Here is a 115,343-nt window from a genome sequence, read left to right on the forward strand (position 1 = left end):
GCCCGTGCTCGGCGAGCAGCCGGCGGCGCTCGTCGTCCTCCAGCAGATACCACTCGTACGAGCGCACGAACGGATACACCGCGACGTAGTCGCGCGGGGTCTCCTCGGCCAGGAAGGCCGGGATGTGGCTCTTGTTGAACTCGGCCGGACGGTGCAGGGCCATGTTCGACCACACCGGCTCGAGCAGCCGGCCCAGGCCGGTGCGCCGGAAGCGGTTGTACGCCTCCTGGAGCGCGTCCGAGTCCTCCGCGTGCCACCAGATCATCAGGTCCGCGTCGGCACGCAGGCCGGAGACGTCGTAGGTGCCGCGCACCACCACGTCCTTGTCGAGCAGCTGCTCGAACAGCTGCTCCACCTCGCCCGCCAACTCGGCCCGCGCACCCGGCAGCGGCTCACGGAGTCGGAACACCGACCACATCGTGTACCTGATCACCTGGTTGAGGTCGCGGGCCTTGCGCCGGGCCGGCGCGGGTTCGCCCGCGGACTCCGGGCCGTCGGCGTTGAGGGCGGCGTCGATTCCCGCGGCGGCGGCGTCGACCGGTTCCGGGGTGTTTCCCGCGGTGCTTTGCGTCATGGTCCGATTCTGCCTGGCTCGCCCCCGCGCTCAGTGCACGGGGCGCGCGTACGGCCCGGCGAGCTGCGCCAGCACCTCGGTCGCGGCCCTGGTCGCGCTCGCCACACACGCCGGGATGCCGACGCCCTCGTACACCGCGCCGCACACCGCCAGGCGCGGCAACCGCTCGACCGCGTCGCGCACGCAGGCGATCCGACCGAGGTGGCCGACCGCGTACTGGGGCAGCCCGCCGCCCCAGCGGGTGACGCGGGTGTCGATCGGCTCGGCGGCCAGTCCGACCGCCTCGCGCAGGTCGTCGAGCGAGTCGGCGACCAGATCGGCGTCCTCGCGCTGGAGCACCGCCTCCTCGCCGGCCCGGCCGAGCGAGGTGCGCAGCACGAACAGGTCCGGATCCGACTCGGCGAGCCAGCCCCACTTGTTCGACGCGAACGTGCTCGCCTTGATCCGCCGGCCGTCCACCGGCGGCACCAAAAATCCGGTGCCGGCGGGCATCGACGCCAGGTCGGCGCGCCGAAACGCGAGGGTCACCAGCGCCATGCCCGCGTATTCGATCGAGGACAGCTCGACCGCCGCGACCGTCGAGTGCGGGCGCAGGAGGCGGGCCGCGGGTGCGGCCGGTACCGCGAGCACCACCGCGTCCGCCTCGATCGGGACGGGGGCGTTGGTCGGCCCGGTGATCAGCCGCCAGCCGGTCGGCGTGCGCTCCAACTCGCGCACCGTGGTCCGGGTCCGGATGCTGCCGCGCCCACCGGCCACCACGGCGCCGGCGACCGCGAGCGGCAACCGCCCGACACCGCCGCGCACCCCCATGAACACCGGCCCCGCAGGCCGCTCGGCGGCGCCGTCGAGCAGGTGGCGCACCCCCGCCACCAGCGAGCCGCCGGAGCGGGCGATCGGCAACAGCTGCGGAACGGCGGCGGCGAGCGAGATGTCGTAGGCGTTGCCCGCGTACACCCCGCCGAGCAGCGGCTCGACGAGCCGGTCCACCACCTCGTGGCCGAGCCGTTCGGAGACGTAGCGGCCGACCGAGACGTCGTCCTCGTAGCGGTGCGGCGCCAGCGCGTGGTCCAGCGGGATCCGGGCCAGGCCCGCGGGCGACAGCACTCCGCTCGCGGCCAGCGGCTCCAGGTCGCCCGGCACGCCCATCACATGACCGCGCGGCATCGGCCGCAACGCGCCACGCGTCCACAACGACGCGCCCGCGGTGGCCGGCGGCTGGAGATCGTCGCCCAACCCGACCTCACGGGCCAGGTCGATCGCCTCGGAGCGCCGAGCCAACATCGACTCCGCACCCTCGTCGACCGCAACCCCGGCGATGCTCCCGGCATGCAACTTCCCCCCCACCCGGGAAGCCCCTTCGAGCACGGTGACGGTGAGCCCGGGATCCCCATCGCGCAGCAAAACCCAAGCAGCCGTCAACCCGGCGATCCCACCCCCCACCACAACCACATGCCGCCCGCCGCCCATCACCGAACCACCCACGTCACACCCTCTCCCACAATCCACCCCAACCCAACCCCCGAACCCAAACCCCCCAAAAGCCCACCAACAACCAAAACCACCCCAATGCCGCGGAACTAACCCTCAACCAACCCAATCAAACCCAGCCGCCCCCTGCCCCCACCCAGGCCAATCCACCCCACCCCGACCCAACCAAGCCGACTGGCCCCCAAACCAGCCGACCAAGCCGGCCAAGTCAGCCCGATCAGCGCTTGAGGCCACCCCAACCCGACCAAATCCCACCGCCACCCCAACCACAAACCACATCAGCCCAGCCGGCGCTCAAGGCCAAACCGCCCACCTCACCGCAACCAATCCAGCCCGGCCGGCGCTTGAGGCCACCCCAACCCGACCGAACCCCAACGCCGGCGCGACCACAAACCACATTCAGCCCGGCCGGCCCTCAAGACCAAGCCACCCACCTCACCGCAACCAATCCAGCCCGGCCGGCGCTTGAGGCCACCCCAACCCGACCGAACCCCAACGCCGGCCCAACCACAAACCACATTCAGCCCGGCCGGCGCATGAGGCCAAAGCCGCTCTCCCCCAACCCCAGCCGAACCACAAACCCCCAGCCCGGCCGGCGCATGAGGCCAAAAAGCCGACCTACCGGGCGCTAGCCGAGTGCACATGCGCCACCAGGCGCGTGAGCACCTCGGGATCCGTATTCGGCAACACCCCATGCCCCAAATTGAAGATGTGCCCCTCCGCACCACGCCCCGCCACCAACACCTCGTCGGCCTTGGCCCGAACCGCCTCCCACGGCGCGAACACCACCGCCGAGTCCAGGTTCCCCTGCAACGCCCGCCCCGGCCCCACCCGCCGCGCCGCCTCGTCCAGCGGGATGCGCCAGTCGACGCCCACCACGTCCGCCCCGGCCTCGCCGAACATGCGCAGCAACTCGCCGGTGCCCACCCCGAAGTGGATCCGCGGCACGCCGTAGTGCTCGACCGACGCCAACACCTTCGTGCTCGCCGGCAGCACCGACGCCCGGTAGTCCGCCGCGGACAGCGCCCCGGCCCACGAGTCGAACAGCTGGATCGCCGACGCGCCCGCCTCGATCTGTACCTTCAAAAACGCCGACGTGATCTCCGCGAGCCGGTCCACCAGATCGGCCCACAGCCGCGGGTCGCCGTACATCAGCGCCTTGGTGCGCTCGTGGTTCTTCGACGGCCCGCCCTCGACCAGGTAGCTCGCGAGGGTGAACGGCGCACCGGCGAAGCCGATCAGCGGCGTGGCACCCAGCTCGCCGACGAGTTGGCCGACCGCCTCGGTGATGTACGGCACGTCGTCGGGCGTGAGGTCGCGCAACTGCGCGAGGTCGTCGCGCGAGCGGATCGGATTCGCCACCACCGGACCGACGCCCGGCTTGATGTCGAGATCGATTCCGATCGCCTTGAGCGGGACCACGATGTCGCTGAAGAAGATCGCCGCGTCCACCCCGTGCCGCCGCACCGGCTGGAGCGTGATCTCGGTGACCAGGTCCGGCCGCATGCACGAGTCGAGCATCGCGGTGCCCTCGCGCAGCTTGCGGTACTCGGGCAGCGAACGGCCCGCCTGACGCATGAACCACACCGGGGTGTGCGGGACGGGTTCGCGCCGGCAGGCGCGCAGGAAGGCCGAGTCGCGGACGGTGGCGTGCGGAAGGCTCGTTTCGGTCACGTCCGCCATCGTCCCAGACGCACGCGGGCGGCCCAGACGGAGCACCCCGCCCGGCGCGTCGCCCGGGCCCGACCCCCCCGACGCGGCCTAGGCTGCCAGGCATGGCAGGAGTCGGCGAGACCGAGGAGCCCGAGGAGTTCCGGCAGGCACTGGCCGGATGGCGGGCCGCGGTCCTGCGTCCGGAGATCGTGCTGGAGGAGATGGCCCGGCCGCGCGGCCTGGCGCCCTACTCCGCCGCGTTCACCGCCGAGGTGGCACTCGGCGAGGACGAGGACGAACTCGCCGGCGGCCGGATCGTGCTGCTGCACGACCCGGCGGGCCACGAGGCGTGGGAGGGCACGTTCCGCGTGGTCACCATGACCCGCGCCGAACTCGAACCCGAACTGGCGATGGACCCGCTGCTGCCCGAGGTCGGCTGGACCTGGCTGACCGAGTCGCTGTACGCGGTCGGCGCGACCTATCGCGCCCCCAGCGGCACGGTCAGCCGCAGCACCTCGCAGGGCTTCGGCGGCCTGTCCGGACAGATCGCCCGCACCGAGATCGAGATCAGGGCGTCGTGGACTCCGGCCGACGACGAGTTGTCGCCGCATCTGCTGGCGTGGACCGAACTGCTGTGCACCTGTGCCGGTTTGCCGCCGGTGACAGCCGGGGAGGGCGTCGTCGCCATACCGCGCCGGCCCTCGCGACCCGGTTCCTGACACGCCGGATCACCGTCGCGATACCCCTCGGTCACACATCCGGGTCAACGTCGCATAACGGATTTGGATCTTCCTCTAAAGCCCGGCGCCATATGTGCCGAAGGACAGGGTGACCACCCCGAAGGAGTAGCTGGTCGGGCCGCTTCTTCGGGAATCGCGATCACTGCGCAGGAGGCCCGGTGTCGGTACTTCTCGATCACCCTGCAAACCTGCTTGCCTATCGTCCTTCCAAGCCCACGGCGATGGTCGTCGTCGCGGACCCCCGGGTTCGCGACGCCGTCATCCGCCACCTGTGGGCCCTCGGTGTACGCGACGTCGTCGGGGCGTCGACCATCGCCGAGGCTCGCTCCCGTGCCGGCACGCCGCGCGACCTGTGTGTCGCCGACGTGCACCTGCCGGACGGCTCCGGACTCACGCTTCTCACCGAGATGCGCGCGTCCGGGTGGCCGAACGGCCTGGCACTCTCCGCAGCCGACGACATCGGTGCCGTTCGCTCCGCGCTTGCCGCGGGTGTTCGGGGCTACGTCGTGACCGGCGCGCGAGCGGGACTGAACCCTGGACACGCACGGCAAGCCGGAATGCACCACGGGATGCCCCAGGCAAACCGCATGCGTCCGTCGGAACAGCGCGGGACGGAGCCCGGCTCCGGCGTCCGGGAGCTTTCGGCGCGCGAGATCGAGGTCCTGCGCCTCGTCGCGGAGGGCCGGTCCAACAAGGCGATCGGTCAGGCGATGGGCCTGTCGGCGCTGACCGTCAAGAGCCATCTCGCCCGCATCGCCCGCAAGATGGGCACGGGCGACCGGGCCGGCATGGTGGCCCTCGCGTTGCGGGCGGGCATCATCAGCTGACCCTGGTCGGCACCGATCGGCCCCGAGTCGGCGGAGCATCAGGACACCTCATCAGGTGACACATCATCAGGTACAGCCGAATCCCGGCGGGTGAACCCACCCGCCGGGATTCGGCTTTTCCGGGAGTGGACCCTCCGGTTCCGCGCGCGATTTCGTACGGTTGCGACCGCCCTACACCCGCCGTGGCACGCCCACCTTGGCGGGGACCTGCCCGGTCGGCCGGCCGGGCGGGTTATTTTGGTGGGGTGACCGACGCCTCCTTCGAAACCTCATCCGAACTTCCGGCGCCGGTCCCCCCGGCGCCGGTCCCGCTCCTGGCACCTCGCGAGGGCGTTCCGCCGGTCGTGGCGGACCCGGAGGCGCTCGCCGAGACCGTCGCCGCCTTCGCCGCCGGAGCGGGACCGGTCGCCGTCGACGCCGAACGGGCGTCGGGCTACCGCTACGGGCAGCGCGCGTATCTGATCCAGCTGCGCCGGGCCGGCGCGGGCAGCGCCCTGGTCGACCCGGCGGCCTGCCCCGACCTGTCCGCGCTCGGCGCCGCGATCGTCGACGCCGAATGGGTCCTGCACGCCGCCTCCCAGGACCTGCCCTGCCTGGCCGAGGTCGGCATGGTCCCCCGGCGCATCTTCGACACCGAGCTGGCGGGCCGGCTGGCCGCCTTCCCCCGGGTGGGCCTGGGCGCGATGGTGGAGACCGTACTCGGCTTCTCGCTGGAGAAGGGGCACTCGGCGGTGGACTGGTCCACCCGTCCGCTGCCCGAGCCCTGGCTGCGCTACGCGGCGTTGGACGTCGAGGTGCTGATCGAGCTGCGCGACGAGCTCGAGGCGACGCTGACCGAGCAGGGCAAGCTCGACTGGGCGCTGCAGGAGTTCGCCGCGATCGCCGCCGCGCCGCCGCCCGCCCCCCGGGTCGACCCGTGGCGCCGCACGTCGGGGCTGCACCGGGTGCGCCGCCGCCGGCAGTTGGCCATCGTGCGCTCGTTGTGGCAGGCCCGGGACACCGTCGCCCGCCAGAAGGACGTCTCGCCGGGTCGGGTCATCCCGGACACCGCGATCGTCGAGGCCGCGCTGAACGGGCCCGCTTCGGTGGCCGCCCTGCTCGCGCTGCCCGGCTTCACCGGCCGGGACAGCAGACGCCAGGCCGGCGTGTGGCTGGCCGCTATCGAGCAGGCCAGGGCGCTGCCCGAGGCCGAGCTGCCGATGTCCACGCTGCCGCACGAGGGCCCGCCGCCGGCGCGCGCGTGGACCGACAAGGACCCGGCCGCCGCGGAGCGGCTGACCGCCGCCAAGACGGCGGTCGCGGCCATCGCGGACGAGCACACGCTGCCCACGGAGAACCTGCTCGCGCCGGACTACGTACGCCGGTTGGCCTGGGCGCCGCCTTCGGCCCCCTCCGCGGACGCGATCGGCGAGGTACTGCGCGAGTTCGGCGCCCGGCCCTGGCAGATCGCGCTCACCGCGCCGGCCCTGTCCGGCGCGTTCCTGCGCCTGGCCGCGCACGCCGCCAACGGCACCGCCGGGGCCTGAGTCACCCGCCGGGGCCTGGGAAAGGGGAGCCTGGGAACAACCGCCGCGAGCCGGGCGCAACGGTCCCGGCGCGGCGCGCTCTTGGTCGCCCGCGGGCGACCCGCGAGCCTGCGGCCGGCCGCCCGTACCGCCTTACCCGAGCTTTGCTTTGTCCGCATTGACGCCTGATCCCTGCGAATGGTTTGGTGAGGCTCGCCTAATTTCTCACCATGTGTTCGAGCCTGCGGGGTGGCCTGTGTTCGCCAACTATCTGATTGGCCTGCGCGAGGGCCTGGAAGCGGCCCTGGTGGTCAGCATCCTGATCGCCTACCTCGTCAAGACCGGTCGACGCGAGGCACTGCCGGCGGTGTGGGTGGGGATCGGTGCGGCCGTCGCGATGAGCGTGGCCCTGGAGGCCGCCCTCGAACTGACCTCGGCGGAGATGGACTTCAAGCAGCAGGAGGCGTTCGGCGGTTCGCTGTCCGTCTTCGCGGTGGCACTGGTCACCTGGATGATCTTCTGGATGCGGCGTACCTCGCACGCGCTCAAGGCGGAGTTGCAGGGCAAGCTGGACCACGCGCTGGCGATGGGCACCGGTGCGCTGGTGCTGACCGCGTTCCTGTCCGTGGGCCGCGAGGGCCTGGAGACCGCGGTGATCGTGTGGGGCACGGCCCGCTCCACCGGCGAGAACACCGAGCCGATGATCGGCGTCGCCCTCGGCCTGGCCACCGCCGTCGTGCTCGGCTACCTCTTCTACGCCGGCGCCATCCGGATCAACCTCGCCAAGTTCTTCCTCTGGACCGGCGCCGGACTCGTGGTCGTCGCCGCCGGCGTACTGGCCTACGGCGTCCACGACCTCCAGGAGGCCGACTACCTCCCGGGCCTGTCCGACCGGGCGTTCGACATCAGCGACACCATCCCGCCCGACACCTGGTACGGCACCCTCCTCAAGGGCATCCTCAACTTCCAACCCGACCCCACGGTCCTCCAGGTCACCGTCTGGCTCCTGTACCTGATCCCGGTCATGGCGCTGTTCTTCCTCCTCCCCAAGGGCGGCCCGAGGAAGACTCCGTCGGCGGCGCCCCGGGAGACGACCGCCGCCGCCTGATCCCGGGCGCGGCGCGACAACACGGGCGAGGGGCCCGATCCGAAGCGGTGCTTCGGACCGGGCCCCTCGGTGTACCGGGCACTCGGTGTATCGGCCGCCGGGTCGCTCAGGCGAACAGTGCCTTGCCCCAGTAGTCGTCCGCGCCGCGCACGCCGCCCGGACACGCGAACAGGGCCGAGCCCACGTGCTGGATGTACTCGTTCATCGCGTCGTTCGCGGCCAGCCGCTGCTGGACCGGGATGAAGCCCTTGCGCGGGTCGCGCTGGTAGGCCAGGAAGAACAGGCCCGCCTCCAGTCGGCCGAGACCGTCCGAGCCGTCCACGAACGAGTAGCCGCGACGCAGGATGGTCGCGCCGTTGTTCGTATCGGGGTGCGACAGCCGCACGTGCGACTTCTCCGGCAGCGCCTTGAGCGGCACCACGTCGTGTTCGCCGGTCGCGCCCTGCGGTGCGCCCACACCCTTGTTGCGGCCGATCACGTCCTCCTGCTCCTGCAGCGAGGTGCGATCCCAGGTCTCGATGTGCATCCGGATCCGGCGCGCGACCAGGTAGGAGCCGCCGGTCATCCACGCCGGGCCCTCACCGGCCGGCACCCACACGTGCTCGCGCAGCCGGTCGGTCTCGGTGCCGGCGATGTTGCGCGTGCCGTCCTTGAAGCCGAACAGGTTGCGCGGGGTCATCGCCTCGGGCGTGGTCGAGGACGTCTTGCCGAAGCCGAGCTGCGACCAGCGCACCGACACCACGCCGAAGCCGATCCGGGCCAGGTTGCGGATCGCGTGTACCGCGACCTGGGGGTCGTCGGAGCAGGCCTGGACGGCGATGTCGCCGCCGGAGCGCTGCGGGTCGAGCTTGTCCCCGGGGAACGCGGGCAGTTCGGCCAGTGCCTCCGGCTTCTTCGCGGCGATCCCGAAGCGGTCCCGGCCGTCCTTGGTGAACAGCGTGGGACCGAACCCGACGGTGAGCGTCAGGTTGTTCGGCGGCAGCCCGACCGCCTCGCCCGTGTCGTCGGGCGGCGACTCGGGCACACCGCTGTCGGCGCCGGTCCCGATCTGCTTGCCCGCGGTCATCGCGGCCGCGGCGGCGGTCCACTGCTGGAGCATGCGCACCAGCTTGGCGCGGTCGTCGGTGATCACGTCGAACACGCAAAAGTGCAGCCGGTCCTGGACCGGGGTGGCGATGCCGGCCTGGTTCACGCCGTGGAAGTCCACCGAGCCGAGGGCCGGCGTGGACGACTTGTCCTCGGTACCGGTGACCGCGGTGGCCACCCCGCCCGCCGCGGCGGCGCCGACCACGAGCGCGCCACCGGTCCAGCCCAGCAGCGCCCGCCGACTGAATCCGTCGCCCGACGACGGTTCGACCGCCTCGGCGACACGATCGGTCTCGGTCATGGGCCCTCCCTAGGCTCGTTCGGTGCCGTGCGGTTCGGTGCGGTCGGCCCGGTCGGTTCGTGGTTCGCGACGGCGGGCGATGTCACGGGGCGACGTCACTGGGCGACGACGCCGGCAAGCTTCGACAGCGGCTCGCCGAGCGCGTTGACCGCGTCCGAGAGTTCCTTGCGCTTGGCCTCGTCGACCGTGTCGTAGGAGACGTAGCCGTCGCCCTGCTTGTACTTGAACAGCAGGCCCTGGATCTTGGCGAATTCGGCGTCGAGGGTGCCGGTCAGCGCCGCGTCCTTCTCCGCCACGTACGGCTTGAGCAATTCGAAGGCCTTCTTCGCGCCGTCCACGTTGCCCGCGAAGTCCCACAGGTCGGTGTGGCTGAACGCCTCCTCCTCGCCGGTGACCTTGCCGGTGGCCACCTCGTCGAGCAGGCCCTTGGCGCCGTTGGCGATCGAGGTCGGAGTGATATCGACGGTGCCGACCTTGGACTGGAGCGTCTTCAGGTCGGCCATCAGGCGGTCGGCGTAGCCCTTCTCGACGTCGGTGATCTGCCCCGTGGTCCACAGCGCCTTCTCGATCCGGTGCCAGCCGGACCACTCCTGGCCGGGCTCCAGGTCCGCCTCGCGCGCGTCCATCTGCGGGTCGAGGTCGCCGAAGCTCTCCGCGACCGGCTCGATGGTCTCCCAGCCCAGACGCGACTTCGGGTAGTACTCCTTGGCCTTGGCCACGTCTCCGGCCTTGACCGCGTTCACGAACTCGGTCGCGAGCGGCAACATCTGCTCGACCGTGGTGTTGGTGAAGGTCCGGTAGTGCGCCACGGCCTCGGCGAGCCTGGGGTCGATCGGCTTCTCGGCGGGGGTGCCCGCGACGGTGACCTTCTGCCGGATGCCGTCGCCCTTCATACCGGGCTTGCAGGCGACCTCGTAGGTGCCGGCCTTGATCTCGAAGTTCAGCGTGGCCGAGGTGCCGGGGCCGATGTTCTCCCGCTCGGTGACGATCCGGTCGCCCTGGGCGTAGACGTAGAGCTCGGTAACCTGGCTGCCCTTGTTGGTCACCTTGATGCTGTTCTTGCCCGCGGGCCAGTCCTTCTTGGCGACGTCGCAGGACTTGTCCTTGGCGGTCACCTTGACCGCGTCGCCGGAGGAGTCGTCGCTGTCGCACGCGGTCAACGCGAGCGGCAACGCCAGCAACAACCCGACACCCAACGCGCGGGTGGTGGCGGGGCGACGACGGACGACAGACATGGACTCTCCCGGGGACGAAACAGGTGAAGACGGGTCGAAGCCCGGCAGACTGAGCAACGGCAGATCGCGGGACGTGCAGGACGTGCGGGATGTACAGGACGTGCAGGACGTTGCGGGATATGCGGGACACACGAAGGGCGTGGCAGTGCCGTACAAAACGGACGAAGGGTAATTATTAGGCAAGGCTAACCAAGCCTAGGCTTGGCTTATTTTGTCAGCCGAATGACCCCATACAGTCAAGGCGAAGTAAAGGCCCCTCGCGGCGAACGTGGATCACATCACGTCCCGTTCCGGACCGTTGGCGCGCCCAGACCCGGGGCTCGCTCCGGCGCCCCGATCGGGCCGCGTTCGACGCCGCGGCGCCGGTCGGGTACGGGCCGAGCGCGGTGCTCGCCGCGGCGTACTCGGTTCGGGCGGTGGTCGGGTCCGGCCGACCGGTGGGCCGGCCGAGTGCGGTACCGCTCGCGACCGGCGGCCCGACGCACCCGTGGCCGCCCCGCCGGCGACCGCCGCAGGGACGCGCCGACGGGCCGATGGGGACCGAGGGCTAGGCCACGTGGTTACCCATGAGTAGCATGGGGCCCGTACCCATCGGTGGAGGAGTGTGCGCTCGTGCCTCGTAACGTCCGGGACGTCGTCTTCGTAGACGGCGTCCGTACCCCCTTCGGCAAGGCCGGCCCCAAGGGCATCTACCACGAGACGCGAGCCGACGACCTCGTCATCGCGTGTATCCGTGAGCTGATGCGCCGCAACCCGTCGCTGCCGCCGGCGCGCGTGGACGAGGTCGCGATCGCGGCCACCACGCAGATCGGCGACCAGGGCCTGACCATCGGCCGCACCGCGGCGCTGCTGGCCGGCCTGCCGCGCGAGGTGCCCGGCTATGCGATCGACCGCATGTGCGCGGGTGCGATGACCGCGGTCACCACGGCCGCCGGCGGCATCGCCTTCGGTGCCTACGACGTGGTGGTCGCCGGCGGTGTCGAGCACATGGGCCGGCACCCCATGGGCGAGGGCGCCGACCCGAACCCGCGGATCATCTCCGAGCAGTTGGTGGACCCCTCCGCACTGGTCATGGGCAACACCGCGGAGAACATCCACGACCGCTTCCCGCAGCTCACCAAGGAGCGCGCGGACCGGTTCGCCGTGGGCAGCCAGGAAAAGGCCGCCAAGGCGTACGCCGACAACCTGATCCAGCCCGACCTGGTGCCGGTCGCGGCCCGCTCGGTGGAGCAGGGCTGGGGCCTGGCCACGGCGGACGAGCCGATGCGCCCGGGCACCACCCTCGAGGGCCTGGCCGCGCTCAAGACCCCGTTCCGCCCGCACGGCCGGGTCACCGCGGGCAACGCGGCCGGCCTCAACGACGGCGCGACCGCGTGTCTGCTCGCCGCCGAGGACACCGCGCGCGAGCTGGGCCTGCCGATCAAGATGCGCCTGGTGCAGTTCGCGTTCGCCGGCGTCGAGCCCGAGGTGATGGGCATCGGCCCGGTCCCGGCCACCGAGAAGGCGCTGGAGCGCGCCGGGCTGAGCATCGACGACATCGGCCTGTTCGAGTTGAACGAGGCGTTCGCGGTCCAGGTGTTGTCCTTCCTGGACCACTACAAGATCGCCGACGACGACCCGCGCGTGAACAAGTACGGCGGCGCGATCGCCTTCGGCCACCCGCTCGCCTCCTCCGGCGTGCGGCTGATGACCCAGCTCGCGCGCCAGTTCGAGGCGCACCCCGAGGTCCGCTACGGCCTGACCTCGATGTGCATCGGGCTCGGCATGGGCGGGACCGTCATCTGGGAGAACCCGAACTGGACCGGGGCCGACGCGGACGCCACGGCCGCCGGCGCGAACTCCGAGGGGAACGACAAGTGAGCGACCTGACGCGACTGGCCGCCGAGGTCTTCCCGGACGAGCTGGTCTCGCACTTCCCGGTGCGTGTACTCGACCTGCCGAACGGCGCCGGAAAGTTCGCGCTGATCACCATCGACAACGGCTTCGACCACACCAAGCCGAACACCTTCGGCCCGGCCGGCCTGGCCGAGCTCGGCGCCGCGATCGACACGATCGAGGCATTGGCCGCGGCGGGCGACATCGTCGCGGCCGGGGTGACCGGCAAGCCGTTCATCTTCGCGGTCGGCGCCGACCTCAAGGGCGTCGAGAAGGTCACCAACCGCGACCACGCGCACGCCATCGGCAAGGCCGGCCACGACACGTTCAAGCGGCTGACCGCGTTGTCCGTGCCCACCTTCGCGTTCTACAACGGCGCGGCGATGGGCGGCGGCGTCGAGATCGGCCTGGCCTGCACGTACCGCACCATCTCCACCGCGGTGCCCGCCTTCTCGCTGCCCGAGTGTTTCCTGGGCCTGGTCCCGGGCTGGGGCGGCTGTGTGCTGCTGCCGAACCTGATCGGTCCGGACAACGCGGTCACGGTGATCATCGAGAACGCGCTGAACCAAAACCGTCAGCTCAACGGCCCCAAGGCCTTCAAGCTCGGGATCGCGGACGCGCTGGTGGACTCGGCCGACTTCCTGGCCCAGTCGCTGGTGTGGGCCGCCCAGGTCGTCTCCGGCGAGATCGTGGTCGAGCGCCCGGAGATCGACCGCGGCGCCGGCTGGGACGCGGCCGTCGCGCGGGGTCGGGCGATCGCCGACTCGAAGGTGCACGGCGCCTCCCCCGCGCCGTACCGCGCGCTGGAGATCATCGACGCGGCCCGCGACGGCGACGTCCAGGCCGGTTTCGACGCCGAGGACGACGCACTCGCCGACCTGATCATGGGCGACGAACTGCGCGCCGGCCTGTACTCGTTCAACCTGGTGCAAAAGCGCGCCAAGCGACCGGCGGGTGCCCCCGACCGGGGGCTCGCCCGCCCGGTCACCAAGGTCGGCGTGGTCGGGGCCGGACTGATGGCCTCCCAGCTCGCGCTGCTGTTCGCGCGCCGCCTGCGGGTGCCGGTCGTGCTGACCGACATCGACCAGGAGCGAGTGGACAAGGGCGTCGGCTACGTGCACGACGAGGTCGACAAGCTGCTGCTGCGCGGGCGCGTCTCGCCGGACGCCGCGAACCGGCTCAAGGCGCTGGTGACCGGCTCGTTGACGAAGGACGCGTTCGCCGACGCCGACTTCGTGATCGAGGCCGTGTTCGAGGAGATGGCGGTCAAGCAGCAGGTGTTCGCCGAGGTGGAGGCGGTGGTCTCGCCGACCTGCATCCTGGCCACCAACACCTCGTCGTTGTCGATCACCGAGATGGCCTCGAAGCTGGCCCACCCCGAGCGGGTCGTCGGCTTCCACTTCTTCAACCCGGTCGCGGTCCTGCCGCTCCTGGAGATCGTGCGCGCGGAGCAGACCGACGACGGTGCGCTGGCCACCGCGTTCGCCGTCTCCAAGCAGTTGAAGAAGACCTCGGTCCTGGTCAAGGACGCCCCGGCGTTCGTGGTCAACCGCGTGCTGACCCGCTTCCTGGGCGAGGTGCTGGCCGCGGTCGACGAGGGCACCCCAATCGAGGTCGCCGACAACGCGCTGGCCCCGCTGGGCCTGCCGATGTCGCCGATGGTGCTCCTCGAACTGGTCGGCCCGGCGATCGCGGCCCACGTGGGCGGCACCCTGCACGGCGCCTTCCCGGACCGGTTCGGCGTGTCCCCGAACCTGGAGCGCGTGGTCAAGGCGGGCAAGCGCTCGTTCCTGACCTGGGCCTCGGGCGCGCAGGAGGTCGACCCGGAGGTGGTCGCGCTCTTGGAGGTCGGCGACTCGCCGTCCACGGAGGAGCAGGTCCGCGACCGCGCGCTGGCGGCCCTGGCCGACGAGATCGACCGCATGCTCGCAGAGGGCGTCGTCGCCGCCCCGCAGGACATCGACCTGTGCATGATCACCGGCGCCGGCTGGCCGTTCCACCTGGGCGGCATCACCCCGTACCTGGACCGCGCGGGCGTCACCGAGAAGACCCTCGGCAAGCGCTTCCTGCCGGCGGGAGCGGCTTCGGTTCCGCGGTAGTCGCGAGGCATCTCACGAAGGGGCGGCCCGCTTGCGGGTCGCCCCTTCGGCGTACCTGTCGATCCATCGGTCTCGGCGGGGCCGCGGGCGTGGAGGGGGTCGCGTCGGGGCACGGGCGATGTGGCGGGCGCGGGGGCGGTGGATGCGGGCGCAGGGGTGCGGCGGGCGCGGGGGCGCGGGGGCGCGGCCTCGGCAGCGGCGACAATGGTGATCATGAGTGATGCGATGCGTGGGGCCTCGGTGCGCGACCTGGAGCGGTTGCGGGAGATCGAGGTCGCGGCCGGGGTGCGCTTCCTGGATGCGGGGATGCCGGAGATCGCGGCGGACGAGCCGCCGTCCGTCGAGGAGTTGGACGCGTATCGGACCGGCGGACGCTGTCTGGTGGTCGGGGAGCCGGCGCTGGCCTACGTGATCTGGGACCTCGTGGACGGGGCCGCGCACATCGAGCAGGTCTCGGTACACCCGGACGGTGCGCGGCGCGGCCTCGGGCGGGCGATGATCGATCGGGTGCAGGCGGACACCGGGCTCGCGTTGACGTTGACCACGTTCCGGGATGTGGCCTGGAATGCCCCGTACTACGCGCGGATCGGGTTCCGCACGCTCGATCCGGCCGAAGTGACGCCGGGTTTGGCCGCGATCCGGGCGCACGAGGCGGCGCTCGGACTCGATCGTTGGCCCCGGGTATGCATGCGCCGCCCGATCCCGGATCTGCACTGATCCGCGAATCCCCTGCCGTTTCCGACAGTTGGTCCGCTAACTTCTGCGCATGAAGGATGCGCCGGATGCGACGGGCGAGTCGGCCGAGGCCGACGAAGCAGACAGAGCAGGCGAGTCGGCCGACGCCGGCGAGGCCGACAGAACGAACGATTCGGCCGACGGGGCCGAGGCCCACATCGAGCCGGCCCCGGCACCCGCGCGCAAGCCGTGGTCGCGCCGGCGCAAGGCGGCCGTCGCCCTGGTCGGTCTGCTGACCCTGTCGCTGCTGGTGGTCGGCGGGTGTACGGCTTGGCTGCTGTACTCGCTGAACTCCAACATCAAGCGGATCGACGGCGTGTTCGACCGGTCGGGCATCCCCGCCGCGGGACCGCGTCCGCCGGCCGATCCCGCCGCCGGCCGGGCGCTGAACATCCTGCTCGTCGGCATGGACGCGGCGGCGCCCGGCGCCGACCCGGAGGCGCTCCAGGGACGCCGCAGCGACACCATGATGATCCTGCACCTTCCTGCGGGCCGAGCGTCCATCTCGGCGATCTCGCTGCCGCGCGACGCGTGGGTGTCCATCCCGGGACGCGGCGAGGCCAAACTGAACGCCGCCTTCTCGTGGGGCGGACCGGCACTGCTGGTGGCCACGATCGAAAACCTGACCGGCGTACGGATCGACCACTACGCGGCGGTGGACTTCGGCGGCTTCAAGGGCATGGTCGACGCCCTCGGCGGGGTGTCGGTGGACGCCGACCAGGGCCGGACCAGGCTGGACGGCACCAAGGCGCTGGAATTCGTCCGGCAGCGCTACGGGTTGCAGCGCGGCGACCTGGATCGGGTGGCACACCAGCAGCAACTCCTCGGCGCGATCGCGAAGCAGATCACCGCGGAGGGGGTCCTCGGCAGTCCGCTGCGCACCGAGAACCTGTTGCAGTCGCTGACCAAGTCGCTGACGGTGGACGACAACCTGAATTTCAGGGCACTGCTCGGCCTGGCCACCGACCTCAAGGGCATCGACGAGTCCGACCTGGCCTTCCGCACGGCGCCCGTGGCCGGCTTCGCCGAACGCGGCGGCGGCCAGAGCGTGGTCCTGCTCGACGACAAACGCTGCAAGGAACTCTTCGCCGCCGTCCGCGCCGACATCCCGTGGCCGGAGCCCGCCCCCGGCGAACTCTGGCGACCGTGAGCACTCAGCGCAAGCGGTGCAGGGCGCGGCGGGCGGCACCGGCGACTGCGGGGTCGGGGTGGGTGGTCTCGGCGAACCGCAGGACGTCCTCGGCGCAGGGGTGGCCCATCGTCGCCAGTTCGCCGAAGACCACGTCGGCGCCCGGGCCCTGACTGCCCGTCACCTCGGTAAGCAGGCCCAGCACCGCCGCCTCGTGTCGGCCGAGCAGCGCCGCGGCGGCGTTGTCGGCGGTGAGCCAGGCGAGCGTACGCAGCGTCGCGGGCGGTACGTCGCGGTCGTGGGTCAACCGCCAATTCCACACGTGCGGGGCGAGCGTGGGGTCGGCGCCGGCGTCGGCGAGGGCTTGTTCGACGGCGGCCTCGGGGAGGTCGGCGTCACCCACGTGGGCGAAGAGCATCAGCCGCTCGGTGGGGCCGGCGGCCCCCGCGACCGCGCACAGCTCGGACAGCGCGGCGTCGATCGGGCGGCAGCCGATCCAGCTCGCGAACGTACGCGTGGCGATCGGTCGCGGCCACGCCCCCATCGCGCCGAGCAGGCGGGCGCCCGAGGCGGCGGTGTAGTCGTCGACAGTGGCGACCGGCAGGCCCTGTTCGCGGAACATCCGGTGCACGAGGGTGCCGCCCAGGCCGGTGAGGGTGATGCCCTCGGCGGTGCGCCGGACGATGCCCAGCGCGGCCAAGCGGTCTGCGAGCAGGATCACCCCCGCCCGAACCCGGGCCAACACCTCGCCGGACCACTCGAGAGAGGAGGCGAACGCCCCCAACGCAGTCGCCGGCGCCTGCGGGGGCAACGGCGGCGGCAAGGCGGTCGCGGGTGCGGCCGCAGGCATCGGCGGGTGCGGGGGCGACGGCGAGGCGGTCCCGGGCACAGACGCGGTCGCCGGCGGATGCGGGGGCGACGGCGAAGCGGTCCCCGACGCAGGCGCGGTCGCCGGCGGATGGGGGTGCGCGGGCGACGCAGTCGCCGGCGGATGCAGGGGCGACGGCGAAGCAGTCCCCGACGCAGGCGTGGCCGCCTGCGGATGCGGGGGTGACGGCGAGGCGGTCCCGGGCGCAGGCGCGGTCGCCGGCGGGCGCGGGTGCGGGGGTGACGCAGTCGCCGGCAGGTGCGGGTGCGCGGGGGGCGGGGACGCAGTCCCGGGCGCAGGCGCGGTCGCCGACGGGTACGGATCCGGGGGCGACGGTAGGGTTGGCGCGGTCGCGGGTTCGGGTGACGGCGCGGCCGGCGCGGTGTCGGGGCCATCCGACCCGCACAGGCAACCCATCTCGCGGACCAGGTCGGGGGCGTCCAGGATCCGTCCCAGCGCGAACGCCTCGTCGTCGGCGGGCGGCTCGGGCGGCAACATCCGAACCACGTGGTCGAGGTCGCGACGCACCGCGAGGCCGACGAACAGCGACACCGGGAGCGGCCCGCCGAGTTGCACCAGCCCGGTGAACAGCGACGCGGCCAGCCCCTCGGGGACGTCCCAACGCTCGTCGTGCGCCTCTCCGAACGTCGCGTTGTCCTCGGCCACCACCACCATCGCGCGCGCGGCGAGCGCGATCAGCTCGCCGTCGTCCCCCTCACGCCACACCCGCAGGCCGTCGGCAGCCCGCACCGCACCGTCGTTGGACACCAGCAGCCCGGTGCCGATCGCAAGCGTCCACCGCCGGTGCAGCGCATGCTCGTCCCGCGCGGTACGAGGCGGCCCCTCGGCTCGCGACGGCTGCCGAGGAATGCCGAGTTCGGCCATGACGCAGTCGGCGACCGCGGTCGCCAGTACCCCCTCGTGGGTGATCGGCAACGGCCCGTGCCGCTCGACGTACTCCGCGAGCGCCGCCGCCTGCGCCATCAGCGGCGACATCCGGGCGGCCAACGCGCACTCGGAGCGGGGCGGCACGTACAGCGGCGGCAGCGCGGGTTCGTCACAACCGCCCGGGCCGGTGAGCGGGGCGGGCACGCCCAGTTCCAGGAAGCGGGTACGCAGCCCGTACATCCCCAGCGGAGTCAGCCGCACCGCCATGAACGGCGCCCCGCCACCCACCAACTCACGGATCTCCAGCACGCCGAACGCCCGCAGGTCATCCATCTGATGCGCCAACGACAAACCGGTGAACAGCGCCGGGTCGGCGACCGAGGGCGACCGGCGCCGCCCGTCGGGTGTGTAGGAGAGCAATTCGAACAACCCGCCCATCGGCACCCACCGACCCGCGTGGTCGTACAACTCCCGCAACAACTCGCGGATCACATCACCACCGCGCAGTACATACGCGGCGCGCCGCACCTCGGGTCGCCCGGTGGCCTCGCCGACCGCAACCCCCTCCCACAGGCTCGACCACACCCGCAGAACATCGCCCGGTCGCCCGACCGCCAGCACCCGGGCAAGCTCCCCGGCGGTCGCGACCCTACGCCCGACCTCGATCAGGCCGGCCGTACACGCGATCGACCACACCTGGTGCAACGGCTCCACGTCGCGCGCACTGCGCACGCCGGCGACCGGTTCGTCGATGCCGAGCAGCCGCACCGCCTCCGCCGCGGGCGCCAGTCGCAGCACCCCGGTCGCGGTCACCGGACGCCCGCGACCGACCCAGCGGGCGAGGGTGAGGGCGGCTGCGAACAACGGCGCGGCCGAGGCGGCCCGAGCCAACTCCCGCTCGTCCGGCAGCCGCACCGCCGGCAACGCCCGCCCGCGCCCGGGCCCGGTCGCATAGCCCGCCACGAACAACTTCTTCGCCGAGCCCCACCGCCGCGAGTCGGCCATCCTCGCCGGCAGTTCGCCCTCGTGTCGATCCAGCACCTCGAGCATCGGAACGAGCCGGTCGCTGTCCGGGTGCAGCGGACCCTGCTCGCGCAAAAACTCCAGGAACAACCGCAGCGCGGGCACCACCAGCGCCACCGTGTCCTCGCGGGGCAGCGCGACATGCGCCGGCACCAGCGTCTCGAGCAGCGCGTTCAGATCGCCGGCCCGCCATCGGGTGTGATCGTCGAGCCGCAGGCACGCGACCCGCAGATCGAGCAGGGTGCCGAGGACATCGATCATCCGCTCGGCATCCGAGGCAGGCCGACCGACCCGCGCGAGCCACGTTCCGAAGTCGGCCACGATGCCGCAGGAATCGGGAGATAGCGCCACGTCGCAGAGCGTAGTGAGCACCATCACCGGTCCGCATGGATTTCGGACAATCCATCCGAACCACCGACGCGGCCCCCGCCCTCACCGGCAACCGAGCAACAAAGGCGCCCCCAAACACCGGCCCGTACACACGCAGCCGAACTACTCATACACCCGTAGGCGCAACCCCAAGCAGCCCCAGTCAGCCGCCGACCGCCCCCGCAGGGGCGCAAGGTCGATCTCAGGCACAACCGGCCCCGGCACCCGGGCGCCGCCCCCCGGCGGGTGGTGCCCGGCGAGTGCGCCCGTAGGGGCGACCTCGAACGTCCCGGCGCCCGCACTCCCGAACGGATGACCCACCGACGCGCCGATAAGAGCGACTGCGGGAGGAGGGCATCGCACCTGCGGCAACGGCTTCAGGCAACCACCGCCGGCGCGCGCCGGACGGAAGACGGATGCGCACGCAGGACACCCTCGAGCGGGCGGCAACCAAGCCTGTCGGAGCGGCCTCGGACAGGTGACGACCGCACTCGCCGGCAGGCAGCGCCCGCAAAGACGACCTCGCACGACTTGCGGCCGCTCCCGCAACCACAACAACGCCCGCGCACGTGGCCTCGGACAGGTGGCGACTGCACGTGCGGGCAGGACCGCGAGGGCAACCTCCGACTGCCAGCGGTTGCCAGGGCGACCTCGGACAGGTGACGACAGCACTCGCCGGCAGGCGGCGCCCGCAAAGGCGACCTCGCGCGACTTGCGGCCGCTCTCGCAGACAGACGACGCCCGCGCCGCCGTGTCCTCGGGCGGGTGGCGACTGCGCTTGCGGGAGGAGGAGGACACGAGAGCGACCCCTGGCTGCCGGCAGCTGCGGACGCGACCTCCGACTGCCGGCGGCTGCAGGACGACTATGGCCGCTTGTGGTCGCCCGCGCCTGCGGGCATGGCCCCGACCCCGGGCCCGACCCGGCCCGGCCCGGGCACGATCGCGGGCGCGGGCGCGGGCGCGGGCACGATCGCGGGCACGGGCACGGGCACGATCGCGGGCGCGGGTGTGGGCGGAGTGTGGTCGTCGGCGTGCGGGCGGGAGTGCGGGCGTGGTCGCGGGGGTGTCCCTGGCCGGTGATGTCCGCCACTTTTGGCTAACACACCGTCAGATCACCTGCGGGCCTGCGGCGACACCGGCGCCCCGGAGCGGAAAAAGACGCCTGTCTCCCTTCAGGTGACGGGTCGTCAGGTGGCATGGTGACCCCAGCGCAGAGCACGGCCCACGACGGGCGGCTCCGCGCCGAGGCGACAACGTACGCGATCCACAGTGAGGTGCCCCCGTGCTGCTCGACCCTTCCGCCGCCCTGCTCACCGATCGAGTGGCCGTGGTCACCGGCGCGGCCCGGGGCATCGGCGCGGCGACGGCCCTCGCACTCGCCAGGTTCGGCGCCGACGTCGCCGTCTGCGACCGCGAGCCCACCGGCCTCCGGGAAACCGTCAAGGCGATCGAGGCCACCGGCCGGCGCGCCTTCGCGGTGGAACTCGACGTCCGCGACGGCGACGGCGTCGAACGTTTCCTCCACGACGCCCACGCCGCCCTCGGCCCGCTCGACATCCTCGTCAACAACGCCGGCGGCGGCTTCTGGTCGCCGTTCCTGGATGTCCGCCCCAAGGGGCAGAGCGCCCTGGTCGACGAGAACTTCACCTCCGTCACGCACGTGATCCGACACGGCGCCCCGCTTCTGCGCGACGGCGGCTCGATCGTCAACGTCACCAGCATCGAGGCGTTCCGCGCCGCGCCCGGCTTCGCGGTGTACGCCGCGATGAAGGCCGCCGTCGAACAGCTCACCAAGTCGCTCGCGCTCGAACTCTCGCACCGCCGCATCCGGGTCAACTGCGTCGCCCCCGACGCCATCCCCACCCCCGGCGACGCCGATCTCGCGGAGACGTTCGAAACGGCCGACGGCGCGTACGACTACGGCGCCAAAGTGCCCCTGGGTCTCGGCGAGGCCGACGACTGCGCCGCCCCGATCGTCTTCCTCGCCGGCGACCTCGCCCGCTTCGTCACAGGCACCACCTTGCACGTCGACGGCGGCACCATGGCCGCCTCCGGCTGGGTCCGCCGCCCGGACGGCACCTTCACCCCCTGACCCCGCCCCACCGCCCGCACCCGCCGGCGCCCGCCACAGCCCGCCGGCGACCCCTCACGACCGCCACCCCACCCAACCCGCCCCGAACCACCCGAGCGCACCGACCGACCACCCGCCCCGACCGCGGAACTGGGAGTGCAATGGAATTCGGCATCTTTCTTCAGGGCTACAACCCGGCGTTCCGACGCGAGGGAAACCCGAACGCCGAACACGAAGCCCTGATGAACGACATGGACTTCGCGATCGCCGCCGACCGGGCCGGATTCAAGTACGCGTGGCTGAGCGAGCACCACTTCCTCGACGAGTACTCGCACCTGTCGGCCAACGACGTCATGTGCGGCTACCTCGCCCACGCGACCGAGCGCATCCACATCGGCTCCGGCATCTTCAACCCGCTCCCCCAGGTCAACCACCCGGCCAAGGTCGCCGAACGCGTCGCGATGCTCGACCACCTCACCCGCGGCCGCTTCGAGTTCGGCACCGGACGCGGCGCCGGCAGCCACGAGATCCTCGGCTTCCTCCCCGGCATCGAGGACATGTCCGAGACGAAGGCGATCTGGGAGGACGTGATCCGCGAGTTCCCGAAGATGTTCCTCCAGGACGTCTACGAGGGCTACCAGGGCACCTACTGGCAACTCCCGCCGCGCCGGATCCTGCCCAAGCCGTACGGCACGTCGCACCCGGCCATGTGGTACGCCGCCGGCAGTCCGCCCTCCTACGTGATGGCCGCACGCATGGGCCTGGGCGTCCTCGGCTTCTCGATCGGCGACCCGGCGAGCGCCGAGCAGCTGGTCGCCGGCTACAAGCGCGAGATCGTCAACGCCGAACCGATCGCCGACTTCGTCAACGACAACGTACTCGCGGTCAGCACCGGCTTCGTCGCGGAAACGAAACAACGGGCCATCGCCAACGCCGTCGCCGCCCGGCCGATGTACCTCACCAGCAACGTCTTCCGCTACCACGACACCTTCCCGCACCCCGAGGGCATCCCCTACTGGCCCGAGACGATGCCCGACCTGACCCCCGAGCTGGTCGAGTTCGCCGCCGACGCGGGCGCGTTGATCTGCGGCGACCCGGACGGTGTCCTGGACGCGGTACGCGCCTACGAATCGGTCGGCGTCGACCAACTCGTCCTCGGCCTCGGCTGCGACGACCGCGAGAACACCCTCAAGACCATCGAACTGTTCGGCCGGCACGTCATCCCCAAGCTCGACACCGACCCCGAACACCGCACCACCCGCTTCCGCCGGCAAGCCTGACCACCGGCAGCCCCGGCCACCGGCCCCGGTCCCCCGACCGACCACCCCACCCCACCCCATCCCGTCCCGTCCCGTCCCGTCCCGTCCCCGACACGAGTCACCGCACGACCCGAAAGGCAGTCACGTCATGAGCTTCGCCGAATACCCGATCCGGGTGGGCAGCATGCTGTTCACCGCCGTGGACCCCGAGCGCGGCCACGAGGTGAGCTACAACCGCTGGTACGAGCGCGACCACTACTACGCCGGCTGCATGATCGGCCCCGGCCTGCTCGCGGGCAGCCGCTGGGTGGCCACCGCCGACCTCAAGGCGTTGCGCTTCCCGGAAGACAGCGACGTCGTACCCGCCATCGGGGCCGGCTCCTACGTCGCGATCTACTGGATCAACGACGGCCAGTTCGACGAGTGGAACGCGTGGGCCGTCGACCAGGTCAACTGGCTCTACGGCAACGACCGCGGCTTCCAGCACCGGGTGCACGCGCACACCGCCATGTACCTGCACGACAACCGCTGGTACCGCGACGAGGACCCGGTCCCGCTGGAACTCGCGCTCGACCGCAACTATCAGGGCCTGGTCTCGCTCGCCGTACAGCGCGAGGAGGGCGTCTCCCAGGAGGACCTGGAGAAGTGGTTCTCCACCCACCTGCCGGACTTCCTGCGCGAGTCCCCGATCGCCTCGGTCGCCGCCTGGACCGCGGTCCCGCTCAAGGACGACGCGCCCGCCTTCGTCCCGCGCGACCCGAACGCCGCCACACGCAGCATGCAGCTCTACTTCCTCGAGGGCGACCCGCGCGAAAGCTGGGACACCTTCCGCGAGTGGGCCGCGCGCATCGACGCCTCCGGCATCGGCCGGGTCACCTACTGCGCCCCATGGATCCCCACCGTGGTCGGCACCGACACCTACACCGACCGACTCTGGGACTGACCCACACCCCCTCCCGCGCCGTCGACGGACTCGGACCCGAATCCGACCCGTCGACGGCACGGCGACCGACCCAAGCGTCAACGCAGTCGGCTGTGCCTGGCCCCGTAGAAGAAGTAGACGGCGAACCCGGCCACCATCCACACCAGGAACCGCAGCCACGTCTCGCCGCTGAGGTTGATCATCAACCACAACGTGGCCAGCATCGACAGAATCGGCAACCACGGCACCAGCGGCACCCGGAACGCACGCGGCAACTCCGGCCTGGTCCGGCGCAGGATCAATACGCTCGCCGCGACCACCAGGAACGCGAACAGCGTCCCGATGTTGACCATCACGTCGATCTCGTGGATCGGGGTGAACCCGGCGATCGCCGCGACCACCACCGCGATCAGCATCGTACTGACATGCGGCGTGCCGTACTTGGGATGCACCCTGGCGAACAGCGGCGGCAGCAGCCCGTCCCGGCTCATCGCGAAGAAGACCCGGCTCTGCCCCATCATCAAGATCATGCACACCGTGGTCAGCCCGGCCACCGCGCCGATGCTGATGATCGTCGCGATCCAGCCCTTGTCGACCGACCGGAACGCCTCCGCCAACGGCGCGGCGGAGGACAACATGTCGTAGCGCTGCATCCCCACCACGACCAGGGACACCGAGACGTACAGGATCGTGCAGATCACCAGCGAGCCGAGGATCCCGATCGGCATGTCGCGCTGCGGCTTGCGGGTCTCCTCGGCGGCGGTGGCGACCACGTCGAAGCCGATGTACGCGAAGAACACCAGCGCCGCGCCGGAGAAGATCCCCATCGCGCCGTAGATCTGCGGCTCGAACCCGAACAGGGTCTGCACCAGCGGCGCCTTGAGCCCGCCGTGACCCGACGACGGCGGCTGCGAATCGGGCACGAACGGGTTGTAGTTGCCGGACTTGACGAAGAACAGCCCGGCGAAGATCACGAGCAGCACGATCGCGATCTTGATGGTGACCATCACGAGGTTGAACCTCGCCGACAGCTTGACCCCGAACACGAGGATCGCCGCGACGCCGAGCACCAGCAGCAGCGCCGGCAGGTTGACCTTGCCTCCGTCGCCCGGCGCGGCGGTGATCGCCTCGGGCAGTTCGAGGCCCGCCTGTGAGAGCAGCGAGTTCAGATACCCCGACCAGCCGATCGAGACCACCCCGACGCCGAGCGCGAGTTCGAGGATCAGGTCCCATCCGATGATCCACGCGGGCAGTTCGCCGAGCGTGGTGTAGGAGAACGTGTACGCGGAACCCGCCACCGGGACCGTGGACGCGAACTCGGCGTAACACAGCGCGGCGAGCCCGCAGACGACCCCCGCCAGCACGAAGGACAGCGCGACCGCGGGGCCGGCGTAGTCCTTCGCCGCCGTGCCGGTGAGCACGAAGATGCCCGTGCCGACCACCACGCCGACCCCGAAGACCATCAGGTCCAGGGCGGACAACTCCCGGCGCAGGCCGTGCCCTTCGGGTTCGTCGGTGTCCTGGATGGACTGTTCGATGTTCTTGGTCCGAAACAAAGCGTTGGCCATGGCAACACCTCCTGGTGGCGGAGACCGTTGCCATGATCGGGGCTTTCACTCCTGTTTACGGGGGACCGATCCTCGGCGCGTCAGGGTGATCTCCATACTCGTCGCCGTCGCGCCCCGAAGTCGCCGCCCGCACTCGCACCTCGAAGCCGCCGCCCGCGCTCGCCCCCAAAAGGCCTCCCACTCGCATCCGAACACGCAAAAACGGCCCCGGGGCGCGGAACGGGAAGGTGTACCCCTCCAGTTCCGCGCCCCGGGGCCGTCGTGGCGCGAGCCGTGCCCTCGGTCAGGCCGTCGTCTCGTGCTGCTCGGCGTCGGCGTCGGCGGTCTTGGACGCGATCTCCTCGACCACCTGGCGCGAGATGTCCTGGGCGTTCAGCCCGATCCGCGCCAGCACCTCGTCCCGCTCGGCGTGGTCCAGGAACTCCTGCGGGATGCCGAAGTCGCGCAGCGGCACGTCCACCCGGGCGTCGCGCATCGACTGGGCGATCGCCGCGCCGACACCGCCGGCGCGGCCGTTGTCCTCGATGGTGACCACGAGCCGGTGCCGGGCCGCGAGCGGCGCGAGGCCGGCCGGTACGGGCTTGACCCAGCGCGGGTCGACCACGGTCGCCGCGATGCCCTGGTCGGCGAGCCGGTCGGCGACCTCGATCCCGGTCTCGGCCATCTGCCCGACGGTCACGATCAGCACGTCGCCGCCCTCGCCGCCGCCGTTGCGCTCGGGGCCGGTGCGGCGCAGTACGTCCATGCCGTCGATCCGGCCGATCGCCTCGATGTCGGGGCCCACCGCGCCCTTGCCGAAGCGCACCACGGTCGGCGCGTCGTCGACGTCCATCGCCTCGCGCAGTTGGGCACGCACCTGCGTGGCGTCACGCGGCGCGGCCAGCCGCAGCCCCGGGACGACTTGGAGGATCGACATGTCCCACATGCCGTTGTGGCTGGCCCCGTCCGGCCCGGTCACCCCGGCGCGGTCGAGCACGAACGTCACCCCGCACCGGTGCAGCGCGACGTCCATCAGCACCTGGTCGAAGGCGCGGTTGAGGAAGGTCGCGTACACCGCGACCACCGGGTGCAGCCCGCCGGTTGCCAGGCCCGCCGCCGAGGTGACCGCGTGCTGCTCGGCGATTCCGACGTCGAACACCCGCTCGGGATACTTCGCGGCGAACTTGTGCAGCCCGACCGGGATCAGCATCGCGGCGGTGATGCCCACGACGTCCTCCCGCTCGTCGGCGACGGCGACCATCTCGTCGGCGAACACCGACGTCCACGACGCGCCCGACTTCTTCACCGGCAGGCCGGTCTCGGGGTGGATCACGCCGACCGAGTGGAACTGGTCGGCCGCGTCGTTGACCGCGTGCGCGTAGCCCTTGCCCTTTTGGGTGATCGCGTGCACGATCACCGGCCCGCCGAAGCCGCGGGCCCGACGCAGCGCGTTCTCCACGGCCTCGACGTCGTGCCCGTCGATCGGGCCGACGTACTTCAGGCCCAGGTCCTCGAACAGGCCCTGCGGCGCGACCGCGTCCTTGAGGCCCTTCTTGGCGCCGTGCAGCATGTCGTAGACCGGGCCGCCGACGACCGGGGTGCGGCCCAGGACGCCCTTGCCCCACTCCAGGAACCGCTCGTAGCCGCGCGTGGTGCGCAGCGTCGCCAGGTGGTCGGCCAGGCCGCCCTGGGTGGGACCGTAGGAGCGCTCGTTGTCGTTGACGACGATGATCACCGGCCGGTCCTTGGCCGCGGCGATGTTGTTCAGCGCCTCCCATGCCATGCCGCCGGTGAGCGCGCCGTCGCCGATCACCGCGACCACGTGCCGGTCGCTCTGGCCGCGCACCTGGTGGGCCTTGGCCAGGCCGTCGGCCCAGGACAACACCGTGGAGGCGTGCGAGTTCTCGATCACGTCGTGCTCGGACTCGGCGCGGCTGGGGTAGCCCGACAGGCCGTCGGCCTGACGGAGCCGGTCGAATCCGTCCTTGCGACCGGTCACGATCTTGTGCACGTAGCTCTGGTGTCCGGTGTCGAAGAGGATCTTGTCGCGCGGGGACTCGAACACCCGGTGCATCGCGATGGTCAACTCGACCACACCGAGGTTGGGACCCAGGTGTCCGCCGGTCTTGGCGACGGACTCCACCAGGAAGGTGCGGATCTCGTCCGCGAGCTGTGCGAGCTGCTCGGGCGAGAGGGCTTTGAGATCACGGGGTCCTCGAATGCCGTCCAGCAGGGCCACCCGTTCCTCCTTCATCGGATCCGTCACCGCCCCCACGGGTGTGCGTGCGGGAGAGGCGTCCATCGAGTCTAGACGCGGCGGTGCCGGCGGATGGTTCGCATCGGCCCACCGCGCCGCGCCATCCGTGCGGCGCGGCTCACATCGCGGCGCCCGCGATCTGCGGCTCGGACGTGCGTTCGATCGCGAAGGGGGTCATCTCGCTCATCACCATCGCCATCGCGCCCAGCACCTCGGCGCGCTCGCCGAGCGAGCCGGTGACCACGGACAATCGGCGCGAAGCGCTGGGGATGGCGTAGCGGCCGACCGACTCGACGATCGGCGCGATCAGCAGGTCGCCGGCGCCCGCGAGGTCGCCTCCGAGGATGATCCGTTGCGGATTGAGCAGGTTCGTCAGGCTGGCCACGCCCACTCCGACGTGCCGGCCGGCGTCCGCGACCACCCGGCGACACCCCGCGTCGCCGGCCCTGGCGAGTTCGATCATGCGTTGGATGGTCAGGTCGGTGCCGTGGCTGCCGCGCAGCAGGTCCAGGAGGTAGGAGGCGTTGGTGAAGGTCTCCAGGCAGCCCCGGTTGCCGCAGCGGCACACCGGGCCGGACTCGTCCAGCGTTATGTGACCTATCTCGCCCGCCGTACCGCCGGGGCCGCGATAGAGCCGGCCGCCGATCACCAGACCCGCGCCCACGCCGCCGGACACCTTGAGATAGGCCATCTCGGTACATCCCACGCCCGCACCCCACACCAGTTCGCCGAGCGCGCCGAGGTTGGCGTCGTTGTCGACCAGGACCGGCAGGCCCAGGCGCTCGCCCATCGCCTCCCGCGGGTGGCAGCCCACCCAGCCCGGCAGGATCGTGGTCGAGCCGAGCGCACCGGTGTCGATGTCGATCGGGCCGGGAACGCCGAGGCCGACCCCGGTGACCTCGGAGCGGACCACACCGGCCCGGTCGAGAAGCACCCCCAGCAGCCGATCCGCCAGGGCGAAGCCCTCGTCGGCGGAGGAGTCGACGTCGATCGGGACATGCTCCTCGGCGAGCACACGGTGCGCGAAGTCGCCGATCGCGACCCGCAGGTGGCGGTGTCCGAAGTCGATGCCGACGACCACGCCCGACGCCCGGCTGAGCGAGACGGCGCGGGCACGCCGTCCGCCGGAGGAGGTGGGAGTGACCTCGACCATGTCGAGGGCCTTCAACTCCCGTACGATGTTCGACACCGTCGCCGCGGACAGGCCGGTGCTCCTGGCGATCTCGGCCTGCGTGAGCGCCCCCGCCATCCGCACCGCGTGCAGGACGCGGTCGAGATTGCCCCGATGCAGCGAGGACTGGGACCCCGACGAGTGCGATCCCGGCGACTGGGCCTCCGGAAAGCGGGCCCCCGTCATGCCGTCGGACATCTGCGTTCCCCTCGCCCCGGTGCATCTGAAGCACGTGCTGTGTGCAAGTCCTGAACTCTAATGCGCCCTCTGCCGACACAGAAGAGTCAAACCTGAACGCAAGCGTCACGATCGGGCCGCTATCGGCCACTGCGCGCACCCGCCGCGCGGGGAAGGCGGCAAACACCCCTTTCGCCCCCGGGCGGCCGCCGCGCCTCGACCGCCTTCCGAGCGGTCGCCGGCGTCACAGCCTCGGCTCCCACCGCTCGCCGCCCAGCGCCTCCTCGACGAGGCGGACCGCGCGTTCGGTGGCCGCCGCACGCGAACCCTCGTACTCGTACATCCGCAACGTCGCCTCCAGCGCGTGCACGGGCACCGCCTCCTTGAGGTCGACGCGCGCCGTGCCGTAGCCATGCCGTGCCGCGGCCAGCGCCGCCGCCACGTGCTGGCGGGCCATCCGCGCCAGGATCACCGGATATTTGCGCAGTACCTCATGGCTTCGATAACCGGGCGGACACAGGTCGTACAGCCATGCGACGGCGGTGTCCTCCCACCCCGGTACCCCAGGCGGTCGAACACCTCGCGGCCAGCCCGCCGGCGCGATTCCGTCCTTCCCGCGCGGCCTGGCCTGCGCCTCGTCCCCCGTCGCCGCATGCGCGAAACGACCCGGCCGCTCCCATGCCGGGGTGTCCCGATCGCCATTGCCGTACATATGTTCGATTATGCGCGGTGGTCGGCCGAGAATGCACACGTGGATCATGGAGGGGTACACCCCCGCACCCACGTTCGACCGACGCCGCACCCCGGCCCCTTCGGGCCGCCCGCCAACCTACGGAGGATCCGTGACTCAGGCCGCCCGCTCCGGCGACGAGGCCGCCTTCGCCCACATACCGCTGGTCGGCGTGTGGCGCAACGGCTTCCTGGAATCGGTACACCACGGCACGGCCGTACTGACCGGCACCGACGGGTCGGTGGTCGAGGGCCACGGCGCGGTCGACGCGCCGATGTTCCCGCGCTCGGCCAACAAGCCCTTCCAGGGCCTCGCGATGCTGCGCAACGGACTGGACCTGGACGGCGAACTGCTCGCCCTCGCGTGCGCGAGCCATTCCGGCGAGGCGTTCCACCTGGAGGGAGCCCGGCGCATCCTGGCCCGGGCGGGCCTGCCGGAGAGCGCGCTGCGGTGCGTACCGGACCTGCCCCTGGGCGCGGCGCAGCGCGACGCGTGGCTCGCGGGCGGCCGCGGTCCCGAGCGGATCGCGATGAACTGCTCGGGCAAGCACGCGGCGATGTTGCTCACATGCGTGCGCAACGGCTGGTCGACCGAGGACTACCTGGCGCCGGAGCACCCGCTGCAAAAGGCCGTCCGCCGAGCGGTGGAGGACGTCGCCGGCGAGCCGGTCGCGGCGGTCGGCGTGGACGGGTGCGGGGCGCCGCTGTTCGCCATCTCGCTCGCCGGCTTGGCCCGCTCGTTCGGGCGCTTCGCGGGGGCGGCCGAGGGCACCCCCGAACGGCGGATCGCGGACGCGATGCGGGCGCACCCGCAGTGGGTCGCGGGCACCGGTCGCGACGTGACGGACCTGATGCGGGCGATCCCGGGACTGCTCGCCAAGGACGGCGCGGAGGCGGTGTACGCGGTGGGCCTGCCGGACGGCCGCGGCGCCGCGGTCAAGATCGCGGACGGGGCGACGCGGGCACACATCGTCGCGATCGCGGCCCTGCTGTGGCGCATGGGCGCGGACGAGCAAACCCTCGCCCCGTTCACGCAGTCGCCGGTGTACGGCGCAGGCGAGGTCGTCGGCGCGATCCGCGCCTTCCCTCGTTTGAGTGAACCGGCGCGGTAGCCCTGTCGCCCACACGGGCCGAACGCAACACTGACCGTGCGGCCGGTTGGGAAACCAACCGGCCGCGCCATTGTCTGCGCCCGTGTACCTGACGCTCGTGCTCGTGCACCTGCGCGCGTACACCCGCGCCCGCGTCCGTGCGCCTGCGCCTGCGGGGCCGCTGCGCCCGCAGGCGCGGCCTCACCCGGGCGCACCCGCCAGGACACCCGCGTCGAGACCGCCCGCCGGCGAGGGGGCGGCTCGGGTGCGAGGGCCGACGACGCATGCGAACCGACCCCGACGACGCGCCGAACAGCGCCGGCGAAACCGGCGGCGGAACACGAACACCGGGCCGGACCCCCGAAAGAGTCCGGCCCGGTGCGTGACCACCGCGAGGCCGCGACCGCGAAGCGGTGCCCGCCCTCGATCGGTGTGCGATCAGCCCTTGTTCACCAGCGAGCGCAGCACGTACTGCATGATGCCGCCGTTGCGGTAGTAGTCCGCCTCACCGGGGGTGTCGATGCGCACGACCGCGTCGAACGCGACACCGGTGTCGGTGGTGACCTTGACCGTCTTGGGCGTACGGCCCTCGTTCAGCTCGGCGATGCCCTCGAACGCGAAGGTCTCCTCGCCGGTGAGCCCCAGCGACGCGGCGCTCTGGCCCGCCGGGAACTGCAGCGGGATGACGCCCATGCCGATCAGGTTCGAACGGTGGATGCGCTCGTACGACTCGGCGATCACCGCACGCACACCCAGCAGCGAGGTGCCCTTGGCGGCCCAGTCGCGGGACGAACCCGAGCCGTACTCCTTGCCCGCCAGCACCACCAGCGGAACGCCGGCGGCCTGGTAGTTCACCGACGCGTCGTAGATCGTCGAGACCGGGGCGTCGGCCTGCGTGAAGTCACGCGTGAAGCCGCCCTCGGTGCCCGGCGCGATCTGGTTGCGCAGGCGGATGTTCGCGAACGTGCCGCGGATCATCACCTCGTGGTTGCCCCGGCGCGAGCCGTACGAGTTGAAGTCCTTGCGCTCGACACCGTTCTCGGCCAGGTACTTGCCCGCCGGGCTGTCGCCCTTGATCGAGCCCGCCGGCGAGATGTGGTCGGTGGTGACCGAGTCGCCGAGCTTGGCCAGCACCCGCGCGCCCGCGATGTCGACCACCGGCGCGGGCTGCATCTGCATGCCCTCGAAGTAGGGGGGCTTGCGCACGTAGGTGGACTGCGGGTCCCACTCGAAGGTGGCGCCCGTCGGGATCTCCAGCGACTGCCAGCGCGAGTCGCCGGCGAAGACGTCGGCGTAGCGGTCGATGAACATGTCCTGGTCGATCGAGGAGGCCACGACCTCGGCGATCTCCTCGTCGCTCGGCCAGATGTCCGCGAGGTAGACCGGCTTGCCCTCGGGGTCCACACCCAGCGGCTCGGTGGTGATGTCGATGTCCATCGAACCCGCGAGCGCGTACGCGATCACCAGCGGCGGCGAGGCCAGGTAGTTCATCTTGACGTCGGGGTTGATCCGGCCCTCGAAGTTGCGGTTGCCCGAGAGCACCGAGACGACCGCGAGGTCGGCGTCGTTGACCGCCTTGGAGACCTCCTCCGGCAGCGGGCCGGAGTTGCCGATGCAGGTCACGCACCCGTAGCCGACCAGCGAGAAGCCGACCTTCTCCAGGTACGGGATCAGGCCCGCCTTCTCGTAGTAGTCCATGACGACCTTGGACCCGGGCGCGAGCGTGGTCTTGACCCACGGCTTGCGGGTGAGGCCCTTCTCGACGGCCTTCTTCGCGAGCAGCGCGGCGCCGAGCATCACCGACGGGTTCGAGGTGTTGGTGCAGGAGGTGATCGAGGCGATCACGACCGCGCCGTGGTCGATCTCGTACTCGACGCCGTCCGCGCCGACCACCTTGGTCGGGTTGTGCACGCGACCGTTCGAACCGGTGGGGGCGTCCGAGGCCGGGAAGGACTCCTTGCCCGACTCGTCACCGTTGGTGACGTAGTCCGAAAGCGCGTCGCGGAAGCGGGTCTTGGCCTCGGCCAGCACGACCCGGTCCTGCGGGCGCTTGGGGCCGGAGATGGACGGCACCACGGTGGAGACGTCGAGTTCGATGTACTCCGAGTACTCCGGCTCGTGGCTCGGGTCGTGCCACAGCCCCTGGGCCTTGGCGTACGCCTCGACCAGCGCGAGCTGCTTGTCGTCGCGGCCGGTCAGGCGCAGGTAGGTGATCGTCTCGGCGTCGATCGGGAAGATCGCGCAGGTCGAGCCGAACTCCGGCGACATGTTGCCGATGGTGGCGCGGTTGGCCAGCGGCACCGCGCCGACGCCCTCGCCGTAGAACTCGACGAACTTGCCCACCACACCGTGCTTGCGCAGCATGTCGGTGATGGTCAGCACCACGTCGGTGGCGGTGACGCCCGGCTGTGCCTTGCCCGAGAGCTTGAAGCCGACCACGCGCGGGATCAGCATGCTGACCGGCTGGCCGAGCATGGCGGCCTCGGCCTCGATGCCGCCGACGCCCCAGCCGAGCACGCCCAGGCCGTTGACCATGGTGGTGTGCGAGTCGGTGCCGACACAGGTGTCGGGGTAGGCCTGCCCGTTGCGGACCATGATGGTGCGGGCCAGGTGCTCGATGTTGACCTGGTGCACGATGCCGGTGCCGGGGGGTACGACCTTGAACTCGTCGAACGCGGTCTGGCCCCAGCGCAGGAACTGGTAGCGCTCCTTGTTGCGGCCGTACTCGATGTCGGTGTTGATCTCGAACGCGTCCGGACGGTTGAACACGTCGGCGATGACCGAGTGGTCGATGACCAACTCGGCGGGCGCGAGCGGGTTGATGCGGGAGGCGTCGCCGCCGAGGGCCTTCACGGCCTCGCGCATCGTGGCGAGGTCCACCACACACGGCACGCCGGTGAAGTCCTGCATGATCACGCGCGCCGGCGTGAACTGGATCTCCTCGCTCGGCTCGGCCTTCGCGTCCCAGCCGCCCAGGGCCCGGATGTGATCGGCGGTGATGTTCGCGCCGTCCTCCGTGCGGAGCAGGTTCTCCAGCAGGACCTTCAGGCTGTAGGGGAGGCGCTTGCTGCCCTCCACCTTGTCCAGCCGGAAGATTTCGTACGACTCGTCACCCACGTTCAGGGTGGAGCGAGCGTCGAAGCTGTTCGCGGACACGACGGTCTCCCTTGATCTTGTGCGTTTCTCCCGCATCCTGCCGACACCCACTCGACCTTCGCCAAGCAAGGTGACCCTAAGTAGGGGATGCCGGGGTCTGCGCCCCGCAGATATCTTGATGTCAAGACAAGTCTAGCCCAGGCGCCGACTCCCCCGTGCGGGTACCCGTCTTGGACGCGCCGAAAGGTCGCTCGGGATTCGTCCCGACGATCTCTCCCCCGCACGCGCGTGCGCCCCTAACATGCGGGACAGCGATTCCGGTACGGCCCACCGTGTGGGTCCGGAGCGTGGCCTCGGGAACACGCCCGGGGCATGAGCGCATCGGGTGGGATGGCGACGAGGGGAATGACGCCATGAAGCGGATCCGGATCGGGATACTGGGCGCGGCTCGCATCGCGCCGGCCGCGCTGGTCAAGCCCGCGCGGCTGATCCCGGAGGTACGGGTCGCCGCGATCGCCGCGCGCGATCCGGCCCGCGCCGACACCTTCGCCCGGCGCCAGGGCATCGCGCGCGTGCACGCGAGCTACGCCGAGTTGATCGCGGATCCCGAACTGGACGCGGTCTACATCCCGCTGCCCAACGCGCTGCACGCGCACTGGACGATCCGGGCGCTGGCGGCCGGCAAGCACGTGCTGTGCGAGAAGCCGATGGCCGCCAACGAGACGGAGGCGCGAGAGATCGCCGACGCGGCGGAGCGCGCGGGCCTGGTCGCGATGGAGGCCTTCCACTACCGCTACCACCCGCTCGCGGGGCGGATGCGGGAGATCGTCGACGACGGCGAACTGGGCGAGATCCGCCGGATCGACACCTCGATGTGCTTCCCGCTGCCGCTGCCGGGAGACATCCGCTACCGCTACGACCTCGCGGGCGGATCGCTCATGGACGCCGGATGTTACGCCGTACACCTCATGCGGGTGCTGGCGGGCGACGACGGCGACCCGATCGAGGTCCTGGGCGCGCGGGCGCTCACCGTGCCCCGCGACCGCCGGGTGGACCGCGCGATGTCGGCCCGGCTGCGGCTGCCGGGCGGCGTCCTGGGCACGGTGCACGCGTCGATGTGGTCGCGGCGCCTGCTCGACATGCGTGCGCACGTGGTGGGCACGCGCGGCGAGATGCGCGTATTCAACTACCTGATGCCGCACCTGCCGCACCGATTCACCGTGAGCGTGGGCAAGCGGCGGCGGCACGAACACCTGGGCGAGGCCGCGAGGACGCCGACCTACCGCCTGCAACTCCAGGCGTTCGCGGACGCGATCCGACTCGGCCGGCCGACCCTGACGCCCGCGGCCGACGCGGTGCCCACCCTGCGCGTCATGGACGCGATCTACCGCGCGGCCGGCCTGCCCCTGCGCGGGGAGGCCACGGCCACACGCTGAGCGAGCGGCTCAGTGCATGATGTAGTGCAGGATGACGTCGTGCACGTGTCGGCCCTTGTCGTCGCTGCGGAACTCCACGCTGTAGGTCTGCGTACCGACGTGGATCGCTATCTCGCTGGAGCTCAGGTAGGAGCCGGTGAAGCTCTTGTTGGAGACCATGCTCACGCTGCTGATCTTCGAATAGGGCAGCGAGGTGATCGCGACCTTCTTGCCCACGAAGCTGTTGTCCTGGATGATCGCGCGCCGATCGGTCAGGCCGATGAACCCGGTGCCGACGCCCTTCGCGTCGTAGACCGCGATGATCTGCTCGCCCGGGAGCAGACCGCTTTGGATCTTCTCCAACTGCTCACGCTTGTCGAAGACGACGTTTCCCGCCCCGCTCATCCCGTGCTCCTCCCGGTCGACCTGCGACACCCAGACTACGGCCGCCCGATCAGCGCCATTCGCCCGTGTCGTGGAAGTGGGTCAAGGTTGCCTCGTACGCGGTCAGATCCAACTCCCGGCGGGCCAACCACTCGTCCGAGTAGTACGAGTGCGCATAGCGCTCGCCGCCGTCGCACAGCAACGTCACGACAGAGCCGCTGCGCCCCGCGGCGCGCATCTCGGCGACCAGGCGCAGCGCGCCCCAGAGGTTGGTGCCGGTCGAGCCGCCGGCCTTGTGGCCGGTGCGGCGGTGCAGTTCGCGCATCGCCGCCACCGACGCGGCGTCGGGGATCTTGATCATGCGGTCGACGATGTTCGGCATGAAGCTGGCCTCGACGCGCGGCCTGCCGATGCCCTCGATCCGCGACGAGCATGCCTCGGCGTACGCCGGGTCGTGCGTGCGCCACCCCTCGAAGAACGCCGAGTTCTCGGGGTCCACGACGCAGATCTTGGAGTGGTGTCGGCGATAGCGCACGTAGCGGCCCATCGTCGCGCTGGTGCCGCCGGTGCCGGCGCCGACCACGATCCACTCGGGGATGGGGTGGCGCTCCTGCGACATCTGCTCGAACACCGACTCGGCGATGTTGTTGTTGCCCCGCCAGTCGGTGGCGCGCTCGGCGTAGGTGAACTGGTCCATGAAGTGGCCGCCGGTCTCCGCCGCGAGCGAGCGCGAGACGTCGTAGACCGTGGCGGCGTCGTCGACGAGGTGACATCGCCCGCCGTGGAACTCGATCAGTTCGATCTTCTCGGGGCTGGTCGTGGCGGGCATGACCGCGACGAAGGGCAGGCCGATCTGGTTGGCGAAGTACGCCTCCGAGACGGCCGTGGAGCCCGACGACGCCTCGATCACGGTGGTGCCCTCCTCGATCCACCCGTTGCACAGGGCGTAGAGGAACAGCGACCGCGCGAGGCGGTGCTTGAGCGAGCCCGTGGGGTGGGTGGATTCGTCCTTGAGGTAGAGGTCGATGCCCCACTCGGTGGGCAGCGGATAGGCGAGCAGGTGGGTGTCGGCGGAGCGGTTCGCGTCGGCGCTCACCTTGCGGATCGCCTCGTCCACCCAGTCCCGGGTCTTCGCGCTGTAACGGTCCACATCGTTGCCCACCGGCGTCACGTCGACTCCCCTGGCTGGTTCCTGTCCCCCGTGCCGGGTGTGGATGACGAGGGCTGTGGGATCGATGGTGATCGATCGCCGCCCAGGCTACGGGCCGACCCGTCATCCGCGGGACCAACCCCTTGAAAGGCCTATGAGCTGCACATACGTATTCTCGGCCGGAACGTGTGACGTGTCGGGGGGTCCGCCGCGTCTATGGGGTGGGTACGCGCGAGGGCGCGTAGGGACGAGGAGGGCCTATGGCGGGCTTCGACGCTGAGCCGGCCGATTTCCTGGAGTTCGCCAACGCGTGCAGCGGTCGGCTGTTCCGAACGGCGTGGCTCCTGTGCGGCGATTGGCATCTCGCCGAGGACCTCGTGCAGACGACGCTGGGCAAGTTGTACCGGGCCTGGAAGCGGGTCAGTCGGGCCGACAGCCCGGAGGCGTACGCGCGCACCGTGCTCACGCGCACGTATCTGTCCCATCGACGCAGGCTGAGCAGCACCGAGCAGCCGTACGCGGACCTGCCGGAGGGCGCCGGTCCCGAGGAGGACCAGGCGTTGCGACTGACCCTCCTGAAGAGCCTGGCCGAACTGCCGCCCAAGGACCGGGCGGTGTTGGTCCTGCGCTACTGGGAGGACCTGAGCGTGGAGCAGACGGCACGGCAGATGGGCGTGTCCGAGGGAGCCGTGCGCAGCAGGTCCATGCGGGCGCTGGAGAAGTTGCGGAGTCTGCTCGGGAGCGAGTCCGGCTGGCTTTCCGCCGCATGAGGGGTCGACGAGTACACCGCCGGCACGGCCGTACGGCTGGTGAGCGAGACGACCCGGGTTCATCCGGATGGCGAGGAGACGGTACGTCTATGGGGTCCGAGGAAAAGGAACTGGCGGCCGCGATGCGGACGTCGGCGTCGGGGCTGGTGCCCCCGACGGGATTGGTCGCGGGCGGCATCGCCCGAGGCAGACGGATGAAGCTGGTCCGCCGTCTCCAGGTGGGCGCGTCCGCCGCGGCGGTGCTCGTCGTGGCGGGCACGACCGTCCTCGCCGTCTCCGGCGGAGACGACGGCGGAGGCCGGCATGTCACAGGCCCGGCCGGCATCGCGACGGAGATTTCCGCCCCGCCGACCGCGACGGCGCTCAAACCCCGACCGACCCTGTCCGCACCGACCGGACTGGTGCCCGCCATGCCGCCCGTGCTGCTGCAAAGCCTCCTGCAGCGTCTGCCGCAGGGCCTCGTGCGCTCCGCGGTCACCGGATCGGATCAAACGACCAAAACCTCCGCGGGCATCCACAGCGCGGGCGCGTCGGTGTCGTTGGTCCTCGACGACTCGTCCGGCCCCACCTGGTTCTCGGTGTCGGTACGCCAGGACGCCGAGAGATCCGACGAGGACTGGTGCCCGCCGCAGGACGGCAGCGTCAAGGCCACGTGCACGGACCACAAGACGTCCAACGGCACCCGGGTGATCGAGCGTCAGGACTGGGTCTACCCCGCGTCGGCGGACACCCCGGAAAACCGTGCCGATGGCAAGGCCGGTCCGTCGGGAAGAGGACCGAAGGACTGGTCTGTGCGCGTCGAGCGCCCCGACGGCGTCGTGGTCGTGATCAGGGAGATCGCCTCCCCCGAGGAAAAGGGCCCCATCAGCCGGGAGACGCCGATCTTCCAGATGGACGCGTTGCGCGGGTTCGCACTCGATCCGGTCTGGAGGGCATGGGTCCCATCCGAGATCAACAAGATCGCCGACAACGCCCTGCCGGTATTCGTCAACACTTCGTCTTCGGGCGCGAAGTACGAGCAGCAGCCGCCGGCGAACGCGCCGTCCGGTCCGACGGGCGGCGGTGCGACGACCTTCCCGCCCGCGGAACCGTTCGTCGGGACGTGGTCGCAACACACTCGTGACAACGTGCCGGGATCCGCTTCGCCCAGCACGTCGACCCCCGGCCCCGGAAGCGGCGGCTGAAGATCTCCGCCGCCTGTCGGGCATGACCCGGCGGTGTCCGGGCAGGCGCCGGACGTCGAGCCCCCGAGCGCCTCTGACTCCCCCTCACGCTTCGGGGGCTCGATGCCGCCCATGGCCGGGCGTCTGGGATCCTGACGCGGGGTCCTGCCGACCCCGCGGATACTCGAGAGAGGCGGTCGCGATGACCGGGGGCATAGGTATCGGTCTGGGCGGCGTGGGGTTCGAGGGTGGCTACGCGCAATACGGCCCGACGGACGCCGAGGAGCGTGCCCGGCACATCCTGCACGTCTTCGACCGCGCCTTCGGCGCGCTGATCGACGGCGACCCGGCGGCGTTCCGGGTGAAGTTCCGCAAGATGGCCGCATCGGCGTTCGCGTTCTACCGGGGCACGGCCTGCCTGTTCTACGCCGACCTGGACGGCCGGGAGGATCCCTTCCTCGACGAGCGCACCTCGCGGGTGTGGATCCACGGCGACCTGCACGCGGAGAACTTCGGCACGTACATGAACGCGGACGGCAAGCTCGTGTTCAACGTCAACGACTTCGACGAGGCGTACGTCGGCCCCTGGACCTGGGACGTCAAACGGTTCGCCGCCAGTCTCGCGCTGATCGGGCACGGCAAGGCGCTGAGCGACGACACCATCGCGTCCCTGGTCGCCGCCTACGGCGCGGCCTACCTCGACCAGCTTCGCCTGCTGACCGACAAAACCACGCCACAGGAGGCCGCGCTGACCCTGGCGACGACCGAGGGCCCGCTGCTCGAGGTCCTGCGCCGGGCCCGCCTGCAGACCCGCATCGGATTGCTGCGCTCGGAGACGGTCGTGGCCGACCACGAACGGCGGTTCGCCATGTCCGGCGGCGCGTTCGAGCTGGCGGACGACGTCAAGGCGACGGTCCTGGAGGCGTTCGACCGCTACCTCGACACACTGCCCCCCGCGACCCGGCAGCGGCCGGACACCTACGACGTCAAGGACGTCGTGGGTCGGCGCGGAGTCGGCATCGGCAGCGCTGGTCTGCCCTCGTACAACCTGCTGATCGAGGGGAACACGGAGGCGCTGGAGAACGACGTGATCCTGTACATGAAGCAGGGCCAGACACCTTCGGTCAGCCATCACGTCACCGACCCCGAGGTGCGCTCCTACTTCGAGCACGAGGGACACCGCACGGTCATCTCCCAGCGGGCCCTGCAGGCGCACGCGGACCCGTGGCTCGGCTACACCGACATCGACGGAATCGGGCAACTGGTCGCCGAGGTCTCGCCCTACGCGAACGACCTGGACTGGTCCGACCTCAACGAGGTGGACACGATCACGGAGGTCGTGGAGTACCTGGGTCGCGCCACCGCCACAATGCACGCCGTCGCGGACGAGGAGAGCGGTCACACGCTTGTACCCTTCTCGACCGAGGACGCCATCCGCACGGCGATCGAGCGCGACGAGGAAGGCTTCATCACGTCGCTGGTGGACTTCGCACACGCCTACGGCGCACGCGCTCGGGCCGACCACGCGATCTTCGTGGACCTCTTCCGCAACGGTCTGATCCGGGGTCTGTAGCCCGCCTCGAGGCCGGCACGGGCGCCACGCCGGCGTCCGATTCCCGCCGGCCCCCATGTCGGGAACAGGTGACACTGGTCGACGTGATGGACGACGAGCAGTGCTACCGAGCGTGCAGCAGCCGGGACAGTAGGTTCGACGGCTGGTTCTACATGGCGGTCACAAGCACCGACATCTACTGCCGGCCGAGTTGCCCCGCGGTCAAGCCGAAACGGGAGAACGCGAGGTTCTACCCCTCCGCGGCGGCGGCGCAGGCGGCGGGTTTCCGGGCGTGCAAGCGTTGCCGTCCGGACACCTCGCCGGGATCGCCTGAGTGGGACGTGCGCGCCGACGTGGTCGGCCGGGCAATGCGTCTGATCGCGGACGGCGTCGTGGACCGCGAAGGCGTGGGCGGCCTGGCGGGCCGCCTCGGCTACAGCGATCGCCAACTGAATCGTCTGCTGATGGCCGAGGTCGGCGCGGGCCCTCTCGCGCTGGCCCGGGCTCGGCGGGCGCAGACGGCCAGGATCCTGTTGGAGACCTCCGATCTGCAGATCGCCCAGGTCGCGTTCGCGGCCGGCTTCGCGAGCGTGCGCCAGTTCAACGACACGGTGCGCGAGGTGTTCGGGCGCACCCCGACGGAGGTGCGCGGCCGTGCCGGCGCGCGAGGCGTCGAGCCCGGCGAGATCCGGCTGCGCCTGCCCTACCGGGAGCCGATCGCACTCGGACACACGCTGGACTTCCTGGGTCTGCGGGCGGTGCCCGGCGTCGAGGAGTACGTGGACGGCGTCTACCGCAGGGTGCTCTCACTCCCACACGGCACCGGAGTGGTCGAACTCTCCCCCGGTCCTTCCTGGGTGTGGTGCCGTCTAGTCCTGGCCGATCTGCGCGACCTGGGCGCCGCCGTGCAGCGCTGCCGCCGTCTGCTCGACCTGGACGCGGACCCGCTCGCGGTGGACGAGGCGCTGGGCAACGCCGAACTCGCCGGCGGCGCTCTGACCGCCCTGGTGCGAGCCACGCCCGGGCTGCGCTCGCCGGGCCACGTGGACCCCGACGAACTCGCCGTGCGGGCGGTGCTCGGCCAGCAGGTCTCGGTCGCCGGCGCGCGCACGATCGCGGGTCGGCTGACCTCCCTGTACGGCAAGCCGCTGTCCGCGCCCCAGGGCACACTCACTCATGCCTTCCCGACGGCCGCCGCGCTGGCGGACGCGGATCCGGCCGATCTGCCGATGCCCAACGCGCGCAAGAAGGCGCTCTTCGCGCTCACCGGCGCACTCGCGTCCGGCGCCGTCCGCCTCGATCCGGGAGTCGATCGTCGGGCCGCAGAGGTGGCTTTGTTGGCCCTTCCGGGCATCGGCCCCTGGACGGCGTCGTACATTCGACTGCGGGCACTCGGCGATCCGGACGTGTTCCTGCCGACGGATCTGGGCGTCAAGCACGCGCTCGCGGGCTTGAACCTCTCGATCTCGGCGGCGCAGTCGTGGTCCCCGTGGCGCTCGTACGCACTGCACCACCTGTGGGCGAGCCTGTCCGCAACGTCCACCGTCTCGGTGAAGGAAGTCGCATGAACCAGGACGCCCTGTTCGAGGCCGTCGAGGCGCCCGACCCCAACGTGCCTCCCGCCGTGTTCAACACCCCCCTCGACGGCCCCCGTCGATACGCGACGATGGACTCCCCCGTCGGCGAGTTGCTCATGATCGGCGACGGCCACTCGCTCACCGCCCTGTTCATGGGCGCGACGCCGGAAGCGGACTGGGTACACGATCCCGGTGCGTTCGGCGAGACGAAGGCGCAGTTGAGCGCTTACTTCGCCGGCGAACTGCGCGAGTTCGACCTGCCGTTGGCGCCGGTCGGCACGGCCTTCCAACTCAAGGTCTGGTCGGCCCTGACCACCATCCCGTTCGGGCACACCATGTCCTACGGCGGCCTGGCGACGCGGTTCCTCGGCCAACCGACCGCCTCGCGAGCCGTCGGGCTCGCCAACGGTCGCAACCCGATCAGCATCGTCATCCCGTGCCACCGGGTGATCGGCGCGAACGGCACGTTGACCGGCTACGCCGGCGGTCTGCCGCGCAAGCAACGCCTGTTGGCCCTGGAGAACATCCGCGTCACGGGGTAGTGAGACCGCTTTCGACGACACCACCGCGGCCATGGGGCTCATGACTGGAACGCTCGCCGCACGAGCCCGGCCACTCGTCCCCGGCGGAGCGTGTCGTGCCAGGTGAAACGCAGTACCAGGGCGCCCACGAGGGCGAGTTCGTTGGCCCTGGCCCGATCGCGATACAGCGCGTCGGGCCGCGAGTGCACGTCCACGCCGTCCGCTTCCGCGAAGACGGGCCGCAAGCCGGTGAGCCACGCGAGGTCCACCCGGGCCCGACCGCCGCCGGGTAGGGCGACCTCGTGCTGCAACTCGTCCGGCGCGACCCCGCCGCGCACGCAGTCGAGCCGTACCCGCGACTCCAACGGGCTCTCGGCTCGACCGTCCGCTATCGCGAGCAGTGGTCGCACCCTGCCCGCGCCGGGACGGCCCGCCGACGCCCGCTCGATCCGCGCGAGGTCCGCCTCCCGCACCAGCCCCAGGTGCAGCGCCGAGTCGAGCACCGCGAGACCTTCCTCGGGTGACAACCTCGGGACGAGGTCGGCGAGGGTGCGCACCGGCGTCGTCACCGGCAGGCCGTCCACCATCACGATCTCGTCGGCTCGCAGCCGGCGGCGATACGCCACGATCCCCGGCCCGCCACGACGCGAGGCGGTGTCGGGCGTCGCCACGTGCACACATCCCTCGGGTGGCACGCCACGCATCCCGTGCAAACGGGCCGCACTGTGCAATACGGCGACGGCCCGCTCCCCATACGCCGCGAGCCCGGCGCGCAACCTCCCGCGCGAGGAGAGCACACATCGATCGGCATCGACGAGCCCCACGCCGCGTGCGATCTCGCGCACCTTCCCAGCATTCACGAGCCTTCGCCACACCTGTCCGGATACTCCGGCGGATGTCGCTCGATCCCGTGTCACCACTCCGTCGTACTGCCATGCCAGCTCCCGCAGGATTCGTAGGGCCTCTTCCATTCCCGGATCCTGGTCCGTACGGCCGGTCGCGGGGTGCCGGCGAGGGGGAGCTGTGGACAACCGGGCACTTGTGGACAACTTGTGGCGCGCTTTGCCGGATTCGCGGATGATCTTCAGCTGCTCGACACCTTCATGATCATCGAGGGCCGCCGAACGGCCGGCCCCAACCGGTGTGATGGACGCGTCCCCACCGCCTCCCGTCCCGAGGATCGCCATGCCCGACATCCGCAAGCACCGGCGCATCGCCGCCGTGTGCGCCGCGCTCGCCCTCACCGCCGGCGCGAGCGCCGCGTACGCCGAGAGCCGCCCCGCCCCCGCGCGGCCGCCCCCGCGAGCACGGCCCCCGCCGCACCCGCCAAGGTGTCCTTCAACGTCGTCAGCGACGTACAGGGCGATCTGGCGGACTTCGGCCGGGCGCTCGACCAGATGAAGGTCGTCAACCCCGACAGCCGCGCGCTCGTGGTCAACGGCGACATCACGCCGCGCGGCTACAAGGCCGAGTACGACCAGGTGAAGCAGGTCCTGAACTCGCGTCCGCATCCGGCGAACACGTACTTCACGATCGGCAATCACGAGTTCTACGTGCCCAAGTACTGCAACCCGGACAAGCTGTGCCAGGACACCTGGCCGAATGGCACGACCGAGCAGTCGCTGTTCCAGAACTTCTACGACTTCACCGGGCTCGACAAGGTCTACTACGAGCGCGTCGTCGACGGGGTGCCGATGTTGTTCCTCGGCACCGAGAAGTACATGAAGTACAGCGATCCGACCAAGTGGGACGAGGTGTGGTTCAGCGAGGAGCAGCTGACCTGGCTCGAGCAGCGGATGAACTACTGGGAGGCGCAGGGCAAGCCCACGTTCGTGTTCTCGCACCACGTCCTTCCGGACACGGTCTCGGGCACGCGCAACAAGCTCTACAAGTCCGACTACCTCCAGGCCGACCGGCTCATGAACATCCTGGGCGCCCACAAGGACGCCGTACTGTTCACGTCCCACACGCACTGGGATCTGAATCTGTCCGACTGGGCCGTGCGCAAGGTCGTACCGGGGACCGGCAACCTCGAAGGCTTCACGGTCGTCAACACCGGCGCCGTGCAGACCCAGTGGACCGACAACGGCACCGGCGGCGAGAGCGCGCTGGACGGGCTGGAGAACAGCGGGCTTCAGGTCGAGGTCGCGAACGACCGGGTGACGATCAAGGCGCGCGACTTCCGGCGCAACCAGTGGATCAAGGAGCTGAACGTCCCGCTCCACACCAAGTGCGCGGCGGCCAAGCCGTGGACGGAGTCGATGACGTACAGCAACGGCGACACCGTGGTGTGGAACGACCGCACCTGGCGCGCCAAGTGGTGGACACGCGGCGAGACGCCGGGCACGACCGGGCCGTGGGGTGTGTGGGAGGACCGCGGCGCCTGCTGATCAGCGGCGACCGAGCCGATTGGGGGTGGGACCGTACCTGGGCGGTCCCACCCCCGTCCGCGGCGCCGAATCCCGCGGGCAGCGGCGCGGCGGCGGCTCGGGCCAGGTGGTGTGCGCGTCGGGTCGAGCGCACATGAGCGCTACCGGGCCGCCCCGGCACGAGGTCCGGCCGTTGTCGCGCCGGGCTGCGCGTGCAGGCCTGCCGCCGTGAGGGCCGGCTCCGCGTCGGAGGTCGAGGTCGCCGGCAGCCGAGGCGGCCCGATGGTGGGATCGACCCGCACGAGGGTGAGGTCGCCGTCGGCGAGCACGCCCGCCCGCCGACGCGCGGCCACCCATCGGGCGAGTCCCGAAGGGCCACTTGCCGCCGGTTCCCGCAGTTCCTCCCACGGCCGCCCGCCCGCCAGTGCCGTGCGCAGGAACCACGCGCCCGCCGTGTCGTTGGCGACGTACAGCAGGTCGCGGTCGGTCCAGGTGCCTCGCGCGCACCGCACCCGTCGGGCGACCGCCGCAGGATCCGCGCCGTTGCTGGTCGCGACATCCATCCGCCGAGAGGTCGGGAACACGCGCCAGAGTCGGTCGCCACGAACCTGGAAGAGGTACGCGTCGCCGAGCACGGCCGCGGCCCACTGGCCCCGTCCCGACAGCCATGGATGCGGTGCGAGGTGCGCGGCGAGGACTGCGGACGCGTGCGCTCCTCGGGTCAACTTGCGGAGCTCGTAGGGCTGTACCGGCATCCCGCGCCGCTCCCGTTCGACCAGGTAGCGCCTGGTCAGGTCGGGCCATCGGTCCGCCGCTCGCGCCAACACGTCCGCGAAGCCCGTACCTGCGCACAGCAGCGGTGTGGGCGCCGCCCCGCAGGCGCGGACCAGGAGTTCGGCCCAGCGCCGTGCGAGCAGGCTCTCTGCGGCACCGTCCGCGAGCGCGACACGCAGTGCACCGGGGCGGTCCACCCGGGCCCTCCTGCAGGCCGGCCCGGCCGGGGTCAAAAACCCCCGGCCGGCGCCGTCACCGATCCAAACCGCGTCCTCGTACTCGAGTGGTTCGCCTTCGTGCCGGTGCAGCGCCAGGACCGTGACGTTCGCGCGCACCGTGCCGTCTCCTCTGTGGTGGTACGAGAACCTCTCAGCCGCGTACGTCCGCGATCGGGTTGGGGATGTCGACGTAGACGGACTGGGTCTCCAACGGGACTTCGAGTTCGTCGAGACCCGCGACGCGGGTGAGCAGGTTGGCTTTGCACCGCAGTGTGGCACCGTCGAGGAGGCGGTCCACCAGCGGGCGTCCGGCGGGGTGATCCGTGCGGGTGCGCACCAGTCGATCGCGGAAGATCGCGATCAACGCCTGTTCGTCCGCCAGTCCTTGCGCACCCATCGCGCCCACGAGGCCGAGCACGTTGTTGATCGCCAGGTAGTAGCCGAGCCGTTCGTCGATCACACGGTCGGAACACCACGTGCCCAGGTCCCGACCCGCGCCCGGGAGCCAACGCGCCAGACGGGCGCCGCGCTCGGCGGAGAAGTAGTAACCCTGATTGCCGCGATAGCGACCACCGATGGGGCGGCCGTCGGTGTCGAGCACGACCATCGTGTTCTGCTGATGCGCCTCCAGACCCAGGCCGTATTCACCGTGCAACCACAGGATCGGCGCGACCAACACGTCCAGATAGCGCCGGAACCACGACTCCGCCGTCTCCCGAAGGGGTGTCGCGGTACGCGCGGCGAGCGTGTACAGCACATCGGCGAGCATCGACCGGCCCCGCGCCAGATCCGGGCGCGGAGCGGCCAGGCCCGCGATGCAGTGCACGCGATCGCGCGCGCCGAACGGGTTGTCCCGCACCACGAGTTCGAGGCCCGACTCGCCACGCCCACCCGGGATGTCGACGGCGATCCAGCCCAGGTCGCGCAGCACGTCGAAGCCGGGATGGGCGGAATGCATGACCCGCTTGAGACCGGCGTCGAGCATCCGGTGCACCGCGAGACCGCGGCGCAGTTCACCGCGGTGGTTCTCGCGCCGGGAGTTGGTGATCTCGACGCCGAGCGAGGTCTTGAGCATCACCGGCGCGCCGGAACGGTACACCGTGCGCAGCGAGGACGTCGCCGACCAAGCGGGACCGCCGGGCCCCAGGTCGCGCAGCAGGCCGCGATCCAGAAGGGCCGCGACGCCCGGGCGGGCGAGCACGTCCCGGGCCTGCCACGGGTGCGCCGGCAGCGCGACCATGCCCGGCGGCAGGTTCACGTCGCCTTCGGCGAGGCCGGCGAGGACGACCGGCACAGGCCGGCCCAGGTCACCGTCGTGAACCGCGACCGAGGGGTCGACGGCGAACCAGTGCAAGGGGAACGAGCCGCGGAGTTCCGGCGAGTAGCGCGGCGAGGAGGGCCCGTACATGCCCTGCCGGGATGCCGGTGAGGGGTGCATCGGGTGACCGAGCACGATCGACTGCTCGGTGCTCAGGAACGGTGTGGTTCCGGCAGTGTCCTCGGGCGACTTGCGCCGCTCGGAGAGGTGGTGTGCGATCCGCCGGGTGGAGTCGATGACCCGGTCCGTCATGTCGGCGATCGCGGTGATCGAGCCGACGCGACCGTGCGCGGCCTCGATCGCGAGCAGGACCGCCAGCGTGGTGGCGTCCAGTGCGACGCCGCTGCTCAGTCGGACCGGTCCGAATCGGTGCATGCCCGTCTCGGATCGATACAGGATCGGCGCGACGACGGTGCTGGCGGTCGCGGGCAACGGAAGCCGTAACGGGCCGTCCGCCGGTACCACCGTTCCGCTTTCGCGGATGCGGCAGCGCAGCAGATTTTCTATGGCCGCGTGATCGGCGGCGCGCGCCGGCACGGGATCGAGCAGCGGATCGGTCGAGACCCGGTCACCGGGTCCGGAGTGCCGCGCCGCGCCGAGTACCGCGCCGGTGCGCGGGTGTTCGGGTTCGACGTGGGCCGGATGGTCGCGCGCCGGCGAGGGTTCGTCGCCGGCGGGCCCCGGGGTGGGCTTTCGAGGGCTGCCCGGTCGCGCCGGCTCCGGAAGCGCCTCCGCGGATGTCGACATGTGCGGTACGTACCTCCCCTGGTCTGCACGGCCGTGGGTCGGACTACGGTTCGGATCGTGGACGCGGTCCATTCGCCACCGCTCCGAGGGACGTTCACCGTACGGCAATCCGCCGGTTATCAGAATCATGTCCCGCAACGGGCCCGCGTGTGCGGGCTTTGCGCGATGGCAACCCCTCGTCATGATCCGCGACGCCGGCGGGCACGGCATCGGCGGCGGATGCGAACCGCCGCCCGAAACGTCGTCACCGAGCGGTCCGGAGGACTCCTCCGCACGATACGAACCTCCCGGTAAGAGCGGCGTCAACGGCCGGAACAGGCGGCTCCGGGCCGGTTTTCCGTCCGCCTGCGCCGGCCCGCGAACATGCCGGCGGGCCTGGGGCGGATCCGTCCGTCCGCCGGCGTGGCGATCGGGACGGACGAGAGGAAGCCGCGCGGCGCACCCCTCACTTCCACAAGGAGCTTGCACCACTTCGGGACGCCTCGGGGCACTTGTGGAGGATATCGCTGGGATGATCGCGTGATCCGCGGATCGCCATCACGCATCGTCGTCATGCGGTTACGATACGAACGCCCTTGTCCGCAGGCACCGAGAGTCGCACGCGAAGGGAGTCACCCGTCCCATCCGCGCGTCCGCGTCAGAGCCCGCACCCGCAGGCGACTCCTTCACCGTCCGACTCGGCCGATCTCGGCTACCCATGCGACGAGTTCGACCGCACGTGGTCGCCGTGGGCGCGGTACGCCCGCACGGGCCGGGGAGGGGGTCAGGCGACCGGCCACGGCAGGATCACCCACAGCGTCTTGCCGTCCGGGTGGGCCTCGATGTGGATCTGACCGGCGAGTTCGGTGACGATGTTGCGGACGATCAGCAGGCCGCGGCCCGACGTGTCGTCGACCGTCTCCAACAGGGCGACCGGGCGGTAGGGATGGCGGTCGCGAACGCCCAGCCACAGCCAACCGTCGTGCACGGTGCACGTCACCGAGACCTCCGGCGACAGTACGGCCGCGTGTTCGACGGAGTTGGTGATCAGTTCGGAGGCGACCAACTTGAGGGCGTAGCCCAGGTCGTGCCCGTAGGGCAGTCCCCAGTAGGTCAGATGGTCGGCGAGGGCACGCCGGGCCTGTGCGACGGAGGCGGGTTGGGCGGGCAGGGTGAACCAGCAGGATCGCTCGTATCCCGTTCCCATGTCACCCCTTTCGGCACCGCGCCTCAGCGTACTGACCGGCGCGCTTGCGGGCGCGCGGTTGACGATTCGTCACATCGCTACGATTCGATGATCGGTCGCGTGTGTGAGCGAAGGTCGACATGGGCAAGACCATCGCAGTCCACGTCCCTCCCGGCGTGTGATTGTGAGCGCCGAACAACGGCATTCCTTCGTGAATGACCGGATTGTGCACGGTGCGGATTCCAGAAGGGTGACTACCTGTGGTGGAAGATCTCGATGCCGTCGAACAGGCCATGCTGGCCAATCTCCTCGACGGTCGGCGGCCTCGTCGGCGCAGTTCGGAAACGCCGACCCGGTCCAATCGACAACACCAGCCGCCGCAGCAGCGCCGTCAGGCGCAGTCGGTGCCGCGCGCTGTCATCCCGGCGCCGGCGCCCGCCGCGGCTCCCAATCGGGACGCTACGCGCGTACTCGACATCGGTCGGGTGATCAAGCAGATCGACCCCAGGACCACCCCCGAGCAACGCCACGCGATGGCGACGAGTTGGACGCAGCTGGACCTGACGGCGGCCCAGGTGTTGGCCTGGCTGACCGCCGGCATCCTGCCCACCGAGTACAAGCTCGCGGCCGCGTGCCTGGAGCGCGGCCTGACCCCGCAGGACATGAAGACCCGCCTCGAGGGCGTACGCGTGGTGGAGCGGCTGCGCAGCGAGGGCGTCGACGGGGTGGTGGCGCTGCTGCGCAGCGGTGCCGCGTAGAGACCACATCGAGGCACATCGCGGGCCCGGGCCGTGGATGATCATTGACATGGTTCATTACCCAGCCTAGCTTTTAGCGATGTGAAGGACTCGGGGGCGGGTACCGCCGCCCCGCCCACTCTGACGCATCGCCAGATCTTGCTGGTCTTTTGCGGGCTGATGCTCGGCGTCATGCTGGCATCGCTCGACGCGACCATCGTTTCGACGGCGATGCCGACGATAGTCGCCGACCTCGGCGGGCTCGAACATCTGGCGTGGGTGACCACCGCGTACACCCTCGCCACCGCCGTCTCGATCCCGCTGTACGGCAAGCTCGGTGACGTACACGGCCGCAAGCGGCTCTTTCAGTTCGCCATCGTGGTCTTCCTCGCGGGTTCGATGTTGTGCGGAATCGCCCAGTCGATGGGGACCCTGATCGCCTTCCGGGTGATCCAGGGGCTCGGCGCCGGCGGGCTCATGAGCAACGCGCAGGCCATCATCGGCGATCTGGTGCCACCTGCGGAGCGCGGTCGCTACCAGGGGTTCATCGCGTCCACGGTCGCCTTCTCGACCGTGTGTGGGCCCCTGATCGGCGGCTTCTTCACCGAGGCGCTGTCGTGGCGGTGGGTGTTCTATGTGAACATCCCACTGGGCGCGGTGGCTCTGATGGTCACGTCGGTGGTGCTCAAGCTGCCGCGCAAGGCATATACCAAGCGTCCGTTCGACCATTGCGGGCTCGCGCTGCTCACCTGCGGAACCAGCGCCCTGATCCTGTTCACCAGCTGGGGCGGAACACAGTACGCCTGGATCTCCGCGCCCAGCCTGGCCCTTGCCGGCACGGCGGTCGCCCTGCTCGCGGCGTTCGTGCTGGTCGAGCGGCGCGCCGCCGATCCGTTGGTCCCCCTGCGGCTGCTCTCGCGCAATACGATCGTGCGCGTCGCATGCCCCCTGACGATGGTCACCGGGTGCCTGACCATCGGGATGAGTACCTTCCTGCCGATCTACCAGCAGATCGTGCGCGGTCACGGGCCGACCGAGTCGGGACTGCTGCTCGCGCCGATGATGCTCTCGATGATGGTCTGTTCGACCCTGACGGGTCGGTTGATCTCGCGAATCGGCAAGTACAAGCGTTTTCCCCTGATCGGCACCCTGCTCGCCGCGGCCGGGCTCGCGGTGTTGTCACTGCTCGGCACCGACAGCCCGTATGGGCATCTGCTGATCGGGCTGATGGTGTTGGGATTCGGCCTCGGCACGATCGGACCGGTCACCACACTCGCGGTGCAGAACTCGGTGGACCCGGACGACATCGGCGTGGCCACCGGCCTCAACTCGTTCGCGCGCTCGATCGGTTCGGCGCTGGGCGCGGCCGTGCTCGGGGCGGTGTTCGCGCACGGGCTCGCCGACGGCGCCGTCGCGGGTGGGGCCGGCGAGAGCGGCATGGGCGTGACGCGGCAGGCGATCGACGCGTTGCCGGCGGGGCAACGGGAGGCGACACTGGCCGGATTCGCGGATGCTCTGGACGCGGTGTTCCTGGCCGCGATCCCGATCGCTGTGCTCGGCTTCCTACTCGCGCTGCTGCTGCGGGAGATCCCGCTGCGCCGGGGGCCACAGCATCCGGCCGCCGCGTCAGCGGACACCGAGCGCAAGCTCTCCGAGGCCGGCTGACAGATCGCGCAGGTCCTCCGCCGCGTCCCAGGCCCAGTGGTTGGGGTTGGCGGCGAGCGCCTCGTCGGTCTGAAGTCGGCGCAGCGCGAGTTGGGCCAGGTCCGGGACCAGTTCGTGTTCGCCTCGCCCGTTCAGCCGGTGCAGTACCCCCACCACGTCGCACACGCGTCGGGTGAGGCTGCGTTCGGGCACGCCCTCGATCAGCCGAGACAGGCCGTAGCCGGCCATCAGGCCCAGGATCATGCCGCGTATGGCCGGTAGGTCGTGCCGCTTCCGCGCCGGTTCGAACCGTCGCCACCAACGCGCCCACGCCTCCGGCTCGGTGGTCGCACGGGCTTCGAAAGCGGTACGGCGCGGCGGCGGGGACGCGGAGCGCGCGGATCCGGCGCGCATCAACCGTTCGAGCGCCGCATCGACCGCCGTTTCCAACTCGGGATGCGAAGAGGGCAATCGGTCGGTGTCCCGAGCCTGTTCGGCGGCCGTCACAGTCAGCGTCGTCATGCGATGTATTGGAGCGGAGTGTCGCGTTGCCACGCCCTGCGATCACTCGAACGAGGGACACTGTGTCGCGTGAACGAGTGGGAGCTGTGGCGCCAGGACGACAATGGCGCGCGTTTGCGGATCCGGGGTCACGCCGACCGGGTCGCGCGATCGCCGGGCGGTGGGTGATCGAGTCCGGGATGCCGCACAAGCAGGTGTCCTGGGTGGCCGGGCCACGCGTCCCGACCTGTCCGACGCCGGCCGACACCGCGGACCTGACCCAAACCCTGTCGGCGGATCCGGAGCCGTCGGGCACCGCGTTCCTCTCCGCGTTTCGGCGGGTCGGCGGGTCATTGCGGGACGACGGTCGGTTGGAGCCCGACACCATCGCGGCCGTGTTCCGCGCCGTGTGGGACACCGCCGAACCCGCCGTCGGAGACCGGGAGTCGGGGTCGGACACCGAACCCGGGCATGCCGATGAGCCCGTGTCCGCACCCGGCCGGGCCCGGGGCCATCTCACTCACGCCGCCGTCATGTTGCGGATTCGGGACCCGCACGCGGTCATGCGCCGGCAGGATCTGCTCGACCTCGTGACGCACGTGCCGCGCTGACGGCGGTCGCCGGGCAGCTGATCGACCGGGGGGTCGGCGTCGCGGGGGCAGGGACACCCATCGACTCAGGGGGAATCGATGCGCGAGCTCCAGGCCGGCGATCCGACGCGGATCGGGCCCTATACGATCCATGGCCGACTCGGCGCCGGTGGTATGGGGCGGGTCTATCTGGGCCGATCGCCCGGTGGGCGGCCCGTCGCGGTGAAGGTGATTCACGCCGAGCTCGCCCAGGATCCCGACTTCCGGGCCAGGTTCCGGCGCGAGATCGATGTCGCCCGACGGGTGCAGGGCTTCTTCACCGCACCCGTGCTGGACGCCGATGCCGACGCCGACGAGCCGTGGCTGTCCACCGCCTACATACCCGGGCCGTCGTTGCACGCGGCGGTCGCCGAGCAGGGACCGCTGCCTGTCGAGGCCGTGCGGGTGTTGGCCGGCGGCCTCGCCGAGGCCTTGGCCGCCCTGCACACCGCAGGCGTGGTACATCGGGACCTGAAGCCGTCCAACGTGCTGTTGGCCGAGGACGGTCCGCGCGTGATCGACTTCGGCATCTCGCGGATCGGCGAGCAGACCGCGCTCACCCGCACCGGCAGCACCATCGGCTCCCCCGGCTATCTCGCCCCCGAGCAGGCGCTCGACATCGAAGTGGGACCCGCGGGGGACGTGTTCGCGCTCGGCGGTGTTCTGGCCTACGCATCGACCGGCCGACCACCCTTCGGAGGCGGCCGTGTGGAGGCCGTGGTGTTCCGCGTCGTGCACGGCGAGCCGGATCTGGACGGTGTTCCGCGCGAACTCCGGGGCCTGGTCCAGTCCTGCCTGGCCAAGGCACCCGAGGACCGCCCACCCGCCGCACAGGTACTGACCTACCTCCAAGCGCTCGGCGTGGACGCACATTCGGCCTCGGACACATGGCTCCCCGAAGCCGTCACCACGATGCTTCCCGCACACCAGGCCCCCGCCCGCTCCTTACCCACCCCCGCGCCGTCCGGCCCGCCCACGCCGGCTCCCCCGCCCTACCTCCCTCCCCCTGCCGGCGACTCGCGCCCGTCGACCACCCACCCGCTGCCCGCGCACTCACCGCACGACACGGCCGCCTCCGCACCGCCGCCGAGCCACATACCGACCTACACGTCCTCGCCCTGGACGGTGCCCTCCGCCGAACCCCGCAGGCGTGGCCGCGCCGGTCCGATCGCGGCCGCCGTCGTGGCCTGCCTGCTGGCCGTGGGCACGGCGGTGGCCGTGCCCAGGCTTGTCCACGACGACTCCCCCGCCACCCGTCGGACCGACCAGTCGACCACGGGCACCCCCTCGACCCGTCCCTCCGCCGCAGGGCGCGTGCCATCGAGCAGCGGCACCCCCGGTGGTACCGCTGCCACCGCCGCGGCCGTACCCACGACCACCTGGACCCGCGCCACGACCGCCCCGCCGAGCTCCGGCGGTGAAACGCGGCACAGCCTCCAGGGCATCACCTTCGCCGTGCCGGCGGGCTGGACCGTCGAGCAGGGCGCGGACGGCCCGAACGTGGTGTGCGTGTTGCCGCCCACCGCGCTTTTGGGTCGCCCCAACGACGGGTGCGCGGTGGACGGTGTGGAAATTCGCCTGCCCGACCCGCCCGGTGACGAATGGGGGCGGGCGCTGGACCTCGAATCCGGCTCCGGGTGGGTCTGGCAGGGCGACGCGTGGTGCCGCGGCACCGTCCCTCACGGCAGCGCGCTGACCACGTCCTCGACGATCGTGGAACGAGGTCTGCGCCCGGTCGGGAACAAGTCCGCCGACTACCGGCGCTGGACGGCCGGTTGCGACAACGGCTCCTCCTATCACCCACGCGTGTGGTGGTTGCCGGTCACGAAACTCTCGATCGAGACCTTCGCGATGCCGCCGAGGTTGGACGCGACGGTCGATCGGATCGCCGCGTCCTTCGACTTCTCGGGTTACTCGGGCACCCAGGGGTGACCAGCGGTCCCGACCCCGGTCACGGCTTCTCCCAGATCTCGAACGCCCGTACCGTGTACGGCACATCCGGGACGTAGACGCCCTCGCCCGGGTAGGTGCTGAAGTCGCCTTCCGTGGCGCACTCCCGGCTCTGATACATCGTCACGTAGCGATCCATGCGGTTCGCGAAGGACAGCGCGTCGACCCCTTCGGGAAGGGATACACACTGCTCCACGTTGGAGTCGGCCAACTCGAAGCTCGCCATCGGTGCGCCCGCAAAGCCCGGAGAGGGCCAGAAGCACACCTGCCCGGGCGCGCACGCGGACGCGGCGGCGGTATCGGCGGATGCGCCGGGCGCTGCCACCGCGGTCAGCAGGCTCGTGGTCAAGGCCAGCGCGCAGACAAAACGACGTCGCTTGCGGTTCATGGGATGTTCCCCGTTCGTCGAATCCGTGCCCCGGTTCCGACGTGCTTCCACGGTCGCTCGTGGAGGGGGAAAACGCATGTGAATGGCGATGAATTAGCTCTAAAGAGTGCACTGAAGATCAATATCCCGCATCCGGGAACCGAGGTGCGAAACGTTTCGTCGGTGTGGGTATCGGCTTTACTCGGAGGCTGTCATGGCTGTTGTGTCCATCCCTCGTCGCCATCTCGTCCGCTCCGCGCTCGGTGTCGCCGCCGTCGTCGGCATCGCCGCGACGACCGTGTTGTCCGGAACGGCGCAGGCCGCCGGCGCCACCTACCTCACCAACATCCGCACTGGGGAACACGCCACCTACGACCGCGTGGTCCTCGACTTCTCCGCCGGCGTTCCCGCCTACGGGAGCACCACGAGCAACGAGCTCTACCAGTGCGCGAGCGGGAAGCCGATCAGCTTCCCCAACAGCGCCGAATACCTCGAGTTGGACATCGCGAGCGCCGCCCACGACGACAACGGCAACCCCACCTACACGGGCCCGCGCCAGGTGACGACCAACCTGCCCTCGCTCACCGGATACGCGATCACCTGCGACTTCGAAGGCAAGCTCAAGGTCGGCATCGGCTACAAGAGCAACGTGCACCAGGTGGTCACATCCGTTCTGACCAACCCGAGCCGCATCGTGATCGACGTCCGGCGCTGATCGACGTACGGCGCCGATCGGGCGTCGACCGCTCGGTCGCCGCGACCGGCTCCCGGTCACGTGGTCATCCGCCGTTCGACCGCCGCCGGTTCGGCGGCGGTCGACACCATCGGCGGCGGACGGTACCCGCATGCCTGCCACGGCGCCGGCAGCGAGTGGTACCGGCGCGCTCAGATTCCGCCGTGGTGTCGGTGGAAGGCCTCGGCCTCGACACCGTCGTCTTCGGCGCCGACCGCCGTGCGTACCGCGTCCGACAGACCGCGCGCCCGCATCCGCCGCGGCCCCGCGGCGACCGTCGGATCGCTGTTCAGGTCCTTCAACAGCGCGACACACAACGCCATCATCACCAACACGAACGGCAGCGCGACCAAAATGGTCGCCTGCTGGAGGGACTCGAGCCCGCCCGCGACCAGGAGTACGGCGGCGACCGCGCCGATCAGGGTTCCCCACACGACCACCAGCAGGCGACCCGGCCTGAGCGAGCCCCGGCTGGTCAGCGAACCGAGCACCAGCGACGCCGAGTCGGCCCCGGTAACGAAGTACAGCGCGACCAGGACCATCGTCACGGTCGCGGTGACGCCGTACAGGGGTAGTGCGTCCAGCATCGCGAACAGCCCCGATTCCGGCCCCTCCGCGACCTTCGCCACCAGGTCGGCCGTGCCGGTCTGCTGCATCCGCAGCGCGGTCCCGCCCATCACCGCGAACCAGACGGTGCTCGCCCCGCTGGGTACGAGCAGTACGCCGATCACGAACTGGCGGACCGTCCGGCCGCGCGAGATGCGTGCGATGAATGTCCCCACGAAGGGGGCCCAGGAAAGCCACCATGCCCAGTAGAAGATCGTCCAGGAGCCCATCCACGCGTCGCCGCCGAAGGTTCCGGTGCGGGTCGCCGTGGTCAACAGGTCGTTGAGGTAGCTGCCGACCGAGGCCGGCAGCACGCCGAGGACGTACACCGTCGGGCCGACCACGAAGACGAACAGCATGAGCACCAGCGCGAGCAGCACGTTCGCGGTGCTGAGCCACTTGACGCCGCGATGGATCCCGCTGAACGCGGACACCACGAACGCGGCCGTCAGGGCCACGATGATCACCACGTGCAGTGTGGAGGTGTCCTCGATGTCGGTGGTGAGGTCGAGGCCCTTGGCTACCTGGAGGGCGCCGAGGCCGAGGCTCGTGGCCGAGCCGAACACGGTCGCGAAGATGGCCAACAGGTCGATCGCCCGGCCCGCCGCACCGTCCGCGTGCCGGCCCAGGAGCGGTACGAATGCCGCGCTGACCCGATTTCCCCGGCCACGCCGAAAGGTCGCGTACGCGAGGGCGAGGCCGGCGATCGCGTAGATGGCCCACGGGTGCAGCGTCCAGTGGAACAACGTCCATTCGAGCGCCGCGCCGGCCGCGCCCGGGGTCTCCGGGACCGCCCCCGAGGCCGGTGGCGGCGTGGTGAAGTGCTGGATGGGCTCGGCCACGGCATAGAACATCAGCCCGATGCCCATGCCCGCGCTGAACATCATCGCGACCCAGGCTCCCGTGCCGAACTCCGGTTCGTCGTCGTCTCGGCCCAGCCGGATCCGGCCGTACTTCGACAGGGCGATGAACACGGCGAGCACCAGGAAGATGTCGGCGGCGACGACGAACAACCAGCCGAAATTGCGGATCGTCCAGTCGAGGCCGGTCGATGCCGCCGTATCGAGCGAATCCTTCGCGAAGACGCCCCAGAGGACGACGGCGAGAACGGCGGCGAAACCGATGCCCGCGACGACCGGGTCCACGCGAGGCGCGGCTGCGGCGTCCCGGCTCGATCCGCTCACTGAGTCATCCTTTTCGTCCGCGTATGCCTCACATCACATCGTGCGGGCTCGCGGATCGGGAGGAGAGGGACGCGCCGAGTCGGACGTCGGTGTCACTCCTTTGTCGCAGCCATGCCTACGGCCTGCGCTGTCGACCGGTGAAGCGTCACGATCCGGCGAATCTGCGCGTCGGGGTCGGAAATCCAGTCCCCGCTCCAGAGGCGATACACAACCCAACCGCGCCGCTCCAGACGGGCCGTCCGCAGCCACTCACGCTCGCGGGCGGAGGGCGTCGCGAGGTAGACCGTGCTGCGATCCGTCTCGATCGCGACGAGCATCCGTCGCGAGCACCGTCCGCACCCTGCGGCTGCGTTCGTCGATGTCGCCGAGGCCGCGCCTGCGGACACGGGTGCGCCGGCGCGCGCGATCTCGACTGCGTCCTCACCCACATGCGCGGTGTCGCCGATGCGGGCTCCGAGGCAGTCGCCGGCGCCCGCGAGTGCGCCTGCGGGCGGGGTTGTGGAAGATGCGCTGGTGGCTGCGGTGGGAAGTCGGTCGCGGCTTCCGCCCCTGTCGACAACGGCATCCACCTCCACTCGCTCGCAGGCGCCCGCGTCCGCACCCGCACCCGCACCCGCACCCGCACCCGCACCAAGGTCTGCCGGACGGTCGGGGAGCGCAATCACGACACCCGCAGGTCCCCCGAATTCGTACATCGGGTCGAGACCGGCCGCCCTCAGCCGATCGAGGACGTCCGCATGAAACACGTCCGGACTGTCAACGTCGCACCCGTTGCCGCCGAGCCGCACACCCGCGACCGCCTCCACACGCGCCGGCGCCCCCGTGCCCGCTTCCTCGCCTTCGGATCTCCCACGACCGCACCCGCACCCGCCCGAGGCCGCGTGCCGCAACACCGCCCGCAACAGCCGGGCGCCGTGTGCGCGCAGTCGGGTGGGGTCGAGTTCGCTCGCCTCGAAGGCGGTCACCACGATCAGTCGCCGGCGTGCACGGGACACCGCCGACGCCACGAGTGCGTCCCCACCGGGCATGGTCGCCGCGCCGAATCGATGGATCAGCCGACCCTCACGATCCCGCTTTGCCCCGACGCTGAGGAGCACCGTGTCCCACTCACCCCCATGAAGGGCCGCCGCGCGACCCACCACGAGGTCCGGGTCCGAGCGCCCCGCCGGCAGCACGGCCCGGATACGGCGCGCCTGCGACCCACCCAGGGTGACAACGGCAACGCTCTCGTCGGGATGGCGCGCCCGGTACTCTCGCACCATCTCGACCACTGCCGCGACATCGTCCTCGACCGACACGATGTGCCGCACGGCCACCTCCCCGCGCACGCCCGAAAGTTCGGCGGCGGCCGCCCCGCCCGGGGGCACCGCGAGCCGTTCGTCGAGGGCACGGTGCGGGTAGCCGATCCGGATCGGCTCGACGAACCGGCTCACCGACGCGAGCACCGACCGCAGGTCGCCTTCGGAACCGGGGTCGCCGGGTTCGACGGGACCGTCCGGATCGCCGAACCCCGGCCCCAGGGGGTCACCGATCACCACGACCCGATCCGCCCGCAACAGCGCCGGGATCGCGTCGCGTTCGCTCACCGTCCCGGCATCGTCCACCACCACCAGGTCGAAGTGCGCACTGTCCGGCAATTGCCGCGCCGCACGCGGCGACGCCACGTGCACCGGCGCGCTTGCCGGCATCGCCTGCGACCACATCCACCCACCCGAAATTGCTACCGGCCCGGCTCCTCCCGCGCTCGCGGTCGCCGCCGCCCTCGTCCCGAAGCGATGCGCGTGCGCCTGCAGGCCCACCACCCCGCCGGGGTCGCCGGCGGTCGCGGCGTGTGCGAGTGAGGTGTACAGGAATCGCTCGTACTCGTCCGCGACCTCTTCCGCCGGCACCGTCCGCGCCGTCAGGTTCGCGACGAACGGGGCGAGGCCGGCGGTCGCCAGTCGGGCATACGAGCGACAGCGGTCCGCGAGTACCTCCGGCGACACGCCTTCCGTCGAGATCGATCGGGCGAGCCGGTCGAGGTGGGCCGCGATGTCGGGCAGTGAAGTGTCGGCAGCCAGGCCCAGGATCGGGAACAGGGTTTCGGTGTACGCCGCGAGCGCCTGCCGTTCGTGCTCGGAGTCGGCCCACGCCGGTACCATCGCCCGCAGGAACGCCGCCTCGGGCAGTCCGCCCGGCTGCTCACGGAAGAGCCGACGCAGGGCCCGCGCCTCCGCCAGCGCGAGTCGCGTCCCGCCCCGATCGATGCGGAAGCGAGTGTGCTCGCGCAGATGGCGGCGGACGGAGGGACGGCCGTACCAGTGCGTGGTCGCCAACAGTTGCCGGATCGAATACGGCCCGGCAAGGATCCCCGGATCGATGCCGACCGAGAACTCTCGCACCCGTTTGACGAGGGTCAGACACGCGGCCCACTCGGCCGGATCGCGTGGTTCGGGCCGATCGGGATGCAGCCGGGCGCGCCCCGCGGCCGCCCGAATCTCCTGGAAGCGGGCGCGTAGCTCGGCGAGTTCACCGACCGTGGTTCGCGCCTGTTCGGGAGTGTCGATCTTCACCCCATGCCAGACGCCGTCGCGCAGCCCGCCCGCGTGCGCGAAGCGCTCGAGGTCGCGCCCGAGCCGTCGCGCCTCGCCTGGATCGAGTTCCGCCGCGTGCCGGGGATCGAGTACAGGCCCACTCCACGGCGGCCGTCCGACGAGGTGGTCCTGGATTCCCCGCAGGGTCAGCCCCCAGGCGCCGAACGGCTCGACCATGGCGCGCCTGTGCCGATCCAACACCGCGCCGTCCTCGTCACCCGCCCCCTCGCCGGCGCCCCGCCTCCCGCCCGCACCCGCACCCGTACCCGCGAGTGGTACCCGTGCCCCGACCCCGGCATCGGCGAGCTCCGCCCACAACCGCCGCACGCCATACCGCTGTCGCGTCACCACGAGCACACGACCGCCGGTGTCGATCTCCCGTCGGATGATCATCGCGGCGGTCCTGGTCTTGCCCGTCCCGGCCGCGCCCACCACCACGAGGGCGGGAGGACGGGCGGACGCGGCGGCGAGGATCCGCAACTGGTCCGGGTCGGCGTCGCCCACCCACCCCGTCGCCTTCGCGTCGGGATCCGCCGCTCGCAGGGTCACCGTGGCCCCGGCCAAGGCCGCGACGACGCCCCCGCGAGCGGTGTACCAGCGATGCCCCGGATCGGCCGGCAACGGAAACCGTCCGTCCGCCCAACGCAGCAGCGCGGCACCGACGACCTCGTCCTCACCATGCGCCATGTCCCGTCCTCCCTGGGGAAGACTCTCCTCCCGGGTGGCACACGCCCGCAGCGGGCAATCCCTCAAACCGGGCCCCCGCTCGCCGATGCGGAACCCGCCCGGGCCACGGCGCGTCAATCGGCGCACGCACCGCGCCGGTGCCGCTCCCGAACGACCATCCGGCCCCGCTCCCAAGGCACCCCGACAGCCCCGTCACTCCCGATACAACCGCGCCACCACCTCCTCGATCGTCGGCTCGCGCACGGACACGTCCCGCAGTCCACCGTCGCGCGCGATCCTGGCGATCAACTCCCCCGCGGGCACCCCGTCCAGCGCGAAGGTGACCCGGCGACCGTCCGCCTCGACGCCCTCGACCGCGACCCCGGGCATGCGCACGTCCAGTTCGCGCGCCTCGTCCAGATCGACCACCACTCGCCGGCGCGAGCCGTAGCGCGTGTGCAGGGCCTCCAACGTGCCGTCGTGGACCACGCGCCCCCGGTCGATCACGATCAGGCGTCGGCACAGGTGTTCGATGTCGGCGAGGTCGTGGGTGGTGAGCACGGTCGTCACCTCGCCGCCGGCGCCGACGTCCGCAAGGAACGCGCGCAGCGACTGCTTGCTGACCACGTCGAGTCCGATCGTCGGCTCGTCCAGGAACAGCACGTCGGGTCCGTGCAGGAGCGCGGCGGTGATCTCGCCGCGCATGCGCTGCCCGAGGGAGAGTTGGCGCACCGGGGTGTCCATGAACTCGTCCAGTTCCAGCATCGCCCGGCATCGCTTCAGCCGGGCCTCGTGTTCGCCGCGCGGCACCGTGTACACCGCGCCCAACAGGCGGAACGACTCGCGCAGCGGCAGGTCCCACCACAGTTGCGAGCGCTGCCCGAAGACCACCCCGATCCGGCGGGCGAGCCGGCGCCGGCGGGGTACCGGCTCCAGTCCGCAGACGCGGATGTGGCCCGAGGTCGGGGTCAGGATCCCGGTCATCATCTTGAGCGTGGTCGACTTGCCGGCCCCGTTGGGTCCGATGTAGCCGACCATCTCGCCCCGTGCAATGCTCAATTCGACGCCGTCGACGGCGGACACCGTCCGCGTTTCCCGCCGCACCCGGCCGATCTTGCGTTTGATCGTGAATTCCTTGCGCAGGTCGCGCACTTCGATCATCGTGTCGGTCTGGATCATCGTCTCGGTCGCGGTGTCGATCACGATCCCGTACTCCTGTAGTGCCGAATCCCCGTCCGCCACACCAGCAGCGCGATCGTCCAGGCGAGTGCGGCGGCGGCCGGAGAGGTCCAGGCGAGCCAGTTCGGCCCGCCGAGCGGATCCGCGTGCCCCGTCAGGAACAGCGCGGGCTGATAGCCGACGAGCGCGAGGCCGACCCCGTACCCGAACACCCGACGCAGCAGCCCCGGGTAGATCGTCGCCGGATAGCGGGCGAACTCCTTGCCGCCGTAGGTGAACGCGTTCGCGATCTCGCCGGATTCGACGAACCAGAACGCGACGCAGGCGCCCAGCAGGAACACCGCCGCGAACAACGCGCAGCCCGCGAGCGGGGTGAGCGCGAGCATCAGCGCGCGCGCCGGTGTCCAGTCGATGTCGGCGTATATGAGAACCGCCACCAGCAGCACCGACGACTGCGCCACGCGCCCGACGCGGCGCAACGCGAAGTCGGTGGCGAGCAGTTGCGGCAGTACGCGCAGCGGGCGGATGAGGATGGTATCGAGCGTGCCCTTGCGGACGTATGTGGACAGGCGTTCGATGTTCCCCACCAGCAGGTCCGCGAGGTCGAACGCGAAGGCCGCGAGCGCGGACATCACCAGCACTTCGCGCAGCCCGAATCCGCCGACCGTCGGCGAGACGCGGAACACCACCAGGACCACCGCGGCCTCGACGAGCGTGCCCAGCGCGCAGGACGCGACGTCGATGGCGAACGACAACCGGTACTGGGTCTGACTGCGGATCTGGGCCCGCACCAGGCGCGCGTACGCCTGTCCGCCTCCCGGTTCAGCCACCCTGGATCACCAGCCTGTCGGTGGCGGCGCGCTGCACGCGCCACACGAGCGGGATCAGGATGGCGACCCACACCAGTTGCAGGACGACGCTGCCGATCTGCTGTGCGGGGCCGGGACGTTCGACCAGCACGTCGAGCGGGATCTGGAACAACCCGGGGAACGGGGTGGCGAACCACAGGATGGCCTGCCCCCACTCGGGCAGGAAGCGCAGCGGGAAGAAGGTGCCCGCGAACACCCCGGAGGCGAGCAGCCACACCGCGGTCAGGCCGCGCGCGTCGAGGAGCCAGAACGCGCCGAGGTTGACCAGATAGCGCAGGGTGAAGCTGAGCACTGTGCCCAGGGTCAGCGAGATCGCGAACAGCGGCACCGTGTAGAGGCGATGCGGGATGTACAGGGTGAACATCAGGCCGCCGGCGAGGACGGGGACGACCATGCGGGCGAGGACCGCGTAGGCGGCGCGCCCCAGATCGGCGGCCAGGAACGCTTCGAAGGGGTCGATGGGGCGCAGCAGATCGGCGGTCACGTCACCGCTGCGGACGCGGTCGGCGAGTTCGTTCCAGGACCACACGTGGACGACGCTGAGGATGCCCTGGCCGACCCAGACGTAGGTGGCGAGTTGCGTGGTGTCGTAGCCGCCGGGCCGGCGGCCGTCGTCGGCCAGGGCGCGCAGCAGCGAGTAGATCATCACACCGAAGACGATGTTGGTGAACAGTCCGGCGAGCGCCGCCTGGCGGTACGTGGACCAGCGGCGAAAGCCCGCGCCGAACAGCGCGCCGAAGCGGTACAAGCGGGCCCGGCGATCGGGCGCGCGGTCGGGCCGCAGCGGGCGCGCGGAAGCGAACGACATGGTGGAATCCCTTCCCCGGGCGGCGTGCGGCGTCGGCGGGGCCGAAACGGGCACGCGAGTCCGGGCATACCGGAGTGACCTCGGTCGGAGGCGTGGGGATGCTCACTCTTGGTTTCGTTGCGCCGAGTCTGATGCGTGACGAACGCCGACTCCGGCCCGCAACACCCCGGGCAAGGCGAGCAAGAATAGCGGACACGCGGGTACGTTTCACCCCGGTTTTACTCACCCGTCCGAGTGGGCACTCGATTTTTTTGCGCCAGGGGATGAACCGATCAGCCCACTCGTGTGACGATCGTGCCCATGGTGCAGCAGTTGGGCAAGGGACAGAACACGCCGGTGACCCCCGCGAAGGTGCGCGCGGTCCTCGTCTGGCGACCGGGGCCGGGTACACCCGGTCTGGATGCGTCGGCGCTGTTGTTGGGTGCGTCCGGTCGCGTCGCGAGTGACGCCGACTTCGTGTTCTACAACCAGCCGGCCCATCCGTCCGGCGCGGTGCGACACGTCGGCAAGGATGAGGGGACCTGGTCGCGGGACGCGTTGGAGATCGATCTCGAGTCGATGCCGGCGAGCGTGGATCGGGTGGTGCTCGCGGCGTCGGCGCACAACGGCACCTTCGCGGGCATCCGGGATCTGCACCTGCTGGTGAGCGACCCGGGGGCCGAGGTGGACCTGGTCCGGTTCGACATCGCGGACGCCACCGTGGAGACCGCGATGCTCGCGGGCGAGCTGTATCGCCGGGGCGGGGCCTGGAAGTTCCGGGCGATCGGGCAGGGCTACTCGACCGGCCTGGAAGGGCTCGCCACCGATTTCGGCATCTCGGTGACCGCGCCGCCGACGCCTCCCGCTCCCCCGCGGGTGCAGGCTCCGCCGCCTCCTCCGCCGGTGCAGCAGCCGCCGGCTCCGCCCCGGCTGAACGTCCGCAAGCCCGAGCCGGCGCCGCGGCCCGCCGCCACGCCGCCGCCGGTCACCCGGCAGTCGCCGGCCCCGAGCAACCCGGCCCGGCCGCCGGTGCGGCTGAGCAAGGTGACGTTGACCAAGGCGTCGCCGATGGTCTCGCTGAGCAAGGAGGGCATCACAGGGAGTCGGATGCGGGTGAACCTGAACTGGGTTCAGGCCGCTCCCGGGCGCGGCATGCTCAAGCGGCTGATGGGGCCGACGGACCTCGACCTGTGCTGCCTGTGGGAGCTGGCGGACGGCAGGAAGGGGATCGTGCAGGCGCTCGGCAACTCGTTCGGCTCGGCCGACTCGCCCCCGTATGTGTACCTGGATGGTGACGACCGCACGGGCGCCAATGCCGCCGGCGAGAACCTGTTCATCAACCTCGACCACAAGAGCAGCTTCAAGCGCCTGTTGATCTTCGCGTTCATCTACAAGGGTGTGACGTTCGACGACGCTCAGGCGGTGGTGACGCTGACGCCGGCGACCGGACCCGAGCTGGAGATCAGGCTCGACGAGACCGGCGGCGCGGCGCGGTCGTGCGCGATCGCGCTTGTGCAGAACCAGGGTGGGGATCTGACGATTCAGCGCGAGGTGCGCTACATCAAGGGCAACCAGGAAAAGGTCGACCAGGCATACGGCTGGGGCCTGCAGTGGCGGGCGGGCACGAAGGACTGACGCGGAAGCCGACGCCCGCGCCCGGCCTCGCGCACGTCGCGGGCACGGCCGCGGGCGCCTTCGCGATCGCGGACACGGTCGCGGGTGCGGGCGCCGTCCCGGTCACAGGGCGCGGGCGCGTCGGCGGTTGCGGTCGCGAGTGAGTCGGCGGTCGCGGGTGCGGGCGCCGTCCCGGTCACAGGGCGCGGGCGAACCACCGGCTCCGGGCGCGTCGGCGGTTGCGGGCACATCGCGGTCGTGGGCGGGTCGTCGTCGCGGGCGGGGGTTGGACACGGTCGCGGGCACTGTCGCGTTCACCCACGTGGGGGCGCCCGCAAGCGCAGGCGCAGGCGCAGGTGCGGACATGACCGCGGTCGCCGGCGCAGACGTATCCCCGTGCCCGCGGGAGCACCCTCGGGGCGGCCATACGGCACGTGCGGCCAAACGCAGTCGGCCTACGCCCACCCCGCCCCGTGCCCCCTCACGCGTCGTCGGGGTGTGTCCCCTCCGGTCGTACGCCGATGCCCGGCAGGTCGACGTATCCGCCCGACGTCCATGCCCGGGTGCGCAGTCTGCGGACGCCGTCGATGTCCCAGTGGGCGAATGCCTCCAGGATCGACTCGGCGGCCGCGACCGCGTGTTCGGCGCCGGGGCGCAGCCAGACCTGGCGTCCGTTGCCCGGCATGTTGCCGAGTTCGAGCCGGTCCTGTCCGACCCGGATCTCGGCCGTGTGCGCGGGTTCGGCGACGTCGCCCAGGACCAGCAGTACCGGTTCCACCCATCCGACCAGCGGCATGTCCACCACCAGCGAGGTCAGTACGCGCGGAAGCGCGTCGCGGAAGTCGGCCCAGTCGCGCGGGTCCGGCCCGAACGGCAGGAACAGCTCGGCCAGGCTCATGTCGGGCCGGCTGACGCACCAGATGTACGGCAGTGCGGCGAGTGATTGCGCGGACTCGAATCCGCGCCGTTCGAAGGCCTCGCCGGCGCGGGTGGGGAACAACTCCATCACCAGCGCCTCGTTCGCGTCGTCGCGCGAGAGCCGCAGGGTGATCCGGCGCGACCGCCACCGCAACCACGCGGCCGGCCCGCCACGCCAGGGCGCGGGCCCCAGCGTCGCGGTGAGCGCCGCGCCGAGCCGGGTGTGCGCGGCATCCAACTCCCGCCCGCGGTCGCGGACGTACGGGACCGTGCCCCAGGCGCCGATCCCGCCGCCGCCGTAGGCGTACTGGCCGGGCACCACGGGGCCGTGGAGGCCCGGTGTCGGCGGCGGCGGATCCACGCGGACCGGCAGCGGAGCGGTCAGGCGTACGCATGGCGCGCCCTCGGCGTGCTCGCCGGGATCGCCCCGGCACAGCAGTCCGGGGATGCCGGTCTCGATCACCAGGCGCCCGTCCTCGTCCCGGCGGGTCTCCCAGCCGAGCCGCCCGGCGGTCTCCTGCAGGGCTTCGACGGACCAGTCCCCCCACTCGGCGCCTCGGGCGGCGAGCAGCGTTCGAGCGAGTGTGTCGGCGGCAGGCATCACGGAGACGGCCATGCTCGACATGGTCACAGCACACGGGTCGATCGGACCAGACCCTTTACCGATCCGCGCTCGAAAAGATCGTCGACGAACCCGCGTTCCCGCGGGCCCGCCGCGTCCCGAACCACCCCGGTCGTCCGGGCCGACGACCGACCTTGGCCGCCGGCCGGCGACCGCGGTCCGCCGAGCCCCGGACACCGAAAACCAGGCACCGAGCGCCCACCGCCGAGTACCACCCGCCGAGCCCCCGTCAGAGCAGGCTGGTCTCCGGATACTTGCCGCTCGGCGTGACGATCGTCCCGGCATTGCCCCGCAGGATCTCCGCGGCCTGATCCAGCGCGCCGATCGCCGCCATGTCACCGGTCATCTCGACGAACCGGCAGATGGCGTCGACCTTGGGCCCCATCGACCCGGCCGGGAAGTCGCCGGAGCGCAGTTGCATGGGCGTGGCGTTGGCGATCTCCTGCGCGTCGGGCTGCCCGAATCCGCGCATCACCCGGGGCACGTCGGTGAGCAGCAAGAGCGCGTCGGCGTCGAGGGCTTCGGCGAGCAGCGCCGCGGTGAGGTCCTTGTCCACCACGGCCTCGACGCCGGTGAGTTGGCCGAGTTCGTTGCGGACCACGGGCACGCCGCCGCCGCCCGCGCACACCGCGACCGCGCCGGAGGCGAGCAGTTGGCGGATCAGCCGGGTCTCCACCACGCGCGCGGGTTTGGGCGAGGGCACCACGCGGCGCCACCACTTGCCGTCCTGCTTGACGATCCAGCCGCGCTCGCGGGCGAGCCGTTTGGCCTCGTCCTCCTCGTAGACGGGGCCGACGAACTTGGTCGGGTCCTGAAAGGCGGGGTCGGCGGTGGAGACGAGGGTCTGGTTGATCAGTGAGCACACCTGGCGGCCGGGCAGCGCGTTCTGCAGCGACTGGAGCAGCCAGTAGCCGATCATGCCCTGGGTCATCGCGCCCAGCACGTCGAACGGGTAGGGCTGGCTGAGCGACTGGTCGGCGGCGGATTGCAGGGCCAGTACGCCGACCTGGGGGCCATTGCCGTGGGTCACCACCAGTTCGTGCTCGCGCGCCAACGGGGCCAGCGACTTGACCGCTTTTTGGATGTTGTGCAGTTGGATGTCCGCGTCGGGCTTGTCCCCGCGCTGAAGCATCGCGTTTCCGCCGAGGGCGACGACGACGCGCATGGTGGATCCCTTCGGTCCGGGGCGACGATCGCGAACGGCGGTCGGCCGATCGCATCGTCGCGGCACAGCGGGATGAATGGGGTGTTTCGCAACCACGCGCGGCCCGGGTACCGGTGGTCCGGTGCCCGGGCCGCGCCGATCCTTCTGCCGCGTGTCAGTCGCCGAGGGTGGCGACCATGACGGCCTTGATCGTGTGCAGGCGGTTCTCGGCCTCGTCGAAGACGATCGAGAACTCCGATTCGAAGACCTCGTCGGTGACCTCCAGCGCCTCCATGCCGGTCTTTTCGAAGATGTCCCGACCGACCGCGGTGTTGCGGTCGTGGAAGGCGGGGAGACAGTGCATGAACTTGACCTTGGGGTTCCCGGTCGCCTTCACCACGTCCATGTTGACCTGGTACGCCTTGAGTTGCGCGATCCGGGTGTCCCAGACCTCCTTGGGCTCACCCATGGACACCCACACGTCGGTGTAGAGGAAGTCCACGCCCCTGACGCCTTCGGCGACATCGGTGGTGTGGGTGATCGTGGCCCCCGTCCGGACCGCGATCTCCTTGGCCTTGTCGACGATCTCCGGATGGTTCCACAACGCCTCGGGCGCCACCATGCGTACGTCCATGCCGAGCATCGCGGCGGTGATCAGCAGCGAGTTGCCCATGTTGTTGCGGGCGTCGCCGAGGTAGGCGAACGAGACGCGGTGCAGCGGCTTGTCCGAGTGTTCGCGCATGGTGAGCATGTCCGCGAGCATCTGCGTGGGGTGCCATTCGTCGGTCAGGCCGTTCCACACGGGCACGCCCGCGTACCTGCCGAGTTCCTCGACGTACTCCTGCTTGCTGCCTCGGTACTCGATGCCGTCGTACATCCGGCCGAGCACGCGCGCGGTGTCCTTCATCGACTCCTTGTGGCCGATCTGTGAGCCGCCCGGGTCGAGGTAGGTCACGCCCGCGCCCTGGTCGTACGCGGCGACCTCGAACGCGCACCGCGTACGGGTCGAGGTCTTCTCGAAGATCAGCGCGATGTTCTTGCCGACGAGGCGCTTTTGCTCGATGCCCGCGTACTTCGCGGCCTTCAGGTCCGCGGCGAGGTCGAGCAGGTGATTGAACTCCTTGGGCGTGAAGTCCAATTCCTTGAGGAAGTTGCGGTGACGCAGATTGAAGGCCATGGCTCCGGGCTTCTCTTCGAACGGGATCGGGGGATCCGGGGGATCGGGGATCGGGGAGCCGTCGGACACGGGGGGTTCGACGGATCGGACGAGGGTGCACGACGGTCGGGCGACGGTCGTACGGATCGGCAAAACGCCAGGTTAGACGGCCTCGCGCTCGACAGGGCAACTCATGCAGCGCGGTCCGCCGCGGCCGCGGCCGAGTTCGCTGCCGCGGATGGTGACCACCTCGATGCCGTTCTTGCGCAGGAAGGTGTTCGTGGTGACGTTGCGTTCGTAGGCGAAGACCACGCCGGGCTCCACGGCCAGTACGTTGCACCCGTCGTCCCATTGCTCGCGCTCGGCCGAGCGCACGTCCTGGGTGGCGGCCAGGACCCGGATGTCGGACAGGTCCAGCGCGCTCGCGATCGCCTTGTGCATGTCGTGGGCGGGGTGGTCGGTGACCTTGAGCGCCTCCTCGTCGTCGCCCGGTTCGATCGTGTACGAGGGCAGCATGCCCATGCCCGCGTACTTGGTGAACGTCTCGCCGTCGAGCATCGTCATCACCGTGTCGAGGTGCATGAACGCGCGCTTCTTCGGCATGCTCAGCGCCACCACCTTGGTCGCGGAGCCGTGTTTGAACAGCGCCCGCGCCAGCGCCTCGACACCTTGCGGGGTGGTGCGCTCGCTCATGCCGACCAGGACCGCGCCGTTGCCGATGACCAGGACGTCGCCGCCCTCCATCGTCGCGGGGAAGCTGCTCTGGCCGGGGTTCCACACGTTGAAGTCGCCCTTGGCGAAGTTCGGGTGGTAGGTGTAGATCGCCTCGAAGTGCACCGTCTCGCGCCGGCGGGCGGGCATCGTCATGGCGTTCACCGCGACGCCGTCGTAGACCCAGCACGAGGTGTCGCGGGTGAAGATGTGGTTGGGCAGCGGTTTGAGCACGAAGTCGTCCACGTCCATGGTGTGGAAGGCGACGCTGCGTGGCTCCTCCAGGTATTCCAGGATCTCCCGCTTGGTGATCCCGCCGACCAGGTAGCGCACCAGTTCGTTGACGTCGAAGCCCTCGAACAGGCCGCGCAGTTCGTCCACCGCGAGCAGGCCGAACTCGCGTTCGTCGAAGACCCGGTCCAGGACCATCTTCTTCGCCGGCGGCTCGCTCGCGAGGGTCTCGCGCAGCAGGTCGGTGAACAGGTGTACGCGGATGCCCCGATCGCGCAGCGCGTCCGCGAAGCCGTCGTGCTCCTCGCGGGCCCGCTTGACCCACAGGACGTCGTCGAACAGGAGTTCGTCCTTGTTCGTCGGGGTCAGGCGTTTCATCTCCAGGTCCGGGCGGTGCAGGATCACCTGCTTGAGACGACCGGTCTCCGACTCGACGTGGAACCCCATGGAATGGTCCTCCTGACCGTTGCGAACTGCGGTGTAGGTGCCGGTCGTCGGGACCGGGCAGGCTTGCGGATGGTGTTTCCGGTTCGTGCGGACACGATGCGCGCGCCGGGCGCGCACCGCGCTAGTGCCCGCGCATGTCGACGGTGATGTCCGCCGGCTCGGTGGGTGGCGCCTCGGCGCCGCCGGGGCCGTACTCGCCGCGCGCGGCCTTGACCCAGATGTAGACCGGGATGCCGAGCAGCAGCATGATCAGGCTCTTGAGCACCGCGTCCGAGCCCGCGCCGTAGACCATCCACAGCGTGAACACGAAGCCCACGACCGCGATGGCCAGGTCCTTGGCCAGTGCCGCGCGAGAGACCGGGCGCTCGCGGGTGACCAGCCAGAACAGTTGCGCCGACGCGGAGAACAGGTACGGGATCACGGTGGTGACGGTGGCGAGCAGCAGGATCGTCTCGAAGGCGTCCTCGGACCACAGGTAGTTCACCGCGACCACGACCGAGGTCAGCACCGTCGCGACGAGGATGCCGAACGCGGGCACCCCGGCCCGGTTGACCCGGGCGAACGGGCGGGGGAACATGCCGTCCCCGGCCGCGGCGTACGGCATCTCCGCGCACAGCATGGTCCAGCCGTTGAGCGCGCCGATACCGGAGACGATCGCCATCGCGGCCATCAGGCCGCCCCAGACGCTCCCGCCGAACATGTTGTTCAGCGCGTCGGAGAACGGGGCGGAGGAGTCGACGAGTTCGCCGTGCGGCACGTTGCCCATCACCGCGATCGTGCTCAGCATGTACACCGCGGCGCAGGCGAGCGTGCCCAGGATCGAGGCCCTGCCGATGTTGCGTCGGGGGTTCTTGACCTTCGCCGCGGCGACCGAGGCGGCCTCGATGCCCGAGTAGGCGAACACCACCAGCGCGGCGGAGACCTGGAGGGCGCCGAGGAAGCTCTTGCCGCTCGCGTTGAACGGGCCGAAGTTGGCGTTGTCGATGAAGAACAGGCCGACGATGGCGACGAACATCAGCGGGACGAACTTGAGCACGGTGGTGACGACCTGGAACAGGCCCATGTTCTTGACGCCGGACAGGTTGATCAGGGCCGGGATCCACAGGCCGACGAGCGCGATCGCGATCTTGCCCGGTGTGGAGTCCCAGTGCAGGAAGTAGTTGACGTAGCCGACCCAGGCCACCGCGATGCCCGCGTTGCCGGCCCACGCGGTGATCCAGAAGGACCAGGCGTTCAAGAAGCCCGGGAACTCGCCGAACGCCTCGCGGGCGTAGGCGTACGGGCCGCCGGCGGCGGGGACGCGGGCGCCGAGTCTGCCGAAGATCGCGGCAATCGCCAGCGCGCCGACGGTGACGAGGCCGAAGGCGAGGATGCTGATGGTGCCGTACTTGGCGAGCGTGGCCGGCAGCAGGAAGATCCCGGTGCCCACCACGCCGCCGATCACGAGTGCGGTCGCCTGCGGCAGACCGAGGGTGCCCTGGGCCGGGTCCGAGTCGTCCGCCGCGGGTCGGGGCGCCGACGTGACGGTCGGGGACTTGGGGTCCACCGCGTGGCTCATCGCTGCTCCTCCGTGTGTCGAGGCGAACCGGCGTCGAGTGTGTTCGGCACCGTTTTCCGCCACATTCGGATCCTGCATCCAAACCCGGGTCCCCGACCTCCGACACAGGTCCCCACCTGCGGCGACGCTCGGACCGATCGGCCCGGGACCTTCGACCCGCCGCGATCGGCACATGGCTTTGAAGCGACATACCCGAAGTTGCCGGCATTCACATACAAAAAGGGCGGTATCCGCTTCCTCGGATACCGCCCTTGCTGCGAACAGGTGACGTGGACTCAGAGTCGCGGGTCCACCGGTTCCGATTCGAGCGCGAGTACGGCGAAGACCGCCTCGTGCACGCGCCACAGCGCCTCGCCGGACGCGAGCCGCGCCAGCGCCTCCGCGCCCAGCGCGTGCTCGCGCAGTGCCATCGAGCGCTTGTGGCCGAGACCACGATCGCGCAGCCGGTCGAGGTTCGCCGGTTCGGTGTAGTCGGCGCCGTAGATGATCCGCAGGTACTCCGGGCCGCGGCACTTGACCCCCGGCTGCACGCGCCGGTTGGCGACTCGGTCGGCCTCACCCGCGAGCGGCTTGACCACCATGCCCTCGCCGCCGGTGGAGGTCAGTTCGGTCCACCAGGCGATGCCGGCCGCGACCTGCTCGTCGTCGGTGACGTCCACGACCAGTCGCCCGGTGGGCGCGAGCAGCCCCGAGGGGTCGGCCGCGACCAGCCGGTCGGCGAGCGCGAGGTGCCACTCGTGGTCGCGGTCCAGGTAGGCGCCGCCGCGGCCGGCGAGCACCTGGAACGGGGCGAAGCGCAGTCCGGTCAGGCCGTCGGTGGGCCAGCAGTACCGGCCGTAGGCGTCCACGAACGCGCGGGCGTTGGCCGTGCGTCCGGCGATCCGGTCGGCCAGGTCCCCGACGTCGATACCGCGTTCGAGTGCACGCGCCAGCGCGGCGCCGGCGACCGGCAGCGCGGCGGTCGCGGCCGCGCCCACCGACGCGTACTGCTGCCGCAGCAGCTCCTGCGCCTTGGCCGACCAGGGCATCAACTCGGCGTCGAACAGCAACCAGTCGGTGTCCAGTTCGGCCCACAGGCCGGCCGCGTCGATCGCCCCGCGCACGCGGTCGAGGAAGCCGTCGGTGGTGGTTTGGTCGGGGAAGAAGCCGCGCCCGGTGCGGGTCCACACCGCGCCCGCGCCCATTCCCTCGTCCACGCCGAACGCCTCGCGTGCGACGGCCTCGTCCCGGCACACCAGGGCGATCGCACGCGAGCCCATGTGCTTCTCCTCGCAGATCACCCGGGTGACGCCGTCCGCACGGAACTGGGCGAACGCCTCGGCCGGGTGTTCGAGCAGACCGGGCAGCGTGCTCGTGGCGCACGGCGCCATCGTCGGCGGCAGGTAGACCAGCCAACGCGGGTCGATGGCGAATCGGCTCATCACCTCCAAAGCTGCGGCCGCGTTCTCCTGGCGCACCGTCACCAGGCCGGCGCCGGCGGTCTCGATGTGCCGGCGACCGATCCCGCCGGGGGCAAGGTCCAGCACGTCGCCGAGGTCGAGGGCGCGCCCGTCGCGACCGCCGGGGGCGGCGGAGACGAGCGGTCGCACCGGCTCGTACCAGACCTGCTCGGCCGGTACCGCGACCAGTTCGCGCTCCGGCCAGCGCAGCGCGGTCAACGCGCCGCCGAACACCGCGCCGGTGTCCAGGCAGATCGTGTTGTTCACCCACACGGCGCGCGGCGTGGGCGTGTGACCGTAGACCACGGTGGCCTTGCCGCGGTATTCGTCAGCCCACGGGTAGCGCACCGGCAGGCCGTACTCGTCGGTCTCGCCGGTGGTGTCGCCGTACAGCGCGAAGCTGCGCACGCGCCCGGACATCCGGCCGTGGTACTTCTCCGGCAGGCCGGCGTGGCACACCACGAGCCGACCCCCGTCGAGCACGTAGTGGCTGATCAGGGATTCGCAGAAGTCGACGACCTCGGCGCGGAACTCCTCGCTCTCCGCGCCCAGTTGTTCGAGCGATTCGGCGAGGCCGTGGGTGGTCTTGACCTGGCGACCCTTGAGCGCGCGCACCAGCTTGTTCTCGTGGTTGCCCGGCACGCACAGGGCGTGTCCGGCGCCGACCATGCCCATCACCAGGCGCAGTACGCCGGGCGTGTCAGGCCCGCGGTCGACCAGGTCGCCGACGAACACGGCGGTGCGGCCCTCGGGGTGCGCCGCGTCGACCGGTCGCCCGGCCTCGTCGCGGGTGAGCGCGTATCCGAGTTCGACCAGCAGCGACTCCAATTCGGCCCGGCAGCCGTGGATGTCGCCGATCACGTCGAACGGGCCGGTCAGGTGTCGCAGGTCGTTGTAGCGGCGCTCGTGGACGATCTCGGCGCGCGCGACCTCGTCGGTGCCGGAGAGCACGTGCACCTTGCGAAAGCCTTCGCGCTGGAGACCGCGCAGCGAGCGGCGCATGTCGCGGTGTTGGCGCTGGATCACCTGCGGGGGCAGGTGCATGCGGTCCGGGCGCTCGGCGTTGCGCGCCTGGCATTCGTCCTGGGGTATGTCCAGCACGATCGCGACCGGGAACACGTCGTGGTCGCGGGCGATCCGGACCAGTTGCGCCCGGGCCTCGCGCTGCACGTTGGTCGCGTCCACCACGGTCAGCCGGCCGGAGGCGAGGCGCATGCGGGCGACGTGGTGCAGCAGTTCGAACGCGTCGCCGGAGGCCGACTGGTCGTTCTCGTCGTCGGCGACCAGGCCGCGGAAGTAGTCGGAGGAGAGCACCTGGGTGTGCTTGAAGTGGGTGCGGGCGAAGGTGGACTTGCCCGCGCCGGTGGTGCCGATCAAAACCACCAGACACAGGTCGGGCATGGTCAGTGCGCGGCGGGCGCTCGCGTCGTGGGTCATGCCGTCGCTCCGGTGCCTTCGTCGTCGGTGGGGGTGGTGGCGGGGGTGTCGGTGGTCGCGGGGGTGTCGCCGGTGTGGGTCGCCTCGCCCGCGCCGGCGTCGGTACGGGTGAACACGACCATCTGGGTGGAGGGGCCGACCTCGGGGTCGACCTCGCCGACCGGTTCGAAGCGTGTCGTGTAGCCGTAGATGGCGGCCGCTCGTTCGGCCCAGGCACGAAACGTCGCGCGGTCCCATTCGAAGCGGTGGTCGCCGTGGCGCATGGCGCCGGCGGCAAGGCCGTGGCCGCCCGGTTCCTCGGCCGCGTAGCGGACGTTGTACTCGACGTTGGGCGTGGTGACCACGACCGTCGCGGGTCGGGCCGCGCCGAGCACCGCGTGCTCCAGGGCCGGCAGACGCGGTTCGTCCAGGTGCTCGATCACCTCGCACAGCACCGCCGCGTCGTAGCCCACGAGCCGCTTGTCGGTGTAGGTCAGCGCACCCTGGATCAGGCGCACCCGATCGCGCTGCCGCTCCGACATCCGGGCGAGCTTGAGCTTGCGCTCGGCGATGGTGAGCGCGCGGACGGACACATCGACGCCGACGATCTCGCGGAAACGCGGTTCCCTGAGCAGGGCCCCGATCAACTTGCCGTCGCCGCACCCGAGGTCGAGCACCCGTTCGGCGCCGGCCGCCCGCAGGGCCTCCAGGATCGCGTCCCGCCGCTGCCGGGCAAGCGACAGGCCGGCCCCGCCGGCGACCTCGACCGCAGACGCGTCCGCAGGGACGGAGGTCCCGCTCGCAGACGACACGCCACCGGTCGCGGGCACAGACGCAGGCACAACACCCGACGCCACAGGCACGGACGCACCCTCCGCAGGCGCACCCGCAGACGCGACGCCCGGGCTCTCAGGCGCAACCGCAGGCGCAACACCTGCGGTCTCAGCCGCACCCGCACCCGCACCCGCAACGCTCGACACCGCAGGTACGGACGTAGCCGCCGCAGGCGCACCCGCAGGCGCGGTGCCCGAGGTCTCACCCGCACCCGCGGGTGCAAGACCCGAGGTCGCGGGCACGGACGCAGCGGTTGCGGGCGTCGGCGCACCCTTCGCAGGCGCGTGCCCCGCAGGCGCAGGCGCGGCGCCGGCGCTCGCGACCGCAGGCCCCGCCGGTCCCTGCTCCGGTTCCTCGTCCGGCTCGTCCGGTATCGCGTTGTCCAGGTCTTCCGGTGCGGTCTCGTCGACTTCGGCCAGGCGTTCGATCGCGCTGCGGGTGAGAGTGGGTCGGCGTGCGAGGTATCGGCTCGCGATCAGGTCACGGTCCGGGTGTGCGGCCAGCCAGCCCTCGCCGGCGCGGAGCAGCTTGTCCACCTCGTCCGGCGCGACCCAGTAGTGCTTCGCGTTGTCCAGCACCGGAAGCAGCACGTACAACTGCCGCAGCGCCTCCGCGAGCGGCATGGTGCCGGTCAACGCCAGCCGCACGTAACGCGACTCACCCCACTCCGGGAAGCCCGCGTCCAGCGGCACGGTCTCGGTCCGCACCTGCCACCCCAGCGGCTCGAACAACCGCCGGACCATCTCCTCGCCCCCGCGCGCGGACAGCGCGGGCACCTCGATCTCCAGCGGCAGCGCCATCGCGGGCAGCTCGGGGCGCGCGTCGCAGCGCCCCTGCATCGCGGTGCGAAAGACCGTGCCGAGCGCGACCGCGAGCAACGACGAGGCGGCGTAGGGCCGGTCGTTGACGTACTGCGCGAGCGTGAGGTCGGGCGAGCCCTTGGCTCCCTTGCCCCGCTTGACCCCGCGCGTGAGCGCGATCGGGTCGACGTCGAGCAGCAGCGCCGCGGTGCAGCGCGCCTCGTCCGCCTCGGGGTAGAAGACGTGGGCCTCGCCATAGGTGGTGGAGAACCGCTGGGCCTTCCCGGGATGCTTGTGCAGCAGGAAGCCGAGGTCGGTGGCGGGCCGATGCGTGGTGGCGATGGTCAGGAACACCGGACCGATTATGTGTCAGATGTACCGGCGTCGACGATCGCTTTATTCGCCGTAGGGTGCGTGCCCTCGACCGCCACGGACAGTTCCACCGCCGTCCCGGACGTCCCGGATCCGGGCGCGTCCGGCACTTCGCGCGGGCAGTGTTGTCGCAGCGTGCCCAGGTCGATCGACAGGCCCCGTTCGGCGGCGGCGCGAACGAGGGCGGCGAACGCCGGATGCACGGCGGTGTCGTCGTCGGGGTCGTCGTCGGTGACCGGGTGGTCGGTGGTGAGCTCGCGACCGGCCGGGCGCACGCCGGCGATCGTTCGCCGGCCCGGGACGGACCAGCCCTCGGGCACCGGTGCGGACAGCGGCAGGCACAGTGCGACCTCGGCGCCGGCGTCCGCGGCGGGTCGGCCCAGGTCCAGCCAGAAGGGGCCGCTCGGGGTGATCCCGTCCGCCGCCAGACTCGCGTACAGGTCGAACAGGGCCTCTTCCACCGCGACATCGGCGTCCGCGACCGTCCCGCCCGCGACCCCCGAGCCCGCACGCGCACCCGCACCCGCACCCGCACCCGCAGGCTCCGTACCGCCCCCGGGCGTCGCGACGTACTCGACGACGCCGACCCACGCCTGCGCCCGCGCGGGCCGCAACCTCACCTCGTAGCGCAACTCGGTGCCGGCGAGCACCCGCTCGGCCGTCGCGAGCGCCCGGTCCTCGCGCGCCCGTTCGACGCGCACCGCCTCACGGCGGGCGTGCAGCGCCTGCTGCGGGGAGCCGCCGGCGGCCACCGCGATCCGTACCTCCGCGAGCGGCACTCCCGCCGCCCGCAGCGCGCGGACCACGCCCGCCTGTTCGAGTTGGCCGACCGAGTAGCGGCGATACCGCGTACCCGGGTCCACGTCGGCGGGCACCAATACGCCCTGTTCGTCGTACCATCGCAGCGCCTTGACGGTCAGGCCCGTGGCGCGAGCGAAGTCTCCGATGCCGAGGAACATCCTCATCACCTCCCGACCGACCACGGTGCCCCCTCCCGTGACGGGAGGGTCCACCGCCCCGCCCCGCGCGGGTGCGCCGCCGGGCCGGGTGCGCACCGCCACGATCGGTGCGATCGCGGCGGGCGCGCGGCCCGGGTCACCAGTCGTCGGGCTCGGTGACGGTCAGCAGGCGGACGAATCTCTCGTAGGACACCTGGCAACTCTCCAGGCGCTCATAGGTTCGGGCCGACAACGCGACGGGGGCGCTGGGTTCGAGAGCAACACTCCAGAACCAGCCCGGCGCCCCCGTCGCCCGTCCGATGACGGGTACCAGGTCCACGACCCGGCGACGCAGCCGGTCGAGCTCGATGCGGCAGGCCCCCGCCGTGACATGGCCCCGAGCGGACCGCGCGAGCACGCGGCCGTTCGGGGCGATGAGCCGCCACCGCACGTGCTGCTCGGCGTCCAGGTGGACGTCGTAGCGCGCGTGCCGTTCCGGCGTACCGTCCGGGGCCTGCGACTCATCCGAAGCGACCGGCGACATAGTCGGCCGTCCGGGGGTCGCGGGGGGCACCGAAGATCGCGGTGGTGGGTCCGTCCTCGACGATGTGGCCGGGGGTGTTCTCCGCCGCGAGGAAGAACGCACAGTGGTCGGATACACGTTGGGCCTGTTGCATGTTGTGCGTGACGATGACGATGGTGACCTGGTCGCGCAGCTCGCCGATGGTGTCCTCGATCCGCCTGGTGGAGGTCGGGTCCAGGGCCGAGCACGGCTCGTCCATGAGCAGCACGTCCGGGTCGACCGCGAGCGAACGGGCGATGCAGAGACGTTGCTGCTGGCCTCCCGACAGCGCGCCGCCGGGTTGCCGGAGTCGATTGCGCACCTCCGTCCACAGGCCGGCCCGGGTCAGCGAGGACTCCACGACGGCGTCCTTGTCCGCGTTGCGCACGCCGGTCAGTTTGAGGCCGGCGACCACGTTGTCGTAGATGGACATCGCCGGGAACGGGTTGGGTTTTTGGAAGACCATCCCGACCCTGCGCCGGGTCTCGATCGGCCGGCGGGCGGAGTCGTAGATGTCCTCGCCGTCGAGCAGGACCCGGCCCGCGAGTTGGGCGCTGGGTACCAGTTCGTGCATCCGGTTGAGGATGCGCAGGAACGTGGATTTGCCGCAGCCGGACGGCCCGATCAGGGCCGTGACGGAGTTGGCCGCCATTGCGAGGTCGACGCGTTCGAGCACCTTGTGGGTGCCGAACCAGGCGCTGACGGCCTCCGCGGTGAGCGTCGAGCCACGCCCGCCGGCGGATTGAGCCGGTAAGGGCTGGGTCTCGGCTGCGGGGGCGAGAGTCGTCGCACCGCTGTCCGGGCTGGTCACGTGCGGAGCCTCCGGGGTGTGGAGTGGGACGGGAACCGGCGTCAGAGCGTTGCCGGGAGTACGCGTGCGGCGGATTCGTACAGTGCCCACACGACGGCGAGCACGACCGGGGTGCCGAGCAGGAGCGTGACTCGGCGATCGGGGTGACGGCGCAGGGCCCAGACCAGGACGGCGACCACGATGGTGAACGCCTGCGCCCACAGGAGCAGTCGCACGCCGGCGTCGGCGTAGCCGCCGGTGCCCTTCTCGTCCGCGCGTAGACCTTGCGGACGCCGGCCCTCCTGGGCCTTGGGGGCGCCCTGTAGTTCGGCGACGACGACCGTGCGGCCGCCGGGGCGGATCCACGAGTCGGCGGTGATCAGCACGAGTCGGTTCTCCCGGCCGGGCGCGAGCACGTCGTCCTTGCCGTTGGCGATGTGCCTGCGCTCGATCACCTTGTAGGTGAAATCGCCCTGCTGGGTGGTCGCCTCGATCCGCTGGCCGACGCGCAGGTGGTCGAGGTCGTGGAACGGGCCGCCGAAGCTGTACGCGCGGCCCATGATCACGCTGTGGCCGCCCTGCCCGGGCAGGCCGCTGGTGCGCAGGTGTCCGGGGCCCTTGGCGAGCGAGTCGGCGGTGGTGCCCTCGACCACGACCTGGCGCAGGCCGATCGCGGGGATCCGCAGCATCGCCACCGGCTTGCCCTTGGCGATGGTGCCGCCGAGGGGGGCGACGTCGCGGTAGAGCTCGTCGGAGAGTCGGTCGGCCAGGATGCTCTGGTCGCGGGCCTGTTGGATGTCGGAGACGACGTACACGTAGCCGACGAAGCCCGCGATGAGCAGTGCGAGCAGTGCGACGGCGGCGCCCGCGACGGTGTACGGGTCGGTCCGGCTCGCGCGGGCGCCGCCTGCGGTCGCCGGCGCCTGCCCGCCGGCGCCGGCGCCTGCGGGTGCGGTCGCGGTCGCAGGTGCGGGTGCGGTCGCGAGGGCGGTCGCCGGCGCGGTCGCGGGGACCTTGGAGACGGTGTCGGCGGTCATGCGGGCACTCCCTGGCGACCGATCAGGCGCAGGACGGCGGCCACCGGTGGCGGCCAGTTGCCGGTGCGGCGTTTGTGTCCGAGGGAGAGCAGTACGGGGCAGGCGAGGAGTGCACCGGCGCTCACGCACATCAGGACGAGCAGCACGATCGCGGATCCGTCGCCGTCGAGCGCGTCCTTGATCACGTTGGCGGCCGACGTCAACGCCCCCTTGCCCGCCGGCGGTGCGGCGGCGCCCACCGGTGCGGTGGAGGGTGCGGCGCTCGGCGCGGCCGTGGGCGAGGCGCCGGGATCGCCGGCGGCCGGGGTGTTCGGGATGCCGGTGTTGCCGGCGCTCGTGCCCGCGGAGGTGCCGGTGTTGTCGTCGGTGTTTGCGTTCCCGGGCGGGTTGGTGGGCGGCGGGGTTTCCCCGGTCCACTTGGGCGCGTCGGCGATCTTCTTGCGGGCATCGGCGATCTGTTGCTTCTGCGCGTCGGTGAGCGGGGTGTAGCCGGGGGGCAGTGCGCCGGGTTGGAAGGTGCCCGTCTGCGTCTGCCCGGCGGTCGCCGCGTAGGCGAGGAAGGCGTCGATCTTGGCGGCCTTGGCGGCGGTGAGCTTGTCGGTGGAGATCATCGCCACGTCGGTGGCGGTGAGTGGGTAGGCGTTCGCGGCGGTGCTGCGGTAGTCGTTGGTCAGCGTCGCCCCGTCCGGGCCGGGCTTGGCGGCGGCGAGTCCGGCGCGCACGCTCGCGGGGTCGGTCGGGTCCACGAAGTTGCCCGCGGCGTTGCGGAGCTTGGCGACCGGCGTGCCCATGCGCAGCGCCGCCTCGGCCGAGGTCACGGCCATCACGGTGTGCGAACCGAACGCGTCCTGGCCGTCGTCCTTGGGTCCGAAGTCGCCCACGGTGCGGTTCATCGGCAGCGCGTTGCCCAGGCGGTTGACGATGTCCTCGTACACCGTCTGCGGCACGTTGACGTTGGACTGGGGCTCCAGGCGGTTGGTGTACACCGCCAGCGGGTATGTCGCCGCGCCGACGCGCCACTCCGGCGGGCACACGATGCCGTTGGCGTCCGGTGTTCCGGAGAGCCATGTGGCCGTTTCCGGGTCGGCGGCGAGCCAGGCGGTGAGTGCCCAGATCATGTCGTCCTGGACGCCGCGCAGGATCGGGCTGCGGTCGGCGACGGGCCAAGTGTGTGGCTCGTTGACGGCCTTGAACTCGGGGTCGTCGTAGACCTTGATGATCGCGCCCGGCCCTCGCGGCCCCGTGGTGTAGGCCCCGGTGATCATTTTCGCGACCAGGCGGGGGTCAGGTTCATCGCCGTGATCGGTTCGTGGGTGCCGGCGTCGTCGATGTTGAACGAGATGGCCAGCGCGCCGTTGGTCAGCGGCGCGTACACCGTCTTGTCCTTGTCCCGGGTGCCGGTGAGCGCCACCGGACGTGCCTGGTCGAGGGCGCCGCCGATCGGTTGCTGGGTGACACCGATGTCGGCTCCGTCCCGGAGGAAGACCTCGCGGGCGTTGGGGCCGGAGCCGGAACTGACCGTCATGTTGACGGGGTTGGTCCGCGCGCCGCACAGCCCGAACACCCATGAGGCGCCGGCCTGGGAGAATTCGCCGGTGCCGGAGACCGACAGGTCCGGGTGTTCCATGCCGGGGCACGCGTCGGGCGCGGGGATGAACGACAGCGGTGTCACCGCCGCCTGTCCGGCGGCGAAGGCCAGGTCCATCTCGGTGTCGGTGATCTGGTACTGGACGCCCAGGTCGATGTGTTGCTTCGGCTGGAAGGAGGTGGCGGTACTGCCCGCCTCGGGCATCACGAATGCCACGACCGAACACGCCTGTCGGTCCGAGCACCCCAGTTGCGGCAGTCGCAGCGCCGGCCTGACCTGGAGCCACGCCTCTCCGGATCCGTCCGCGCGGGTGGGCACTCCGGTCTGCTTGGTGGCGAGAATCGGCGGGTTGCCGTCGGGTTGCCGGAAGACGCCGTTCTCCGTGTAGGTCGGCGACCAGCAGTCCCGAGACCGGGGCGTGGTGCCCTTGCACTGCATCACGACGATGCTGTTGGTGCCGGCGGCCAGGGTGAAGCCGGTCCATTTCACCAGGATGCGCTGGTTGACCAGGTTGGTGCTCTGCGACACCGTCACCGTCGGGCGGGCTGCGGGCTCGGCCGCGCCCGCCGACCCGGCGACCGCGCCGAGCCAGCCCGCGAGCAGCGCGACGCACAGCGCGACGACGCCGGCGACGGACAGCGCACGGCCCGGCGAAGCGGTGGAACGCTCGATGCCGCTCACGGCAACCCCACTTCTCTCGCCCCCGTTCGGGACCGGTTTTCCTGCCGGTTCCCCCCGGCGAAAACGACCCGCGCCGATCCTCGCGCGGCGCGGCGGCACGGGGGGAGCGCAAACCGACACGGTGTTCGAAAGTTCGTCTGCGGCGTACGGACCGGACACCTCCCGGTCACCCGGCGCGGCCTTTTCGCGCGCGTCAGCGGACATCGGGGCCACGTCCTCGACCGAGTCGGCTGTACAGGAACGGCGCGCCGAACACCGCGGCCATCAGGCACACCAGGGTGAGTGCGTAGAACCAGACCGGCGGCAGCGGCGGCGAGTCGCCGGCTTCCACCGATCCGGCGCTGATCGGCCCGCCGGGACCGGACTTGTCGCCGCCGGCCAAGACTTCGCCGGTGCCCTGGTCGAGGGTGGCCCCGCCGCCGGTGTCGGGTCCCTGGGTCCCGCCGGTTCCGCCGCCTGCGGCGCCCGGCGTGTCTCCGGGCTTGGGCGTGTTGCCGCCGGCGCCGTTGGTGGTGCCGTTGTTCTGGTTGTTGGAGCCGCCCGGACCGCCCTGCTGGGGTTGCTGCTGTTGCTGCTTTTGCTCCGGCGGCACCCACGCCGGGTCGAAGGTCGGGTTCGGGCAGGCGTCGTGGTCGGCCTTGGTCGGCTTGTCCAGGTTCGCCGGCAGTGTTCCCGGGTCCGGCGCGCCGGGGATAGACTTGATCGCGTCGTAGCCGAAGCTCACCAGCTTGGGGGGCAGCGGCGAATATCCCAGCCGTGGCGCCTGTCCCTGCCCGGCGCACAGGAAGTATTTGATGAACTTGCCGAGCGTTTCGCCCTTGGACTCGTCGAAGGAGAACTGTTTGGCGGCCGGCACGATCATGTAGCTGTAGCTGGAGATCGGATAGGCGCGCTTGTCCGGGTTGGTGTAGACGTCGTCCAGGATCTGCGTGCTGTCCGGGTTCAGCCGGGCCTTGGTGAGCGCGATCGACACCGCGTCCGAGCTGGGCTGGGTGTAGACGCCGGCGACGTTCTTGACGGAGGCGACCGGGAATTGCCGCTGGATCGCGTAGGCGGTCTCGACGTAGGTGATGGCGCCCTCGCCGTATCCGGCCGCGACGTAGTTGGCCACGCCCTCGGAACCGGCCTGCGCCTTGGTAGCTCCCTTGACCGGGAACTCGGAGGTCATGCCGCCGGGAAAGAACGGCCGCCAGATGTCGTTGACCTGGTTGGTCAAGAAGGCGGTGAACTGCGCGCTCGTGCCCGAGCCGTCCGAGCGCACGACCGGGGTGATCGGGGTGGCGGGCAGGGACAGGGCCGGGTTGTCGTCCTTGATCGCCTTGTCGTTCCACACCCTGATCTGGTTGGTGAAGATCCCGGCGATGGTGCGCGGCGACAACTGGAGGTTGCGGACCTGCTGGCCGCGGATCTTCAGGTTGTACATGAACGAGGTGCCGCCCGCGACGATCGGCAGGTACTTGAACTTCGTGTTGTCGTTCTGCAGGCGCGCGAGTTCGTTGGTCGCCTGTCCTGCCCGGTCGACGTAGTTGCCCTGGAAGGGGATCTCCGAGACCGCGAAGTCGACCAGGTGGCTCATGAAGTCGTTGCGTCCGGCGGTGGATCCGTTGGGGGTGTAGTCGACCGCGAGGCCGCGGGCGGCGACGTCGGCCGACCACTGCATGGTCGCGGGCGAGCTCCAGGTGGAGCCGCTGCCGTGGATGCCGGCGGCGGCCGAGGCGGTGCCGGACGGCAGGACGAGCAGGGGGACGGCGAGCACGGACGCGATCGCCACGCGTAGCAGGTGCGCGGGCAGGCGCGTGGTCCTGGTCATGAAGTGGGCTCCGGGGTGGGGGACTTGGCGGCGGCGCCGGCGCGGCGCCGCTTGCGGCGTCCGGACTCGCCGGGGCCGCGACCGCCGATCAGGCGCGCGAGGGAGAACAGCACGAGGACGATGAGCAGCAGGGTCACGGCGGCGCCCCACGCGAGGGAGTTGAGCTCGTCGCTGGGCGACTTGTAGTTCACCCAGATGAAGTACGGCAGGGAGGTCTGCACTCCGCTGAACGGGTCCCAGTTCATGCCCGCGCCGCCGCCCGCGACCAGCAGTACGGGCGCGGTCTCGCCGACCACGCGGGCGCAGCCGAGGATGACGGCGGTGACCAGGCCGCTGCGCGCGGTGGGCAGTACCACGTTCCACAGGGTGCGGAACTCCCCCGCGCCCAGGGCCAGGGACGCCTCGCGCAGGCCGTTGGGCACCAGGCGCAACACCACCTCGGTGGCGCGGGTGACCACGGGCATCATCTCCACGGACAGCGCCAGGCCCGCGGCCAGGCCGCAAAAGCCCTGGCCGAGCGAGATGACGAAGAAGGCGTAGACGAACAGGCCCGCGACCACCGAGGGGATCGCGGTCATCGCCTCGACGACCACGCGCACCACGACGGCGAACCGGCCGCCGACCTCGTTCATGTAGATCGCGGCGATCACCCCGAGCGGGACGCTGAGCAGGATCGCGATGCCCATCTGTTCGAAGGTGCCGACGATCGCGTGTGCGGCGCCCACCGAGACCCCGTGCGGGCTCAGCGCGCTGAAGTGGCGCTGGGTGGCGGTGAAGAAGTCGGTGTTCAGGATGCGGCCGAAGCCCTTGACGAAGACGTAGCCGATCACGGTCGCCACCGTGCCGACCATCAGGGCCGCGCCGGTGGAGATCACCGCGCCGGCGACCCGGTCGCCGGCGGCCACCCGGTCCAGGCGCATGTGGGTGGCGATCGCGTACAGCAGCAGGAAGCCGAGGTAGGCGGTGATCAGGTAGCCCTGCCAGCCGGCGACCGGCAGGATCCGCCCGTACAGCACCCACGCGAAGCTCGCGCCGGCGACCATGGCGCCGAGCGCGACGCCGATGTCGTCGGGGGCGACGCGGCGCAGCGCCACGCGGGCCTGCTCCGGTGGTCGCGGCGCGGACGCGGGCGGCGGCGCGTCGGGCCCGGGCCGAACGATCGGCTCGGTGACGGTCATCGTCGTGGATCCCCTCGGTGGTGGGTCTGGTGCGGCCGTGGGTCGCTGTCGGGAGTTCGGTGGGCCGGGACGCGATGTCCCGGGCTCGGTGTCTGGGGGTGCGGGCGTCGGATGCCGTCGGACCTCGGTCAGATCTCGGTGGACTTGCCGCTGCGCGAGCGGGCGACCAGGACGCCGGCGACGGTGTTCACGGCGAGCGTGAGGACGAACAGCGCGAGGCCGGCGGCCATCAGCGCGGAGATCGACTCGGTGTCGGCCTCGCCGTACTTGAGCACGATCAGCGACGAGATCGTCGAGCCCTGGCCGTCGAGGATGCGGAACGAGAAGTCGGTGTTGAACGAGATGATCATCGCGACGGCGATGGTCTCGCCGAGGGCTCGGCCCAGGCCGAGCATCACGCCGCCGATCATGCCGCCGCGGCCGAACGGCAGGACCACCGCGCGGATCACTCCCCAGCGGGTGGCGCCGAGCGCCAGCGCGCCCTCCTTCTCGCCGATCGGCGCCTGGCCGAACACCTCGCGGCTGACCGCGCAGCAGATCGGGATGACCATCGTGGACACCACGACGCCGGAGATGAACAGCGAGGAGCTGAACTGGCTGTCCACGAAACGGGCCTTCACGTCGATCGTGCGGATCTCGAAGATCGGCAGGAAGTCGAAGTTGGTGGCCAACCACCGGCTGACCGGGATCAGTTGGGGTTGCAGTACGAAGAAGCCGAAGATGCCGTAGATGATGCTGGGCACCGCGGCCATCAGGTCGACGATCGAGGTGAGCACCCCGCGTAGACGTCGTGGGGCGAACTCGGTGATGTACAGGGCGGCGGTGAGCGCGATCGGTACCGCGACGATCAGCGCGACGATGGCCACGAGCACGGTTCCGGTGAGCAGTCCGCGTACGCCGAAGGTGCCGCCCTTGGGTTCCCACGCGTCCTCGGTGAGGAATCCCCAGCCGGCTCGGTCGAGCGCGCTGCTGCCCTGGTAGAGCAGGTAGCCACCGATCGCCGCGAGCAGAGCCAGGACCAGCATCGCGACACCACGCGTGGTCCAGCGGAACACGTGGTCGGCCCTGGTGCGACGGACCACGATCCGGCGGGGCCGATCGGCCGGCTCCGGCGATTCGGGGGCGAACACGGTCGGGTGTGCCATGGGTTGCGGCTCCTGGAAGCGGGTGGCGAACCGATCTGACCGTTCGTCAGACGGCCGGCGATCAAGCCGGAAACCCCTGCCTGGAGACAACCAGAGCGCGGCCCCCGGGCGACTGTCCGCTACGGAAACAACCGGTGCCGAGGGTGTACGGCAGACGTCGTGTCCGTGCCGCACGGGTGCCGCGGTGTCCGGTTTCCGTTACAGGCGCGGTCCGTTCGTGTCGGCGCCTTGTGCGGCCCGGTGCCGTTTCCCTGCCGGACATCCCACCACGATCGGGCCGCCGGCAGCGTTGTCGGCGTCGGCCACCGCGGGTCGACGGCCAGCAAATGCCAAGAGAGAGTTGAGACTTCGAATGTCCAGCGTCTTCAGCATGCGCAAGACCGCCACCGTTTTGGGCACCGTGGGTGCCGCCATGGCGCTCGTCGTCGGCGCCAACGCGTCGGCCAACGCCAACACCTACGTCAACGCCGGTTCCGACACCCTCCAGAACGTCACCCAGGCGCTGACGACGGAGTACGCGGCGAACGTCGATCCCGATGGCAACGACTGGGTGACGGTGAACGCCGGCATAGCCGCCGGTGGCATCAACACCGGCAAGGCCGAGTGCAACACCCAGTACGGCGCCGGCACCGGCCACGCGTGGCCGAACGGCTCGGGTGACGGCATCAAGGCGCTGCTGGACCAGCGTGCGGGCACGAACGCCAAGTGCCTCGACTTCGCCCGTTCCTCGCGTGGCCCGAAGACCGGCACCGCCGAGACCACCTTGACCTTCGAGCGGGTCGCCGGCGACGCCGTGACCTGGGCGACCAAGAAGGCCGGCGCGCCGACCAACCTGACCCGCACCCAGCTGCAGGACATCTACCACTGCAACATCACCAACTGGAACCAGATCCCGGGCAGCACCGTGTCCGGCGTGATTCAAAAGCACATTCCGCAGGCCGGCTCGGGCACCCGCTCGGAGTTCCAGGACAAGGTGCTCGGCTTCGACCCGACCGCCGCCTCCAACGGCGCGTGCGCCGCCACGGTTATCCAGACCGCGCAGGAGAACCGCGGCGACGCGCCGCAGATCACCTCCACCGACGCGATCATCGCCTACTCGGCCGCGGCCTACGGCGAGCAGACCACCCCCGCGTCGGGCGTGACCAACCACACCAACGGCTTCAAGCTCGGCAACATCGACTCCAAGGCCCCGAACGCGACCGGCTTCGTCGGCAACCGCTCGGTGTACTTCGTCTACGACCCGCAGAACGGCACGGCGGCCAACGCCAACGTCGTCGCCTTCATCAACTGGGCGAAGAACCCGGCTCAGCGCCCGATCTGGAACACCTTCGGCTTCGCCGTCTGAACGATGCCCCACCGGCACCGCATGACATGACGTGATCAGCCGCGGGCCGTCTCGGATCGGCGATTCGAGACGGCCCGCTCCCACCACGAAGGGAGCGCCGTGTCGAAGCGTTCAGGCATCCGCGGGATCGGAACGGCGATGGCGGTTTTGGGCACCGCCATGGCACTCGTTGTCGGCGCCGACGCCTCCGCGGTCGCGGACACGCATGTCAACGGGGGTGCCTACACCCTCGAAGACGTCACCAGGATGCTGACGACGGATTACGAGGCCAACGTCGACCCGAGCGGCAGTGTGTGGATAACCGTGGGCTCCGGTACCTCTCGCGGTGGAATCGACACCCACAAGGCGGCGTGCGACGCCGACTACGGCATCCATGGCCCGGCTTCCCGTTGGCCGGGGATCGAATATTCCGCGACTCGGACCCTGCTCGATCAGCGCGCGCACATTCGGGAGAACTGTCTCGACTTCGCCCGCGTATCGGGAGCCACCTTCCACCCCGACAGTGACGAGACGTCGCTGACGTGGGTTCGGGTGGCCGGAGACGCGGTCACATGGGCAACGGGAAAGGCCGGAGTACCGAGCAACCTGACCCGAGGGCAGCTTCAGGACATCTACCGCTGCAACTTCACGGACTGGAGTCAGATTCCGGGGAGCAGCGCGTCGGGACCCATCCAGAAGTACCTGCCCACCGGCCGCTACTCGGATGTCCGCGCGGTTTTCGTCCAGTACGTACTCGGCTTCGACCCGACCCAGCCCGCCAACGGTCCCTGCGCCGCGACCGTCGCCGACGCTCCGGGCGAAAACCGGGGTGACTACGTCACTTCGCCCAACGCGATCCTGCCGTACACGAAGTCCGCGTACAGCGCGCAGAAGAACCCCCTGTCCGGTGTCCCCGACCACACGGGGGGCTTCAGGCTCGGCAACATCGACGGCAGGGTTCCCGGCCAGGGCCGCACCGATGGCGGCGACCCGAACGCCTTCGTGGGCAACCACAGCGTCTACTTCGTCTACGACCCGTTCAGGGGCGCGGCCAACGCCGCTACCGTCGACTTCATCAACTGGGCCAAGGATCCGGCACAACGCGTGGTCTGGGCCACGTACGGCTTCCTGCCCTGATCGGTTCGCGAGGCCGCTGCCTCGCGCCCGCCGGTCCCACGTCCACCGCTCCGTGGACCCTGTTCACCCTCCGGTGGCGGATCGCTCATCCGTCCGTCATCGCGAGCGCCCGACGTTTCCCCCGCGGATGCCCAAGCGGCCGCCGTGTGCTGTTTTGCTCGAACCCACCGACCCCGGAAGGGCATTCTTCATGAAGCTCCGTCGTCTGCTCGCGCTCGCCGTCGCGGTTCCGGCCGCGTTCGCGATCGCCACCGTGCCGGCCGTCGCCGAGGACTTCGCCCCCGCCGCGCCCACGAGCGCCGCGCAGGGCACCGTCTCGGTGAGCCCGCTGTACGGTCCGGCCGACAGCACCGGCAAGGCGACCGCCCGGGCGAGCGTGCCGTGCGGCCCGGACGCGACCAAGTTCCGCTTCGTCCTGCGTTCGCCCGGCGCCAACGAGCGTGTGTTCGGCGGCTCGTTCCTCGGCACCGACCTGCCGGCCGACAAGGTCGCGGACACCGCGGTCGTCGGTCTGCGCGCGCTGTTCCCGGCGGGCTCCGCCGCCCAGGAGGGCGTCGCGCACAAGCTGGTCGCGCAGTGCTACACCTTCGACGCCGAGGGCGCGCTGACCATCACCGAGCCGGCGTCGGTCGACCTGCGCGTCAACAACGGTGTGTGGACCTCGCTTTCGCCCGAGGTGCGCGCGCTGCCGACCAAGATCGGTGCGCTGCGCTTCGGTCTGGTCCTGTTCCGCGGCTTCGCGCCCGGTGACCGCGTGGACGGCGTCGTGCGCGCCGCCGACGGCACCTCCACCCCGGTCTCGTTGCAGCCGCAGATCACCCCCGACGGCACCTGGGGCGGCGCGCTGCTGACGCTGCCGGCCAACCTGGCCGACGGCTCCTACACCCTCGTGCTCTCGGGCACGAACTCGCACGCGACCTCCTCGGTCGCGATCACCCTCGACTCGTCCCGCCTGTGGTGGTGACGCGGCGTCGGTGACACGCCTTGGGCCATCGGGATTCGTCCCGGTGGCCCACTTGCCGTCCGTCCCCGTTTCCTTCATTTCTCAACGGAGTTGACCAGATGAGCCTAAGACTCGCGCGCGTGCTGGCATCGTGCGGAGCCGGGCTGCTCGTGCTGTCGGCGCTGCCGGCGATCGCAGCGGCCGCCGACGGCGGTACACCCGCGCCGACGATCGTCGTCGACCCGGGGACCGGTGGGGCCACCGCCAAGGTGACGTTGAAGGCCACTGCGCCGTGCCCGGAACCGGCGACGAACTACCGGTGGGTCGTGACCGGCGGCACCCTGACCACACCGAGGTTGATCGGCGGGCCCTCGGGCAACAGCTTGCCCCCGGATCGAATCCCCGTCCGGGACAACCCGATCCAGCTCTTCCCGACCGGCACCGTGCTGGACGGTACGTTCAAGTTGTCCTCGGAGTGCATGGACAACGCCGGGAATGTGCTCAACGAACTCGCGGCGGTCGATCTCACCACCGCCGACGGCCCCGACGGCAAGGCGTGGACCGTGGCCGCCCCGCCCACCACCGCCCCGCCCACCACCGCGCCGCCGACCAGCACGCCCCCTACGACCACGCCCCCGACGACCACACCGCCCGGCGGGTCGGACGAGGTGCTGGTGCTCAACCCCACCACGGGGCCGATGGACCAGAAGACGACCATCACCTCCCCGAAGGCGTGCCCGGCAACGGCCACCCAGGCCCTGTTCGTGCTGCGGGCTCCCGGTGAGGACAGGGAGCAACGCATGGGGGGCTTCTCTCCGCTACCGCTGCCCGCCGATCTCAAGCCTGTCTATCCGAACAAGAAGATGTTCCCCAACGCCGCGCCCACCAACGGCAACTACCACATTCGCACCCAATGCGTCGATGCCGGCGGGGCCGTCGTGGTGGACGACCTCGCGCGCGTCGACCTGCTGGCGACGGAGGGGGTGTGGAAGGTCGTCGAGCGCAGCACCCCGGCCGGCGCCTTCGACGACGAGGTACGGATTCCGGACGCGGGCCCCGTCAACGTGAACTTGAGCCTGTCCGGCTTCCCGGCGAAGGAGGACTTCAAGGCCGTCATCACCAAGACCGGTGACACCGCCTTCGCGCCCGTGGAACTGGTGAAGGACAAGACGGACGCCGCCGGCGCCTTTGTGGGCAACCGGCTCATCTTCCCTCGTGACGGCGCCACCTGGGTCGACGGGAACTACACGTTGACGGCCACGGCCACCCCGTCCGGCACGAAGGTCGAGATTGCCTTCAAGCTGCTGCTGGTTCACGCCGGCGCCACCAACGGCTCGACCGCCGGCACCACCGCGGGGACGACGACCGGCACCACGACGGGAACGACCGCGGGCACCACCAGCGGTACGACCTCCGGGACCACGGCCGGTGACACCGCCGGCACCACGACCGGGACGACCACCGGGACGACCACGGGCACCTCGACCGGGACGAGCACCGGGACCAGCTCCGGCAGTTCGGCCGGGACCGGCAACGGTGGCGGGGGCGGCGGGCTCGCGCACACCGGGGCGCTGCTCGACCCGCGGCTGCTCGGCACCGCCGGTGGCACGTTGCTGCTGATCGGCGGCGTCATGTGGTACCGGGCCCGCGGCAGCCGCAGTGCGCTGCTCGCCGGCAGCGGCACCTTCGGCGAGGGCGACGAGGACACTCCCGCGACCGCCTGACGAGGGGACACACCGAACGGCCGCCTGTGACACGGGGGCGGTGGGGTGAGAAGGGGCTCTGTCGCAGCGCACGGGCTGCGACAGGGCCCTTCCCGTCCTCGAGCGGTCGGCCCTCGGCTCAGCCGAGTTGGGGCATCACCTGCGAGGCGATCAGTTCCAGGTGGTCGAGGTCGTGCAGGTCCAGGATCTGGAAGTAGATCCGGGTCGAGCCGACCTCGGCGAAGCGGCCGATCCGGTCCACCACTTCGGCGGGCGAGCCCGCGAGACCGTTCTCCTTGAGCTCGGCGGGCTCGCGGCCGATCGCGGCGGCGCGCCGGGACACTTCGGCGTCGTCCCGGCCCACGCAGGCCACGAGGGCGTTGGACAAGACCAGGTCCTCGGCCTTGCGGCCGTGCTCGACCAGGGCCTCGCGGACCCGGCCGAACTGCCGCGCGCTGGTTTCCACCGAAGAGAAGGGGACGTTGAACTCGTCGGCGAAGCGGGCCGCCAGCGCCGGGGTGCGCTTGGCGCCGAGGCCGCCGACCAGGATCGGCGGATGCGGACGCTGCGCGGGCTTGGGCAGCGCGGGCGAGTCGGCCAACGAGTAGTAGCGCCCCTCGTAGCGGAAGTCGGCACCGACCGGGGTGTCCCAGAGGCCGGTGACGATCTCCAACTGCTCTTCGAGGCGACCGAACTTCTCGCGCGGGAAGGGGATCCCGTAGGCGGTGTGCTCCTTCTCGAACCAGCCCGCGCCGATGCCCAGCTCGACCCGGCCGCCGGACATCGCGTCGACCTGCGCGACCTGGATGGCCAGCACGCCCGGAAGCCGGAAGGTCGCCGCCGTCATCAGTGTGCCCAGACGGATGCGCTTGGTCTCGCGGGCCAGTCCGGCCAGGGTGATCCACGCGTCGGTGGGACCCGGTAGGCCGTCGCCACCCATGTGCAGGTAGTGGTCCGAGCGGAAGAAGGCTCCGAAGCCGAGGTCTTCGGTGGCCTTGGCCACGCTCAGGAGTGTGTCGTAGGTCGCGCCCTGCTGGGGCTCGGTGAAGATACGAAGATCCATGCGCCCATCCTCTCCCGAGGGCTCGGGACACATGCGAGACGAGGGCGCGAAGCACCCCGGACCCAATCATGCGAGCCGCGCGGGAAAGGGCACCACGCGGGCCGAGCCGCGCCGCCGCCGCTGGGGAATCGCCGGGGCGTGCCGGTGCGGTCGACCCGACCAGGTGGCGCTCTCCTCGGCCGCGCGCAACCTGATCAGGTTGCGGAAGACGATCGCCCAGGCCGCCGCGCAGGCCCGGCGCTCGGCGGGCGCCAACCGCGCCCAGTGCGCGCAGGGATTGCCCGCCACGCCCTGTCGGGCCAGCAGGGTGAGCACCTTGGCCGCCCGCCCCAGCACCCGGGCGGCGCCCGCGATCGGCACACCGGCCGGATCGCCTCCGGGCAGCGGGACGACCGTGTCGGCGGCCGAGCCCACGACCCGGGCGACGATCTCCCGCGCGTCGCCCAGTTCGTCGGCGACCCGACACAGGCAGCCGCCACGGTCCGGCTTGCCGCTCCAGGCGTGCACCACCTCCTGCACGGTGTGCAGGGCGAGCGCGACCGCGGCCAGCGCGCGTGGCGTGGAATCGACCGTGGCCAGCTCGTCGTCCAACTCGGCGAAGGTCTCGATGGTGTGCATGGTGATCGCTCCCTCGTGCGGTGGCCGTCCGGCTCGTCCGGAGTTCGGCCGGTGTGTTCCGACGACTCCAGGTTGCGCCCGGGGAGCGGACGGATCGCTCGCCATCGAACAATCTGTGGACAACCAAGCGTATTTCGGGAGGGTTTCACTCTTCGGGGTGATGTATTCCGGAGTTGTCCACAGGGCTTCCGCACGCAGGGTGACCACTGTGCCAACCTCGTCGTTTCCCGAAGGGGTGTCGCGATCGGCCTCGAAAGAGCGTCGAGTTCGCGCCGGCCGCGATCCCCGACGGCGATCGGCGATCCAGCACAGATCAAGGGGGTGATGGCATGTCCCGCACCGACGGCGGCGGCGCGAGCGGCTACGTGGTCGACACGGCCGAACTGCACGGGTTGGTACGACGCCTGCACAACATCGGAGCCGACTACCTGGCACCGGGCTGCGCCGCGGAGCCCGGCCGGGTCACCGACCGCACCGCGCTCGCGACGGAGGCGCTGGGTGGGTTCCCGGGCGCCGCCGAGTTGGCCGATCGGCATCGGCGCGCCGCCGCGCGGATGGTCGACCTGTTGACCGAGATCCGCGCCGAGTTGGCCACGACGCGGGTCGAACTCGGCCGTGCCGCCGACCGGTTCACCGACACCGAGACCGAGGTCGGCACCCTGCTGCGCGCGGTGGCGGCACGATGAGCGCCGGCGACGACGTGGATCCGTTCGCGGCGATCCACGCCGCCCGCCCCGGTCTGGTCGGCGCGGCGGCCGACGGGTGGCGCCTGGCCGCGACGCGGTTGACCGAACTGCGGGACGAGTTGGCCGAGACCGCCCGCCTCGGCACGCGGGTGTGGTCCGGCGGCGGCGCCGAGCGCTTCACCGCCCGCTGCCACGCGCTGGCCGACAGCGCGGATCGTCTCGCCGGCCAGGGCACCGCGCTGCACGAACACCTCACCGAGGCGGCGCATGCCCTTGTCCAGGCCCAGAAGAGCGCCACCGACCCGAAGGCCGCCGAGGTCGCCATCGCGCAACTGCAGGACGTCTACCGCGACTTGGGCGAGCGCCTGCCCCTCCTGCCGTGCGCCCCCGACGACGGCGCGCCGAGCCGGCCGACCGCCACGCTCACCACCACCGCCCCGGCCGACGCGCCGCCTCCGAGCCGGCCGTGCGCCACGACCGCGCCCCCGGGCGGCGACCCGGATCCCACCGACTCGGCACCAACCGCGACGGAGGCGGCCGTCGCGGATCCGACTCCCCCGCCGACACCCGTCGATCCGAGCACCCCATGCGCGCCACCGCCGCCCGACACACCCGCGGCACCTCCGCCCGCGCCTCCGGCACAACCACCCCCGTCCACCGCCCCACTGGCCACGTGCATCGCCGCCACCACGCCACCACCGCCACCGACCACCCCACCGGCGCCGGGACCGCCGCCGATCGCCTGCCCACCACAAGCCGCGATGCCCACCCCGCTCGCACCGGCCGTCGTCGGAACCCCGCTCCCCCGCGATCCCCGCCCGGTACAACCGGCCGGCATCGGCCCGCGCCTCCGTCAGGCCGCCCCACCACCGTCGGCCCCGATCGCCCCGGTGACCGGCATCCGGATCGCCCCCGGCCTGCGCGGCGGCACCGGCGACCACCCGGCGGCCACACACGACGCCGCACACACCGCCGACCCCGCCCCGAACGTCCTCGCCGGCACCACCCACACGCCCAGCACACCCGCATCACCCACATGGATGCCCGCCCCCATCACCGGCGGCACCCCGACCACCCCAGTCCGCCCCCGCCGAGGCAACCGCTACGCCTCCCACCCGGCCCAAGCCTGGTCGGCCCCGGAAGAACCCCCGAGGAACACCCCTGAAAGCAGAGCGCGGCCACAGACCCGGGACTCGGCCGCAACCCGGGAAACAGCCAGGAACGGTAACGGACGCAGGCGGGAGCAAGGACACGGACGCGGACAAGGAAGGGAGCCACGGGCGAAGGCGGGCGCGCGGACACGAACGCGAACGTAGCCCCGAGCACAAGCGCGGACGCAGGTACGGACACGGGCACGGGGCAGGCACGAGCACGAGCACGGGCGCGGATGCGAGCACGGGCACAGGGCATGGGCACGCGCGCGGGCCAAGGGCGCAGACACGAGCACGAGCACGAGCACGGATACAAACATCCCGCCACCCGCCAAACGATCGGGCCGCCCCCGCGTAGCCGGGGCGGCCCGATCGCCAACGCCACCGAGACGTCGGCGTCGTCCTCCACTCAGCGGCGGCCGCGTGCGCCCTCTCGCTTGGCGGCCCGAGGCGCCGGTTCCAGGATCGCGACCGACTCGATGTGGTGCGTGTTCGGGAAGAGGTCGAACGAGCGCAACGAGCGGAGCCTGAAGCCCACGCCCGCGAAGTAGGCCACGTCGCGGGCCAGGGCGGCGGGGTCGCAGGCGACATAGGCGACCCGGCGCGGGGTCAGCCGCGCGATGCGCTCGACGACCGCCTTGCCCGCGCCCGCGCGCGGCGGGTCCAGGACCACGATGTCGGCGCGGCGCAGGAAGCCGGGCCGGCTCAGCACCTTCTCCACCGTGCCGACCTCGAAGCGCGCGCCCGGCACGTCCCGCAGGTTGTGGATCGCGTCCTCGACCGCCTGCCTGGAGCTCTCGATGCCGATGATCGTGTCGCTGTCCGCGAGCCGCTCGGAGAGGGCCCCGCGAACAGCCCGACCCCGCAGTACAGGTCGAGCGCCAGATCGCCCGGCCGCGGCTCCAGGCCCTCGACGACGGCCTCCACGAGCTTGTCGGCCGCGGCCGGGTGCACCTGCCAGAATCCGCCGCCGGACACCTTCCAGGTCCGTCCCGCCGCCACCTCGCGCACCGCCGGCCGACCGTGCACCTTGCGTACTCGGCCCTTGTCGTCGGCCCGGAACACCGACACCGCCCGGTTCAGCTCGACGATCGGCATGCGCCCGTCAGCGCCCTCGGCCGGCACCACGGTGACCGCGCGGTCCAGCGAGCCGGTCGCGGAGACCGCCTCGATCGACGCCACGCCGGGCCACTCGTGCGCCTCGATGCCCAATTCCTCGACACCGGGCGCCGCGATCGGGCACGCGTCGATCGGCTGGACATCGTGGGAGCGGTGCTTGCGCAGTCCCGCCCGGCCCGTCGCCGGGTCCACCGCGAACTGCACCCGCGTGCGCCACCCCAGGCCCTCGGGCTGCCCGGGCGGACTGTCCACGGCCTCCACCTCGACCCGCACGTCGACCTTGCCGAGCCGCAGCAGCTGCTCGGCCACCACATCGCCCTTGAGTCGGCGCTGTGCGGCGGGCGTGGCGTGCTGCCAGTCGCAACCACCGCACATGCCGGGTCCGGCCACCGGGCACGCGGGCGGAATGCGATCCGGCGACGCGTGCAGCACCTCGACCACGTCCGCGCGCAGGAACCGCGACGTCGGCCCGCCGTCGGTGATCTCCACGACGGCCCGCTCCCCCGGAAGGCCGTGCCGAACGAAGATCACACGGCCCTCGTGGCGAGCGACGCAGTGCCCACCGTGAGCAACCGGGCCGATCTCGACCTCGTACCGCTCACCCCGCAGGGACTGGTCCGACTCGGGGGTGGTGGATCCGACAGACACGGCACTCCTCGCACAGCTCGTAGCACAGCTCGTACAACGTCGATGAAAACGACGGGCAACACATGAAAACCAGGGACCGAACACAACCGACGCACGACAAGGGGCCTCGGATGCCCCGCGGCCGACCGGGCCCAGGCGCACGCACCGACACGACGACGACACAAAGAAAGCGCCTCACGGAGGTGGGCGCGGCTTCCAGGGTAGTCCCTACCCGAAGAACCCGCGCCCACCGTCACCACACACCGTCACGACCCGCCCGAACTCAGGACGACGACGACCCCGAACCCGGGCCCGAGCCCGGTCCCGAACCCGGCCCGCCCCCGGCACCGCCCCGCTTCCCGTCCCCACCCCGGGGTGTCCGCGCCGGCCCCCGCCGCACCGACCCCGGCGCCACCCAGGCCTTCGGCTCCTTCAGCCGCTCGGACGACTCCAACTGCCACGGCACCGACGTGACCATGACCCCCGGTGTGAACAACAACCGCCCCTTGAGCCGCAGCGCGCTCTGGTTGTGCAGGATCTGCTCGTACCAGCGGCCGACCACGTACTCCGGGATGTACACGTTCACCACGTCGCGCGGGCTGGAGCGACGCACCGACTTCACGTACTCGATCACCGGCCGGGTGATCTCCCGGTACGGCGAATCCAGCACCTTGAGCGGCACCTCTATCCCGCGCTCGTCCCACTCCCGCCGCAGCGCCTCGGTCTCGGCCGGGTCCACGTTGACCGTGACCGCCTCGACCACGTTCGGCCGCGAGTAGCGCGCGTACGCCAGCGCCCGCAGCGAGGGCTTGTGCAGCTTGGACACCAGCACGATGGCATGCACCCGCGAGGGCAGCTTGGTGTCGTCCATCTCCACGGCCGCCAACTCCGTGGCCACCCGGTCGTAGTGTCGCCGGATCTGCTTCATCAGCAGGAACAGCACGCCCATCGCGGCGATCGCGATCCAGGCGCCCTGCACGAACTTGGTCACCAGGACGATCACCAGGACCGCGCCGGTCATGCACAGGCCGAAGGCGTTGATCACCCGGCTGCGCATCATCCGCCGGCGCTCGGCCGGGTCGGTCTCGGTCTTCAGGTGCCGGGTCCAGTGCCGGATCATGCCCGCCTGGCTCATCGTGAAGGACACGAAGACGCCGACCACGTACAGCTGGATCAGCTTGGTGGGCTCGGCCTCGAACGCGACGATCAACACGATCGCGAACGCGGCCAGCATGATGATGCCGTTGCTGAACGCGAGGCGGTCGCCGCGCGTGTGCAGTTGCCGCGGCAGGTAGCGGTCCTGGGCCAGGATCGAGCCGAGCACCGGGAAGCCGTTGAACGCGGTGTTCGCGGCCAGGATCAGGATCAGGCCGGTGACCGCGAGTACGAGGTAGAACAGCGGCGACGCGAAGGTGCCGCCGAAGACCGCGTCGGCGACCTGCGCGACCACGGTCTTTTGTTCATATCCCGCGGGTGCCCCCTGGATCTGACTCTCCGGGTTCTCCGCGAACCGCACCTTGGTCATGTTGGCCAGCGCCAGCATGCCCATCAGCATGGTCACCGAGATGGTGCCCATCAGCAGCAGCGTGGAGGCCGCGTTCTTGCTCTTGGGCTTGCGAAAGGCCGGTACACCGTTGCTGATCGCCTCGACACCGGTCAGCGCCGCACACCCGGAGGAGAAGGTGCGCAGCAGCAGGAACACCAGCGCGAAGCCGCTGAAGCTGTCCTCGGCCTCGATGTGGAACCCGGCGCTCTCGGCCTCCATCGTGGCGCCGGTGGCGCCACGGATCAGGCCGAACAGGGTCATCCCGAGGATGGCGGCCATGAACGCGTAGGTGGGGACGGCGAAGAGCTTGCCCGACTCGCGGACACCGCGCAGGTTCATCGCCATCAGCAGCAGCACCAGGCCGACCGCCAACAACACCTTGTGCCCCTCGAGCGCGGGCACCGCGGAGGCCATGTTGGCGACGCCGGAGGAGACCGATACCGCCACGGTCAGCACGTAGTCGACCAGGAGCGCGCTGCCGACCGTCAAACCGGCGTTGGGACCGAGGTTGACGTTCGCGACCTCGTAGTCACCGCCGCCACTGGGATATGCGTGGACGTTCTGGCGGTAGGAGGCGACGACGGTCAGCATGACCACGACGACGGCCAGACCGACCTTCCACGAGAAGTGGTAGGTCGCCATTCCCGCCATGGAAAGGGTGAGCAGGATCTCGTCCGGCGCGTACGCGACGGAGGACAGTGCGTCGGAGGCGAAAATGGGCAGCGCGATGCGCTTCGGCAGGAGCGTCTCGGACAGCTTGTCGCTGCGCAAGGCTCGGCCGACAAGGATGCGTTTGGACAGATCGGTCAGTCTTGACACGCAGGTGATCGTAAGCCCATCGACTTTTGCCGGGCCGGGGGCATGCCGTACGGCGCCCACGTGTAACGTCTCGGCGAGGTCTGCCACCCTGGTAACACCACAAACGAGCATCAGACCGGGCACAACGGACCAAATCCGGAAGGACGGCCGTGCACATCGTCATCATGGGCTGCGGGCGCGTGGGATCCACGCTGGCCCAGACGCTCGAGGAACTGGGGCATTCGGTGGCGGTCATCGACCGCGATCCCTCCGCGTTCCGCCGGCTGGGGTCGCACTTCTCCGGCCGCCGGATCAAGGGCATCGGTTTCGATCAGGACACTCTGCGCGAGGCCGGTATAGAAGAGGCCGGCGCGTTCGCGGCGGTCAGCAGCGGCGACAACTCGAACATCATCGCGGCGCGCGTCGCGCGCGAGACGTTCGGTGTGGAGAACGTGGCCGCGCGCATCTACGACCCGCGCCGGGCGGAGGTGTACGAGCGCCTGGGCATCCCCACGGTGGCCACCGTGCGCTGGACCGCGGACCAGATGTTGCGCCGGTTGTTGCCCAGTGGCGCCGAACCGCTGTGGCGCGACCCCTCGGGCAGTGTGCAACTGGCCGAGGTGCACGTGAACTCGGCGTGGGTGGGGCACCGCATCACCCGGCTCGAACAGGCGTCGGGCGCCCGGATCGCCTTCGTCACCCGTTTGGGCGAAGGCATCCTGCCGACCTCCGAGACCGTGATCCAAGAGGGCGACCTCGTGCACGTGGTCATGCACCAGGCGGATGTGGCCGCCGTCGAGGCGGCCTTCGAGAAAGCACCGGAGGAGGGCTGATGCGGGTCGCAATCGCGGGCGCCGGCGCGGTGGGTCGCTCCATCGCCGCGGAGCTGTTGGAGAACGGCCACGAGGTCCTGCTCGTCGACAAGGCACCGGACGCCATCAAGGTGGACAGCGTGCCGCAGGCCGAGTGGCTGCTCGCCGACGCGTGCGAGATCTCCTCCCTGGACGAGGCCGCGTTGCAGCGCTGCAACGTGGTGATCGCGGCGACCGGCGACGACAAGGTGAACCTGGTCGTCTCGCTGCTGGCCAAGACCGAGTACGGCGTGCCGCGCGTGGTCGCCCGGGTGAACAACCCGAAGAACGAGTGGCTGTTCAACGAGGCGTGGGGCGTGGACGTCGCCGTATCCACCCCGCGCCTGATGTCGGCCCTGGTCGAGGAGGCCGTCAGCGTCGGCGACCTGGTCCGGCTGATGCGGTTCAGTCAGGGCGACGCCAACCTGGTCGAGCTGACCCTTCCGGGCGACGCCGCCCTCGTCGGCACGCGCGTCGGCGACGTGGCGTGGCCCGAGGACACGGCGCTGGTGACGATCATCCGCGAGGGCCGGGTACTGGTCCCGGGCAAGGACGACTCGCTGGAGGCGGGCGACGAACTGCTGTTCGTCGCGGCGCCGCACCGCGAAGAGGAGCTGGAGGAGTTGCTGTCGGCCTGACCGACGGCAGTGCCGGTCGTACCGGCAACCGGCCCCGGTCCGGCGAGTCCCGGCGGGGCCGCACCGCCGGGCGCCACACCTCACCGCCCGGCGCCCCATCCCACCGCACCGCACCGGAGAAGCAGCCGCGCGCGATCTCCCCGCGCCTGCTTCTCCGGCACACCCGTGCGGCACGGCACCGGACGCCGCGACCTCATCCACCGGGATCCGCCCGGCGGGAACTCAGGCGGCGGCCAGGTCGCCGAGGATCTGGTCCGCCTCCTCGTTGAACGCGCGCGCGATCGGTTCCTTCGCGAACGGGCGCAGCCGCCTGCGGAAGTCGGCCAGGAAGTCGTTGCACTGGGTGGACGACAGGTTGCCCGTGATCCGCAGCGCTTCGCCGGCCTTGGCGCACGCGGCGTCGAGATCGCCCTGGGCCAGGTGCGCCGCGGCCATGAACGTGGTGTCCTGCGCGCACCGACGGGTCGCGCCGGCCCGACGCAGCTTTATCGACGCGCCCGCGAAGCCGTGGATCTTGTCCGGCAGGCCGAGGTCGCGGTGGCTGTGCGCGAATTCGTGCTGCAATTCGGACTCGTCGAAGTAGTTGCACCACGACGGGTCGTCCTCGACCGCGCCCGCCGCGTCCAGATGCCGCTCGGCCGTCGCCATCGCCCGCTCGCACGCGCGCCGGTCGCCCAGCGCCGCGTAGCCCCGCGCCTCCATCGAGGCCACGATCGCGCGCGCCCGCGGGCCCAACCGGCTCCCGCCGCCCTGCTCGGCGGCCCGGGCGAGCTGGACCGCCTCCCACCCGTGGCCCAGATACACCGCCTGGCAGGCCATGTTGGCCATCACGTACGCCCCGTACGCCGGATCGTCGGCCGCCTGCGCCAGCCGCAGCGCCTGGATGTGGTAGCGCTGGGCGAGCGCGTGCCGGCCGGAATCGAACGACAACCACCCCGCCAACTCGGTGAGTTCGGCCACTGCGCGGAACAGTCTGCGGCCCACCTCGTCGCCGTAGGAGCCGGCCAGCTTGGTCCGGGCGACGCCGTTGAGGTGGTTGACCACGGTGTCCCGCAGATCCCCGCCGCCCTGGGCGCGGTCGAGTCGGCGAAACGCCAGCACGGTCTGATGGATGCGTAGTACGTCTGCGTCGCGCACCGTGGTGGGGCCGTGCGAGGCAAGCTGCTCGGGCTCGCCCTCGGCCCTGGATGCGGTCGACCAGAACAACGCGGGAGCGGCGAACGCCCCCGCGCCGAAGGCCGTGTTGGCCAGGAAAGTACGGCGGTTCATGTCTCTCTCCGACAATTCGGCCACGGCGTGTCTGACTTCGGCCGCGGTCCGGGCGACGATCAGCCCGTCGAAGGAGTCGGGGGTCGGTGGTCGCCGATCACGCAAGCCGAGGTCCGCGACGGTCAGTTCGCAGCCCAGACGTCGGCCCAGGGCCTCCGCCAACAGCTCGGGAATCGGCCACCGCGGCTGCGCGCCTTCGAGCCATCGGGCCACCGAGGTGTGGCTGCACCCGAGGTGCAGCCCGCGGCGCTCGGCCACCACGTTGACCCAGCGGGCCAGTTCGCGCCGGGAGAGACCGGCTTGTGTCACCAATGCGATGAGGTCACCGTTTCCGGCCACCGTCCCCGCCTCCTTCGTCCACTGGAGGTCTAACGGGACGCTAATCGCACAGTTACGGGAACATGCGGTAATGACTGATTCGACCGCAGCTGGTCCAAATTCTCCGGAATCGACCGGGGTTCCCGACAGGAATGATCACTCCGACAGCCGGTTCGGCAATCGTCCGATAATCACCCGGCAGCCCGACAATAAAAGCCGGAACCGAAGTCGAAACAGGAATCCGAACGCGCATCGCAAAACCCGACGGACCACGAGACGAAAACACCGGCCGAGCACACGCCGAAAAACGCCGGAAACACCCGACGAAATCCCGAACGAGCCGAAAACGCGAGCCCGAACGTAGGCCGGACGCGAACCCGCCCCGCCTCACCCCGCTCAGTCCGCGACGCGGTTTCCCCACCGCTCGTCGCGCTGCTCCACCACCGGAGCCGCCCCCGACTCCACGCCGGTGGCACGCTCCCCTTCCGCGTCCGCGTCCTCGTCCTCTTCGTCGACGACCTTCACCGGCGGCGGAGCCTTGGACATGATCAGCCAGGTGATGTAGCAGGCCACCAGGAACGGCGGCACACCCAGCGCGACCTTCGCGATGCCCAGAGCCGTGACGTTGCCCGTCCAATAGATCGGGATCTGGATCACGATGCGCAGCACGAACATGACGAACCAGACCCAGGTGGCCTTGCGGTACGCCGCGTAGCGGGCCGGGATCTGTCGCCAGGTGAAGTTCTCGCCCAGCATCGGGCCGAGCAGGACGCCGATGATCGGCCAGCGGCTCAGAATCGAGATCAGGTAGACGAGCGCGGAGCCACCCGACCAGAACATCCCGAACGCGTAGAAGTTCTCCGCCTTGCCCGACTTGACCGCGATCCACCCGGCCAGCGCCACGCCCAGGAAGCCGCCGAGCGCGTGTTGCAGCGTCTCCCGGCGGGCGATCCGCACCACCGCGAACACCAGCGCGATACCGCCGGCGGTCATCGCCGCCGTCCAGGTGGACCGGCTGATCGTGTAGGCGATCACGAAGACCAGCCCCGGCACGGTCATGTCGATCATGCCCCGCACACCGCCGAAGGCGGCGATCATCGAGGCCGCGCTGTCGGTGGGGGCCGGGCTGTCGCCGGGCACGTCGGACGTGGGCTTATCCATGGAGGCGGTCACTCGTTCACTCTCGGCCGACGGGGCGCAGTTCATACCTGGGGTTGAACAGAACGGGCCGCCCCTGAGTGGTGCTGACCCGACCGTGGGCGACCAACTGCCGCCCCGGCTCGATCCCGGCTATTCGCCGGCGACCCAACCAGACCACGGACAACGCGCCCGATCCGTCGTAGATCTCCGCCTCGAGCGCGGGTACGCCCGCGCGCGGCCGGAAGGTCACCGTGCGCAGCGTGCCGCCGACGGTGATCAGATCCCGCTCGACCACGTCCACGATCTTCGTACAGCCCAGCCGCTGGGTGTCGTGCAGCAGCTCCTCGGCGTGCAATTCCTCGTGGGTCGACGTCCATCGATCCAACATTCGCCGCAATCGCCCGGATCTACGCTCCACGCCGGCTGCGCTACCACTCATGCCGGCAAGGGTACCGCCTATCCCACGGCCCACCGAGGTCCGAAACCTCCCACCCACGTTCGGCCCCCGCGGCCCGACCGACCCCACCGGCCCCCAACCCCGCCACCGCGTCGCACCACGCCCTCGGCCCACGACCCGCACGCGCCGCCGACGCGCGGCCGAGACCCGCCCTATCCCTCGAACCGATACCCCATCCCGGGCTCGGTCAGCAGATGCCTGGGGTGCGACGGGTCGTGCTCCAGCTTGCGCCGCAACTGCGCCATGTAGACCCGCAGATAGTTCGTCTCCGTCCCGTACTGCGGCCCCCACACCTCCTGCAACAGCGCCCGCTGGCTGACCAGCCGGCCCGCGTGCCGCACGAGCACCTCCAGCAGATGCCACTCGGTCGGCGTCAGTCGCACGTCCGCGCCGTCGCGCGAGACCCGCTTGGCCGCGAGGTCCACCGTGAACGAGTCGGTGACCACGACCGGCGCCTCCTCCTCCGGCACCGCGCGCCGCACCGCCGCCCGCAGCCGGGCCAGCAACTCGTCCATCCCGAACGGCTTGGTCACATAGTCGTCCGCGCCCGCGTCCAGGGCCGCGACCTTCTCGGCCGAGGCGTGCCGCGCGGACAGCACGATGATCGGGATCCTGGTCCACCCGCGCAGACCCTTGATCACCTCGACCCCGTCGATGTCCGGCAGCCCCAGGTCCAGCAGCACCACGTCCGGATGCCGGTCCGCGGCGGCGGTCAGCGCCGCAGTACCGTCGCCCGCGGTGTCCACGTCGTAGCCGCGGGCCTTGAGGTTGATGGCCAGGGCCCGCACGATCTGTGGCTCGTCGTCGACGACCAGGACCCGTGTCATCGTTGTTCCTCCCAAGTGGTTCGTTCCTCGGCCGCGGGGGTGGATCCCGCGACCGCGCCGCCGGCCGGCGATCCGGCCGTGCGCAGCGCCAGCACCATCGTCAATCCGCCGCCGGGGGTGTCCTCCGCGGTCAGCGTGCCGTCCATGGCCTCCGCGAAGCCGCGGGCGACCGCGAGCCCGAGCCCCACCCCGTTGCCCTTGGGCGCGTCGCCCAGGCGTTGGAACGGTTCGAAGATCCGCCCCTTCGACTCGTCCGGCACGCCGGGACCGCGGTCGGCCACCCGCAGTTCGACCCGATCCCTGAGCGCGCCGGCCGACACGTGTACCCGGCGGCCCGGCGGGTTGTGCTTGACCGCGTTCTCGATCACGTTGGCCAGTACACGCTCCAGCAGCCCCGCGTCCGCGCACACCGCCGGCAGCGTCTCGGGGATGTCCAGCGCCACCCGCTCCTCGGCCACCCCGGCCAGCGCGCCCGGCACCACCTCGTCCAGACCGATGTCGCCCATCAGCGGGGTCACCGTCCCGGTCTGCAACCGGCTCATGTCGAGCAGATTGCCGATCAGCGTGTCGAGCCGGTCGGCGCCGAACTCGATCGCCGCCAACAGCTCCGCCTCGTCCTCCTCCGACCAGCTCACATCCTCGGCCCGCAGGCTGGACACGCTCGCCTTGATCGTGGCCAGCGGGGTGCGCAGGTCGTGCGAGACGGCGGCGAGCAGCGCGGTTCGGATGCGGTTGCCCTCCTTGAGCTGCCGCGCCTGCGCCGCCTCCGCGACCAGTTGCCGGCGCTCCAGCACCACCGCCGCCTGCGCCGCGAACGCCCCGAGCACCCGCCGGTCCTCGGCCGGCAGCACCCGCCCGGACAGGGTGAGCGCGAGCGAGTCGGACACCGGCACGTCCACGTCGGCGTCGTCGGGCCTGATCGCGGGATGTGGTCCCACGCTGCCGACGCACGACCACGGGCTGTGGTGTCCCTCGCGCTGGAGCAGTGCGACCGACTCCATCCCGAACGTCTCGCGCACCCGGTCGAGCAGCGCCGGCAGCGCCTGCTCGCCGCGCAGCACGCTGCCCGCGAGAAAGCTCAGCGTCTGCGCCTCGGCCTGACTGCGCGCGGCCTGGTGGGTGCGCCTGGCCGCCAGGTCCACCACCGAGGCCACCGACAGCGCGACCAGCACGAAGATGCCGAGCGCGAGCATGTTCTCCGGGTCGGCGATGGTCAGGTTGTGCAGCGGCGGCGTGAAGTAGTAGTTGAGCAGGACCGAGGACACCACGGCGGTCAGGATCGAGGCCCACAGGCCGCCGATGAGGGCGACCGCGACGGTGACCGTCAGGTACAGCAGCATCTCGGTGGACAACCCGTGGCTGCCGCGCGTCGCGTCCAGGATGACGGTGACCGCGACCGGCCCGATCACCGTCACCGCCCACGACGCGAGCCGCCTGCCGCGCCCCAGGGGCGAGCGCAGCGGGCGCAGCACCCGCCCCACGCCGGCGTGTTCGTGGGTGACGATGTGGGTGTCGATGTCGCCGGACTGCGCGGCGACGGTGGCACCGACGCCGGGGCCGAACAGGTACTGCCAGGGTTTGCGCCGGCTGCTGCCGAGCACGATCTGCGTCGCGTTGACGCCGCGCGCGAAGGACAGCAGCGCGGTGGGCACGTTCTCGCCGACCACCGAGTGGAACGTGCCGCCGAGCGACTCGACCAGCGCGCGCTGACGGGCCAGGGCTTCCGGGGAGGCGCCGGTGAGGCCGTCGCTGCGCGAGACGTAGACCGCGAGCAGTTCGCCGCCGGAGCCGCGGGTGGCGATCCGCGCGGCGCGGCGCAGCAGGGTCTCCCCCTCGGGGCCGCCGGTCAGGCCGACGACGATGCGCTCGCGCGCCGGCCAGGTCGCGTCGATCTGGTGTTCGCTGCGGTACTGCTGGAGGTATTCGTCCACCCGGTCCGCGGTCCACAGCAGCGCCAGCTCGCGCAGCGCGGTCAGGTTGCCGATGCGGAAGTAGTTGGACAGCGCCGCGTCGACCTTCTCCGGCGCGTACACGTTGCCGTGTGCCATCCGCCGGCGCAGCGCCTCGGGCGCCATGTCGACCAGTTCGATCTGATCGGCCCGGCGGACCACCTCGTCGGGCACGGTCTCGCGTTGGGGCACGCCCGTGATCGACTCGACCACGTCGTTGAGCGATTCGAGGTGCTGGACGTTGACCGTGGAGATCACGTCGATCCCCGCGTCGAGCAGCTCCTCGATGTCCTGCCAGCGCTTCTCGTTGCGCGAGCCGGGCACATTGGTGTGCGCGAGTTCGTCGACGAGGGCGATTTTCGGCCGCCGGGTGATCACCGCGTCCACGTCCATCTCGGTGAACGAGCCGCCTCGGTGGACCATGTCCCGTCGGGGGACCACCTCCAGCCCCAGCAGGGCCTCCTCGGTGGTGGGTCGGCCGTGGCATTCCACGAAACCGACCACGACGTCGCTGCCGCGCCCGCGCCGACGCTGCCCCTCGCCCAACATCGCGTAGGTCTTGCCGACGCCGGGCGCCGCACCGAGATAGATCCGGAGCTTGCCGCGTGCCATGACACCCATTCTCTGTCTCGGGTCGGAGGGTGCCGACATCGGCACGCTCCGACCCGTGAACATCGTGTCCGCCTCGTCAGCGGGTCAGCTTGGCGAGGGCGATGTTGAGTTCCAGCACGTTCACCCGTTCCTGGCCGAGGAAGCCGATGGTACGGCCGTCCTCGTGCTTGTCGACCAGCGCGCGCACCTCGGCCGCGTCCAGGCCGCCGCGTTCCCTGGCCACCCGCTCGACCTGGATCAGCGCGTACGCCCTGGAGATGTGCGGGTCCAGGCCGGATCCGCTCGCGGTGACCGCGTCCACGGGGACGCGGTCCTCGCCGACGCCGTTGAACTCGGCGACCTGTGCCTTGCGCTCGGCGACGAGCTTGACGAAGGTCGGGTTCTCGGGGCCGTAGTTGGACGCGCCCGAGCCGAGGCCGTCGTAGTGGGCGGCCGAGGGACGCGGTTGGAACCACTTCGGGTCGGGCAGCGGGCCGACGCCCGCCGCCTGCTCGGCGCTCAGCGCGCCGCCGCCCTGGAGGTAGGTGTATCCGGTGCCGTCCGCCGTCGCCAGCACCTCGCGGCCGTCCGCGTCGAACGTGCGCGGGTTGCCCTGGGCGTCGACGAGGTCGAAGGACTGGCCGATCAGGCGGGAGCCGACGTCCTTGCCGTTGACGCTGACCATCGAGCCGTCGGCGTTGTCCTTGAACAGCGCCTGGGCGATCCCGGTCATCGACAGCGGATACAGGATGCCCAGGAGCACGGTGAGCACGAGGAAGGCGCGCAGGGCCGCGCCCAGGACGCGGATGCGGGTACTGAAGGTGGTGGCCATCTGAATCAACCGATTCCGGGGATGAGCGAGACGAGCAGGTCGATGATCTTGATCCCGACGAACGGGGCGATCAGTCCGCCGAGGCCGTAGATCCGCAGGTTGCGGGCGAGCAGCTTGTCGGCCGACATCGGCCGATAGCGCACACCGCGCAGGGCCAGCGGGATCAGGGCGACGATGATCAGGGCGTTGAAGACGACCGCCGAGATGATCGCCGACTCGGGGGTGGCGAGCTGCATGATGTTGAGCTTGTCCAGCGGGCCCAGGGCCTCGGCGCCCTTGATGCTCGCGAACATGGCCGGGATGATCGCGAAGTACTTCGCGACGTCGTTGGCGATGGAGAACGTGGTCAGCGCGCCGCGCGTGATCAGCAGCTGCTTGCCGATCTCCACGATCTCGATCAGTTTGGTCGGGTTCGAGTCGAGGTCGACCATGTTCCCGGCCTCTTTGGCCGCCGACGTGCCGGTGTTCATCGCCACGCCGACGTCGGCCTGGGCCAGCGCCGGCGCGTCGTTGGTGCCGTCGCCGGTCATCGCGACCAGCTTGCCGCCCGCCTGCTCGCGCTTGATCAGCGCGAGCTTGTCCTCGGGGGTGGCCTCGGCGAGGAAGTCGTCGACGCCCGCCTCGTCCGCGATCGCCTTGGCGGTCAGCGGGTTGTCGCCGGTGATCATCACCGTGCGGATGCCCATCCGGCGCAGCTCGTCGAATCGTTCCCGCATGCCCTCCTTGACCACGTCCTTGAGGTGGATGACGCCCAGGATCCGGGCGCCCTCGGTGTCCTCGACCGCGACCAGGAGCGGCGTGCCGCCGGCGGCGGAGATGGCGTCGACCAGGTCGCCGGACCGGGCGGGGACGGTGCCGCCGCGCTCGGACACCCAGGCGTTGATCGCGGAGGCGGCGCCCTTGCGGACCATGCGCACCCCGCGCTCGTCGGTCAGGTCCACGCCCGACATCCGGGTCTGCGCGGTGAAGGCGATCCACTCGGCGTGGGCGAGTTCGCCCTGGTGCCGCTCGCGCAGCCCGTAGCGCTCCTTGGCCAGCACCACGATCGAGCGGCCCTCGGGCGTCTCGTCGGCGAGCGAGGACAGTTGCGCCGCGTCGGCGAGTTCCGCCTCCTCGACCCCGTCCGCGGGGACGAACTCCGACGCCTGCCGGTTGCCCAGCGTGATCGTGCCGGTCTTGTCGAGCAGCAGCGTCGACACGTCGCCCGCCGCCTCCACGGCGCGCCCCGACATGGCCAGCACGTTGCGCTGCACCAGTCGGTCCATGCCGGCGATGCCGATCGCCGACAACAGCGCTCCGATGGTGGTCGGGATCAGGCAGATCAGCAGCGCGACGAGGATGATCATCGACTGCTCGGCGTGCGCGTACATCGCCATCGGCTGCAGCGTGACGACCGCGAACAGGAAGATGATCGTCAGCGACGCGAGCAGGATGTCGAGCGCGATCTCGTTCGGCGTCTTTTGCCGGGCGGCGCCCTCGACGAGGGCGATCATCCGGTCGATGAAGGTCTTGCCGGGCTCGGTGGTGATCTTGACGACGATCCGGTCCGACAGCACCTTCGTGCCGCCGGTGACCGCCGAGCGGTCACCGCCCGACTCGCGGATCACCGGCGCGGACTCGCCGGTGATCGCCGACTCGTCCACACTCGCGACACCGTCGACGACGTCGCCGTCGCCGGGGATGATGTCGCCGGCCTCGCAGACCACCAGGTCGCCGATGGCCAACGCGGTGGCCGCGACGCGCTCCTCGCGGCCGTCGACCAGGCGCCGGGCGACCGTGTCGGTCTTGGCCTTGCGCAGCGTGTCCGCCTGCGCCTTGCCGCGTCCTTCGGCGACCGCCTCGGCCAGGTTGGCGAACACCACGGTCAGCCACAGCCAGACGGCGACCAGCCAGGCGAACGTGCTCGGGTCCTTGATCGCCATGACGGTGGTGATCACCGAGCCGATCTCGACCACGAACATGACCGGGGTACGGACCATGGTCCGCGGGTCGAGTTTGCGCAGCGCGCCGGGCAGCGACTTCAGCAGTTGGCGGGGTTCGAACAGGCCGGCCGAGACCCGGCCGGGGCCGGCGGGGGTGTCGACGTGCGCTTCGGTGGGGCGTATCGCGGTGTCTGTCATGCCAATCCCTCGGCAAGCGGCCCGAGGGCCAGGGCGGGGAAGAAGGTGAGGCCGGTGATGATCAGGATCACGCCGACGAGTTGGCCCACGAACAGGGGCTTGTGCGTCTTGAGGGTGCCCGCGGTGTCGGGGACGCTGTTTTGCTCGGCGAGTCGTCCGGCCAGGGCGAGTACCAGGGCGATCGGCACGAACCGGCCGATCAGCATGGCCAGCCCGATCATCGTGTTGTAGAACTCGGTGTTCGCACCGAGCCCGGCGAACGCGCTGCCGTTGTTGTTCGCCCCCGAGGTGAACGCGTACAGCACCTCCGAGATGCCGTGCGGCGAATCGGAGTTGAGGATCGCCGCCTGTTCGCCGGGCAGCGCGATGGCGATGCCGGTGAAGGTCAAGATGGTCGCCGGCACCACGAGGATGTACATCGCGACCAGCTTCATCTCGCCGGCGCCGATCTTCTTGCCCAGGTATTCGGGCGTGCGGCCGACCATCAGACCGGCCACGAAGACCGCCAGGATCGCCATGATCAGGATCCCGTACAGGCCCGAGCCGACGCCGCCCGGCGTGATCTCGCCGAGCATCATGCCCAGCATCGTGATGCCGCCGCCGAGGCCGGTGAACGAGGAGTGGAACGAGTTGACCGCGCCGGTGGAGGTCATCGTGGTGGAGACCGCGAAGACCGACGAGCCGGGGATGCCGAACCGCTGTTCCTTGCCCTCCATCGCGCCGCCGGCCAGTTCCGGCCCGGCGCCGTTGCCGTGCGCCTCGGTCCACCACATCAGGCAGACCGCGACGAACCAGACCACGAACATCGCGGCGAGGATCGCGTAGCCCTGCTTGAGGTTGCCCACGAGCCGGCCGAAGGCGCGCGGCATGGAGAACGGGATGACCAGGATCAGGAAGATCTCGAACAGGTTGGTGAACGCGTTCGGGTTCTCGAACGGGTGCGCCGAGTTGGCGTTGAAGAAGCCGCCACCGTTGGTGCCCAGCTCCTTGATCACCTCCTGCGAGGCCACCGGACCACCGGGGATGGTCTGCGTCCCGCCCGACAACGTCCGCACGGTGTGCGGGTCGGAGAGGTTTTGGATCGTGCCCGACGCGACGAGCACGATCGTGCCGATGATCGCGATGGGCAGCAGGATCCGGATCGAACCGCGGATCAGGTCGACCCAGAAGTTGCCGATCTCCCCCGAGCGGACCCGCACGAATCCGCGCACCAGCGCGATCGCCACGGCCATGCCCACCGCGGCCGACACGAAGTTCTGCACGGTCAGGCCGACCATCTGGACCGTGTGGCCCATGGCGGTCTCACCGGAGTACGACTGCCAGTTCGTGTTCGCCGTGAACGACGCCGCGGTGTTGAACGCCTGGTCCGGCGTGATCGGCTTCATGCCGAGGTCGAACGGCAGGTGGTCCTGGAACCGCTGCAGGGCGTAGAGCCCGAGCAGCGAGAACATGGAGAACCCGAGCACGCTGCGCAGGTAGACGGTCCAGCGCTGTTCGGCGTTCGGATCGGCGCCGATCAGCCGGTACAGGACGCGCTCGCCGCGCAGGTGCTTGTCGCTGGAGTACACGCGGGCCATGTAGTCGCCGAAGGGGCGATGTACCGCGGCCAGGACGGCTGTCAGCAGGGACAGTTGGAGTATCCCCGCGAGCGTGACGCTCACCTAGAACCTCTCGGGGAAGATCAGGGCCAGGATCAGGTAGCCGAGCAGGGCGACGGCGACGCTCAGGCCGACGATGCTGTCCGCGTTCACAGCTTCGCCACCCCCTTGGCGATTCCGACGACCAGCGCGAAGAACGCGATCGTCAGGCATACGAAGGCCAGATCAGCCATCGCGGGTACTCCTTGGAACGGACGGGCGCTTGATCGCCCGTGGCGAGGTCATTGATAGCAGTTCCAAGCCGTCAAAAATCGCCATAAAAGGGGCAAAGTCGAAAGCGTTGGCGGCGCCCTAACGTGCTTATATGCCTTCTTGACGCGCCCTTGACATCACGATTCGCGGTGCCCGGAACCGCGCACGCACGAAGCCCGGTCCCACCTTTCGGCGGGACCGGGCTTCGGTGTCCTCGGGGGTACGGCTATCGGGCGGCGGGGCTAGCGCACCTCGGTGATCTCCGGGCCGCGCTGGAAGGGGTCCAGATCGCCCGCGAAGCGGTTGTCCTCGGCGCCCTGCTGCGGCACCGCGAGCCCGCTGTTCGGGTCCACCTGGGCGTTCTCCGGCAGGCGCAGCAGGATCGGGTCGCGCGGCGCCATCGGGTCGTTGCCGCGGACCACGACGGTGTCGCGGAACATGCCCTCCAGGTCGGCGCCCACGGCGGGATCCACCGCGGCCCGGCCGGAGATCACTCCGCGCAGGAACCAGCGCGGGCCGTCGCAGCCGACGAACCGGACCAGCTGGTGGCCCTGCGTGCCGTCGGGGAGCTGGACCGGCACCTGGGCCCGCAGCTCCCAGCCCAGACCCGCGTCCTGCTCGTCCACGACACCACCCTGCTGGGTGATGCCGGAGGCGATCTCGGCGCGCACCTCGTGCCAGATGCTCTCGTTGCGCGGGGCGGCGAACGCCTGCAGCTGCAGGCCGCTGTCCTCCAGCACCACGGTGGCCGCGATGATCATGTCGTTGGAGACCTCGACCCGCAGTTCCATCCGCGGGTCGGCCGGGATGAGCATCCCGCCGAGGTCGATGCGATCCTCGTGGGGATCCTCGAGCTCGTCGAAGTCCCACGGTCCGTCCGGCCGGGGCGCGGGCGGGATCGGTCGACTCAGCTCGTCGAGGTCCGCGTCGTCGGAGTCCGATGCGGCTCCGGCGTCGGGCGCCTCGTCGGCTTCGTCCTCGTCCTCGATGATCTCGTCGAGGTCTTCGCGCTCCTCGACGGGCAGATCATCCTTTTCGCTGCGTCGGCGACGACCGAACACGTCACAGTCCTTCCCTGTCGGAAGCCGAGTGTTGCACGATGCCCGCGCTGCCCGCCGCGCCGACGCTCGAAACGCCGACCGCCGCGTGCCCGCCGGTGGAACCGAAGCCGCCTTCGCCCCGCCCGGAACCGGGCAGTTCGGCGACCTCGTGGAACCCCGCTCGCTCGACCCGTTGGATCACGAGTTGGGCGATACGGTCGCCGCGTCGGAAGACGACCGGCGTACGCAGGTCGTGATTGACCACGACAACCTTGATTTCGCCACGGTATCCCGCATCGACGGTGCCCGGGGCGTTCACCAGGGATACTCCGCACCGCGCGGCGAGTCCCGAGCGCGGATGCACGAACGCGGCGTAGCCGTCGGGGAGCGCGATCGCGATGCCCGTGGGCAACACCACGCGCTCGCCGGGGGCGATCTCCGCGTCCTGCGCGGTCACCAGGTCGGCGCCGGCGTCGCCGGGGTGCTCGTACGCGGGCAGCGGCAATTCGGGGTCGAGCCGGCGCACCAGGACGTCGACACTCGTGCTCACGGGTTCACCTCGAACGCTCGGCCGGACTTGATCAGGTCGGGGTTGTCCAGGACGCGCCGGACTTCCTCCGCACGTCCATTGTCGACGAAGTGCTCGAGTCCGACGCTGACGAACAACGCGGCCGCCTCGACCGCGATCGGCCCGTCCGCGGCGTCGAGCCGGCCCACCGCACGCGAGTAGATCTTGCGGCCGGCCACCGCCTCGCACCAGGCGTGGATGTACAGGGTGCTGCCCACCGGCACCGGGCGGCGAAAGTCCGTCTCCAGGTGACCGGTCACCGCCGTGGTGTGCAGCATGTATCCGATCGCCCCGAGCGCCTCGTCGAACGCGCAGGTCAGCAGCCCGCCGTGGGCCAGGCCCGGGGCGCCCTGGTGCTGGGCGGTGACGGTGAACTCGGCGTCCACGGATACGCCCTCGCCGGCGCGCGTGCGAAGGCGCAGCCCGCCCGGGGCGGCCTCGCCGCAGCCGAAACAGTCGCTGTAGTGCTCGCCCAGCTCGGTGCCGGGCGACGGGGCGTCCGGGTGGGGCTGGGGCACCACCGCTTCCGGAGGCGGGGTCAGGGATGTTGGTCGACTCACGCCGAAGGACACTACCGTCGTTCCGACCGACACCTGCGCAGAGGCTCGGGGGCCTCGAGCGCCGCGGCCCGGGAGGGTCGCGGGACGGAAGGAAGCGCATGACCAAGAGTGTGGTCGTCACCGGGGCGACCGGTGGGATCGGCCTGGCCGTCGCCCTGGAACTGGCCGGATCCGGGTTCGACGTGATCGGCACCGCCCGGACCGAGGAGAAGGCCGAGCGACTGCGCGAGAGCGCCGAGCGGGCCGAGGTGGGCGTGCGCACGGTCCTGCTCGACGTCGCCGACGCCACCTCGACGGTGCGGGCCTTCACCGAGATCGCCCAGATGACCGACGGCGGCCCGTGGGCGGTGGTCAACAACGCCGGCATCGCCCAGCCCGGCGCGATCGAGGACGTGGACGACGAGGGGGTCCGCGCGCAGTTGGAGACCAACCTGGTCGCCCCCGCGCGGATCGCGCGCCTGGTCCTGCCGCAGATGCGCCGTCGCCGGGACGGGCGGATCGTCAACATCTCCTCGCTCTCCGGGCGGGTCTCCTCGCCCTTCGTGGGTTGGTACTGCGCGAGCAAGCAGGGCCTGGCGGCGGTCTCGAACGCGCTGCGGATCGAGACCGCCGGCTTCGGCGTGAAGGTGGTGCTGATCGAGCCGGGCAGCTTCGGCACCGACATCTGGGAGCGGAGCATGGCCCGGATGCCGCCGCGCAAGACGTCGGCGTACCAGGACTCCTACGAGGTCGCCGACGAGGTGTTGCGGCGGGCCAAGACGCTGCCCGACCCGGCCCCGGTGGCGCACGCGGTGCGCACCGCGCTGAGCGTGCCCCGGCCGCGCCCGCGCTACCTGGTGGGCAACGACGCCCGGGCCGGGGCGGCGCTGGACCTGCTGGCCCCGACCGCGCTTTCCGATTACGCCAAAGGAGTGGCGACGGGCCTGCGCACGCCCCCGGAGCGGGTCACCCGCGCCCTGGCCCGGTTGACCCGGCGGCACGGCCCCCGCTGAAACCCGGAGGCCGCCCATGACAGGCTTGGAGCCATGCAGGCGTACAGCGAACGACTCGGCGTGCCGGCCTCGTGGTGGGCCCTGACCGTGCTCATGGGCGTCTCGGGCGGGCTGGTGGGCCTGGCCTTCGGGATCGTGCCGACCATCGTGCTCGCCCTGGTCCTGGGCGCGCTGACCGCGTGGGCCACCGGTGCCTACGGCTCGGCGCGGATCACCGTGACCGAGACCGAGTTGTGCGCGGGGCGCGCGCGGGTGCCGTTGAGC

Annotated in this window: 90 protein-coding genes and 1 pseudogene (2 of these 91 cut by a window edge); 35 read left to right on the plus strand and 56 right to left on the minus strand. The window is 70.9% G+C overall.

The features are described 5' to 3' along the window. The 3 genes from hemQ to hemE form a co-directional block, all read right to left on the minus strand. On the minus strand, positions 1 to 574 hold the 5' portion of the coding sequence (gene hemQ, locus B4N89_RS06290; RefSeq protein ID WP_235618492.1) for a hydrogen peroxide-dependent heme synthase. Its footprint begins 224 nt before the window's first position; the window shows 574 of its 798 coding nt (coding positions 1–574); the start codon lies at positions 572 to 574; its stop codon lies off the left edge, out of view. Positions 575 to 604: 30 nt separating this feature from the next. After that, on the minus strand, positions 605 to 2,041 hold the full coding sequence (gene hemG / locus B4N89_RS06295) for a protoporphyrinogen oxidase (RefSeq protein WP_078974874.1): 1,437 nt from the start codon (positions 2,039 to 2,041) through the stop codon (positions 605 to 607). A 639-nt stretch (positions 2,042 to 2,680) separates the two neighbouring features. Beyond that, positions 2,681 to 3,745 carry a uroporphyrinogen decarboxylase gene (gene hemE, locus B4N89_RS06300; RefSeq protein ID WP_078974875.1) on the minus strand — a complete coding sequence of 355 codons (1,065 nt, stop codon included), beginning with the start codon at positions 3,743 to 3,745 and terminating at the stop codon, positions 2,681 to 2,683. Between the two features lie 92 nt (positions 3,746 to 3,837). On the opposite strand from hemE, the gene B4N89_RS06305 reads away from it, so the two are divergent. The 4 genes from B4N89_RS06305 (at position 3,838) to efeU (ending at position 7,895) form a co-directional block, all read left to right on the plus strand. Beyond that, positions 3,838 to 4,434, plus strand: a complete 597-nt coding sequence (locus tag B4N89_RS06305) for a DUF3000 domain-containing protein (RefSeq protein WP_078974876.1) — start codon at positions 3,838 to 3,840, stop codon at positions 4,432 to 4,434. Between the two features lie 179 nt (positions 4,435 to 4,613). Continuing rightward, positions 4,614 to 5,282 carry a response regulator transcription factor gene (locus tag B4N89_RS06310; protein WP_078974877.1) on the plus strand — a complete coding sequence of 223 codons (669 nt, stop codon included), beginning with the start codon at positions 4,614 to 4,616 and terminating at the stop codon, positions 5,280 to 5,282. Positions 5,283 to 5,527: 245 nt separating this feature from the next. Next, positions 5,528 to 6,808, plus strand: a complete 1,281-nt coding sequence (locus B4N89_RS06315) for a ribonuclease D (RefSeq protein ID WP_078974878.1) — start codon at positions 5,528 to 5,530, stop codon at positions 6,806 to 6,808. Between the two features lie 235 nt (positions 6,809 to 7,043). Further along, positions 7,044 to 7,895: an iron uptake transporter permease EfeU gene (gene efeU, locus B4N89_RS06320; protein WP_078974879.1), complete on the plus strand. Its 852-nt coding sequence runs from the start codon at positions 7,044 to 7,046 to the stop codon at positions 7,893 to 7,895. 106 nt (positions 7,896 to 8,001) lie between these two features. Here efeU and efeB read toward each other — a convergent pair whose 3' ends face one another. Next, on the minus strand, positions 8,002 to 9,282 hold the full coding sequence (efeB, locus tag B4N89_RS06325) for an iron uptake transporter deferrochelatase/peroxidase subunit (RefSeq protein WP_078974880.1): 1,281 nt from the start codon (positions 9,280 to 9,282) through the stop codon (positions 8,002 to 8,004). A gap of 95 nt (positions 9,283 to 9,377) precedes the next feature. Next, on the minus strand, positions 9,378 to 10,517 hold the full coding sequence (efeO, locus tag B4N89_RS06330; RefSeq protein WP_078974881.1) for an iron uptake system protein EfeO: 1,140 nt from the start codon (positions 10,515 to 10,517) through the stop codon (positions 9,378 to 9,380). 612 nt (positions 10,518 to 11,129) lie between these two features. Here efeO and B4N89_RS06335 point away from each other — a divergent pair. The 4 genes from B4N89_RS06335 to B4N89_RS06350 all read left to right on the plus strand — a co-directional run bounded on the left by B4N89_RS06335 (position 11,130) and on the right by B4N89_RS06350 (position 16,376). Beyond that, complete coding sequence (locus tag B4N89_RS06335; RefSeq protein WP_078974882.1) at positions 11,130 to 12,377, plus strand: thiolase family protein; 1,248 nt, start codon at positions 11,130 to 11,132, stop codon at positions 12,375 to 12,377. Continuing rightward, positions 12,374 to 14,491, plus strand: coding sequence for a 3-hydroxyacyl-CoA dehydrogenase NAD-binding domain-containing protein (locus B4N89_RS06340; RefSeq protein ID WP_078974883.1), 2,118 nt, complete (start codon positions 12,374 to 12,376; stop codon positions 14,489 to 14,491). The genes B4N89_RS06335 and B4N89_RS06340 overlap by 4 nt, the downstream gene beginning before the upstream one ends. Positions 14,492 to 14,704: 213 nt before the next feature. Beyond that, entirely contained in the window at positions 14,705 to 15,208 is a 504-nt protein-coding gene (locus B4N89_RS06345; RefSeq protein WP_078979145.1) for a GNAT family N-acetyltransferase, read from the plus strand. 49 nt (positions 15,209 to 15,257) lie between these two features. After that, complete coding sequence (locus B4N89_RS06350) at positions 15,258 to 16,376, plus strand: LCP family protein (RefSeq protein WP_078974884.1); 1,119 nt, start codon at positions 15,258 to 15,260, stop codon at positions 16,374 to 16,376. 4 nt (positions 16,377 to 16,380) lie between these two features. Here the strand turns inward: B4N89_RS06350 and B4N89_RS06355 are convergent, their stop codons facing one another. After that, a complete protein-coding gene (locus B4N89_RS06355) occupies positions 16,381 to 19,485 on the minus strand; it encodes a hypothetical protein (RefSeq protein ID WP_143657867.1) in 3,105 nt (1,034 codons plus the stop codon). Positions 19,486 to 20,785: 1,300 nt separating this feature from the next. Between B4N89_RS06355 and B4N89_RS06365 the strand changes: the two genes are divergently transcribed. The 3 genes from B4N89_RS06365 (at position 20,786) to B4N89_RS06375 (ending at position 23,776) form a co-directional block, all read left to right on the plus strand. Continuing rightward, positions 20,786 to 21,595, plus strand: coding sequence for an SDR family NAD(P)-dependent oxidoreductase (locus B4N89_RS06365; RefSeq protein ID WP_078974887.1), 810 nt, complete (start codon positions 20,786 to 20,788; stop codon positions 21,593 to 21,595). A gap of 140 nt (positions 21,596 to 21,735) precedes the next feature. Beyond that, the gene (locus tag B4N89_RS06370; RefSeq protein ID WP_078974888.1) at positions 21,736 to 22,854 is read left to right on the plus strand and encodes an LLM class flavin-dependent oxidoreductase; all 1,119 of its coding nucleotides are present in this window, start codon (positions 21,736 to 21,738) and stop codon (positions 22,852 to 22,854) included. Positions 22,855 to 22,981: 127 nt separating this feature from the next. Beyond that, positions 22,982 to 23,776 carry a hypothetical protein gene (locus B4N89_RS06375; protein WP_078974889.1) on the plus strand — a complete coding sequence of 265 codons (795 nt, stop codon included), beginning with the start codon at positions 22,982 to 22,984 and terminating at the stop codon, positions 23,774 to 23,776. Positions 23,777 to 23,853: 77 nt separating this feature from the next. On the opposite strand, the gene B4N89_RS06380 is transcribed toward B4N89_RS06375, so the two are convergent. The 4 genes from B4N89_RS06380 to B4N89_RS06395 all read right to left on the minus strand — a co-directional run bounded on the left by B4N89_RS06380 (position 23,854) and on the right by B4N89_RS06395 (position 29,619). Then, positions 23,854 to 25,323 carry an amino acid permease gene (locus B4N89_RS06380; RefSeq protein WP_078974890.1) on the minus strand — a complete coding sequence of 490 codons (1,470 nt, stop codon included), beginning with the start codon at positions 25,321 to 25,323 and terminating at the stop codon, positions 23,854 to 23,856. A gap of 283 nt (positions 25,324 to 25,606) precedes the next feature. Beyond that, positions 25,607 to 27,556: a 1-deoxy-D-xylulose-5-phosphate synthase gene (dxs, locus tag B4N89_RS06385; protein WP_078979146.1), complete on the minus strand. Its 1,950-nt coding sequence runs from the start codon at positions 27,554 to 27,556 to the stop codon at positions 25,607 to 25,609. Between the two features lie 121 nt (positions 27,557 to 27,677). Beyond that, positions 27,678 to 28,916, minus strand: coding sequence for an ROK family transcriptional regulator (locus B4N89_RS06390; RefSeq protein WP_078979147.1), 1,239 nt, complete (start codon positions 28,914 to 28,916; stop codon positions 27,678 to 27,680). Between the two features lie 235 nt (positions 28,917 to 29,151). Then, on the minus strand, positions 29,152 to 29,619 hold the full coding sequence (locus tag B4N89_RS06395; protein ID WP_201260795.1) for a hypothetical protein: 468 nt from the start codon (positions 29,617 to 29,619) through the stop codon (positions 29,152 to 29,154). A 31-nt stretch (positions 29,620 to 29,650) separates the two neighbouring features. On the opposite strand from B4N89_RS06395, the gene B4N89_RS06400 reads away from it, so the two are divergent. Continuing rightward, complete coding sequence (locus B4N89_RS06400) at positions 29,651 to 30,748, plus strand: asparaginase (protein ID WP_414646358.1); 1,098 nt, start codon at positions 29,651 to 29,653, stop codon at positions 30,746 to 30,748. Positions 30,749 to 31,165: 417 nt separating this feature from the next. On the opposite strand, the gene acnA is transcribed toward B4N89_RS06400, so the two are convergent. Next, positions 31,166 to 33,883 (minus strand): aconitate hydratase AcnA, encoded by a 2,718-nt coding sequence (gene acnA, locus B4N89_RS06405; protein WP_078974891.1) that lies wholly within the window; start codon positions 33,881 to 33,883, stop codon positions 31,166 to 31,168. 353 nt (positions 33,884 to 34,236) lie between these two features. Here acnA and B4N89_RS06410 point away from each other — a divergent pair, with 353 nt between their 5' ends. Beyond that, a complete protein-coding gene (locus B4N89_RS06410; protein ID WP_078974892.1) occupies positions 34,237 to 35,259 on the plus strand; it encodes a Gfo/Idh/MocA family protein in 1,023 nt (340 codons plus the stop codon). Positions 35,260 to 35,268: 9 nt separating this feature from the next. On the opposite strand, the gene B4N89_RS06415 is transcribed toward B4N89_RS06410, so the two are convergent. Continuing rightward, positions 35,269 to 35,643 (minus strand): PH domain-containing protein, encoded by a 375-nt coding sequence (locus tag B4N89_RS06415; protein ID WP_078979150.1) that lies wholly within the window; start codon positions 35,641 to 35,643, stop codon positions 35,269 to 35,271. A 49-nt stretch (positions 35,644 to 35,692) separates the two neighbouring features. Beyond that, positions 35,693 to 36,793, minus strand: coding sequence for a PLP-dependent cysteine synthase family protein (locus B4N89_RS06420; RefSeq protein ID WP_078974893.1), 1,101 nt, complete (start codon positions 36,791 to 36,793; stop codon positions 35,693 to 35,695). 239 nt (positions 36,794 to 37,032) lie between these two features. Between B4N89_RS06420 and B4N89_RS06425 the strand changes: the two genes are divergently transcribed. From B4N89_RS06425 to B4N89_RS06445, 5 genes are all read left to right on the plus strand, one after another. Beyond that, a complete protein-coding gene (locus B4N89_RS06425; protein ID WP_078974894.1) occupies positions 37,033 to 37,542 on the plus strand; it encodes a SigE family RNA polymerase sigma factor in 510 nt (169 codons plus the stop codon). A gap of 89 nt (positions 37,543 to 37,631) precedes the next feature. Further along, positions 37,632 to 38,726 (plus strand): hypothetical protein, encoded by a 1,095-nt coding sequence (locus tag B4N89_RS06430; protein WP_078974895.1) that lies wholly within the window; start codon positions 37,632 to 37,634, stop codon positions 38,724 to 38,726. Positions 38,727 to 38,907: 181 nt separating this feature from the next. After that, the gene (locus B4N89_RS06435) at positions 38,908 to 40,278 is read left to right on the plus strand and encodes a DUF2252 domain-containing protein (RefSeq protein ID WP_235618493.1); all 1,371 of its coding nucleotides are present in this window, start codon (positions 38,908 to 38,910) and stop codon (positions 40,276 to 40,278) included. Between the two features lie 86 nt (positions 40,279 to 40,364). After that, positions 40,365 to 41,825 (plus strand): AlkA N-terminal domain-containing protein, encoded by a 1,461-nt coding sequence (locus B4N89_RS06440; RefSeq protein WP_321170721.1) that lies wholly within the window; start codon positions 40,365 to 40,367, stop codon positions 41,823 to 41,825. Further along, positions 41,822 to 42,376 carry a methylated-DNA--[protein]-cysteine S-methyltransferase gene (locus tag B4N89_RS06445; protein ID WP_078974897.1) on the plus strand — a complete coding sequence of 185 codons (555 nt, stop codon included), beginning with the start codon at positions 41,822 to 41,824 and terminating at the stop codon, positions 42,374 to 42,376. The genes B4N89_RS06440 and B4N89_RS06445 overlap by 4 nt, the downstream gene beginning before the upstream one ends. Positions 42,377 to 42,414: 38 nt before the next feature. Here the strand turns inward: B4N89_RS06445 and B4N89_RS53250 are convergent, their stop codons facing one another. Next, positions 42,415 to 43,026, minus strand: coding sequence for a hypothetical protein (locus B4N89_RS53250; protein WP_349679002.1), 612 nt, complete (start codon positions 43,024 to 43,026; stop codon positions 42,415 to 42,417). 660 nt (positions 43,027 to 43,686) lie between these two features. Here B4N89_RS53250 and B4N89_RS06455 point away from each other — a divergent pair. Further along, entirely contained in the window at positions 43,687 to 44,745 is a 1,059-nt protein-coding gene (locus B4N89_RS06455) for a DUF4073 domain-containing protein (protein ID WP_078974899.1), read from the plus strand. 140 nt (positions 44,746 to 44,885) lie between these two features. Here B4N89_RS06455 and B4N89_RS47565 read toward each other — a convergent pair whose 3' ends face one another. The 3 genes from B4N89_RS47565 to B4N89_RS06470 form a co-directional block, all read right to left on the minus strand. Next, positions 44,886 to 45,833 (minus strand): hypothetical protein, encoded by a 948-nt coding sequence (locus tag B4N89_RS47565; protein ID WP_101897005.1) that lies wholly within the window; start codon positions 45,831 to 45,833, stop codon positions 44,886 to 44,888. A 34-nt stretch (positions 45,834 to 45,867) separates the two neighbouring features. Beyond that, positions 45,868 to 47,781 (minus strand): IucA/IucC family protein, encoded by a 1,914-nt coding sequence (locus B4N89_RS06465; RefSeq protein WP_078974901.1) that lies wholly within the window; start codon positions 47,779 to 47,781, stop codon positions 45,868 to 45,870. A 763-nt stretch (positions 47,782 to 48,544) separates the two neighbouring features. Then, entirely contained in the window at positions 48,545 to 48,967 is a 423-nt protein-coding gene (locus tag B4N89_RS06470) for an ATP-binding protein (protein ID WP_078974902.1), read from the minus strand. 242 nt (positions 48,968 to 49,209) lie between these two features. On the opposite strand from B4N89_RS06470, the gene B4N89_RS06475 reads away from it, so the two are divergent. After that, positions 49,210 to 49,704 carry a hypothetical protein gene (locus B4N89_RS06475; protein ID WP_143657870.1) on the plus strand — a complete coding sequence of 165 codons (495 nt, stop codon included), beginning with the start codon at positions 49,210 to 49,212 and terminating at the stop codon, positions 49,702 to 49,704. Between the two features lie 81 nt (positions 49,705 to 49,785). Continuing rightward, positions 49,786 to 51,348 carry an MDR family MFS transporter gene (locus B4N89_RS06480; protein WP_143657871.1) on the plus strand — a complete coding sequence of 521 codons (1,563 nt, stop codon included), beginning with the start codon at positions 49,786 to 49,788 and terminating at the stop codon, positions 51,346 to 51,348. Here the strand turns inward: B4N89_RS06480 and B4N89_RS06485 are convergent. Next, positions 51,310 to 51,849 carry a hypothetical protein gene (locus tag B4N89_RS06485; protein WP_143657872.1) on the minus strand — a complete coding sequence of 180 codons (540 nt, stop codon included), beginning with the start codon at positions 51,847 to 51,849 and terminating at the stop codon, positions 51,310 to 51,312. The two genes, B4N89_RS06480 and B4N89_RS06485, sit on opposite strands and share 39 nt — an antisense overlap. Positions 51,850 to 52,028: 179 nt before the next feature. On the opposite strand from B4N89_RS06485, the gene B4N89_RS06490 reads away from it, so the two are divergent. Continuing rightward, on the plus strand, positions 52,029 to 52,439 hold the full coding sequence (locus B4N89_RS06490) for a hypothetical protein (RefSeq protein ID WP_143657873.1): 411 nt from the start codon (positions 52,029 to 52,031) through the stop codon (positions 52,437 to 52,439). A 78-nt stretch (positions 52,440 to 52,517) separates the two neighbouring features. Continuing rightward, entirely contained in the window at positions 52,518 to 54,389 is a 1,872-nt protein-coding gene (locus tag B4N89_RS51210) for a serine/threonine-protein kinase (protein WP_235618494.1), read from the plus strand. 19 nt (positions 54,390 to 54,408) lie between these two features. On the opposite strand, the gene B4N89_RS06500 is transcribed toward B4N89_RS51210, so the two are convergent. Further along, positions 54,409 to 54,795 (minus strand): peptidase inhibitor family I36 protein, encoded by a 387-nt coding sequence (locus B4N89_RS06500; protein WP_078974907.1) that lies wholly within the window; start codon positions 54,793 to 54,795, stop codon positions 54,409 to 54,411. A gap of 193 nt (positions 54,796 to 54,988) precedes the next feature. Here B4N89_RS06500 and B4N89_RS06505 point away from each other — a divergent pair, with 193 nt between their 5' ends. Continuing rightward, positions 54,989 to 55,489 (plus strand): AMIN-like domain-containing (lipo)protein, encoded by a 501-nt coding sequence (locus B4N89_RS06505; protein WP_143657874.1) that lies wholly within the window; start codon positions 54,989 to 54,991, stop codon positions 55,487 to 55,489. 170 nt (positions 55,490 to 55,659) lie between these two features. Here B4N89_RS06505 and B4N89_RS06510 read toward each other — a convergent pair whose 3' ends face one another. From B4N89_RS06510 to B4N89_RS06530, 5 genes are all read right to left on the minus strand, one after another. Continuing rightward, positions 55,660 to 57,297: a BCCT family transporter gene (locus B4N89_RS06510; RefSeq protein ID WP_078974909.1), complete on the minus strand. Its 1,638-nt coding sequence runs from the start codon at positions 57,295 to 57,297 to the stop codon at positions 55,660 to 55,662. Positions 57,298 to 57,389: 92 nt separating this feature from the next. Continuing rightward, complete coding sequence (locus B4N89_RS06515; RefSeq protein ID WP_078974910.1) at positions 57,390 to 60,557, minus strand: ATP-binding protein; 3,168 nt, start codon at positions 60,555 to 60,557, stop codon at positions 57,390 to 57,392. Positions 60,558 to 60,749: 192 nt separating this feature from the next. Beyond that, positions 60,750 to 61,697 carry an ABC transporter ATP-binding protein gene (locus tag B4N89_RS06520; protein WP_078979152.1) on the minus strand — a complete coding sequence of 316 codons (948 nt, stop codon included), beginning with the start codon at positions 61,695 to 61,697 and terminating at the stop codon, positions 60,750 to 60,752. 38 nt (positions 61,698 to 61,735) lie between these two features. Then, entirely contained in the window at positions 61,736 to 62,545 is an 810-nt protein-coding gene (locus B4N89_RS06525; protein WP_078974911.1) for an ABC transporter permease, read from the minus strand. Beyond that, positions 62,538 to 63,392, minus strand: coding sequence for an ABC transporter permease (locus tag B4N89_RS06530; RefSeq protein WP_078974912.1), 855 nt, complete (start codon positions 63,390 to 63,392; stop codon positions 62,538 to 62,540). Before B4N89_RS06530 ends, B4N89_RS06525 begins: the two co-directional genes overlap by 8 nt. Positions 63,393 to 63,692: 300 nt before the next feature. Here B4N89_RS06530 and B4N89_RS06535 point away from each other — a divergent pair, with 300 nt between their 5' ends. Further along, positions 63,693 to 65,006 (plus strand): TerD family protein, encoded by a 1,314-nt coding sequence (locus B4N89_RS06535; RefSeq protein ID WP_078979153.1) that lies wholly within the window; start codon positions 63,693 to 63,695, stop codon positions 65,004 to 65,006. A 460-nt stretch (positions 65,007 to 65,466) separates the two neighbouring features. Here B4N89_RS06535 and B4N89_RS06540 read toward each other — a convergent pair whose 3' ends face one another. From B4N89_RS06540 to pstC, 16 genes are all read right to left on the minus strand, one after another. Continuing rightward, entirely contained in the window at positions 65,467 to 66,519 is a 1,053-nt protein-coding gene (locus B4N89_RS06540) for a hypothetical protein (protein ID WP_143657875.1), read from the minus strand. Positions 66,520 to 66,754: 235 nt separating this feature from the next. Beyond that, positions 66,755 to 67,690, minus strand: coding sequence for a carbamate kinase (gene arcC / locus B4N89_RS06545; RefSeq protein WP_078974914.1), 936 nt, complete (start codon positions 67,688 to 67,690; stop codon positions 66,755 to 66,757). 154 nt (positions 67,691 to 67,844) lie between these two features. Continuing rightward, complete coding sequence (gene argF, locus B4N89_RS06550; protein WP_078979154.1) at positions 67,845 to 68,846, minus strand: ornithine carbamoyltransferase; 1,002 nt, start codon at positions 68,844 to 68,846, stop codon at positions 67,845 to 67,847. Between the two features lie 141 nt (positions 68,847 to 68,987). Then, complete coding sequence (locus B4N89_RS06555; protein WP_078979155.1) at positions 68,988 to 70,214, minus strand: arginine deiminase; 1,227 nt, start codon at positions 70,212 to 70,214, stop codon at positions 68,988 to 68,990. Positions 70,215 to 70,335: 121 nt separating this feature from the next. Further along, positions 70,336 to 71,772 carry an amino acid permease gene (locus tag B4N89_RS06560; RefSeq protein WP_078974915.1) on the minus strand — a complete coding sequence of 479 codons (1,437 nt, stop codon included), beginning with the start codon at positions 71,770 to 71,772 and terminating at the stop codon, positions 70,336 to 70,338. Positions 71,773 to 72,047: 275 nt separating this feature from the next. Then, positions 72,048 to 74,648 carry a polynucleotide kinase-phosphatase gene (locus B4N89_RS06565; protein WP_078974916.1) on the minus strand — a complete coding sequence of 867 codons (2,601 nt, stop codon included), beginning with the start codon at positions 74,646 to 74,648 and terminating at the stop codon, positions 72,048 to 72,050. Next, positions 74,645 to 76,615: a 3' terminal RNA ribose 2'-O-methyltransferase Hen1 gene (locus tag B4N89_RS06570; protein ID WP_078974917.1), complete on the minus strand. Its 1,971-nt coding sequence runs from the start codon at positions 76,613 to 76,615 to the stop codon at positions 74,645 to 74,647. The genes B4N89_RS06565 and B4N89_RS06570 overlap by 4 nt, the downstream gene beginning before the upstream one ends. 8 nt (positions 76,616 to 76,623) lie before the next feature. After that, positions 76,624 to 77,592, minus strand: coding sequence for a MerR family transcriptional regulator (locus B4N89_RS06575; RefSeq protein WP_161500648.1), 969 nt, complete (start codon positions 77,590 to 77,592; stop codon positions 76,624 to 76,626). 136 nt (positions 77,593 to 77,728) lie between these two features. Next, positions 77,729 to 78,115, minus strand: coding sequence for a hypothetical protein (locus B4N89_RS06580; protein ID WP_078974919.1), 387 nt, complete (start codon positions 78,113 to 78,115; stop codon positions 77,729 to 77,731). Continuing rightward, a complete protein-coding gene (locus B4N89_RS06585) occupies positions 78,093 to 78,809 on the minus strand; it encodes a phosphate ABC transporter ATP-binding protein (RefSeq protein WP_201260964.1) in 717 nt (238 codons plus the stop codon). The genes B4N89_RS06580 and B4N89_RS06585 overlap by 23 nt, the downstream gene beginning before the upstream one ends. 176 nt (positions 78,810 to 78,985) lie before the next feature. Continuing rightward, positions 78,986 to 79,960, minus strand: a complete 975-nt coding sequence (locus B4N89_RS48895) for a sortase (protein ID WP_078974921.1) — start codon at positions 79,958 to 79,960, stop codon at positions 78,986 to 78,988. After that, positions 79,957 to 81,225 carry a hypothetical protein gene (locus B4N89_RS06595; protein WP_078974922.1) on the minus strand — a complete coding sequence of 423 codons (1,269 nt, stop codon included), beginning with the start codon at positions 81,223 to 81,225 and terminating at the stop codon, positions 79,957 to 79,959. Before B4N89_RS06595 ends, B4N89_RS48895 begins: the two co-directional genes overlap by 4 nt. After that, positions 81,222 to 82,229 (minus strand): hypothetical protein, encoded by a 1,008-nt coding sequence (locus tag B4N89_RS06600; RefSeq protein WP_078974923.1) that lies wholly within the window; start codon positions 82,227 to 82,229, stop codon positions 81,222 to 81,224. Before B4N89_RS06600 ends, B4N89_RS06595 begins: the two co-directional genes overlap by 4 nt. A gap of 193 nt (positions 82,230 to 82,422) precedes the next feature. After that, positions 82,423 to 84,039 (minus strand): phosphate ABC transporter substrate-binding protein PstS, encoded by a 1,617-nt coding sequence (locus B4N89_RS06605; RefSeq protein WP_078974924.1) that lies wholly within the window; start codon positions 84,037 to 84,039, stop codon positions 82,423 to 82,425. Then, positions 84,036 to 85,217: a phosphate ABC transporter permease PstA gene (gene pstA / locus B4N89_RS06610; RefSeq protein ID WP_078974925.1), complete on the minus strand. Its 1,182-nt coding sequence runs from the start codon at positions 85,215 to 85,217 to the stop codon at positions 84,036 to 84,038. Before pstA ends, B4N89_RS06605 begins: the two co-directional genes overlap by 4 nt. A 128-nt stretch (positions 85,218 to 85,345) precedes the next feature. Next, positions 85,346 to 86,362, minus strand: coding sequence for a phosphate ABC transporter permease subunit PstC (pstC, locus tag B4N89_RS06615; RefSeq protein WP_078974926.1), 1,017 nt, complete (start codon positions 86,360 to 86,362; stop codon positions 85,346 to 85,348). Between the two features lie 370 nt (positions 86,363 to 86,732). On the opposite strand from pstC, the gene B4N89_RS06620 reads away from it, so the two are divergent. The 4 genes from B4N89_RS06620 to B4N89_RS50645 all read left to right on the plus strand — a co-directional run bounded on the left by B4N89_RS06620 (position 86,733) and on the right by B4N89_RS50645 (position 91,490). Then, positions 86,733 to 87,707 (plus strand): PstS family phosphate ABC transporter substrate-binding protein, encoded by a 975-nt coding sequence (locus B4N89_RS06620; protein WP_161500649.1) that lies wholly within the window; start codon positions 86,733 to 86,735, stop codon positions 87,705 to 87,707. A 99-nt stretch (positions 87,708 to 87,806) separates the two neighbouring features. Then, a complete protein-coding gene (locus B4N89_RS06625; RefSeq protein WP_143657877.1) occupies positions 87,807 to 88,823 on the plus strand; it encodes a substrate-binding domain-containing protein in 1,017 nt (338 codons plus the stop codon). Between the two features lie 190 nt (positions 88,824 to 89,013). Beyond that, positions 89,014 to 89,787, plus strand: coding sequence for a hypothetical protein (locus B4N89_RS06630; protein WP_078974929.1), 774 nt, complete (start codon positions 89,014 to 89,016; stop codon positions 89,785 to 89,787). 98 nt (positions 89,788 to 89,885) lie between these two features. After that, a complete protein-coding gene (locus B4N89_RS50645) occupies positions 89,886 to 91,490 on the plus strand; it encodes a hypothetical protein (RefSeq protein WP_201260798.1) in 1,605 nt (534 codons plus the stop codon). 118 nt (positions 91,491 to 91,608) lie between these two features. On the opposite strand, the gene B4N89_RS06640 is transcribed toward B4N89_RS50645, so the two are convergent. After that, positions 91,609 to 92,532: an LLM class F420-dependent oxidoreductase gene (locus tag B4N89_RS06640; protein WP_078974930.1), complete on the minus strand. Its 924-nt coding sequence runs from the start codon at positions 92,530 to 92,532 to the stop codon at positions 91,609 to 91,611. 66 nt (positions 92,533 to 92,598) lie between these two features. Continuing rightward, positions 92,599 to 93,150, minus strand: coding sequence for a hypothetical protein (locus tag B4N89_RS06645; protein ID WP_078974931.1), 552 nt, complete (start codon positions 93,148 to 93,150; stop codon positions 92,599 to 92,601). A gap of 329 nt (positions 93,151 to 93,479) precedes the next feature. Here B4N89_RS06645 and B4N89_RS06650 point away from each other — a divergent pair, with 329 nt between their 5' ends. After that, on the plus strand, positions 93,480 to 93,836 hold the full coding sequence (locus tag B4N89_RS06650) for a hypothetical protein (protein WP_078974932.1): 357 nt from the start codon (positions 93,480 to 93,482) through the stop codon (positions 93,834 to 93,836). Further along, positions 93,833 to 95,152, plus strand: coding sequence for a hypothetical protein (locus tag B4N89_RS06655; RefSeq protein WP_078974933.1), 1,320 nt, complete (start codon positions 93,833 to 93,835; stop codon positions 95,150 to 95,152). Before B4N89_RS06650 ends, B4N89_RS06655 begins: the two co-directional genes overlap by 4 nt. A gap of 244 nt (positions 95,153 to 95,396) precedes the next feature. Here B4N89_RS06655 and B4N89_RS06660 read toward each other — a convergent pair. Both B4N89_RS06660 and B4N89_RS06665 read right to left on the minus strand, forming a co-directional pair. Then, positions 95,397 to 96,754 (minus strand): annotated as a pseudogene (locus B4N89_RS06660) (class I SAM-dependent RNA methyltransferase). 262 nt (positions 96,755 to 97,016) lie between these two features. Continuing rightward, positions 97,017 to 99,098 carry an APC family permease gene (locus tag B4N89_RS06665; protein WP_078974934.1) on the minus strand — a complete coding sequence of 694 codons (2,082 nt, stop codon included), beginning with the start codon at positions 99,096 to 99,098 and terminating at the stop codon, positions 97,017 to 97,019. A gap of 149 nt (positions 99,099 to 99,247) precedes the next feature. Between B4N89_RS06665 and B4N89_RS06670 the strand changes: the two genes are divergently transcribed. Both B4N89_RS06670 and B4N89_RS06675 read left to right on the plus strand, forming a co-directional pair. Continuing rightward, positions 99,248 to 99,910 carry a potassium channel family protein gene (locus B4N89_RS06670; protein WP_078974935.1) on the plus strand — a complete coding sequence of 221 codons (663 nt, stop codon included), beginning with the start codon at positions 99,248 to 99,250 and terminating at the stop codon, positions 99,908 to 99,910. Next, entirely contained in the window at positions 99,910 to 100,566 is a 657-nt protein-coding gene (locus B4N89_RS06675) for a potassium channel family protein (protein WP_078974936.1), read from the plus strand. Before B4N89_RS06670 ends, B4N89_RS06675 begins: the two co-directional genes overlap by 1 nt. A gap of 222 nt (positions 100,567 to 100,788) precedes the next feature. Here the strand turns inward: B4N89_RS06675 and B4N89_RS06680 are convergent, their stop codons facing one another. The 12 genes from B4N89_RS06680 to B4N89_RS06735 form a co-directional block, all read right to left on the minus strand. Continuing rightward, positions 100,789 to 102,174, minus strand: coding sequence for a hypothetical protein (locus B4N89_RS06680; protein ID WP_078974937.1), 1,386 nt, complete (start codon positions 102,172 to 102,174; stop codon positions 100,789 to 100,791). A gap of 375 nt (positions 102,175 to 102,549) precedes the next feature. Then, positions 102,550 to 103,314 carry a DUF3159 domain-containing protein gene (locus B4N89_RS06685; protein WP_235618495.1) on the minus strand — a complete coding sequence of 255 codons (765 nt, stop codon included), beginning with the start codon at positions 103,312 to 103,314 and terminating at the stop codon, positions 102,550 to 102,552. A gap of 16 nt (positions 103,315 to 103,330) precedes the next feature. Continuing rightward, complete coding sequence (locus B4N89_RS06690) at positions 103,331 to 103,732, minus strand: OB-fold nucleic acid binding domain-containing protein (RefSeq protein ID WP_078974939.1); 402 nt, start codon at positions 103,730 to 103,732, stop codon at positions 103,331 to 103,333. Positions 103,733 to 103,902: 170 nt separating this feature from the next. Next, positions 103,903 to 104,577: a response regulator gene (locus B4N89_RS06695; RefSeq protein WP_078974940.1), complete on the minus strand. Its 675-nt coding sequence runs from the start codon at positions 104,575 to 104,577 to the stop codon at positions 103,903 to 103,905. Next, a complete protein-coding gene (locus B4N89_RS06700; RefSeq protein WP_078979156.1) occupies positions 104,574 to 107,138 on the minus strand; it encodes a sensor histidine kinase in 2,565 nt (854 codons plus the stop codon). Before B4N89_RS06700 ends, B4N89_RS06695 begins: the two co-directional genes overlap by 4 nt. 76 nt (positions 107,139 to 107,214) lie before the next feature. Then, positions 107,215 to 107,949, minus strand: a complete 735-nt coding sequence (locus B4N89_RS06705; protein ID WP_078974941.1) for a potassium-transporting ATPase subunit C — start codon at positions 107,947 to 107,949, stop codon at positions 107,215 to 107,217. Positions 107,950 to 107,954: 5 nt separating this feature from the next. Beyond that, a complete protein-coding gene (kdpB, locus tag B4N89_RS06710) occupies positions 107,955 to 110,069 on the minus strand; it encodes a potassium-transporting ATPase subunit KdpB (RefSeq protein WP_078974942.1) in 2,115 nt (704 codons plus the stop codon). After that, complete coding sequence (gene kdpA, locus B4N89_RS06715) at positions 110,066 to 111,730, minus strand: potassium-transporting ATPase subunit KdpA (protein WP_078974943.1); 1,665 nt, start codon at positions 111,728 to 111,730, stop codon at positions 110,066 to 110,068. Before kdpA ends, kdpB begins: the two co-directional genes overlap by 4 nt. Continuing rightward, the gene (gene kdpF, locus B4N89_RS06720; RefSeq protein WP_078974944.1) at positions 111,731 to 111,820 is read right to left on the minus strand and encodes a K(+)-transporting ATPase subunit F; all 90 of its coding nucleotides are present in this window, start codon (positions 111,818 to 111,820) and stop codon (positions 111,731 to 111,733) included. It lies immediately after the preceding gene. Positions 111,821 to 112,161: 341 nt separating this feature from the next. Further along, on the minus strand, positions 112,162 to 112,980 hold the full coding sequence (locus B4N89_RS06725; RefSeq protein ID WP_078974945.1) for a DUF3710 domain-containing protein: 819 nt from the start codon (positions 112,978 to 112,980) through the stop codon (positions 112,162 to 112,164). A gap of 1 nt (position 112,981) precedes the next feature. Then, positions 112,982 to 113,509 carry a dUTP diphosphatase gene (dut, locus tag B4N89_RS06730; protein WP_078974946.1) on the minus strand — a complete coding sequence of 176 codons (528 nt, stop codon included), beginning with the start codon at positions 113,507 to 113,509 and terminating at the stop codon, positions 112,982 to 112,984. Further along, positions 113,506 to 114,087, minus strand: coding sequence for a PaaI family thioesterase (locus B4N89_RS06735; protein ID WP_078979157.1), 582 nt, complete (start codon positions 114,085 to 114,087; stop codon positions 113,506 to 113,508). The genes dut and B4N89_RS06735 overlap by 4 nt, the downstream gene beginning before the upstream one ends. 98 nt (positions 114,088 to 114,185) lie before the next feature. On the opposite strand from B4N89_RS06735, the gene B4N89_RS06740 reads away from it, so the two are divergent. Next, positions 114,186 to 115,079 (plus strand): SDR family oxidoreductase, encoded by an 894-nt coding sequence (locus tag B4N89_RS06740; RefSeq protein ID WP_078974947.1) that lies wholly within the window; start codon positions 114,186 to 114,188, stop codon positions 115,077 to 115,079. Between the two features lie 33 nt (positions 115,080 to 115,112). Continuing rightward, positions 115,113 to 115,343: the 5' portion of a DUF3093 domain-containing protein gene (locus B4N89_RS06745; protein ID WP_078974948.1), read on the plus strand. It continues 219 nt past the right edge of the window; the window shows 231 of its 450 coding nt (coding positions 1–231); the start codon lies at positions 115,113 to 115,115; its stop codon lies beyond the right edge, outside the window.

Source organism: Embleya scabrispora, from assembly GCF_002024165.1.
GTDB classification, from domain to species: Bacteria; Actinomycetota; Actinomycetes; order Streptomycetales; family Streptomycetaceae; genus Embleya; species Embleya scabrispora_A.

Excerpts from the sequence above, each read along its gene's own strand:
- hemG (WP_078974874.1), bottom strand. The coding sequence starts at position 2,041 with ATGGGCGGCGGGCGGCATGTGGTTGTGGTGGGGGGTGGGATCGCCGGG.
- hemE (WP_078974875.1), bottom strand. The coding sequence starts at position 3,745 with ATGGCGGACGTGACCGAAACGAGCCTTCCGCACGCCACCGTCCGCGAC.
- B4N89_RS06305 (WP_078974876.1), top strand. The coding sequence starts at position 3,838 with ATGGCAGGAGTCGGCGAGACCGAGGAGCCCGAGGAGTTCCGGCAGGCA.
- efeB (WP_078974880.1), bottom strand. The coding sequence starts at position 9,282 with ATGACCGAGACCGATCGTGTCGCCGAGGCGGTCGAACCGTCGTCGGGC.
- efeO (WP_078974881.1), bottom strand. The coding sequence starts at position 10,517 with ATGTCTGTCGTCCGTCGTCGCCCCGCCACCACCCGCGCGTTGGGTGTC.
- B4N89_RS06345 (WP_078979145.1), top strand. The coding sequence starts at position 14,705 with ATGAGTGATGCGATGCGTGGGGCCTCGGTGCGCGACCTGGAGCGGTTG.
- B4N89_RS06350 (WP_078974884.1), top strand. The coding sequence starts at position 15,258 with ATGAAGGATGCGCCGGATGCGACGGGCGAGTCGGCCGAGGCCGACGAA.
- B4N89_RS06370 (WP_078974888.1), top strand. The coding sequence starts at position 21,736 with ATGGAATTCGGCATCTTTCTTCAGGGCTACAACCCGGCGTTCCGACGC.
- B4N89_RS06375 (WP_078974889.1), top strand. The coding sequence starts at position 22,982 with ATGAGCTTCGCCGAATACCCGATCCGGGTGGGCAGCATGCTGTTCACC.
- B4N89_RS06380 (WP_078974890.1), bottom strand. The coding sequence starts at position 25,323 with ATGGCCAACGCTTTGTTTCGGACCAAGAACATCGAACAGTCCATCCAG.
- dxs (WP_078979146.1), bottom strand. The coding sequence starts at position 27,556 with ATGAAGGAGGAACGGGTGGCCCTGCTGGACGGCATTCGAGGACCCCGT.
- B4N89_RS06390 (WP_078979147.1), bottom strand. The coding sequence starts at position 28,916 with ATGACGGGGGCCCGCTTTCCGGAGGCCCAGTCGCCGGGATCGCACTCG.
- B4N89_RS06395 (WP_201260795.1), bottom strand. The coding sequence starts at position 29,619 with ATGTACGGCAATGGCGATCGGGACACCCCGGCATGGGAGCGGCCGGGT.
- B4N89_RS06400 (WP_414646358.1), top strand. The coding sequence starts at position 29,651 with ATGCACACGTGGATCATGGAGGGGTACACCCCCGCACCCACGTTCGAC.
- B4N89_RS06410 (WP_078974892.1), top strand. The coding sequence starts at position 34,237 with ATGAAGCGGATCCGGATCGGGATACTGGGCGCGGCTCGCATCGCGCCG.
- B4N89_RS06415 (WP_078979150.1), bottom strand. The coding sequence starts at position 35,643 with ATGAGCGGGGCGGGAAACGTCGTCTTCGACAAGCGTGAGCAGTTGGAG.
- B4N89_RS06425 (WP_078974894.1), top strand. The coding sequence starts at position 37,033 with ATGGCGGGCTTCGACGCTGAGCCGGCCGATTTCCTGGAGTTCGCCAAC.
- B4N89_RS06430 (WP_078974895.1), top strand. The coding sequence starts at position 37,632 with ATGGGGTCCGAGGAAAAGGAACTGGCGGCCGCGATGCGGACGTCGGCG.
- B4N89_RS06435 (WP_235618493.1), top strand. The coding sequence starts at position 38,908 with ATGACCGGGGGCATAGGTATCGGTCTGGGCGGCGTGGGGTTCGAGGGT.
- B4N89_RS06440 (WP_321170721.1), top strand. The coding sequence starts at position 40,365 with ATGGACGACGAGCAGTGCTACCGAGCGTGCAGCAGCCGGGACAGTAGG.
- B4N89_RS06445 (WP_078974897.1), top strand. The coding sequence starts at position 41,822 with ATGAACCAGGACGCCCTGTTCGAGGCCGTCGAGGCGCCCGACCCCAAC.
- B4N89_RS06465 (WP_078974901.1), bottom strand. The coding sequence starts at position 47,781 with ATGTCGACATCCGCGGAGGCGCTTCCGGAGCCGGCGCGACCGGGCAGC.
- B4N89_RS06470 (WP_078974902.1), bottom strand. The coding sequence starts at position 48,967 with ATGGGAACGGGATACGAGCGATCCTGCTGGTTCACCCTGCCCGCCCAA.
- B4N89_RS06485 (WP_143657872.1), bottom strand. The coding sequence starts at position 51,849 with ATGACGACGCTGACTGTGACGGCCGCCGAACAGGCTCGGGACACCGAC.
- B4N89_RS06490 (WP_143657873.1), top strand. The coding sequence starts at position 52,029 with ATGCCGCACAAGCAGGTGTCCTGGGTGGCCGGGCCACGCGTCCCGACC.
- B4N89_RS51210 (WP_235618494.1), top strand. The coding sequence starts at position 52,518 with ATGCGCGAGCTCCAGGCCGGCGATCCGACGCGGATCGGGCCCTATACG.
- B4N89_RS06500 (WP_078974907.1), bottom strand. The coding sequence starts at position 54,795 with ATGAACCGCAAGCGACGTCGTTTTGTCTGCGCGCTGGCCTTGACCACG.
- B4N89_RS06505 (WP_143657874.1), top strand. The coding sequence starts at position 54,989 with ATGGCTGTTGTGTCCATCCCTCGTCGCCATCTCGTCCGCTCCGCGCTC.
- B4N89_RS06515 (WP_078974910.1), bottom strand. The coding sequence starts at position 60,557 with ATGGCGCATGGTGAGGACGAGGTCGTCGGTGCCGCGCTGCTGCGTTGG.
- B4N89_RS06520 (WP_078979152.1), bottom strand. The coding sequence starts at position 61,697 with ATGATCGAAGTGCGCGACCTGCGCAAGGAATTCACGATCAAACGCAAG.
- B4N89_RS06530 (WP_078974912.1), bottom strand. The coding sequence starts at position 63,392 with ATGTCGTTCGCTTCCGCGCGCCCGCTGCGGCCCGACCGCGCGCCCGAT.
- B4N89_RS06535 (WP_078979153.1), top strand. The coding sequence starts at position 63,693 with ATGGTGCAGCAGTTGGGCAAGGGACAGAACACGCCGGTGACCCCCGCG.
- B4N89_RS06540 (WP_143657875.1), bottom strand. The coding sequence starts at position 66,519 with ATGGCCGTCTCCGTGATGCCTGCCGCCGACACACTCGCTCGAACGCTG.
- arcC (WP_078974914.1), bottom strand. The coding sequence starts at position 67,690 with ATGCGCGTCGTCGTCGCCCTCGGCGGAAACGCGATGCTTCAGCGCGGG.
- argF (WP_078979154.1), bottom strand. The coding sequence starts at position 68,846 with ATGGCCTTCAATCTGCGTCACCGCAACTTCCTCAAGGAATTGGACTTC.
- B4N89_RS06555 (WP_078979155.1), bottom strand. The coding sequence starts at position 70,214 with ATGGGGTTCCACGTCGAGTCGGAGACCGGTCGTCTCAAGCAGGTGATC.
- B4N89_RS06560 (WP_078974915.1), bottom strand. The coding sequence starts at position 71,772 with ATGAGCCACGCGGTGGACCCCAAGTCCCCGACCGTCACGTCGGCGCCC.
- B4N89_RS06565 (WP_078974916.1), bottom strand. The coding sequence starts at position 74,648 with ATGACCCACGACGCGAGCGCCCGCCGCGCACTGACCATGCCCGACCTG.
- B4N89_RS06575 (WP_161500648.1), bottom strand. The coding sequence starts at position 77,592 with ATGTTCCTCGGCATCGGAGACTTCGCTCGCGCCACGGGCCTGACCGTC.
- B4N89_RS06580 (WP_078974919.1), bottom strand. The coding sequence starts at position 78,115 with ATGTCGCCGGTCGCTTCGGATGAGTCGCAGGCCCCGGACGGTACGCCG.
- B4N89_RS48895 (WP_078974921.1), bottom strand. The coding sequence starts at position 79,960 with ATGACCGCCGACACCGTCTCCAAGGTCCCCGCGACCGCGCCGGCGACC.
- B4N89_RS06595 (WP_078974922.1), bottom strand. The coding sequence starts at position 81,225 with ATGATCACCGGGGCCTACACCACGGGGCCGCGAGGGCCGGGCGCGATC.
- B4N89_RS06605 (WP_078974924.1), bottom strand. The coding sequence starts at position 84,039 with ATGACCAGGACCACGCGCCTGCCCGCGCACCTGCTACGCGTGGCGATC.
- pstA (WP_078974925.1), bottom strand. The coding sequence starts at position 85,217 with ATGACCGTCACCGAGCCGATCGTTCGGCCCGGGCCCGACGCGCCGCCG.
- pstC (WP_078974926.1), bottom strand. The coding sequence starts at position 86,362 with ATGGCACACCCGACCGTGTTCGCCCCCGAATCGCCGGAGCCGGCCGAT.
- B4N89_RS06620 (WP_161500649.1), top strand. The coding sequence starts at position 86,733 with ATGCGCAAGACCGCCACCGTTTTGGGCACCGTGGGTGCCGCCATGGCG.
- B4N89_RS06630 (WP_078974929.1), top strand. The coding sequence starts at position 89,014 with ATGAAGCTCCGTCGTCTGCTCGCGCTCGCCGTCGCGGTTCCGGCCGCG.
- B4N89_RS50645 (WP_201260798.1), top strand. The coding sequence starts at position 89,886 with ATGAGCCTAAGACTCGCGCGCGTGCTGGCATCGTGCGGAGCCGGGCTG.
- B4N89_RS06640 (WP_078974930.1), bottom strand. The coding sequence starts at position 92,532 with ATGGATCTTCGTATCTTCACCGAGCCCCAGCAGGGCGCGACCTACGAC.
- B4N89_RS06645 (WP_078974931.1), bottom strand. The coding sequence starts at position 93,150 with ATGCACACCATCGAGACCTTCGCCGAGTTGGACGACGAGCTGGCCACG.
- B4N89_RS06650 (WP_078974932.1), top strand. The coding sequence starts at position 93,480 with ATGTCCCGCACCGACGGCGGCGGCGCGAGCGGCTACGTGGTCGACACG.
- B4N89_RS06655 (WP_078974933.1), top strand. The coding sequence starts at position 93,833 with ATGAGCGCCGGCGACGACGTGGATCCGTTCGCGGCGATCCACGCCGCC.
- B4N89_RS06675 (WP_078974936.1), top strand. The coding sequence starts at position 99,910 with ATGCGGGTCGCAATCGCGGGCGCCGGCGCGGTGGGTCGCTCCATCGCC.
- B4N89_RS06685 (WP_235618495.1), bottom strand. The coding sequence starts at position 103,314 with ATGGATAAGCCCACGTCCGACGTGCCCGGCGACAGCCCGGCCCCCACC.
- B4N89_RS06690 (WP_078974939.1), bottom strand. The coding sequence starts at position 103,732 with ATGAGTGGTAGCGCAGCCGGCGTGGAGCGTAGATCCGGGCGATTGCGG.
- B4N89_RS06695 (WP_078974940.1), bottom strand. The coding sequence starts at position 104,577 with ATGACACGGGTCCTGGTCGTCGACGACGAGCCACAGATCGTGCGGGCC.
- B4N89_RS06700 (WP_078979156.1), bottom strand. The coding sequence starts at position 107,138 with ATGGCACGCGGCAAGCTCCGGATCTATCTCGGTGCGGCGCCCGGCGTC.
- B4N89_RS06705 (WP_078974941.1), bottom strand. The coding sequence starts at position 107,949 with ATGGCCACCACCTTCAGTACCCGCATCCGCGTCCTGGGCGCGGCCCTG.
- kdpB (WP_078974942.1), bottom strand. The coding sequence starts at position 110,069 with ATGACAGACACCGCGATACGCCCCACCGAAGCGCACGTCGACACCCCC.
- B4N89_RS06740 (WP_078974947.1), top strand. The coding sequence starts at position 114,186 with ATGACCAAGAGTGTGGTCGTCACCGGGGCGACCGGTGGGATCGGCCTG.